This is a genomic window from Candidatus Pelagadaptatus aseana, from assembly GCF_040362265.1.
GTDB lineage: Bacteria > Pseudomonadota > Gammaproteobacteria > Pseudomonadales > Cellvibrionaceae > Pelagadaptatus > Pelagadaptatus aseana.
Genome location: NZ_BAABNJ010000003.1, coordinates 344852 through 460194 on the forward strand (window position 1 = coordinate 344852; position 115343 = coordinate 460194).

The 115343-nt window shown below is 51.7% G+C and carries 103 protein-coding genes and 1 pseudogene (1 of these 104 cut by a window edge); 22 read left to right on the forward strand and 82 right to left on the reverse strand.

Annotation, left to right across the window (positions count from 1 at the left end; genetic code table 11):
* Positions 1-39: 39 nt before the first annotated feature.
* Positions 40-948, reverse strand: coding sequence for a tRNA 2-thiocytidine(32) synthetase TtcA (ttcA, locus tag ACPXV9_RS06295; protein ID WP_423895563.1), 909 nt, complete (start codon positions 946-948; stop codon positions 40-42).
* Between the two features lie 296 nt (positions 949-1244).
* Between ttcA and ACPXV9_RS06300 the strand changes: the two genes are divergently transcribed.
* From ACPXV9_RS06300 to bioA, 3 genes are all read left to right on the forward strand, one after another.
* Positions 1245-2003, forward strand: coding sequence for a flagellar brake protein (locus tag ACPXV9_RS06300; protein ID WP_423895564.1), 759 nt, complete (start codon positions 1245-1247; stop codon positions 2001-2003).
* Between the two features lie 136 nt (positions 2004-2139).
* Positions 2140-3711: a methyl-accepting chemotaxis protein gene (locus ACPXV9_RS06305; protein WP_423895566.1), complete on the forward strand. Its 1572-nt coding sequence runs from the start codon at positions 2140-2142 to the stop codon at positions 3709-3711.
* A 146-nt stretch (positions 3712-3857) separates the two neighbouring features.
* On the forward strand, positions 3858-5159 hold the full coding sequence (gene bioA / locus ACPXV9_RS06310; RefSeq protein WP_423895568.1) for an adenosylmethionine--8-amino-7-oxononanoate transaminase: 1302 nt from the start codon (positions 3858-3860) through the stop codon (positions 5157-5159).
* Between the two features lie 32 nt (positions 5160-5191).
* Here the strand turns inward: bioA and ACPXV9_RS06315 are convergent, their stop codons facing one another.
* The 26 genes from ACPXV9_RS06315 to rpoE form a co-directional block, all read right to left on the reverse strand.
* Positions 5192-6904, reverse strand: a complete 1713-nt coding sequence (locus tag ACPXV9_RS06315) for an ATP-binding SpoIIE family protein phosphatase (RefSeq protein WP_423895570.1) — start codon at positions 6902-6904, stop codon at positions 5192-5194.
* Entirely contained in the window at positions 6904-7209 is a 306-nt protein-coding gene (locus ACPXV9_RS06320) for an STAS domain-containing protein (protein ID WP_423895572.1), read from the reverse strand. Before ACPXV9_RS06320 ends, ACPXV9_RS06315 begins: the two co-directional genes overlap by 1 nt.
* A gap of 105 nt (positions 7210-7314) precedes the next feature.
* Positions 7315-8325 (reverse strand): tryptophan--tRNA ligase, encoded by a 1011-nt coding sequence (locus tag ACPXV9_RS06325; protein WP_423895573.1) that lies wholly within the window; start codon positions 8323-8325, stop codon positions 7315-7317.
* Positions 8326-8480: 155 nt separating this feature from the next.
* Positions 8481-9569: a cyclic nucleotide-binding domain-containing protein gene (locus ACPXV9_RS06330; protein WP_423895575.1), complete on the reverse strand. Its 1089-nt coding sequence runs from the start codon at positions 9567-9569 to the stop codon at positions 8481-8483.
* 100 nt (positions 9570-9669) lie between these two features.
* On the reverse strand, positions 9670-10971 hold the full coding sequence (locus tag ACPXV9_RS06335) for a M18 family aminopeptidase (protein ID WP_423895577.1): 1302 nt from the start codon (positions 10969-10971) through the stop codon (positions 9670-9672).
* A 66-nt stretch (positions 10972-11037) separates the two neighbouring features.
* Complete coding sequence (locus ACPXV9_RS06340) at positions 11038-11919, reverse strand: NAD(P)-dependent oxidoreductase (protein ID WP_423895579.1); 882 nt, start codon at positions 11917-11919, stop codon at positions 11038-11040.
* A gap of 23 nt (positions 11920-11942) precedes the next feature.
* On the reverse strand, positions 11943-12734 hold the full coding sequence (locus tag ACPXV9_RS06345) for an undecaprenyl-diphosphate phosphatase (RefSeq protein WP_423895580.1): 792 nt from the start codon (positions 12732-12734) through the stop codon (positions 11943-11945).
* Complete coding sequence (tsaB, locus tag ACPXV9_RS06350) at positions 12734-13456, reverse strand: tRNA (adenosine(37)-N6)-threonylcarbamoyltransferase complex dimerization subunit type 1 TsaB (protein WP_423895582.1); 723 nt, start codon at positions 13454-13456, stop codon at positions 12734-12736. Before tsaB ends, ACPXV9_RS06345 begins: the two co-directional genes overlap by 1 nt.
* 126 nt (positions 13457-13582) lie before the next feature.
* Positions 13583-14458, reverse strand: a complete 876-nt coding sequence (locus tag ACPXV9_RS06355) for a hypothetical protein (protein ID WP_423895583.1) — start codon at positions 14456-14458, stop codon at positions 13583-13585.
* Positions 14459-14633: 175 nt separating this feature from the next.
* A complete protein-coding gene (gene hemH / locus ACPXV9_RS06360; RefSeq protein ID WP_423895585.1) occupies positions 14634-15632 on the reverse strand; it encodes a ferrochelatase in 999 nt (332 codons plus the stop codon).
* 127 nt (positions 15633-15759) lie between these two features.
* Entirely contained in the window at positions 15760-16410 is a 651-nt protein-coding gene (gene adk, locus ACPXV9_RS06365; protein WP_423895587.1) for an adenylate kinase, read from the reverse strand.
* A gap of 244 nt (positions 16411-16654) precedes the next feature.
* Positions 16655-17479, reverse strand: a complete 825-nt coding sequence (gene mazG, locus ACPXV9_RS06370) for a nucleoside triphosphate pyrophosphohydrolase (protein ID WP_423895589.1) — start codon at positions 17477-17479, stop codon at positions 16655-16657.
* Between the two features lie 8 nt (positions 17480-17487).
* Positions 17488-19728 (reverse strand): GTP diphosphokinase, encoded by a 2241-nt coding sequence (relA, locus tag ACPXV9_RS06375; RefSeq protein ID WP_423895590.1) that lies wholly within the window; start codon positions 19726-19728, stop codon positions 17488-17490.
* A 59-nt stretch (positions 19729-19787) separates the two neighbouring features.
* On the reverse strand, positions 19788-21161 hold the full coding sequence (gene rlmD / locus ACPXV9_RS06380; RefSeq protein WP_423895592.1) for a 23S rRNA (uracil(1939)-C(5))-methyltransferase RlmD: 1374 nt from the start codon (positions 21159-21161) through the stop codon (positions 19788-19790).
* 12 nt (positions 21162-21173) lie between these two features.
* The gene (cysM, locus tag ACPXV9_RS06385; protein ID WP_423895594.1) at positions 21174-22067 is read right to left on the reverse strand and encodes a cysteine synthase CysM; all 894 of its coding nucleotides are present in this window, start codon (positions 22065-22067) and stop codon (positions 21174-21176) included.
* Positions 22068-22187: 120 nt separating this feature from the next.
* Positions 22188-22562: a holo-ACP synthase gene (gene acpS, locus ACPXV9_RS06390; protein WP_423895596.1), complete on the reverse strand. Its 375-nt coding sequence runs from the start codon at positions 22560-22562 to the stop codon at positions 22188-22190.
* Entirely contained in the window at positions 22559-23275 is a 717-nt protein-coding gene (gene recO / locus ACPXV9_RS06395) for a DNA repair protein RecO (RefSeq protein WP_423895598.1), read from the reverse strand. The genes acpS and recO overlap by 4 nt, the downstream gene beginning before the upstream one ends.
* Before the next feature lie 17 nt (positions 23276-23292).
* Positions 23293-24207 carry a GTPase Era gene (gene era, locus ACPXV9_RS06400; protein WP_423895599.1) on the reverse strand — a complete coding sequence of 305 codons (915 nt, stop codon included), beginning with the start codon at positions 24205-24207 and terminating at the stop codon, positions 23293-23295.
* Between the two features lie 8 nt (positions 24208-24215).
* Complete coding sequence (rnc, locus tag ACPXV9_RS06405) at positions 24216-24899, reverse strand: ribonuclease III (protein WP_423895601.1); 684 nt, start codon at positions 24897-24899, stop codon at positions 24216-24218.
* Complete coding sequence (locus ACPXV9_RS06410) at positions 24892-25293, reverse strand: DUF4845 domain-containing protein (RefSeq protein ID WP_423895603.1); 402 nt, start codon at positions 25291-25293, stop codon at positions 24892-24894. Before ACPXV9_RS06410 ends, rnc begins: the two co-directional genes overlap by 8 nt.
* A gap of 28 nt (positions 25294-25321) precedes the next feature.
* On the reverse strand, positions 25322-26164 hold the full coding sequence (gene lepB, locus ACPXV9_RS06415; protein WP_423895604.1) for a signal peptidase I: 843 nt from the start codon (positions 26162-26164) through the stop codon (positions 25322-25324).
* Positions 26165-26184: 20 nt separating this feature from the next.
* Positions 26185-27984, reverse strand: a complete 1800-nt coding sequence (gene lepA / locus ACPXV9_RS06420; protein WP_423895607.1) for a translation elongation factor 4 — start codon at positions 27982-27984, stop codon at positions 26185-26187.
* A gap of 192 nt (positions 27985-28176) precedes the next feature.
* Entirely contained in the window at positions 28177-29571 is a 1395-nt protein-coding gene (locus tag ACPXV9_RS06425) for a Do family serine endopeptidase (RefSeq protein WP_423895609.1), read from the reverse strand.
* A gap of 63 nt (positions 29572-29634) precedes the next feature.
* A complete protein-coding gene (locus ACPXV9_RS06430; RefSeq protein WP_423895611.1) occupies positions 29635-30636 on the reverse strand; it encodes a MucB/RseB C-terminal domain-containing protein in 1002 nt (333 codons plus the stop codon).
* Between the two features lie 39 nt (positions 30637-30675).
* Positions 30676-31335: a sigma-E factor negative regulatory protein gene (locus ACPXV9_RS06435; protein ID WP_423895613.1), complete on the reverse strand. Its 660-nt coding sequence runs from the start codon at positions 31333-31335 to the stop codon at positions 30676-30678.
* Positions 31336-31495: 160 nt separating this feature from the next.
* Positions 31496-32089 (reverse strand): RNA polymerase sigma factor RpoE, encoded by a 594-nt coding sequence (gene rpoE, locus ACPXV9_RS06440; RefSeq protein WP_423895615.1) that lies wholly within the window; start codon positions 32087-32089, stop codon positions 31496-31498.
* Positions 32090-32410: 321 nt separating this feature from the next.
* On the opposite strand from rpoE, the gene nadB reads away from it, so the two are divergent.
* Positions 32411-34030 carry an L-aspartate oxidase gene (gene nadB / locus ACPXV9_RS06445; protein WP_423895616.1) on the forward strand — a complete coding sequence of 540 codons (1620 nt, stop codon included), beginning with the start codon at positions 32411-32413 and terminating at the stop codon, positions 34028-34030.
* Positions 34031-34056: 26 nt separating this feature from the next.
* Here the strand turns inward: nadB and ACPXV9_RS06450 are convergent, their stop codons facing one another.
* Both ACPXV9_RS06450 and ACPXV9_RS06455 read right to left on the reverse strand, forming a co-directional pair.
* Complete coding sequence (locus ACPXV9_RS06450; RefSeq protein WP_423895617.1) at positions 34057-34467, reverse strand: hypothetical protein; 411 nt, start codon at positions 34465-34467, stop codon at positions 34057-34059.
* 11 nt (positions 34468-34478) lie between these two features.
* Complete coding sequence (locus ACPXV9_RS06455; RefSeq protein WP_423895618.1) at positions 34479-34727, reverse strand: succinate dehydrogenase assembly factor 2; 249 nt, start codon at positions 34725-34727, stop codon at positions 34479-34481.
* A 150-nt stretch (positions 34728-34877) separates the two neighbouring features.
* Between ACPXV9_RS06455 and ACPXV9_RS06460 the strand changes: the two genes are divergently transcribed.
* Together ACPXV9_RS06460 and ACPXV9_RS06465 are read left to right on the forward strand one after the other, a co-directional pair.
* The gene (locus ACPXV9_RS06460) at positions 34878-35819 is read left to right on the forward strand and encodes a YgfZ/GcvT domain-containing protein (protein ID WP_423895619.1); all 942 of its coding nucleotides are present in this window, start codon (positions 34878-34880) and stop codon (positions 35817-35819) included.
* 52 nt (positions 35820-35871) lie between these two features.
* Positions 35872-36709 (forward strand): annotated as a pseudogene (locus tag ACPXV9_RS06465) (HDOD domain-containing protein).
* Positions 36710-36764: 55 nt separating this feature from the next.
* Here the strand turns inward: ACPXV9_RS06465 and ung are convergent.
* On the reverse strand, positions 36765-37445 hold the full coding sequence (gene ung, locus ACPXV9_RS06470; protein ID WP_423895620.1) for a uracil-DNA glycosylase: 681 nt from the start codon (positions 37443-37445) through the stop codon (positions 36765-36767).
* A gap of 163 nt (positions 37446-37608) precedes the next feature.
* On the opposite strand from ung, the gene ACPXV9_RS06475 reads away from it, so the two are divergent.
* Positions 37609-38451 (forward strand): 6-carboxytetrahydropterin synthase, encoded by an 843-nt coding sequence (locus tag ACPXV9_RS06475; protein ID WP_423895621.1) that lies wholly within the window; start codon positions 37609-37611, stop codon positions 38449-38451.
* Positions 38452-38468: 17 nt separating this feature from the next.
* Complete coding sequence (gene rapA, locus ACPXV9_RS06480) at positions 38469-41255, forward strand: RNA polymerase-associated protein RapA (RefSeq protein ID WP_423895623.1); 2787 nt, start codon at positions 38469-38471, stop codon at positions 41253-41255.
* A 78-nt stretch (positions 41256-41333) separates the two neighbouring features.
* Here rapA and ACPXV9_RS06485 read toward each other — a convergent pair whose 3' ends face one another.
* The gene (locus tag ACPXV9_RS06485; RefSeq protein WP_423895624.1) at positions 41334-41735 is read right to left on the reverse strand and encodes an SMI1/KNR4 family protein; all 402 of its coding nucleotides are present in this window, start codon (positions 41733-41735) and stop codon (positions 41334-41336) included.
* A 119-nt stretch (positions 41736-41854) separates the two neighbouring features.
* Here ACPXV9_RS06485 and ACPXV9_RS06490 point away from each other — a divergent pair, with 119 nt between their 5' ends.
* Positions 41855-42562 carry a DUF3581 family protein gene (locus ACPXV9_RS06490; protein WP_423895626.1) on the forward strand — a complete coding sequence of 236 codons (708 nt, stop codon included), beginning with the start codon at positions 41855-41857 and terminating at the stop codon, positions 42560-42562.
* Positions 42563-42615: 53 nt separating this feature from the next.
* On the opposite strand, the gene ppk2 is transcribed toward ACPXV9_RS06490, so the two are convergent.
* Together ppk2 and ACPXV9_RS06500 are read right to left on the reverse strand one after the other, a co-directional pair.
* Positions 42616-43551 carry a polyphosphate kinase 2 gene (gene ppk2, locus ACPXV9_RS06495; protein WP_423895628.1) on the reverse strand — a complete coding sequence of 312 codons (936 nt, stop codon included), beginning with the start codon at positions 43549-43551 and terminating at the stop codon, positions 42616-42618.
* A 76-nt stretch (positions 43552-43627) separates the two neighbouring features.
* Positions 43628-44521, reverse strand: a complete 894-nt coding sequence (locus ACPXV9_RS06500) for a LysR family transcriptional regulator (protein WP_423895629.1) — start codon at positions 44519-44521, stop codon at positions 43628-43630.
* A 97-nt stretch (positions 44522-44618) separates the two neighbouring features.
* Between ACPXV9_RS06500 and ACPXV9_RS06505 the strand changes: the two genes are divergently transcribed.
* On the forward strand, positions 44619-45392 hold the full coding sequence (locus ACPXV9_RS06505) for a ferredoxin--NADP reductase (RefSeq protein ID WP_423895630.1): 774 nt from the start codon (positions 44619-44621) through the stop codon (positions 45390-45392).
* A gap of 24 nt (positions 45393-45416) precedes the next feature.
* Here ACPXV9_RS06505 and ACPXV9_RS06510 read toward each other — a convergent pair whose 3' ends face one another.
* Positions 45417-46715: an NAD(P)/FAD-dependent oxidoreductase gene (locus ACPXV9_RS06510; protein WP_423895632.1), complete on the reverse strand. Its 1299-nt coding sequence runs from the start codon at positions 46713-46715 to the stop codon at positions 45417-45419.
* Positions 46716-46813: 98 nt separating this feature from the next.
* Here ACPXV9_RS06510 and ACPXV9_RS06515 point away from each other — a divergent pair, with 98 nt between their 5' ends.
* The 3 genes from ACPXV9_RS06515 (at position 46814) to ACPXV9_RS06525 (ending at position 50035) form a co-directional block, all read left to right on the forward strand.
* Complete coding sequence (locus ACPXV9_RS06515) at positions 46814-47326, forward strand: methylated-DNA--[protein]-cysteine S-methyltransferase (RefSeq protein WP_423895633.1); 513 nt, start codon at positions 46814-46816, stop codon at positions 47324-47326.
* Positions 47327-47412: 86 nt separating this feature from the next.
* Entirely contained in the window at positions 47413-48711 is a 1299-nt protein-coding gene (locus ACPXV9_RS06520) for a serine hydrolase domain-containing protein (RefSeq protein ID WP_423895634.1), read from the forward strand.
* Between the two features lie 49 nt (positions 48712-48760).
* A complete protein-coding gene (locus ACPXV9_RS06525; protein WP_423895635.1) occupies positions 48761-50035 on the forward strand; it encodes an O-acetylhomoserine aminocarboxypropyltransferase/cysteine synthase family protein in 1275 nt (424 codons plus the stop codon).
* A gap of 33 nt (positions 50036-50068) precedes the next feature.
* On the opposite strand, the gene ACPXV9_RS06530 is transcribed toward ACPXV9_RS06525, so the two are convergent.
* The 21 genes from ACPXV9_RS06530 to ACPXV9_RS06630 all read right to left on the reverse strand — a co-directional run bounded on the left by ACPXV9_RS06530 (position 50069) and on the right by ACPXV9_RS06630 (position 73296).
* Positions 50069-50326 (reverse strand): hypothetical protein, encoded by a 258-nt coding sequence (locus ACPXV9_RS06530; RefSeq protein ID WP_423895636.1) that lies wholly within the window; start codon positions 50324-50326, stop codon positions 50069-50071.
* 162 nt (positions 50327-50488) lie between these two features.
* Positions 50489-51199: a glutathione S-transferase family protein gene (locus ACPXV9_RS06535; RefSeq protein WP_423895637.1), complete on the reverse strand. Its 711-nt coding sequence runs from the start codon at positions 51197-51199 to the stop codon at positions 50489-50491.
* Positions 51196-52725, reverse strand: coding sequence for an acyl-CoA synthetase (locus tag ACPXV9_RS06540; protein ID WP_423895638.1), 1530 nt, complete (start codon positions 52723-52725; stop codon positions 51196-51198). The genes ACPXV9_RS06535 and ACPXV9_RS06540 overlap by 4 nt, the downstream gene beginning before the upstream one ends.
* Before the next feature lie 394 nt (positions 52726-53119).
* Positions 53120-54271, reverse strand: coding sequence for an acyl-CoA dehydrogenase family protein (locus tag ACPXV9_RS06545; RefSeq protein WP_423895639.1), 1152 nt, complete (start codon positions 54269-54271; stop codon positions 53120-53122).
* 56 nt (positions 54272-54327) lie between these two features.
* Positions 54328-54951 carry a glutathione S-transferase family protein gene (locus tag ACPXV9_RS06550; protein ID WP_423895640.1) on the reverse strand — a complete coding sequence of 208 codons (624 nt, stop codon included), beginning with the start codon at positions 54949-54951 and terminating at the stop codon, positions 54328-54330.
* A 16-nt stretch (positions 54952-54967) separates the two neighbouring features.
* Entirely contained in the window at positions 54968-56140 is a 1173-nt protein-coding gene (locus ACPXV9_RS06555; protein ID WP_423895641.1) for an acyl-CoA dehydrogenase family protein, read from the reverse strand.
* Between the two features lie 230 nt (positions 56141-56370).
* Positions 56371-57492, reverse strand: a complete 1122-nt coding sequence (locus tag ACPXV9_RS06560) for a GGDEF domain-containing protein (protein ID WP_423895642.1) — start codon at positions 57490-57492, stop codon at positions 56371-56373.
* The gene (locus tag ACPXV9_RS06565) at positions 57489-57887 is read right to left on the reverse strand and encodes a YchJ family protein (RefSeq protein WP_423895643.1); all 399 of its coding nucleotides are present in this window, start codon (positions 57885-57887) and stop codon (positions 57489-57491) included. Before ACPXV9_RS06565 ends, ACPXV9_RS06560 begins: the two co-directional genes overlap by 4 nt.
* Positions 57888-57893: 6 nt before the next feature.
* Entirely contained in the window at positions 57894-58955 is a 1062-nt protein-coding gene (locus ACPXV9_RS06570; RefSeq protein ID WP_423895644.1) for an alpha/beta hydrolase, read from the reverse strand.
* A 75-nt stretch (positions 58956-59030) separates the two neighbouring features.
* The gene (locus ACPXV9_RS06575) at positions 59031-59948 is read right to left on the reverse strand and encodes an SDR family NAD(P)-dependent oxidoreductase (protein ID WP_423895645.1); all 918 of its coding nucleotides are present in this window, start codon (positions 59946-59948) and stop codon (positions 59031-59033) included.
* Positions 59949-59993: 45 nt separating this feature from the next.
* Positions 59994-60455 carry a MaoC family dehydratase gene (locus ACPXV9_RS06580; RefSeq protein WP_423895646.1) on the reverse strand — a complete coding sequence of 154 codons (462 nt, stop codon included), beginning with the start codon at positions 60453-60455 and terminating at the stop codon, positions 59994-59996.
* Positions 60456-60551: 96 nt separating this feature from the next.
* Positions 60552-60935, reverse strand: a complete 384-nt coding sequence (locus tag ACPXV9_RS06585) for a Fis family transcriptional regulator (RefSeq protein ID WP_423895647.1) — start codon at positions 60933-60935, stop codon at positions 60552-60554.
* Positions 60932-61150 (reverse strand): DUF4177 domain-containing protein, encoded by a 219-nt coding sequence (locus ACPXV9_RS06590; RefSeq protein ID WP_423895648.1) that lies wholly within the window; start codon positions 61148-61150, stop codon positions 60932-60934. Before ACPXV9_RS06590 ends, ACPXV9_RS06585 begins: the two co-directional genes overlap by 4 nt.
* Positions 61151-61175: 25 nt before the next feature.
* Positions 61176-63299 (reverse strand): molybdopterin-dependent oxidoreductase, encoded by a 2124-nt coding sequence (locus ACPXV9_RS06595; RefSeq protein WP_423895649.1) that lies wholly within the window; start codon positions 63297-63299, stop codon positions 61176-61178.
* A 161-nt stretch (positions 63300-63460) separates the two neighbouring features.
* A complete protein-coding gene (locus ACPXV9_RS06600; protein WP_423895650.1) occupies positions 63461-64168 on the reverse strand; it encodes a crotonase/enoyl-CoA hydratase family protein in 708 nt (235 codons plus the stop codon).
* Between the two features lie 100 nt (positions 64169-64268).
* Positions 64269-65423 carry an acyl-CoA dehydrogenase family protein gene (locus ACPXV9_RS06605; protein WP_423895651.1) on the reverse strand — a complete coding sequence of 385 codons (1155 nt, stop codon included), beginning with the start codon at positions 65421-65423 and terminating at the stop codon, positions 64269-64271.
* A 144-nt stretch (positions 65424-65567) separates the two neighbouring features.
* Positions 65568-67454 carry a DUF3604 domain-containing protein gene (locus ACPXV9_RS06610; RefSeq protein WP_423895652.1) on the reverse strand — a complete coding sequence of 629 codons (1887 nt, stop codon included), beginning with the start codon at positions 67452-67454 and terminating at the stop codon, positions 65568-65570.
* 39 nt (positions 67455-67493) lie between these two features.
* Positions 67494-69488, reverse strand: a complete 1995-nt coding sequence (locus ACPXV9_RS06615) for an alkyl/aryl-sulfatase (protein ID WP_423895653.1) — start codon at positions 69486-69488, stop codon at positions 67494-67496.
* Between the two features lie 357 nt (positions 69489-69845).
* Positions 69846-71159 (reverse strand): sodium ion-translocating decarboxylase subunit beta, encoded by a 1314-nt coding sequence (locus tag ACPXV9_RS06620; RefSeq protein ID WP_423895654.1) that lies wholly within the window; start codon positions 71157-71159, stop codon positions 69846-69848.
* Positions 71160-71185: 26 nt separating this feature from the next.
* Positions 71186-72979, reverse strand: coding sequence for a sodium-extruding oxaloacetate decarboxylase subunit alpha (oadA, locus tag ACPXV9_RS06625; protein ID WP_423895655.1), 1794 nt, complete (start codon positions 72977-72979; stop codon positions 71186-71188).
* 71 nt (positions 72980-73050) lie between these two features.
* Positions 73051-73296 carry an OadG family protein gene (locus tag ACPXV9_RS06630; protein ID WP_423895656.1) on the reverse strand — a complete coding sequence of 82 codons (246 nt, stop codon included), beginning with the start codon at positions 73294-73296 and terminating at the stop codon, positions 73051-73053.
* A gap of 376 nt (positions 73297-73672) precedes the next feature.
* Here ACPXV9_RS06630 and ACPXV9_RS06635 point away from each other — a divergent pair, with 376 nt between their 5' ends.
* Positions 73673-74635: a tRNA dihydrouridine synthase gene (locus ACPXV9_RS06635; protein WP_423895657.1), complete on the forward strand. Its 963-nt coding sequence runs from the start codon at positions 73673-73675 to the stop codon at positions 74633-74635.
* Positions 74636-74702: 67 nt separating this feature from the next.
* On the opposite strand, the gene ACPXV9_RS06640 is transcribed toward ACPXV9_RS06635, so the two are convergent.
* Positions 74703-74909, reverse strand: a complete 207-nt coding sequence (locus tag ACPXV9_RS06640) for a cold-shock protein (protein ID WP_423895658.1) — start codon at positions 74907-74909, stop codon at positions 74703-74705.
* Positions 74910-75214: 305 nt separating this feature from the next.
* A complete protein-coding gene (locus ACPXV9_RS06645; protein ID WP_423895659.1) occupies positions 75215-75736 on the reverse strand; it encodes an acyltransferase in 522 nt (173 codons plus the stop codon).
* 349 nt (positions 75737-76085) lie between these two features.
* Here ACPXV9_RS06645 and ACPXV9_RS06650 point away from each other — a divergent pair, with 349 nt between their 5' ends.
* Positions 76086-76703, forward strand: coding sequence for a class I SAM-dependent methyltransferase (locus ACPXV9_RS06650; protein ID WP_423895660.1), 618 nt, complete (start codon positions 76086-76088; stop codon positions 76701-76703).
* Here ACPXV9_RS06650 and ACPXV9_RS06655 read toward each other — a convergent pair.
* The 5 genes from ACPXV9_RS06655 to ACPXV9_RS06675 form a co-directional block, all read right to left on the reverse strand.
* The gene (locus tag ACPXV9_RS06655) at positions 76644-77732 is read right to left on the reverse strand and encodes a prenyltransferase/squalene oxidase repeat-containing protein (RefSeq protein WP_423895661.1); all 1089 of its coding nucleotides are present in this window, start codon (positions 77730-77732) and stop codon (positions 76644-76646) included. The two genes, ACPXV9_RS06650 and ACPXV9_RS06655, sit on opposite strands and share 60 nt — an antisense overlap.
* Positions 77732-78439, reverse strand: a complete 708-nt coding sequence (locus tag ACPXV9_RS06660; RefSeq protein ID WP_423895662.1) for a class I SAM-dependent methyltransferase — start codon at positions 78437-78439, stop codon at positions 77732-77734. The genes ACPXV9_RS06655 and ACPXV9_RS06660 overlap by 1 nt, the downstream gene beginning before the upstream one ends.
* Before the next feature lie 19 nt (positions 78440-78458).
* The gene (locus ACPXV9_RS06665; RefSeq protein WP_423895663.1) at positions 78459-79751 is read right to left on the reverse strand and encodes a glycosyltransferase family 4 protein; all 1293 of its coding nucleotides are present in this window, start codon (positions 79749-79751) and stop codon (positions 78459-78461) included.
* 127 nt (positions 79752-79878) lie between these two features.
* A complete protein-coding gene (locus ACPXV9_RS06670) occupies positions 79879-80652 on the reverse strand; it encodes an enoyl-CoA hydratase/isomerase family protein (protein WP_423895664.1) in 774 nt (257 codons plus the stop codon).
* Between the two features lie 58 nt (positions 80653-80710).
* A complete protein-coding gene (locus ACPXV9_RS06675; RefSeq protein WP_423895665.1) occupies positions 80711-81700 on the reverse strand; it encodes a 2-dehydropantoate 2-reductase in 990 nt (329 codons plus the stop codon).
* Between the two features lie 153 nt (positions 81701-81853).
* Between ACPXV9_RS06675 and hemN the strand changes: the two genes are divergently transcribed.
* Both hemN and ACPXV9_RS06685 read left to right on the forward strand, forming a co-directional pair.
* Positions 81854-83242, forward strand: coding sequence for an oxygen-independent coproporphyrinogen III oxidase (hemN, locus tag ACPXV9_RS06680; RefSeq protein WP_423895666.1), 1389 nt, complete (start codon positions 81854-81856; stop codon positions 83240-83242).
* 33 nt (positions 83243-83275) lie between these two features.
* Entirely contained in the window at positions 83276-83545 is a 270-nt protein-coding gene (locus ACPXV9_RS06685; protein WP_423895667.1) for a hypothetical protein, read from the forward strand.
* 2 nt (positions 83546-83547) lie between these two features.
* Here the strand turns inward: ACPXV9_RS06685 and ACPXV9_RS06690 are convergent, their stop codons facing one another.
* The 6 genes from ACPXV9_RS06690 to ACPXV9_RS06715 form a co-directional block, all read right to left on the reverse strand.
* Positions 83548-83919, reverse strand: coding sequence for a helix-turn-helix domain-containing protein (locus ACPXV9_RS06690; protein ID WP_423895668.1), 372 nt, complete (start codon positions 83917-83919; stop codon positions 83548-83550).
* 10 nt (positions 83920-83929) lie between these two features.
* Positions 83930-84709 carry a 3-hydroxybutyrate dehydrogenase gene (locus ACPXV9_RS06695; RefSeq protein ID WP_423895669.1) on the reverse strand — a complete coding sequence of 260 codons (780 nt, stop codon included), beginning with the start codon at positions 84707-84709 and terminating at the stop codon, positions 83930-83932.
* 19 nt (positions 84710-84728) lie between these two features.
* Positions 84729-85595, reverse strand: coding sequence for an alpha/beta fold hydrolase (locus ACPXV9_RS06700; protein WP_423895670.1), 867 nt, complete (start codon positions 85593-85595; stop codon positions 84729-84731).
* A gap of 4 nt (positions 85596-85599) precedes the next feature.
* Positions 85600-87168 (reverse strand): class I adenylate-forming enzyme family protein, encoded by a 1569-nt coding sequence (locus ACPXV9_RS06705; RefSeq protein WP_423895671.1) that lies wholly within the window; start codon positions 87166-87168, stop codon positions 85600-85602.
* 76 nt (positions 87169-87244) lie between these two features.
* Positions 87245-89527: a TonB-dependent receptor gene (locus ACPXV9_RS06710; protein WP_423895672.1), complete on the reverse strand. Its 2283-nt coding sequence runs from the start codon at positions 89525-89527 to the stop codon at positions 87245-87247.
* 192 nt (positions 89528-89719) lie between these two features.
* Positions 89720-91183: a sodium:solute symporter family transporter gene (locus ACPXV9_RS06715; protein ID WP_423895673.1), complete on the reverse strand. Its 1464-nt coding sequence runs from the start codon at positions 91181-91183 to the stop codon at positions 89720-89722.
* Positions 91184-91289: 106 nt separating this feature from the next.
* Between ACPXV9_RS06715 and ACPXV9_RS06720 the strand changes: the two genes are divergently transcribed.
* Entirely contained in the window at positions 91290-91979 is a 690-nt protein-coding gene (locus ACPXV9_RS06720; RefSeq protein WP_423895674.1) for a TetR/AcrR family transcriptional regulator, read from the forward strand.
* A 54-nt stretch (positions 91980-92033) separates the two neighbouring features.
* On the opposite strand, the gene ACPXV9_RS06725 is transcribed toward ACPXV9_RS06720, so the two are convergent.
* The 6 genes from ACPXV9_RS06725 to hrpB form a co-directional block, all read right to left on the reverse strand.
* Positions 92034-93464, reverse strand: a complete 1431-nt coding sequence (locus ACPXV9_RS06725; protein WP_423895675.1) for a sigma-54 dependent transcriptional regulator — start codon at positions 93462-93464, stop codon at positions 92034-92036.
* Between the two features lie 260 nt (positions 93465-93724).
* On the reverse strand, positions 93725-93979 hold the full coding sequence (locus ACPXV9_RS06730) for a hypothetical protein (protein WP_423895676.1): 255 nt from the start codon (positions 93977-93979) through the stop codon (positions 93725-93727).
* Between the two features lie 96 nt (positions 93980-94075).
* Positions 94076-95695 carry a methyl-accepting chemotaxis protein gene (locus ACPXV9_RS06735; protein WP_423895677.1) on the reverse strand — a complete coding sequence of 540 codons (1620 nt, stop codon included), beginning with the start codon at positions 95693-95695 and terminating at the stop codon, positions 94076-94078.
* Positions 95696-95828: 133 nt separating this feature from the next.
* A complete protein-coding gene (locus ACPXV9_RS06740) occupies positions 95829-97652 on the reverse strand; it encodes a DUF3604 domain-containing protein (protein ID WP_423895678.1) in 1824 nt (607 codons plus the stop codon).
* 14 nt (positions 97653-97666) lie between these two features.
* Positions 97667-97945 carry a hypothetical protein gene (locus tag ACPXV9_RS06745; protein ID WP_423895679.1) on the reverse strand — a complete coding sequence of 93 codons (279 nt, stop codon included), beginning with the start codon at positions 97943-97945 and terminating at the stop codon, positions 97667-97669.
* 128 nt (positions 97946-98073) lie between these two features.
* Complete coding sequence (hrpB, locus tag ACPXV9_RS06750) at positions 98074-100647, reverse strand: ATP-dependent helicase HrpB (protein WP_423895680.1); 2574 nt, start codon at positions 100645-100647, stop codon at positions 98074-98076.
* 82 nt (positions 100648-100729) lie between these two features.
* Here hrpB and ACPXV9_RS06755 point away from each other — a divergent pair, with 82 nt between their 5' ends.
* Positions 100730-101344 carry a class I SAM-dependent methyltransferase gene (locus ACPXV9_RS06755; RefSeq protein ID WP_423895681.1) on the forward strand — a complete coding sequence of 205 codons (615 nt, stop codon included), beginning with the start codon at positions 100730-100732 and terminating at the stop codon, positions 101342-101344.
* 24 nt (positions 101345-101368) lie between these two features.
* Here the strand turns inward: ACPXV9_RS06755 and ACPXV9_RS06760 are convergent, their stop codons facing one another.
* Together ACPXV9_RS06760 and ACPXV9_RS06765 are read right to left on the reverse strand one after the other, a co-directional pair.
* Complete coding sequence (locus ACPXV9_RS06760; RefSeq protein ID WP_423895682.1) at positions 101369-102634, reverse strand: sensor histidine kinase; 1266 nt, start codon at positions 102632-102634, stop codon at positions 101369-101371.
* Between the two features lie 8 nt (positions 102635-102642).
* Complete coding sequence (locus ACPXV9_RS06765) at positions 102643-103311, reverse strand: response regulator transcription factor (protein WP_423895683.1); 669 nt, start codon at positions 103309-103311, stop codon at positions 102643-102645.
* A gap of 209 nt (positions 103312-103520) precedes the next feature.
* Here ACPXV9_RS06765 and ACPXV9_RS06770 point away from each other — a divergent pair, with 209 nt between their 5' ends.
* Positions 103521-104789 carry a ferredoxin reductase family protein gene (locus ACPXV9_RS06770; protein WP_423895684.1) on the forward strand — a complete coding sequence of 423 codons (1269 nt, stop codon included), beginning with the start codon at positions 103521-103523 and terminating at the stop codon, positions 104787-104789.
* Between the two features lie 220 nt (positions 104790-105009).
* Here the strand turns inward: ACPXV9_RS06770 and ACPXV9_RS06775 are convergent, their stop codons facing one another.
* Both ACPXV9_RS06775 and ACPXV9_RS06780 read right to left on the reverse strand, forming a co-directional pair.
* Positions 105010-106203 (reverse strand): permease, encoded by a 1194-nt coding sequence (locus ACPXV9_RS06775; protein WP_423895685.1) that lies wholly within the window; start codon positions 106201-106203, stop codon positions 105010-105012.
* Positions 106196-106603, reverse strand: a complete 408-nt coding sequence (locus ACPXV9_RS06780) for a MerR family transcriptional regulator (RefSeq protein WP_423895686.1) — start codon at positions 106601-106603, stop codon at positions 106196-106198. The genes ACPXV9_RS06775 and ACPXV9_RS06780 overlap by 8 nt, the downstream gene beginning before the upstream one ends.
* A gap of 135 nt (positions 106604-106738) precedes the next feature.
* On the opposite strand from ACPXV9_RS06780, the gene ACPXV9_RS06785 reads away from it, so the two are divergent.
* Positions 106739-107482 (forward strand): M48 family metallopeptidase, encoded by a 744-nt coding sequence (locus ACPXV9_RS06785; protein WP_423895687.1) that lies wholly within the window; start codon positions 106739-106741, stop codon positions 107480-107482.
* A 100-nt stretch (positions 107483-107582) separates the two neighbouring features.
* Positions 107583-107819: a 4-diphosphocytidyl-2C-methyl-D-erythritol kinase gene (locus ACPXV9_RS06790; RefSeq protein ID WP_423895688.1), complete on the forward strand. Its 237-nt coding sequence runs from the start codon at positions 107583-107585 to the stop codon at positions 107817-107819.
* A gap of 143 nt (positions 107820-107962) precedes the next feature.
* On the opposite strand, the gene ACPXV9_RS06795 is transcribed toward ACPXV9_RS06790, so the two are convergent.
* From ACPXV9_RS06795 to ACPXV9_RS06810, 4 genes are all read right to left on the reverse strand, one after another.
* Positions 107963-113038, reverse strand: a complete 5076-nt coding sequence (locus ACPXV9_RS06795) for a retention module-containing protein (protein ID WP_423895689.1) — start codon at positions 113036-113038, stop codon at positions 107963-107965.
* Positions 113039-113275: 237 nt separating this feature from the next.
* On the reverse strand, positions 113276-113878 hold the full coding sequence (locus tag ACPXV9_RS06800) for a LuxR C-terminal-related transcriptional regulator (RefSeq protein WP_423895690.1): 603 nt from the start codon (positions 113876-113878) through the stop codon (positions 113276-113278).
* On the reverse strand, positions 113878-115293 hold the full coding sequence (locus ACPXV9_RS06805; RefSeq protein ID WP_423895691.1) for an HlyD family type I secretion periplasmic adaptor subunit: 1416 nt from the start codon (positions 115291-115293) through the stop codon (positions 113878-113880). The genes ACPXV9_RS06800 and ACPXV9_RS06805 overlap by 1 nt, the downstream gene beginning before the upstream one ends.
* Positions 115290-115343, reverse strand: partial view of a type I secretion system permease/ATPase gene (locus tag ACPXV9_RS06810; RefSeq protein ID WP_423895692.1) — the 3' portion only. Its footprint extends 2070 nt past the window's final position; the window shows 54 of its 2124 coding nt (coding positions 2071-2124); the start codon falls outside the window, past its right edge — the gene reads right to left on this strand; its stop codon occupies positions 115290-115292. Before ACPXV9_RS06810 ends, ACPXV9_RS06805 begins: the two co-directional genes overlap by 4 nt.

Below are 115343 nucleotides of genomic sequence, written 5' to 3' on the forward strand. Positions count from 1 at the left end.
AACAGCCGTTTTTTCAAAAACCTCAGATATTGTGTGGTTCTATACCTGTGTCACCTCAATAAACTGCACGCCTTCAGCGGCACCCGAGGTATTGCCGCCCACCACCGTTTGCTCTTCGGCATATTCATAGGCTTTGCGCTCACCACTGCGATCAATGGCGAGCTCGGTAAAATTAAACAATTCACGATCGGCAAGCTGTGAAGGCGCCACATTCTGCATGGCAGTGAAAATGCTTTCGATGCGGCTGGGGTGTTCTCTTTCCCACTGCCTCAGCATTTGCTTGATATTCTGCCTCTGCAGATTTTCCTGTGAGCCACACAGATTACAGGGAATGATGGGAAAACGTTTGATTTCAGCAAAGGCCTCAAGATCCCGTTCCCGGCAATAGGCCATAGGGCGGATCACGATGTTTCGCTTGTCATCGGACAGCAGTTTGGGAGGCATCCCGGACAGTCTGGAACCATAGAACATGTTGAGAAACATGGTTTCAACAATATCGTCTTTGTGATGCCCAAGAGCAATCTTGGTCGCACCAATGTCTTCGGCAAATGAGTACAGAGTCCCGCGTCTCAACCTTGAACAAAGACCACAGGTGGTTTTGCCCTCTGGAATCTTGCTCTTCACTACCGAGTAGGTATCCCGCTCAATGATGTAATACTCAATACCCAGTGAATCGAGATAATCAGGCAGAATATGCTCGGGAAACCCCGGTTGCTTCTGATCCATATTGACGGCCACCAGTTCAAACTTAACCGGGGCACTTTTCTGCAAATTCATCAGGACATTGAGCATGCAATAGGAATCCTTGCCGCCCGAGAGGCACACCATGACCTTGTCGCCATCCTCGATCATATTAAAGTCGGTAATGGCCAGCCCCACCTGACGCCTGAGACGCTTTTGCAACTTGTTAAACTCCAGCCGCTCTTTGCGTGCGCTTGCCTCTGTCATGGTTCTACCTGCTCTACCGCTTAAAAAAGCGGCAATTGTACGGATTTCGAACGCCTCAGGGAATGCTTATTACCGCATTTGCCGGCAAGGCGGCAGTGTTCTGCCAATCACCGCTTTTCCGCCTCGACCATCAGCGACAGCAACCGCCTCACTGCTGTGGCTATAGCCGAGTAAAATCAGGCGATGCAGCGATTTCTTAAATGTGATCAGGAAAACTGGCATACCCCTTGCTTTAGAGAATCCAAAGCAAAAATGATTGCTACCTGTTACGAGATTCTTGTCGGAGATTCAAACCTATGGCCATTTTGCAAGCTGTTATGCAAAAGCTGTCACGCAAGCCTGAAGAAATCAGGGAAGCCGAGCCCATCAATCAACTGGGGGATCGGATCAACCAACTGGTTCCGCTGTTTGAGCTTCAGCAGAAGCGACAACTGCTGGAAGTGATTTGTGACCGTACTGGCGAGAAATTCCAAAGCCTGATTCTGGACATCGACTTCAACAACAACCAACTGATTATTGATGATCTGTTTCCAAGCCCTGCAGCCGGAATATTCCAACCGGGGGAATACTTTACGGTAAGGCATCACAAAGACGGTCTGGTGCTGTGTTTCAGCGCCCCACTGGAAGCCATCTCCGTTGAAAACCATTCCCCCATTTACCACCTGCGCCTGCCCCAGAGCGTGTCTTATCAGCAGCGACGCCAGAACAGCCGCATGACCCTGAGCAAACAGCAACCTCTCACCGTACGTCTTGTCTCGCCCTGGCGCACCCCTTGGTATGCAACCGCCAACAACATCTCCGCGGGAGGTATGCGGGTTATTGTCGGTGGCAATGTCCTCGATCAGCTTCGTCCCGGTGCCCTGTTGCCATTGTGTGAATTTTCCTTCCATGAAGATTTTCAGGTGCGTTGTCAGGCACGGGCAAAATCTTTCCGTTTTGTTCGCCGTCCTTATCGCCACACCGAAATCAGTCTGGAATTTACCGATATGGCACAGCAACACGCCACCCAGATCAGACAGCTGATATCCACCATTCAGGAACCTCAGGCGGCCTGATACAATCCGCCGCCAGAAAGTACCCCTCAAGTTTTCTATCAAAAAGCCGAAAACCTGAAGGGTTGGTATAACAGGCTGAATAGTGTCTATTCTTAGGCATTACGGCTTTTTGATAAATTGAACAGGTGCTTGGCTGATGAGAAACAATGGCCCGGAGACAGGAAAAGAAATCCCCCTTAGAGAAGGCGAAGAAATCGTCTCCGCAACCGATACTCGCGGGATTATCACATTCTGCAATGACACTTTTTGCCGCATCGCCGGTTACACTCAGGAAGAGCTGATTAATCAGCCGCACAATCTGTTGCGCCACTCGGACATGCCGGCACCGGCATTCCAAATGATGTGGGATCGCATTCAGAGCGGCAAAGCCTGGATGGGCGTGGTAAAAAACCGCTGCAAAAATGGCGACCACTATTGGGTTGATGCCTATGTCACACCGCTTCGTGAAAATGGCAAGGTTACCGGCTACGAATCTGTTCGCGTCAAGCCCTCAGCCGATATGGTCAGGCGAGCGGAAGATACCTATGAACGTATCAACAGTGGTCAATCCCCTATCCCCAAGGTGGAACAGGTAAAACCCAAGCTGGTCAATTTTGGCGTACCGGCTCTGGCGGTTTTTATCATCATCACTTTTCTTTTGATCGTAAGCACAGGCATCGTAGCCAGTGACTTCGTATTCGTATCCATTGCCGCAGCCATAGCCGGTTATGTTTGCGATCTGTTGATCAAAAGAACACTCAAGTCCGGGCTTGATGCAGCTCGCAGCGTCATTGATGACCCTCTGGCAGCCTATATCTACACCGGCAGAACAGATACCGCGGGGGAAATTGAACTGGCTCATATTGCCACGCAAGCCCGATTGAGGACGGCTCTTGGGCGCTTTATGGAATCGGCCAAAGAGGTAATGGGTAAATCGGAGATGGCCGAAGAACAGGCCCGCTGCAGCCACGCCGGCATGGAAGCTCAGCAACAGGAAACGTCCAAAGTATCCCTGTCCATGCAACAGATGTCTCAGGCGGTTCAGGAAATTGCCAGCAGTGCCTCTCACACCTCCATCGCCACCGGTGAAGCCCTGCAGCAGGTAAGTGAAGGCAACACCGTACTTTCCGGTGCCAATAATGCCCTGAGCAGCCTGTCAGACAACGTCGGACAGTTGAATCAGGTGGTAAACAGACTGTCGGAAGACAGTGACCAGATCGCCAGTGTCGTGGACGTAATCCGCGGTATTGCCGAGCAAACCAATTTGCTGGCACTCAACGCCGCGATTGAGGCGGCCCGTGCAGGCGAACAGGGGCGCGGCTTTGCGGTAGTGGCGGACGAAGTTCGGACTCTGGCTCAGCGCACTCAGGAATCAACCCAGCATATTCAGGACATCATTGAAAAGCTTGGAGGCGCCACCAACGATGCCTCCAACAACATGGAAACCTGTAAGCAGCTGACCGACAAAACCGTTGAAGAGATGAACAATGTCAGCGCCTCATTAGAAGCCATTTCCAACTCGGTCAACACCATTGACACCATGTCAGCCCAGATCGCTTCCGCGGCCGAAGAGCAGTCCTCAACCGCCGTTGAAGTAGAGAACAACACCAACTCCATCAAAGATATTGCTGCCCGGACTCAGGAGGAAGCTCAGGCGGCAGTGGACATCAGTCACGAGATGGCCGATCTCAGCCAGAAACAATTCAATCTGGTCAAACAGTTTGAGTAACATCGGTTGATCTGACACGTGGAAAACACAAAAGGGGCCTTTCGGCCCCTTTTTATTGATCAGCATCCATCAGGCATCAATAAACCTCTGGGGATCAATCAGCACAGACATTACAATGGCTTAAATTTGTCAACAGAGACCCCCACATGCTGACTGGCGATCAGATTCTTGCCCTGGACCAACAACATATTTGGCACCCCTACGCGTCACTCATTGATGGCCCCCCGGTCTATCCGGTGGCGTCTGCCGAAGGTGCGCGCTTTACCCTGAGTGATGGCAGGCAATTGATCGATGGCATGTCCTCCTGGTGGTGCATGATCCATGGTTACAATCATCCAGAGCTGAATCAGGCCATCAAACTGCAACTCGAGCAGATGTCCCACATTATGTTTGGCGGGCTGACCCATCAACCAGCGGCTGAACTGGCCAAGCTGCTCGCTGACATCACCCCCAAGGGACTCGATAAAGTGTTCTTCGCCGATTCAGGGTCGGTTGCCGTGGAAGTGGCACTGAAAATGGCCCTGCAGTACTGGCACAGTCAGGGGCAACCTCAGAAAAATAAAATACTGGCACTGCAACAGGGCTACCATGGCGATACCATCGGCGCCATGTCGGTGTGCGATCCGGTTACCGGCATGCACCACCTGTTTCAACACAATCTGATGCAGAACCTGTTTGCCCCGGCACCAACTCCCGCTTATGACGAGCCATTCGCGCCATCGGACATTGCAGAATTCACCACCCTGATAAAGGACAACCATCAGCAATTGGCGGCGGTTATCCTCGAACCCATTGTTCAGGGAGCCGGCGGCATGCGGTTTTACTCGCCTCAGTACCTGAAACAGGTTCACCAACTCTGCCAGCAATACGATGTGTTGCTGATTGCCGATGAAATCGCTACCGGCTTTGGCCGCACGGGTAAATTATTTGCCTGTGAACACGCGGACATATCCCCGGACATTCTGTGTCTGGGCAAGGCTCTCACTGGCGGTTATATGACCCTGTCTGCCACTCTGTGTAATGAAAAAATCAGCAACGGCATCTGTCGCGGCGAAGCCGGTGTCTTTATGCACGGCCCCACATTTATGGGCAACCCTCTGGCCACGGCCACAGCACTGGCCAGCACCCGCCTGTTGTTGTCTCAGGACTGGCAAGCCAATGTCCAGCGTATTGAATCGTTACTCAACACAGGTCTGGCCCCCTGCCGGGACTTTGAGCATGTCGCCGATGTCCGGGTACTGGGCGCCATTGGCGTGGTCGAGATGAATACCCCAGTCAATATGGCGGAAATTCAATCGGCCTTTATTGCCCAGGGTGTCTGGGTACGGCCTTTTGGCAAGCTGGTTTACCTGATGCCACCGCTGGTGATCAGTGACGCAGAACTGAAACAATTGACCGGGGCCATGTGCCGCGTTATCGCGGACAAATCCCTATTCAGCCACGACTGATCAGGCAGGAAATTGATCAAGCAGGAAATTGATCAGGGAGTAGATATTAAGGGATAGACCGCAGTTACTGAGCGGCCATCGTCTGAATATTCAACCGACTCACAAAGCCCCTCCACCAGTTTAATGCCATAACCGGATGCCACGGGTGGCGCCTGCTCCTGAGCCTGACGCACCGCGGCCACATCAAACGCCTGCCCGGTATGGCTGATGGACAACTCCAGTAAACTGTTGCCTTCTCCTGTCAGTTTCAGGCTGATATCAATGGCGCCTTCTTCTAGAGACTCCAGGCGGGCCAGACGCTCACTGTAATAACTTGAAAAGCCTTCAATGGAATATTTATCCGCCGAGTTCATACCCAGCAGACCATGCTCCAGAGCATTATTGAAGAGCTCACTGATCAAGGTAAAGAGAACATCTTTGTGCCGGGCAAGACTGGTTTCATTGGCAACCAGTCGAATAAACTGATGCACCACTTCACCACTGCGCAACTCTTCCGCTTCCAGATGACAGTGTAGATTCCAGGGCAAGCTGACATTCGATGAACGCACCTCTAGATAGGCTTCCGCCGCTGCCGGATTATCAAATACCACTGGCTCACAATGAAGCTCAAACAATGAAATATCATCACTCTGTGCCTGCTGAAACTGGGCCACGGCTTCAGACACAGTCTGCAAATAGCTCTCACGTGGCGAGTTAAACAGTGCTCCCAGACGTTCCTCACCGAAAAACTCACCCTCGCTGTTGCGAGCCTCAATCACCCCATCGGTATAAACAAAGATACGGCTACGGGCTTCCGGTTTTATGGTGGTGATAGAGCGATCAAATTCATCGCATTCAAGCACTCCCAGTGGCATATGCTGAGCAGTGAGTCGGTCGGCCACACCGCCGCCGGGGGCAATCATCAGAATGTCATTCATGCCGCCATTCCAATAACTCAAACGATCACCGTTGACCGACAGCTCGAGAATGGCCGCACAAAAGAACATATACGAAGGCAGCAGTGACTGCAGCCGTAGATTGATTTCAAACGCGATATCACCCACATCGGCATGCTTTTTGGTCATGGCATAGAAAATATCAGACACCGGCAGACAGCCAATGGCCGCCGACAAACCATGACCGGTAAAATCACCCAGCATCACATACACACCTCCCGATGGGTTGGGTGCCGTCAACATCAAATCCCCATTGAACATCGACAGAGGAGTAATGCTGTAACGGATATTGCGGCATTGCATATCAACCCGCTGCATGCCATTGCGGAATACGTGTTCCACAATCGCATGTTCGCGATCCATCACCTTCTGGTGATACAACAAACTGGTATTGGATTCCTGCAACTGGCGGTAAAGTGCGGCGCTGCGCTGGTTGGCTTTTACCTTGGCCAGTAAGACATTGAGGTTGACCGGTTTGGGAATAAAATCATCACCACCCACCTCAAGACATTTGGCCAGGGTCTGCTCATCATCAAGAGCCGTAACAAACACCACCGGCTGATAACGTCCCGTTGTTTTGGCCTTGATGAGACGGGTAGCCTCGAAGCCATCCATAACCGGCATACTGACATCCATCAGTACCAGATCAATGGTGTCGTCAGCCTCAATGGCCTCCACAGCCTCTTTGCCATTGGCAGCCATTGCAAAGGTATAACCGTAATCGCTGAGGAGGTAGGCCAGCAGTTCACGGTTGTAGGCCTGATCATCAACGATCAGAATCCTGCCTTCCTGCAGCTCAATATCAGCCATTATTCTATGCTGAATTTCTTATCGAGCCGGGAGATAGAGAATAACTTTTTAACCTGGGCGTTGGCATTGATGATACGAATTTCAACCCCCTTATCGCCCCAGTGCTTCTGCATGTTAATCAGCATGCCGAGCGCCGAACTGTCCATAAAATGGGTCTTGCGAAAATCGATGGAAAACTGTGACACCAGCGATGCCGATACCGACTCATAGGAGCGACGGAATTCATCCACACAGTTGAAATCGAAGGTTTCGCCCAAGGCAATGGCGTATTCTCCGTCAGACAATGGCGACGTTGTAATACTCATGGGGCTCAGGTTCTCCTATAGACACACACCTTAATGAGTGTACCAAGTATTTATTATTTTGCCCGAAAGTCGGCCAGCTCAGTTAAGCAGCCAGCCAGCTATGGTTTATTTGGTGAGAGGACGAATACCTACGGCCTCGCGGCAGGCCTGCAGCAAAGGAGCGCTGTAAGAGCGCGCCTTTTCAGCCCCCATTTGCAACAACTCTTCCATATGCTTGGGATTGGCCAGTAACTCCTGATAGCGCTCGCGGGCTTCTCGCAACTCTTCATTGACCAGCTCAAACAATTGCTTCTTGGCTTCCCCCCAGGCAATCCCATCGAGGAAGGCCTGACGCATATCGGCGGTCTGTTGCTCTGTCGCAAACGCCTGCCACACCTGAAATACGGTGGAGGTATCCGGATCTTTGGGATCACCCGGCTCGAGCAAATTTGTCTTGATTTTGTTGATGTGTTTTTTGAGCTGCTTTTCGGTCAGGAACAACGGAATGGTATTGCCGTAACTTTTGCTCATTTTGCGCCCATCAAGGCCCTGCAGTACCGCGACCTTGTCGTCGACAACCGCCTCCGGCATCACAAAGTGCTCACCGTAGTGGTGATTGAAACGACCGGCAATATCCCGTGCCATTTCCACATGCTGAATCTGATCCTTGCCAACCGGCACCTGAGTGGCGTTAAACATCAGGATATCGGCTGCCATCAAAACCGGGTAACTGTAGAGCCCCATGGTCACACCAAAGTCAGTGTCTTCACCGGCCTCTTCATTAGCGGCCACAGCTGCCTTGTAGGCATGGGCACGGTTCATCAGGCCTTTGGCCGCCATGCAATTGAGCATCCAGCAGAGTTCCGGGATTTCAGGAATATCGGACTGACGATAAAACACCACCTTTTCAGGGTCCAGGCCCAAAGCCAGCCAAGTCGCCGCAATTTCTGTGGTGGAACGATGTACCTGTTCCGGATCATGACACTTGATCAGTGCGTGAAAATCAGCCAAAAAATAAAAAGACTGGACGTCCTGATTTTGACTGGCTTCAATCGCCGGGCGAATGGCCCCAACGTAGTTGCCCAGGTGTGGGGTTCCAGTGGTTGTAATACCGGTTAATACTCGTGCTTTGCTCATAATTATCTGATCACTAAATCTGGCCAGGCTATCTATAACAGGTTCTCTATAACAGACTCTCTGTAAGAACCACTTAACAAGTCGACCATTAACGGCCGGGAAAGCGGCAAATAATACCTTGATTTGTCGCTCTCTGCAGGGGTTTATCCGGGCTTTTAATTCGTCTCGTAATGTTGATCAGCAGCTTGCAGAATCACCGCATCGAAGCCTTGCTGGCACAACAGGTAGGCAGCCACCTGACTTCTGCGCCCGGCATCGTCTGTGATCACATAGCGCACGCCGGTATCCAGCTCCTTCAATTTATCGCGCAGTGCCGGCAAATTGATATTGCGGCTCCCGGGCACGTGCTGATGACGAAACTCCAGCGGTAAGCGTACATCGAGTAATTGATATGACGCTGGCGCCAATCCCTGCAACTCCTCAAATTGGATAAATTTCTGTACCGGCTCCTGCAACAGGGATTTGAAATCGGCCTTTTCAAGGCGCATCAAGTAACCATCGCTGAGCATGGTAATACTGGCGTTGCGAGGCGCGTCACCGACCAGTGCCTCCTCGCCAAAGAACTGCCCCTGCTGCAGTTGCACATCCAGCTTGCCGGTCAAATTGGTAACCCGCGCGGAACCATGACCAATCACGTAAAAATAATCGCCCGCTTCACCCTCTTTGATGATCAGCTCTCCCTGTTTAACGGGCACTCGCTGAAAACGGGCAAACAGGCTCTGCAGGTGGGCGGGGGAAACCTTGTAAAACAGAGGCGACTGCAACAGCGCTGACATCCAATCGCCTTCGCCCTCATCCACTTCCACATGGGCCTGAGACAGATTAACCTCACCCAGCTCGGCGTCGTCATTGGCAGAGGGGAATTGCTCGGGCAACTCAACACCACCGGAGCTCTGGCTCCAGGCCAGTGCCACATCCAGAAACTCGGCATCAACTTTGAGCAATCGCGAAGCCGTATTGGCCACAGCCGACACTCGGGTTGGCGAACTGTCATCGAGGGTTAATCTGGCGGGTTCAGAATTGGCAGCAATGGTGGTAGGCCGGAAACTGGAGTCCACCAGATCCACAGAACCTTCCAACAGGTAATAGCGATAAGAGGCCTCTTTGCCTCGCTGAAAGATAATTTTACCCTTGTCACGGGTCACCACTTCGGCGTGTTCGGCGATGCGCTGACGATATTGCTCGTTTAAATCATCGAACGGACTGAAAGTTGATAACAAGGCTGGAATCTGATTTTCGGACACCGTATTTTCCTGCTGATAATTCCTGCTAAATAGTTCCTACTAGATAGTTCCAACTAAATAGCTCCTGCGAACCGCCTCTTGGGCTTATTAAAGACGACGGTCAGATGGCGCTGTCGCTCTGCACCAAAGCGTTATTTACATAGTAACTCAAAACTTTACAGAGCGAATAAGCATCTTCGGTACCTGCCATCTCACGAATGGAATGCATGGCAAAAGTCGGCACCCCAATATCAATGGTACGAACGCCAACTTCAGTGGCCGTAATGGGACCAATGGTGCTGCCACAACCAAGATCTGTGCGTGTCACAAACGCCTGTACCGGCACACCAACCTGTTCACACCAGTGGCGGAAGGCTCCCGCTGTTTCCGAATTGGTGGCATAGCGTTGATTGGCATTGATCTTAATCACCGGCCCCTGATTGATCTTCGGACCGTGATTCTGATCGTGCTTGTCACTGAAATTCGGATGGATGGCGTGTGCATTATCCGCAGAAATCATTAAGGACTGATTGATACAGCGCAAGCGCGCCTGTGGCTCCGGTTGCAGACGCACCAGAAAGTCTTCCAGCATGGGGCCCTGAGCACCGCACGCCGAGGCGCTGCCCACCTCTTCGTGATCATTGCAAATCAGTAACACACTGTGCTCTGTACCTGCTTGCAGCATGGCCTGCATACCGACGTAGCAACTGAGCAGGTTATCCAACCGGGCACTGCTGATAAACTCCTGTCGCAACCCCGTGACAGCGGGTTTCTGTACGTCGTAAAAGCTCAACTCGTAATCCAGTACCCTGTCGCAACTGGCTCCCTGCTGCTCAAGCCGCTGCTTTAACAGCTCACGAAAATCCCAGGCTTGTTTTTCATCACCCAAAAACAGCACGGGCGGCAGATGATTCTGGGCATTAATGGATTTGTTGCTGTTGGCCTCCCGATCAAGGTGTATCGCAAGACTGGGAACAACCGCTATGGCGGTCTCAAAGTCCAGCAACTGATTGCGAAGATGGCCCTCATGATCACGATAAGTTACTCGCCCAGCCAGGGACAGATCCCGGTCAAACCAGGTGCTTTGCAGTACCCCTCCATAGGTTTCAACCCCCAGTTGGGCATAGCCCTTGCGGTTGGTTTCCGGTGCGGGTTTTACTTTCAGACAAGGGCTGTCGGTATGGGCACCGATCATGCGAATACCCTGCGCATCCAGATCCGCAGTGCCGTACACAAATGCCAGCACAGAGGAATCATTGCGAGTGACGACATAGCGTTTACCCGGCTGCAACTGCCAGCAATCACTTTCATGCAAACGCTCGAATCCTGCCGAGATCAATGTCTCGGTAATATTTTTTGCCGCGTGAAACGGTGTGGGTGAGTGGCCAAGAAAATCCAGCAAGCCTTGATTAAATGTTTCCATTGTTCCCATATCACTTTGTCCCACGATGGTATTTACCTCGGTCTTATTTGTTCGTCATTGGTCAGATCAGTCTTTGCCAGACAGGGCTTCCATTCTCGCCATCAGGCTGGAGGTATCCCAACGACCCCCCCCCATCGCCTGCACATCTGCGTAGTACTGGTCCACCAACGCCGTCACCGGCAAGCTGGTGCCGTTATTACGAGCCTCCGTCAGGACGATATCCAGATCCTTACGCATCCAATCAACAGCAAAACCATGCTCGTACTCACCGGCCAACATGGTTTTGTGGCGGTTTTCCATTTGCCAGGATTGTGCCGCCCCCTGCGAAATCACCTCGACCACCTTGTGTGCATCCAACCCGGCGCGCTTGGCAAAATTCAAACCCTCCGACAGTCCCTGTAACAAGCCGGCAATGCAGATCTGATTCACCATTTTGCACAGCTGGCCACTGCCGACAGGGCCCATCAAATTAACGGCCTTGGCCATCACATCCAGAACGGGTATCGCTTTGGCAAACGCTTCTTCAGATCCCCCGACCATAATCGTCAGAGCCGCATTTTCAGCCCCCTGTTGACCACCGGAGACCGGCGCATCGAGAAACTCACAGCCCTGCTGTTTCAGCATAGCCGACAACTCCCGAGCCACCTCTGCCGAGGCTGTGGTGTGGTCAATAAACAAGGTGCCGGGTTTTAATGATGCAAAGGCGCCATCCTCACCAACAGTGACCTGACGCAGATCGTCGTCATTGCCAACGCAACACAACACCAGATCCGCATTACGCGAAGCCTCTGCCGGGGTTTCAGCGAATTGCCCGCCATATTGCGACACCCACTGCTGCGCCTTGGCCGTAGTGCGGTTATAAACAGTCATATCGAAACCGGCTTGCTGCAGATGACCGGCCATGGGAAACCCCATAACACCCAATCCGATAAACGTAATGCGCTTCATAATATCTCCACAATGTGTGCCACTCAGAGCACAACAAAAATGACTAACAACAAACTCAGAATAATCCGATAGATAACGAAAGGCACCATGCCAATTCGGTCAATCCACTTTAGAAAAAGATGGATACAGGCAATGGCCGAAACAAAGGACACCACCACACCCAGTAACACCGGCTGCCATTCAATATTGTCTTGTGATAACAGTTGCAACCCCTTGTAACTGCCGCTCAAGGCAATAATGGGAATCGACAGTAAAAAAGAAAAACGCGCAGCGGCCTGACGTGAAAACCCCATCATTAGTGCCGCTGTAATGGTAATTCCGGATCGCGAAGTGCCTGGAATCAGAGCCAACGCCTGTGCCACGCCAATCAGCAAAGCCTGCTTCAGGGTTATGTCGTTTAAATCCGTGGTACCGGTACGCCGATCAGCCCATCCCAACATCACACCAAAGATCAGGGTGGTGGCCGCAATAACCGCAGCCGAGCGCAGATTGGCTTCAATAAAATCATGAAACAGCAGGCCTGCAAAACAGGCCGGCGCGGTCGCCCAGATAATAAACCAGCCCAAACGACTTTCACGACTGTATCGCCCCTTGAGACTGTCAATCCAGGCGCAGAGCAGCGTCGCTATATCGCGCCTAAAGTAGATAACCACCGCCAACAGACTGCCAACGTGAACGGCCACATCGAAGGCCAATCCCTGATCAGGCCAACCCAGCACCTGAGAAGGCAGAATCAAATGAGCCGAGCTGGAAATAGGTAAAAATTCTGTCAACCCCTGAATCAGGGCAAGAATAATGGTTTGAATATGATCCATCAGTTACTTCTGATTCTTTCGCGCTTCTTCCAAGCCACCGAATCCCGGAGATAGGTGGGTTCGGATTGCTCAGCAGCAATGGTTTCACCACGGGCTAATTTTTCTGCGGCAATTCCCAGCATGACACCAGCAGTCGCTTTGATAATACATTGCGATTGGTTGTCTTCACGGTTCGCCAGAACCTCTGCCAAATCCGGGTAATGCCAGCCATCACCTATGGCAAAGAATTCTTGCACCAAGCTCTTAAACTGTGACTGGCAACAAAGCTCAGCCGGTTTCAGTACTTGTTCCTCAGACAGAGCAACCACACCATCAGGGCCAAATTCATAAAAACAGGCGTAAACTTCATCCATGCGGGCATCATTGGCCACCACCAAATAGCCTTTATCAACGCCCAGATTACCCTGTTCAGCTGCTGAGCGGGCAATGGTCTCCAGTGAAGACACCGGAATCAAAGGAATATCACGACCATAGGCCAGACCTTGGACCACTCCCAAACAGATTCTCAAACCAGTAAAAGAACCCGGGCCACAACCATAGGCAATGGCATCCAGGTCAGCCAGCTGCAGATTGTTATCTGTCAACAGGGCGTCAATCATCGGCAAAAGCTTTTGAGTGTGCTCTCGAGGGGCATCTTCGGTCAATTCAAATACCTGACCATCTCGCAACACAGCAACCGAACAAAGGTTTGAAGAAGTTTCCACCGCCAAAATAGTGCTCATGGCTTCACTCAATATCGTATTTAAAAGAAAGTCACCATTGTCTCAAAATTACGGGCTATTCAACAGCCAAAAAAAACCCCGCCGAAGCGGGGTTTGATTCAGGCAATGACACCCGAAGCGGCAACATTAACTCTTTTTGGCTGGGCGCCCACGCTTGGCTGGTGCCTTTTTAGCGGCGGCCTTCTTGGCTGGTGCCTTTTTCTTCGCTGGTGCTTTTTTGGCAGCAGGCTTCTTGGCAGCCGCTTTCTTGGCTGGAGCCTTCTTCACAGCAGGTTTCTTAACGGCTGCTTTCTTGGCAGCGGCCTTTTGTTTTGCCGCGGTTTTCTTCTCGGCAGCCTTGATTTTGGCTTCTGCTTTTTTCTCTGCGGCTTTGAGTTTGGCTGCCGCTTTTTTCTCTACCGCCGTAGCCTTGGCTTTGATGGTTTTTGCAGTGGCCTTGGCTTTGGCTACCAGCTTTTTCTCAGTCGCCACCAGTTTTTTGGCGTTGGCTGACTCACGCTGCTTCTTCCATTGAGCTTCAAAAACAGCAACAGCAGATTTCCACTCTTCTTCAGCACGCTCTTCAAGTTTGTTTTTGGCTTCTTCAACGCGATTCACAATATCAGCTTCAACGTGGTGAATCTTAGCCAGAATGGACTCTTTGGTAACAACCACTTTGGATTCCGCGGCTTGAACCTTGAGTTTACGCAGTTTTTCTTTGGCTTTGGCCAAAGCATTGGCAGCAGATTGCGCCGAACGCTTATCAACGGCTTTTTTGGTTTTGGAAGCTTTGGCTTTGGCAGCGTCAGCTTTTTTCTTGGCAGCAGCCAGAACCTTGTCTTGAGCAGCAATTTGTTTTTGCACTTTATCCAGAGCGGCTTCGGCTTTTACCAAAGCTGCAGGCTGAACAGATTTCGCCGAAGTTTTTTTAGGGGCAGCCTTACGGGCCGGTGTTTTTTTGGTAGCGGTTGTACGGCGCTTTGCTGGCGCCTTTTTAGCAGAAGCTTTTGCTGCTCTCGCCATTTCATAATCTCCTTATGATATTTAAAAAATGCCAAACTACTGACATAAAGAAAATAGCACAAATATTAGGCAGCAAAAGCATTTGATAACATTTTTCACTAAATAAAGTGATTTTTTTTAAAACAAATCACTTTATTTAAGCGAAAAAAAGATTTTTCAGGATTTTTAAAAGAAATCACAAAACATTTTTGTAACTTTTTACGATGTTGGCCAACATCTGAATATGATCTGGATCATCGTTCAAGCAGGGAATCATTGAATAATTTTTTCCGCCCGCTTCAAGAAAAACATCCCGGTTTTCTATTTTAATTTCTTCGAGAGTTTCCAGACAATCAGCAGCAAATGCCGGGCAAACCACCTGCACGGAATTAACGCCTGATTCACCCCAGGATTCCAGCAAATTACTGGTATAAGGTTTGAGCCACTCGGCCTTACCAAGCCTAGACTGAAAACTGATTTCCCAATCGTCTGCCTCAAGCCCCAGCTTCGCCACTGTTCGCTCTGCCGTTTCTTTGCACTGACAATAATAGGGATCTCCGAGATCCACACAACGGCGAGGAATACCATGAAAAGAGAACAATAATTTTTCAGCACTGCCATGCTGCTCACGGTAGCGCGCAATGGATCCCGCGAGCGCCTCTATGTAACTGTCCAATTGATAATACTGCTTGTGCACCACCAGATTGGGAATATCGCGCCGGGACATAGTTAATCGCGCAACCTGATCATATACCGCCCCCGTGGTCGTTGCCGAGAATTGAGGATAGAGCGGCAGAATCAGAATGCGGTCGATGTATTCATCACCAGAATAAGATTCCATTTCTGTCACCACATCTTCAATGGATGGGCTACCGTAGGTCATGGCGTAGCGAATCAAGATATCACCGCTGGCAACATCTTCCGCAAGATTCTCTTTCAAAGCAGCCACCTGCCGCTTGGTAATGGCCAGGAGTGGTGACCCGTCTTCGGTCCAAATGGATTGATAAGCCTCAGCGACTTTTCCCGGCCGGAAAGGCAAAATAAAACAGTTCAGAATAATCTGCCAAATGGGCTTTGGGATCTCAACCACACGTTGATCACTGAGAAATTCAGCTAAAAATTTACGCACAGCAGCCGCAGTCGGCTTCTCTGGCGTACCAAGATTGACCAGTACAACCCCAAGACGATCTGACACAATTACCCCCAAATCAAAAAATTACGTTTGTCATTAAGCAACAGTTCATTTATTGCAGACAAAAAAAATAGGCTCTTTCGAGCCTATTTCAAACCAACTGTTAAGCGAGCTTAAGTCAATAAGAGACTCAAGACAACGCGGCAAACAGCTGTTCTTTGATGTCATCCAGACTGCCTACACCAGCTACGCGAGTGTACTTAACCGATTGACCTTCACCACCGGCCATAGACTGATAGAAATCAACCAGCGGCTTGGTCTGCTCATGGTAAATACCCAGACGCTTGCGAACAGTCTCTTCCTGATCGTCTTCACGCTGCAATAAAGGCTCACCGGTCACATCGTCTTTACCTTCTTCTTTAGGCGGATTATGAATCACGTGGTAAACACGACCGGAAGCCTGATGAACTCGGCGACCACTCATGCGGCTTACGATTTCTTCATCATCAACATCAATTTCCAATACGTGATCAATGTCAACACCAGCCTGCTGCAGAGCTTCGGCCTGAGGAATGGTGCGAGGGAAACCATCAAACAAGAAACCTTTGGCACAGTCATCCTGGGCAATACGATCTTTTACCAGAGCGATAATCAAATCATCGGAAACCAGACCACCGGAAGCCATAATGTCCTTGGCCTGCAAGCCCAGAGGAGTGCCGGCTTTTACCGCAGCGCGCAACATATCACCCGTGGAAATCTGAGGGATACCATACTTCTCCATAATGAATTGTGCCTGGGTTCCCTTACCTGCACCGGGTGCGCCTAACAAAATGATACGCATTGGATGTTGACTCCTATAAAAAGTAAAAAAATCTGTGTTACCTGAGAGCTATTCGGGGACTCTGTGGCGGTAAAAATGGGGGCTACCATACACGCCAAGCCTAAAAATCTCAACCAAAGGGGCTTAGACCTTAGCACTAAAAAACGCTAACCCATTGATTTATATGATCTTTAATAAAAAGCTCACTCACCCAAAAACAACAATAAATGAAGATTATTTCGACAATAACCAGAAATGATGGCCGTTAAGATAGGTTAACTGCCTGTTTCGTCTGATCCCAGAGTTGATCAAGCCGCTCCAGCGACACCTGTTCAAAAGCCAGATTGTCACGTCGTAAGCACGCCTCAATATACTCAAAGCGCCGTTCAAATTTGGCGTTGGCTTGACGCAGGCTGGTCTCAGGATCGGATTTGAGATGACGGGCGAGATTGACCACCGAAAACAACAAGTCACCCAGTTCTTCATTTACAGCGGCTTGATCCCCCTGCTGCAAGGCCTCTTTAACCTCATCGAGCTCTTCGGAAATTTTGGCAAATACCGGCTCAATATCCGGCCAGTCAAACCCGACTCGTGCAGCACGCTTCTGTAACTTGGCCGCCCTCGGGAGAGCCGGCATGGCAATCGGCACATCGGCCAATACACCGGAAAAGCCCTTATCTTCCCGCTCCTGCTGCTTCAGAACCTCCCACTGCGCCTTGATGGCAAGCTCGTCGGACTCCGTGCGTTCCCCCTCAAAGCGCGCCTGTAATTCACCATTGGGAAATACATGCGGGTGGCGGCGAATTAATTTGTCGGTAACGCTGTGAATGATATCGTGAAAATCAAAGCGCCCTTCTTCCCTTGCCAACTGACTGTAAAAAATCACCTGAAACAGAAAATCACCCAGTTCTTCACGGAGCTGTTTGAAATCTTCCGTCTCAATGGCGTCAACCACTTCATAAGCTTCTTCAATGGTTGACGCAGCAATGGTTTTATAGGTTTGCACCAGATCCCAGGGGCAGCCACCGTCCGGATCCCGCAACCGCGCCATCAGGTAGAGAAGGTCATCCAGGTCATATCGCTGCGTCATCTGCGACCTCAGTGCTTGCGTCGGGCCGAGGCAACGTTCGGCAATTGATTGAGTTTCGATAAAATCCGGCTCAACTCGTTAAAGCTGCGAATTTCCAGAGTCACCTGCATATCCACCGTATTTTTTCGCTTGTCAGAAATGGTCTGCATAGCGCTGATGTTGATACTGGCTGAATCCAATAAGGTGGTGATGTCGCGCAACAGGCCATGGCGGTCATAGGCTTCGATGATCACATCCACAGAATAGAAGCTTTGCGGAGCCTCACCCCAACTCACCTGAATAATGCGCTCCGGCTCATCGGCCTGTAGCTGCAGGATATTGCTGCAATCCTGACGGTGAATGGAGACGCCACGTCCCAGCGTAATGTATCCGGTAATGGCATCGCCGGGGACCGGATGACAACAGCTGGCGATGTGAGTGAGGAGGTTACCAACACCGTCAATATAGAGATCAGAGCCCTGATTGGCGTGATCCGCACGTCCCACCAGAGAAATCGCCGGCGCCACATCCTTGTTAACTTCGAGCATCTTCTGTGCGGTGTTGAGCACCTGACCAACACCAATATCGCTGGCACCGACGGCGGCATAGAGATCATCAAGGGTGGTCAGATTAAGCTTGCGCGCCAGGGTCTCATAATCCAGATCATCCACGGCCAAACGGCGAAATTCTTTATCCAAAATGGCGCGGCCATCGGCAATATTCTGATCTCGCGCCTGCAATTTAAACCAGTGATGCACCTTGGCTCTGGCACGACCGGTTTTGAGATAACCCAATGCCGGAGATAACCAGTCGCGACTGGGTGATTCCCGCTTACCGGTTAAAACTTCCACCTGATCGGCGGTGCGTAAGGTGTAGTTCAACGGCACGATGCGGCCGTTGACTTTGGCCCCGCGACAACTGTGTCCCACCTCGGTGTGAACCCTATAAGCGAAGTCCAGTGGTGTGGAACCCAGCGGCAGATCCACCACGTGGCCATCCGGTGTAAATACGTAGATGCGATTCTGCTCGATGCTGCTGGCCAGATCCTCTTCCAGCGGATGCCCACCCAGCTCTTCGTGCCACTCGAGCACCTGACGCAACCATTCAATTTTCTGTTCGTAGCCGTCCTGATCGGCCTCGGTATCGGTTCCCTTATAAAGCCAGTGGGCGCAAACCCCGTACTCTGCCTCCTCGTGCATGGACCGGGTGCGAATCTGAACTTCCAACACCTTGCGATCAGGCCCGATAACCGCGGTGTGCAGCGAGCGATAGCCATTCTCCTTGGGTGAGGCAATGTAATCATCAAACTCGTTAGGGATATTGCGCCACAGACTGTGGACAATACCCAGTACGCCGTAACAATCCCTGACGGTTGGCACCAGAATCCGCACGGCGCGAATATCATAGACCTGAGAGAAGCCAATTCCCTTGCGCCGCATCTTCTTCCAAATACTGTAAATATGCTTGGCGCGACCAAATATCTCGGCATCGATTTCCGCTTCGGTCATTTCCTGTTGCAGGGTTTCAATCACATCTTCGATATAGGTCTGCCGCGCCACCCGCTTCTCATCAAGCAATTTGGCAATCGCCATATAATCATCGGGTTCGAGATAGCGGAAAGAAAGATCCTCAAGCTCCCATTTAATGTGACCAATACCCAGGCGATGAGCCAGCGGTGCGTAAATCTCTGATACTTCTCTGGCAACCCGGCGGCGCTTTTCCTCCGGGGCGTCTTTCACCGCTCTGATGGCGCAGGTTCGCTCTGCCAGCTTGATCAGGGCCACGCGGACGTCGTCCACCATCGCCACCAGCATCTTTCGAACATTTTCAGATTGTTCCTGGGACTGCTGACCAAACACACCATCTTCGGAATCGTTGCGCTGGGTAGTAATCGCCGCCATGCGAATAACCCCCTTGATCAATTTGGCCACGGTTTGACCAAATTGGGCTTCCACATCCACCAGGGGAATTCGGTGCTCACGCACGGCGCGATAGAGAACCGCAGCCTGCAAAGTCTCACAGTCGAGCTGCAAATCGGAGAGGGTCTGAGCCATTTCCAGACCCGTAATAAAACTGCTGGCGCCATTGGCCCAGACATTTTCGGCAGCTTTTGCGTCTTCAGCAGCCTGAAAGCTGGCTTCACAGGCTTTCTTTAATGCTGCCGTATCGATCTTGCTGCGCTGGTGGTAGGCCACCAGATTTTCAATCCAGGCATCAATATCCACCTGGCCGTCAGCAGTGACGGGATGATCTTCCCTAACTTTAACCATAATTTGGCCGTTTTATTGTTGTAGACTGCAGACCCATTGATCGCTCACTGATCGTGAAATCAAACTCGCGTAAACAGAGCCATGGTCTCCACATGCGCTGTGTGCGGGAACATATCCAACACCCTGATCGCACTTAATTCAAATCCCTGTTGCGACAATATAGCCGCATCCCGAACCAGACTGGCAGGATTACAGGATACATACACTCCGGATTCAAAGTCCGTCTGTCCCCACTGCTGACAGATAAATTTAGCACCGGCACGGGGGGGATCCAGTAAAAATTTATTGGCGCCCTCTCGCTTCAAGGCACTGCCCAAATCCGGCTGATCGAGATTAAGCGCCTTAAAATAGACGTTATCCAACCGGTTTAGTTCAGCATTGGCACGGCCACGCTCAACCATGGTTTCAACACCTTCAATTCCGACAACCTTACCCGCCTGCTGCGCCATGGGTAGCGTAAAGTTACCTATGCCACAGAACAAATCCAGTACGACATCGTCTTGTTGCAGCTGCAACCAGTCGACAGCCTGAATCACCATCTGTTCATTCACCTGACGATTGACCTGGGTAAAATCGGACGGTTCGAACCTGACAGTAACAGATTGGTTCATCAGTAAGTATTGACTCTGCAAAACCGGCTGATCGACCACCAACGGAGTCAGAGCACCATTTTTGGCACCCTGTAGCCAACAGCATACCGGTGCCTCCAGTTCACTGAGCCGTTGCCACAATAGCTGCCGTTGAAACTCGGGTATCGGCCGGGTATGGCGGATTACGATCACGCTGCCTTCCGCTTCAAGCCCCGCAAAAGCGCTCGCAATCAGCTCTATATGTGTAACACCGGACGCACCGGAGAAGCCATTCAACCATAGTTGTAGAGGCGCCCACACCAACTGCAATTGTGGTGCCAACACCTGGCAATGATACACAGCAATTAACTGATCCGACTGTCGGGAGCGAAACCCCATTCGTCCCTCTCTGGAAACACCAACCCGGGCTCGACTGCGATAGGATTCGGTAGATGTAATCGGCGGCAGCACATCAAAATCAGCCTTACCGGGTAATTGATGCTTGAGTGCCTCCAGCAAAGATTGCTGTTTCTCATGCAGCTGTTGTGACACAGCCAGATGTTGCAACTGACAACCACCACAGGATTGGTAATGCGGGCACGGCGCTGTTACCCGGTGAGCCGAAGGGGTCAGTACCTGCTTTACCTGACACTCGCTGTAACGTTTGTGCCGTTGATAATGGGAGATTTCCACCGTCTCGCCCGGCAATGCGCCACTGACAAAAACGGTTTTACCCTGATGACGGGCAATGCCTCGCCCTTCGGGAGACAAGGACTCTATGGTCAATTGCCGTGGCGCTTTTTCACCAGATTTCTGGGCAGATTTACCCTGCCCCGAACGCGAGGGTTTGAAAATTCTCGCCACGGTTATGCCCCATTATTGAACATTAAACAGACCGGATGACAAATAGCGGTCACCGCGATCACAAATCACGGCAACAATCACAGCATTCTCCAGCTCCTGACTCAGGCGCAACGCCCCGGCCACCGACCCGCCACTGGAAACGCCACAGAAAATGCCTTCCTGCTGTGCCAGAGCCCGCATGGTTTGTTCCGCCGTTTGCTGGTCCATATTAATGATGCGATCGACCCGGGCATCATCAAAGATGCTTGGCAGATATTCTGGCGACCAGCGCCGAATACCGGGAATGCTGGCACCTTCTTCAGGCTGCAGACCAACAATCTGGATGTCCGGATTCTGCTCTTTCAGGTAGCGTGACGTCCCCATGATAGTACCGGTGGTCCCCATGGAACTGACAAAGTGGGTAATTTCGCCCCCGGTCTGCTGCCATAACTCCGGTCCAGTGCTGTCATAATGGGCCTGGGGATTGTCATGATTGGCAAACTGATCCAGCACCCGACCTTGGCCGTCCGCTTCCATCTGCTTGGCCAGATCGCGCGCACCTTCCATGCTCTGTTCCTGCGACACCAGAATCAGTTCGGCGCCATAGGCCGCCATCGCGGCTTTGCGCTCTGCGGTCATATTATCGGGCATGATCAGAATCATACGGTAGCCCTTGATAGCCGCAGCCATGGCTAATGCAATACCGGTGTTGCCACTGGTAGCTTCGATCAGGGTATCACCGGGTTTGATATCACCGCGGGCTTCCGCCCGATTGATCATGGACAGGGCCGGACGATCCTTGACCGATCCGGCCGGATTATTGCCTTCCAGCTTGACCAAAATGGTATTGGAGGTATTGCCGGGTAGGCGCTGCAAGCGAACCAAGGGTGTGTTGCCAACAAAGGACTCAATGGTTGGGTACTGCATATCGACCGTAATTTCCTTAAAACTGTCTGTTTAAGCTCAAGCTTTAGCCCAAGTCTGCCATTTAAACGCCACAGTTTAGCGCCCGGTTTCACCACATTAAAAGAATATTAAGTTCTACCGTTATTCAATAATCACGGTTGCCAGCACGTAGTGTTGCTCATCTGAGAGGCTCACATGAACCGCCTGCGCACCCAACTCTGACATTCGCTCGATGGCACCTGCTGACAACAGCAACAAGGGTTTACCAAAATCATCATGGGTTACCGTCATATGCTGCCATGACACGCCCCGGCCAATGCCGGTTCCCAGAGCCTTGGCGCAGGCCTCTTTAACGCAAAAACGCTTGGCTAGAAAGCGCCCCGGCTGTTTCGATTGCTGATAGCCGCAACGCTCCTCAGGTGTCAGAATTCGCTCAACAAATTTATCGCCCAGGCGCTCAAGCGTGCTGTCCAAACGGGCGATTTCCAGAATGTCATTGCCCAGTCCCTTGATCAACTCTCAATCCTCCGCGGGGTCATACTCTTAAACAAATTGCGGCTTTGCAACGGCCGATTGCCCAGCAATGATTTTAACACCTGACGGGTTAAATGTTTGGCACCCAAGCGCACGGCGGGATCGTCATATTCCTCTCGGGCGATGGACTGCAATACTGCGCCGCTGAAACGCCCACGGTTGTCGTCACCAAATGACACCACAAACCCCTGTTCCTGATGGTAACCATAGTGATACTCCGCTTTGATCGGCAACCCCTGCGCATCACTGACAAAATTCAAGCCATAGCCCAGTTCGTTCAGCAACAGAAATTCAAAGCGGCGCAACACAACTTCCAAATCGGCATCACCGTAAAGCCCCTCTATGGCATCAGCGTAAGCGTAAAATAGCTCGGAGTGATCGTCGTGTTCCGGTAACAGCCGCATCAGCAGCTCATTAAGATAAAAGCCACTGAAAAGCCGCTTGTCCATCAGCTGACGAGGCACTCCCTGTGTTTCCATGTGGGTCAGGGTTTTCAAGGCGCTCTTGCCTTGCCACGAAATGATCAACGGGGTAAATGGTTGCAGATACTGGCGCTGCTTGCTTTTCTTGTTGCGCACCCCCTTGGCAATCAGAGGGATGCGACCGTAGCGTTCGGTAAAACAGCTGGCGATCACACTGGTGTCACCATAGGCGCGCGTGTGCAAAATATAGGCTTTTTCCAGATCAGCGCGCACGGCTTTATTGCCCGGAATTACTCATCATAACCAAGACTGCGCAAGGCTCTCTCATCGTCTGACCAGCCGGACTTGACCTTGACCCAGAGCTTCAGCATCACTTTGTTATCAAACAGGGTTTCCATATCCAGGCGCGCCTGTTGACCTATCTGTTTGATGCGAGAGCCCTTATCACCAATCAGAATGCGCTTCTGGCTGTCGCGCTCCACATGAATCAAAGCGCCGATATGAATGATATTCCCCTCATAGGAAAACTCTTCAATTTCCACCGTCATCTGGTAGGGCAACTCATCGCCCAACTGCCGGGTAATTTTTTCCCGCACAATTTCTGCGGCCAGAAACCGTGAGCTGCGATCGGTAATTTGATCCTCGGGATAAAAGTGCTCTGCAGCAGGTAAATATTTCGCCACCAACTCTTCAAGACGATCAAGGTTATTTTCCCGCAGCGCTGAAATGGGAATAATTTCTGTAACATTGAGTTGCTCACTCAAAGCCTGCAGATGGGGCAGAAGGGCTTCTTTCTCCTCGACCAGATCCACTTTGTTGACCGCAAGAATGATCGGGCAATCGACGTTTTGCAGACGCTTAACGACCATATCGTCTTCATCCGTCCAGGCCAGTCGATCCACAATAAACACCACCACATCCACATCGCGAATAGCGGTAGTTGCCGCACGATTCATATAGCGGTTCAGAGCCTTGCTGTGCTGCAGATGCAAACCCGGCGTATCCACATAAATGGCCTGTACGCCCCCCTCGGTTTTAATACCAAGCATGGCGTGACGCGTGGTTTGTGGCTTACGCGAGGTGATGCTGATTTTCTGTTTCAGAATATGGTTGAGCAATGTCGATTTACCGACATTGGGACGCCCAACGATGGCCACATAACCACAGCGGCTAGGGTTGTCAGTATCTTGAATTTCTTCAGTCACCACTCGACTCACTTCGATATTGTCTGCAGTTGTTCCAGCGCAACTGCCGCGGCCATTTTTTCGGCTGTTCGACGATTACTGGCGCGCGCACTGACTGGTTCAGGCAACAGCTCTATGCGGCACTCCACGGTAAACTCCTGAGAGTGCGCCTCGCCATGTACGTCAATAACCTTGTACTGTGGCAGCGATTTTTTACGGCCCTGCAGCAATTCCTGCAGCTCGGTTTTCGGATCCTTCTTAAGCTCCAGCTGGATATTTTGCAATCGACTGGCAAACCAATTCAGCACCCGCTCACGGGCCGCATCAAAGCCACTGTCGCGATGAATGGCGCCAATAATGGCTTCCACCGCATCGGCGAGAATGGAATCACGTCGGTGGCCGCCGCTTTTCATTTCTCCCTCGCCAAGAATCAGGCACTGACCCAGTTCAAACTCCCGCGCAACTTCTGCCAAGGTTTCACCTTTTACCAATTGTGAACGCAGACGGCTAAGCTGACCTTCTTTGGCCTGGGGAAATTTTTCAAACAGAGCTTCACCAATCACAAAATTAAGGATGGAATCACCGAGAAACTCGAGTCGCTCATTATTTCTGGCGCCACAGCTGCGATGAGTCAGAGCCAGAGTCAGGAGGGATGTATCGGAAAATTCATAGCCGATACGACTTAACAATCTTTGCAGGGTAATCTTATTCACTGTCTACGGGCTTACAACAAACGTCCGGGTTGGCACTGTTCCAATGGTTATTAAAGGGAATCAACAGCACGGTATTGCCAATCATCGGCACACGCTTTTCATAGTCGATAGTCACCTGAATGGCACCACCGGAGCGCTTCACTTTTACCTGTTTGGTAACATCACCGCGAATGTTGTTAATCTTGAAAAATTTCTTCAGTCGCTCTTTGATATCAGTTGAGGACATAGTCTTGGTATCCTCTGTCGCCAGTTCCTTGAGCGCTTCCTGAATGTACATATTATCGACATAGGGAGGGATGACTTTGAACGCCAAAAAAACAAAGAAACCAATGGATAACACCAGATACAATGTCCCGGTCGAAGCAAACCCTTTCTGTGACTTGGCCATACTCATAACAGCAGTCCTTTATTTGAATTAATTGTTATTGTATTTCGCCAACGCGCTTGAAGCTTGGCAGGCTCAGCAGAGAGTCCCAATGCATCCAGATAGCGAAAGCCTTGCCGACAATATTCTCTTCCGGCACTGGCCCCCACTCGCGGCTGTCGGAACTGTTATCGCGATTATCCCCCATCATGAAGTAGTGACCTTCCGGCACGATCCATGAGCCTTCCCGACTTAAACGTCCGGGAATCACGTTTTTGCGCATAGCGTGCTCCACACCACCCAGATTCTCACTCATGATCTGGTATTGTGGCGCCGCCGGTGGCAGCGAGGCCAACAGCGTCTGGGGCATTTTCTCCCCATTCACATATAGCACATTATTAATGTAGTGAATTTCATCGCCGGGCAGACCCACAACCCGCTTGATGTAATAAATGGACTTGTGCGGCGGGAAGAACACCATGACATCGCCACGCTCTGGCTGATTGATGTCCCACACTTTGGTCCGAACCACAGGCAGGCGAATGCCGTAGGTGTATTTGTTGACCAGAATAAAGTCGCCAATCTTCAATGTCGGAATCATGGAACCGGAGGGAATCTGAAACGGTTCGACCAGAAACGAACGCAGTATCAGGACGACAAACAACACCGGGAAAAACGACTTGGAATATTCAACCGGCCAACTCTCTTGTGAGGCTGCCTGACGTGCCTGATCGTAAGCCAGTTTTATTGTATCGTCGTCAAAATCAGCCTCTGCAAACTGGGATTCAACCGCGGCGATGGCCTTGCGGCGGCCCTTGGCAAGGGTGAAATGATCCAGCAACCAGATAGCACCGCTAACAAAAACCAGAATCACCAGCACCAGAGGAAAATTAATATCCATTAAATTGGCAGCCCCAAACCTTAACTATCAACTTTCAAAACCGCCAGGAACGCTTCCTGAGGAATTTCTACTTTACCGACCTGCTTCATGCGCTTCTTACCCGCTTTTTGCTTTTCCAGCAGCTTTTTCTTACGGGTAACGTCACCACCATAACACTTCGCAGTTACATTTTTACGCAATGCCTTTACCGTAGTACGGGCCACAATCTGACCGCCAATAGCCGCCTGAATGGCCACATCAAACATCTGACGAGGGATTAACTCCTTCATCTTATCGGCCAGCGCCCGACCTTTGTACTGAGCGTTATCGCGGTGAACAATCAATGCCAGCGCATCCACTTTTTCACCATTGATCAAAACATCCAGACGCACCAGTTTGGCAGCCTGAAAGCGATCAAACGAATAATCCAGAGACGCGAAACCGCGGCTCACCGACTTAACCCGATCAAAGAAGTCCATGACCACTTCGTTCATAGGCAACTCATAGGTGACTGATACCTGACCACCCATATACTGCAGATCTTTCTGCACACCACGCTTTTCAACACAGAGGGTAATCACCGCACCGAGATGTTCCTGAGGCACCAGAATGTTGGCCTCACAGATTGGCTCGCGCATTTCCTCGATAACGCTGATATCCGGCAACTTCGACGGGTTATCGACGTACACCACTTCGCCATCATTTTTTACTACTTCATAGACAACTGTCGGCGCGGTGGTAATCAGATCCAGATTGTATTCGCGTTCGAGACGCTCCTGAATGATTTCCATGTGCAGCATACCGAGGAAACCACAGCGGAAACCAAAACCCAGCGCATCGGAGCTCTCTGGCTCATAAAACAGCGAGGCATCGTTGAGCGTAAGCTTGGCCAGGGCATCGCGAAAGTCTTCATAATCATCGGAGCTGACCGGAAACAGACCGGCATAGACCTGGGGTTTTACCTTCTGAAAACCGGGAACCGCTTCCACATCTTCGGTTTTCACGTGGGTCAGGGTGTCACCTACGGGGGCACCGTGAATGTCTTTAATGCCAGCGACCACAAAGCCCACTTCACCGGCTTTCAGTTCACCGGTCACCTTGCGCTTGGGAGTAAACACACCCACGCTGTCCACCACATGCGCCTTGCCAATGGACTTGGTAATGATTTTGTCTTTGGTTTTAAGAGTTCCCTGCTTGACGCGTACCAGCGATACCACGCCCAAATAGTTATCGAACCAGGAATCAATAATCAGCGCTTGCAGCGGTGCATCCACATCGCCTTCCGGCGGCGGCACCATTCGCACCAACTCTTCCAGCACATCGGCAACACCCACACCAGACTTGGCACTGCAGGTCACTGCCTCGGTGGCATCAATACCAATGATCTCTTCAATTTCCTCAGATACCCTCTCTGGCTCAGCCTGAGGCAGGTCAATTTTGTTGAGAACCGGTATGACCTCAAGCCCCTGCTCAATGGCTGTATAACAGTTGGCCACCGACTGCGCTTCAACGCCCTGTGCGGCGTCCACAACCAGTAGAGCCCCCTCACAGGCCGTCAGAGAGCGGGATACCTCATAGGAAAAGTCCACATGCCCCGGAGTATCAATAAAGTTCAACTGATAGGTTTTGCCATCCTGAGCCGTGTAATCGAGAGTAACGCTTTGAGCCTTAATGGTAATACCACGCTCTCTTTCAATATCCATGGAATCCAGAACCTGAGCTTCCATCTCACGATCAGACAGGCCTCCGCAAATCTGGATAAAGCGATCAGCGATGGTGGATTTGCCGTGGTCAATATGGGCAATAATGGAAAAATTACGGATATGGCTTAAGTCGGTCACTGTAGGGTCTTCTATAAAACATCAACAAGCACCCGCTGCTTTCTCCGCCCGGAAGATGCAACTGATGCGGGTGGGAAAGCCCCTCAACCTGAAACAGGGAAAAGCAGGCCATTAAAAGGCCGCAAGTCTACCGTATTCAGCCCCTATAAGCCATTCCGGAACCCACAGGAGGATTCCGGAACCGGGGACTGATTACTCTTCGATGGTAATGGTCCGGAAGGCCGGACGACCGCGCCGGAAGAAACGGATAGGCAACAGGCTGTTGGCGGGCAGAGCCTGCTCAACCTTGCGATAGGTTTCGACACTGTCGACCCCGTTAAAGCCCAGCTGCGCAATCACATCACCGGGAAGAATCCCCGCTCTGGCACCGGCACTGCCCTCAAGCACCTGACGTACTACGACACCACCTGAAAGCTGCCAATTTTTCTGCATCTGTTTGTCCAGAGGCTCAACCACCAGCCCCAGGCGACCACCGCTGTCCTTGGGGTCTTCTTCCGTAGCCGCAACACCATCGTCCTCACCACTCAGGCGACCAACTTCAACCGAGATCTTTTTCTTTATCCCCTGACGCACAACCTCCATTATGACCTCGGTGCCAGGCGCCACCGTGCCGACCGCATGTGGCAGATCGCCGGAAACCTGAATATCGGCCTTGCCAAAGCGAACGATGACATCGCCTACTTTGAGCTTGGAGTCGGCTGCCGGACTACCCTCAACAATCTGAGTCACCAAAGCCCCCATGGGCTTATTCAGACCGAAGGATTTGGCCAAATCCTTGTCAACTTCCTGAATCACAACACCCAGCCAGCCACGATCAACCCGACCCTTGTCCTTGAGTTGAACGATTACGTTCTGAGCCAGACTGGATGGGATAGCAAAAGACAGGCCGATGGAACCGCCAGAGCGGGTATAAATCTGGGAGTTAATACCCACCACTTCACCATCTAGATTAAACAGCGGCCCACCGGAATTACCGGGATTAATGGCTACGTCCGTCTGGATAAAGGGTACGTAATTTTCATTGCGCTCACTGGGGATGCTCCGACCAATGGCGCTGACAATACCGGCACTGGCCGAGAAATCGAGCCCGAAAGGGGAGCCGATGGCCAATACCCATTCGCCCACTTTCAGTTTTTTATCATCGGCAAAAGTCAGCTTGGGCAGGTTTTTGCCATCGACTTTCAGCAGCGCCAGGTCTGAACGGGGATCGGTACCCACCACTTCAGCCTTGAATTCACGTCGATCAGTCAGCCGCACCTGAATTTCATCGGCACCTTCAATCACATGATTATTGGTCAGAATATAACCATCGCTGGAAACAATAAAACCTGATCCCATGGAGTGAACGTTGCGTTCCGGCATCCGGCGCGGCTCGAATAAATGCCTGAAGATATCTGGAATCTGCTGTTGCCCCTGGGGCAAACGCATACTATTTCTCTGTTTGGTTTTTTCCACGGTGTTAATTTTAACCACCGCGGGAGAGACCTCTTCAATCAATCGGGTAAATTCAGGCAAACCGCTGTAAGCCACCGCTTGAGCGGTCAGTGCAAACAACAGAGTTATAGCAACAAGCAACTGTTTGATCATGTCTTTATCTACTCCAAACTACTTTTTATAACGACAATCAGAAAACTGATACGGTAAAAAACATCAGGGTGAACCAAGTTTTATCTGCCTTGGACCCACATTGGCGGTAACCCGTTCAGCAGTTACCGCGGGAATTTCACCAACCACGGTGACCAGATACGGCGCCTCCGCCAAAACAACTCTCAGCATCATCACCAGTGACGCGCCCCGCTGTGCTGTCCCCTGATACGTAAGTTGCGGAGATTGTGGCTGAACAAAAACCGTAAACGTTGCCAGACCATCACTGAACGTCAGGGACTCACCTTTTGTTTCATGATTTTTGTGGGACGTCATAACAAAACCGTCCGGCAGCCAGTTCAACTGCCAGTGCAAAGGGCGACTTTCAGGCTCATCACACTTACTCACCACAGATTGCCCTGAGTCTGGAGCAACGGTCAGGGTCTTGATTGCCGAAACCTGATTTGGCTGATTCTGATCCTCAATGGTCAGATCAGAGAATTGCATGCGCTCGAGGACCCTGCGCCGGTTATTTACGGTCATTACCAACAGCGGCAAACTGGTTTCATCATCGATAAACAGGGTGTAGCCATGACGGTACTCATCACGGGGAACCAGATTGACCACCTGGGCTTTGCGGCCCGCGACGCGCTGTACACCTTTAAGATAAAACTGATAATGACGGGACAATCCAAATGCCTGATCTTCAGCACCGACCAATCGGGCAGCCAATGTCAGGCACTCATCCCCAAGACCGCGTCGAACAACCGATCGTTCAGGCCCGTTGAGATAGTCCAGCTGACCGTACTCCTGCTGTCTGTCATCAACACTGTGAGTGACCCTGAAAGCATCCAGGGTACCGCCGTGCTCGTAGGTAAATACGCCAGAATAATTGCGAGCCCGCAGGGCTCTGGACATATCAGCCAGAAGGTCCTCTGCGGTCACAATAGAATCGGAGACTTCCTGAGCCCATACCGTGGTTGGAATGAGCGCCAAGAAAGATAAAAGAATGGAGCCTATCAGGCTTGTGCCCAATCCCTTTGAGCTAATCCTTGTTTTTTTCTTCACAGCTGTACAGCTCTTGAAAAACAAACCCGATATTAAAATTTACTGTTCCTGGTCCGGAGCGGGTACCCGGGCATAGGGCAACATACCCCGATTGCTGTTAAGGGCTGACTCTTCAGCGTGCAGCGACATCACTTCCTGAATGTGATCCTGCACTTCCTCATTGGGCATACCCGGCTTGGATTTGAGGATCACCTGAGCACCAGCTGGAACCTGCTGCCTTTCAACCGGAGCGGGGTTAATCTGGGCTTCACTGCTCACAGTACGGGCCGCCACTGAGGGCGCCTGAAACCCGGCAGGCAGAGACAAGGTAGCCGGAGATACCGCAGAAGTCTGAGTGCTTGAAGCCACTTCGGGAGTTTCTTCAAGCTGTTGATTGGTAAACTGAGCCGTAAACACAACTGCGCCGGCTACAGACGCCGCAATGGCCATCTTGGACAGATTGTGAAGCCAACCTTGCTTATGATCCGGTTCAGCATCAATGGCATCACGAATGGAATTGGAGAGATCTATATTGAGAGTTGGAGGAGTATCACCTTGAAGGGTTTGGCTGACAGCCTGATAGCGAGCCCAGGTGGCGCGCACCTCCTGATCGGTTTCAGCCGCTTTCATAATGCGACGCAACTCCATTTCGGAAGCCTGGCCATCAACCAGCGCGGAAATGGATTCGTTGAGTTGCTCCTGCCCTTTACGTTCGGTCATATCGATCTTCCACCCAATCTATACTGCTGTTTGTTCAATTTATTTTATTGCCTGAACCGCTTGTCGCGTTTAATCGCGGGCCCTCTTTTGGGGTTTCAAGCTGGCTTGCAGAACCTGTGACACAGGCATTTGCAAAAGGTTCAGCCCAATATGAATTTTTTTACACCGCCTCGCCTATTAGCGGTTGAATGCTTTTATCAATCGCTTCCCGGGCTCTGAAAATCCGGGATCTGACTGTACCCACAGGGCAGCCCATGATGTCGGCAATATCTTCGTAGCTGAGCCCCTCCATCTCTCTGAGGGTCACTGCCGTGCGCAAATCCTCAGGGAGATTGGCAATGGCCTTGTGAACCACACCATGCAGCTCATCGCAAAACAGATTATTCTCCGGGGTATCCACATCTTTGAGTGAGTCACTGCCGGAATAGAATTCGGCTTCTTCAGCATCCACATCCGTGGTGGGCGGGCGACGCCCCCGGGAAACAAGATGGTTTTTCGAGGTATTTACGGCAATACGATAGAGCCAGGTATAAAAAGCACTGTCACCGCGAAAGTTCTTTAACGCCCGATAAGCCTTGATAAAAGACTCTTGAGCAACATCCTGAGCTTCATGAGAATCGCGAACAAACCGCCCAACGATCGATAACACCTTATGCTGGTATTTTAAAACCAGCAGATCAAAGGCTCGCTTATCCCCTTTTTGAACTCGCTCAACCAACTGCTGATCAGTTTCCGGCGCAGACTGCGCTGACATGCCCTTCTCCAACTGCCTTGTTCGTATAATTTTTTCTATGGCCTCTATCATAGCAGACCCATGTCGTCTGTAGATGCCTTTCGCAAGCGCACACACCTTCCATGTAACACCCTGCGAACAGACAGACAGAGATTATCACCAAGAGTTCAGCCTGTGCCGAAATTTCCTTGAAAAACAACAACAAAAGGGCAAATTTCAACCAAAAAGAACACAACAAACACAACCCATGATACTCCCGGCTATTGGCCCGGCTTGTTTGATAAAGCATAATCCACACCTTTCCTATATCAGCAACTCACAGTCCGGATGGCCGAGAAAATAATGAGCGAATATCACCTGCACGACGTTCTGGTTATTGGCAGCGGCGCGGCCGGCTTGACCCTGGCCCTGTCTCTGGCCGACCAGTATCGGGTAGCGGTTCTCAGTAAAGGTGAAATCAACGAAGGTTCTACCTGGTTTGCCCAAGGCGGGATTGCTGCCGTACTGGACAATGATGACTCGGTGGAAGCTCACGTACAGGACACCATCAGTGCCGGTGCCGGGCTGTGTCATGAAGACAGTGTCAGATACACCGTAGAGCGCAGCAAAGCTGCCATTCAGTGGCTGATTGATCAGGGCGTGGACTTTACGCGCGACTCAGAAGGTGACGACTATCACCTCACCAAAGAGGGTGGACACAGCCACCGCCGGATTATCCACAGCGCCGACGCCACCGGTAAAGCCGTGCAGAGCACGCTGGTAGAGCAGGTCAAAAAGTCAGAAAACATCAGCATCTTCGATCACCATATTGCGGTTGACCTGCTGTCGGAACCCGATACCAACAGTGGTAAATTTCGCTGTAGTGGTGCCTATGTCTATGATCGCCACACCCAGCAGGTCGATGTTTTTCAGGCCCGCGCGGTGATCCTGGCGACTGGCGGTGCCAGCAAGGTATACCTCTACACCAGTAATCCGGACAGTGCCAGCGGTGACGGCATCGCCATGGCATGGCGTGCCGGCTGCCGGGTAGCCAATATGGAATTCAACCAGTTCCACCCCACCTGTCTCTACCACCCCAAAGCCGGCTCATTTCTGGTGACCGAGGCGCTCCGGGGTGAAGGGGCCAAGCTGAAGCTCCCCAACGGCCAGCGCTTTATGGACCGTTTTGATGAGCGTGCCGAGCTAGCCCCCAGGGATATTGTCGCCCGCGCCATTGACCATGAGATGAAGCGATTGGGTGCTGACTGCCTGTATCTGGACATCAGCCATAAGCCGGCTGATTTTATTAACGACCACTTTCCAACCATCAAGAAGCGCTGTCTGGAGCTGGGCATCGACATAACCAAAGATGCCATGCCGGTAGTTCCCGCCGCCCACTACACCTGCGGCGGTGTGGTAGTAGACAAACACGGCCAGACCGATCTCGACCAACTGTATGCCATAGGCGAAACATCCTTTACCGGTCTGCACGGCGCCAATCGCATGGCCAGTAATTCGCTGCTTGAGTGCATTGTCTACGCCAAATCCGCCGCGCTGCACATCAAACAGACATTGCCCACCATCAAACCCGTCAATCAGGTTCCCAGCTGGGATGCCTCGCGAGTGACAGACTCCGATGAAGACGTGGTAATTTCTCACAACTGGGACGAGTTGCGCCGCTTTATGTGGGATTACGTGGGTATTGTTCGCACCCGTAAACGTCTTGAGCGAGCCACCCACCGCATCAAACTGCTGCAGAAAGAAATTCAGGAGTATTACAGCAATTACCGCATTGGTAACGATCTGGTAGAGCTACGCAACCTGGCGATGATTGCCGAGTTGATTATCCGCTCGGCCATGCAACGAAAAGAAAGCCGCGGTTTGCACTACTCTCTCGATCATCCGAATCAGAACCCCATTGCCAGAGACACCATTCTGGTGCCGACCAATTTTGCGGCTCAAACCATTTTTGTTCGCAACTAAAGAAAGCTGATCAGCCTGAGCCACAATTATTGGGAAAGCATATGGACCCGCAGCTGTCTACGGCTCTCGGGATCGGCATTATCGGCCAGCAACATAATGTGTCTGCGCCGCCAGTAGCGGCTGAAGCGACCTGCCGAACTCGGCAATATTTCTATGCGAAGAATCCAGTCAGACCAGCCCGTAGCCGCATTCAGGCTAACAGCCTGCGCTGAACCATCGGCAGTCAGCCACACCGGCTGATCGGCACTCCAGCATAATCGCCCCCGATGCCCAAGCCAGTGCCAGATCACGCCAGCGAGCATCAAGACCGTTGCGAACCCACCAACCCAAAGGCTGCTACTGCGATTCAAAGAAGAGTTTACTATTCCCAGCCAGACCATCAGCCAGGCCAGCATATAGAGAGCTACGACAATACGAGAGGGACGCAGCTCCAACATGGCCTGCAGCCTCAGTCGATTTGCATGCCGGTATTGTCGCGAATAATCTTGACGATTTTCAGCAATTCCGGATCTTCAGGGTCGGTGCGTTTGAGAAACCAGGCAAACAGGTCCTGATCTTCGCTGTCCAGCAGCGCCCAGTAGCGCTCTTTATCTTCCTGCTCCAGGCTTTCATAGACGTTTTCCAGAAACGGCAGCAACACCAGATCCAGCTCCAGCATGCCACGCCGACTGGCCCAAAACATACGATTCCTGTCCATATAAACACCCACAAAACAAGACAAAGTTATAAAAGAGGCGCGATTATAAACCAAGAGTCAGTCACAACCCACTAGCACAGACGCATTAATGGTTTACAATCGCCGGCTGACCAAAGCAAATTGAACAGCTAAATCAAGGCCGCTTTCTATATGACTGATAATCAGCCTTTTGGCATCTGCCAACTCGAACATTTTGGACTGCTCAGAGTCCAGGGCCCCGACGCCGCCAAATTTTTGCAGGGGCAAATCACCTGCGATATCCAGCAGGCCAGTGCAGATCAGCTGCTGTACGGCGCCCACTGCAATCACAAAGGCCGCATGATCGCCAACTTCGCTTTGCTGCAAACTGGCGAGGACGCTTTCACGTTCAAACTCAGCCGCGATTTACTGGCGACCTTCAAAGCGTCGCTGGATAAATACATCGTCTTTTCAAAAGCCGAAACCCAGGATTTGACTGACAGCTATCGCCTATTTGGTCTCACCGGTGAGGGTATCGCCCCGTGGCTGGAAGCCAGAGCATTACCAACACCTGAGGTCGACGCCTGCCTACTGACAGATCAGGCAGCTGTGATTACCCACTCTCTGCAGCAGGTCGAGTGCTGGCTGCCACAGGCGCATGCCAAAACCGCCGAGCTGACTGCTGCCTGCACTGAGGCAGCCAAATCCAGCTGGCAACTACAAGATATTGCCGCAGGGATTGGCTGGGTCGACAGCAGCACCAGCGAAGAATTTTTGCCACAAATGCTCAATCTGGATCTGCCACCGATCAATGGCATCAGCTTTAAGAAGGGCTGCTACACCGGTCAGGAGATCGTTGCGCGGATGCACTACAAAGGACAGACCAAACGCCGTCTGCAGCACCTGCAATGTCAAGGTCAGGTTACCGCAGAGCCCGGCTCAGAGCTCTTCGGCGACACGGGAAAGCAAAGTATTGGCCACGTTGTGAACAGCCAGACAACCCCAGAACACACGGAAATGTTGGCGGTCGTCACACTCGCTAACGCTCAGTCTGGAAATATTTATCTTGATCGGGAAACTCAAGTAAAACTGTCCACCAAACCGCTGCCCTATGCTATAACTACAGAGCAGTAAATCTCTCCCGAAATCCGCCATAAAATGGATCAAAATAACAACAGGACACCCCATGAATCAGGTAGTAGACAAGGTTCGCCAGGAATTGCTGACAGCCATCGAAAAAGACCAGCTGGTATTGCCAACCCTGCCGGAAGTGGCCCTGCGAGTACGTGAAGTTGCCGAAGACCCGGACGCCTCCATTGACCAACTGGTGGGGGGTAATTGGCAACGATGCGGCACTGACCGCACGCATCATCAAAGTCGCCAACAGCCCGCTCCTCAGAGCATCCAAGGAAATTGAAGATTTGAAAATGGCGCTGATGCGTCTGGGCATGGATTACACCTGCAACCTGGCCACAGGACTTGCCATGGAGCAAATGTTCCAGGCTACCTCCGACATGGTCGATAAACGCATGCGTGAAATCTGGTCGCGCTCAACGGAAATTGCCGGCATCTGTCACGTACTGTGCCGCCACCGCACCAAACTGCGTCCGGATCAGGCCACTCTGGCCGGGCTGGTACATCGCATTGGTGTCTTGCCGATTTTGACCTACGCCGAAGAACACCCGGCACTGCTACAAGACAGCATTACCCTCGACAATGTCATCGAGTCACTGCACGCCCAGATTGGCGACAAGATTTTGGAAGCCTGGGATTTTCCCGCTGAGTTGCGACACATACCCAGCCAGCATCTGGACTTTCAGCGCTCTCCGGCCGAGGCGGATTACGCTGATCTGGTCACCGTCGCCGTACTGCAAAGCTATATGGCCACTGACAATGCGCTGGCCGAGGTCGACTACAGTACCGTGACGGCCTTTGGTCGCCTGGGTCTGGACACGGATATGCGCGCCGAGGAAGGGGAAGATCTGAGCGCCGATATGGAAGCAGCGATGGCAATGCTGTCCTGACCGCTACTCTCAATGCCATTCTCGTCGCCGCTCTCGCCGCTGCCCTACCCCTGATTCAAAGAGCCCAATTCACGGGCTCTTTTCCTTTCTGTACCAGATAATCATTAGCTTGAGAGAAATGCCGATTACCCAGAAAGCCACGATGGGCGGATAATGGCGACGGGTGAGGTGACTCAAGCACACAGTGTTTGCTGCGATCAATCACTTTACCCTTCTTCTGGGCGTAACTGCCCCACAACATAAACACCAATCCCTCACGCTGCTCGCTCAGACAGCCAATAACCTGATCGGTAAATTGCTCCCAGCCCTTCTTCTGATGAGAACCTGCGTCTCCCTGATTGACTGTCAAGGTGGCATTGAGCAACAACACGCCCTGCTCAGCCCAGGATTGCAAACAGCCATGTTGGGGGATGGGCAACCCCAGATCGGCATTAATTTCCTTGAAAATATTCTGCAGTGACGGTGGTGGTTTAACACCCGGCGGCACCGAAAAACTCAAACCGTGAGCCTGACCGGGGCCGTGATAGGGGTCTTGCCCCAGAATCACTACCTTGACCCGGTCGAACGGGGTCGAATCCAAGGCATTGAAAATCTGGTCACCCGGAGGAAACACCACCTTGCCCGCTCGCTTTTCCTCCACCAGAAACTGTTTCAATTGCTGCATGTAAGGCTGTTCAAACTCGGAGGCCAGTCGCTGCAACCAGGATGCCTCGAGAGTTACGGATGATTGAGTCATGAAAGTCCTGTAATCCGGTTATCTTGCGAATGGCAAACGCTAATGATTCAAGCCGACCACGTCAACAATTCGCTGACAGCCTCACAGCTTAATTGACGTGGTGCGAACAGCCCCTAAGCTGATATAGAATACGCCCCCAATTTTTAACAGCGGCAAGAATCCCATGCGCCTTTTTGTGGACAACCTGACCAACGTCGACTTCAGTTACCTGCACCCAGAACGAGGCCTGCTCGGAGAAACCTGGCTGGCCAGTACCGAACTGATAGGCGTACTCGACGAACAGGGAATGGTGTGCGATTTTGGTATCGTCAAAAAGACTCTGCGTAACTGGCTTGATGAAGAAGTAGACCATCGCCTGCTCGTTCCCAGACACTCCCCCAACCTGACCCTGAGCCAGCAAGGCAGTGAACTGGACATCGAATGGCGCTTCGGCGACCAACTGCAGCACACCCTAAAGTGTCGCAGTCCACAATCAGCCATCGCCCTGATTGATGCCGAGGAGATCACCCCGGCCAGCGTCAGCCAGTGGTCCATACAGCAACTGTTGCCGCTGTTGCCAGAAACTCTCGATGACCTGCTGTTGGATTTCAATACAGAGAACATTACTGGCAGCTTTTACCACTACAGCCACGGCCTGAAAAAGCACGCCGGTAACTGCCAGCGCATTGCCCACGGGCACCGCTCGAAGATTGGCATAAGCCGCAATGGCAAAACCGACAGCGAACTGGAAGCCCTGTGGGCCAAACGTTTTGCCGACATCTACATAGGCACCCGTGAAGACATCACAGATCAGGACGACCACCATATCCACTTTGCCTACCAAACCAATCAGGGACGATTTGCTCTGCAAATACCCATTCACTGTTGCTACCTGATCGATACCGACAGCACCGTCGAGTGGATTGCCGACCATTTGGCGCAGCAGTTAAAAGCCACTGATGCACAAGCCAGCTTTACGGTAAAAGCCTACGAAGGCATGGGCAAAGGCGCGATCGTCAGCATTTAAGAAACAGGAAATTTATTGTGTCAGAATTTACCATTGGTCAACGCTGGATCAGCAACACCGAAGCCGAGCTGGGTCTGGGTATCGTCAGCGCGATCGAGCATCGCCATGTCACCCTGTCCTTTCCCGCCGCCGGCGAGCAGCGGGTCTACGCCACCAACAACGCCCCCCTGACCCGGGTACAGTTTCGCGTTGGCGAAAACATTCGTGACAATGACAACCAGACTCTGACCATCAGCCACTTCGAAGAAATCGATGGCTACATCAGCTACACAGGAACCGATGCTGCTGGCGAACAACACACCTGGGGAGAAGTGGAGCTCGATTGTTTTGTGCAATTCAGCAAGCCACAGGATCGCCTGTTCTCCGGCCAGATCGACAAGATCAAACACTTTCAACTGCGCTACAAAACCCTGCAGCAGCAACAGAAACTGGCCCACAACCCGGCACGAGGCCTGATGGGTCCAAGAGTTCAATTGCTGGAGCACCAACTCTATATCGCCTCGGAAGTGGGGCGCCGCTTTGCTCCGCGGGTTTTGCTGGCCGACGAGGTGGGACTCGGTAAAACCATCGAAGCCGGTCTGATCATCCACCAGCAATTGACCAGTGGCCTGAGCCAGCGGGTACTGATTGCGGTACCCGACACCCTGTGCCATCAATGGCTGGTGGAAATGCTGCGCCGCTTTAATCTGCACTTTACCCTGCTCGACCAGAAACGCTGCGAAGCCCTGCTGGAATCCGGTCAGGACAATCCGTTCGAATCGGCCCAGCTGATCCTCTGTGGCATTTCCCTGCTGACCGACGATCAGCGTCTGCAACAGGCACTGGCCTGCGACTGGGATCTGCTGGTGGTGGACGAAGCCCATCACCTTGAATGGCACCCACAACAACAGTCGGACTCTTACACCAGCATTGAACAACTGGCCGCTCAAACCGCCGGCCTGCTGTTGCTGACTGCAACCCCGGAACAGCTGGGTGTCGACGGTCACTTCGCCCGGCTGCGTCTGCTCGACCCGGATCGCTATTACGATCTGGAAACCTTTCTGGCTGAACAACAGAACTACCAGCCCGTCAATGAACTGGTACAGCACCTGTTGCAACACCCGGAATCACTGGATAACGATCCGCAAACCCGGGAACAATTGTTTGAGCGATTGGGAGACAGTGCCCGGGAACAGCTGGATAATCACAAAGGTGATCTTGAGCAGCTGCGCGATCAACTGATCGACCAACTGTTGGACCGTCACGGCACCGGCCGGGTACTGTTTAGAAATACGCGCAATGCCGTCAAGGGGTTTCCCCACCGTCGCCTCCACAGCTATGGCCTGCACGCCGAGGAAGGTCCTGAACAGACCGTCATCGACAGCAATAATCCGCGGGTAAAATGGCTGGTTGACTGGCTCAAGCAACATCGCCGCGACAAGATTCTGGTGATCTGTTCCAGTGCCGAAACCGCTCTGGATCTGGAGATGCATCTGAATCTGCGTGCCGGCCTGCGCTCCAGCGCCTTTCATGAAGGGCTCAGCCTGCTGGAGCGTGATCGCGCTGCTGCCTACTTCGCCGATATGGAAGATGGCGCTCAGGTACTGGTGTGTTCCGAGATCGGCAGTGAAGGCCGCAACTTCCAGTTTGCCCACAATCTGGTGATGTTCGACCTGCCGCTGAACCCGGATTTGATCGAACAACGTATTGGTCGTCTCGACCGCATTGGCCAGACTCAGGACGTAGACATTCACGTCCCCTATCTGGTGGACACCATTGAAGAGCAGGAATTGAACTGGCTGCACCAGGGGCTCAATTGTTTTGAAACCGTTTGCCCCATTGGCCAACAGGTTTATCAGGAGTTCGCCGACGAGCTGCACGACACACTCAACGCCCACGAATCGGCGCAAATGCCGGAACTGACAGAGCGTACCCGGGCTCGCACCGAAGAGACCCTGCAACAACTGCAACAGGGACGTGACCGCCTGCTGGAGCTCAACTCCTGCAAGCCTCAGGAGGCCGAGGTGTTGATCAAGGCCCTGTCCAGTATCGATGAAGAGGAGGCCCTCAAGGCCTATCTCGACGATGCCTTTGACAGCTATGGCGTCGACTGCGAAAAGCACAGCGATACCGCCATTGTGGTACGTCCTTCCGACCACATGCAGACTGCCCACTTCCCCGGTTTGCCGGATGAGGGACTGACGGCGACGTTTCTGCGACAACAGGCACTCAGCCGTGAAGACATGCACTATCTGACCTGGGAACACCCAATGGTCAGCGGCGTCATGGACATGGTGATGAGCAACGAGCGCGGCAACACCAGCTTGTGCACCATCAAATTGCCGCCACTGAAACCGGGCAGTCTGTTGGTGGAAGGCATTTTCCAGTTCAGCTGTGCCGCACCCAAATCACTGCAAATTCAGCGTTTTGTCGCCGACAACAGCCTGCGCCTGCTGGTGGATAACAACTTCAAAGATCTGGGGCACGTTATTACCGTTGAGCACCTGAACACACTTGGCCAACAAATCAAACTGGCTACAGCCAAGCAACTGGTGCAACACGCGCGCAGTGACATCGAACGAATTTGCGACCATCTGGAAGCACGCTCCAAAGATCACTTGCAGGAAACCATGCGCAGTGCCGAACAGAAGCTGCGGGATCACTTTGACTCCGAACTGACCCGCCTCAAAGCACTGGCTGCGGTAAACCCCAATATTCGCCAGGAAGAAATCGAACACCACGAAAACCTGAAATTCGCGGGACTTCAGGCTCTGGAAAACAGTCAACTGAGACTGGATGCGATTCGAGTGGTCGTCGCTACCTGATATCGGTGTTTGAGGCTGTGCACGATAGCCGGCTCAATCCGGGCCGGCCGATCCAGCATCGGGCCGCTTGGCCATGGCTCAGCTTATAAGCCAGACGTCGCGAGCCCAGTACCAGATATTTTCCCAGGTTTGGTCATCAAAACCGCCGGCACGCCACAGTTTGATCTCGCCATCCTGAGCAATGCAATAGTAGCCCGCGGCGGATTCACACACTGCCACCATCTCCCGGGGCATCCCCTGCTGCCAAGCGTTTGAGGTGACCTCTGGCATATAGGTATGGGAATGGGGATCGGCAACCGTCACCGGCTCAATGGAGCCACAGACAATATCGCCGGTTTCCAGCAAAAACTGAATAAATTCCTTGGGCAGGGGCATCAGAATTTGCTCCTGCGCCTCGACAATCTGATCGTGATCAGGTTCCTCCAGCGGCACGGGTACGTCTTCAGCCCGTTCACGCAATTCATCCAAAACATCTTCCATCGAAGCAACTCCCGACCAACTTTATGCAGAACGCGGATTATAACAACAGAAAAGATGGTAGAATATGACGCATCAGTCACATTTTAAAATTAGCAACAAGCTAACACAGGCAGTAATTTATGAATCTGGAAGCGTATTTTAACCGGGCCGGTAACGGTGTCAGTTTTACCCGAGAACAGGCCAGCAACTTTGCCAAAGGCGTAGCCGACGACTTCAACCCCATCCACGATGTCGATGCCAAGCGCTTTTGTGTTCCTGGTGATCTGCTGTTTGCCGTAGCTCTCAGTGAGCTGGGCATTTCGGAAAAACTGCACGTAACCTTTGCTGACATGGTGGGTGATGGTATCGATATTGGCTTCCAAAGAGCCGACGACCAACACTTGGACGTGGTTGATGACGCAGGCAAAACCTATCTCAAGCTGGCAATCAGCGGCGATACCATGCGCGATGCCGATGCCATCAGCAGCCTGATTGAGCAGTACGTAGCCTTTTCCGGGAAAACCTTCCCCCATGTGCTGGTGGCACTCTGGAAAGAACAGAATGTCATGGTCAACCCCGCCCGCCCGCTGGTGATCTATGAGTCCATGAGCCTGGACATGTCCGACCTGAATTTCTCCACCCCGACTCTGGAGTTCACCGGATCCTCTCTGGAAGTAAATGGCAAACGCGGCAACGTCAGCCTCAACTTTGAATTCAAAGAAGGCGACCGACTGCTGGGCAAAGGCGAAAAACGCATGATTCTCAGCGGCCTCAAGCCCTACGATCAGGAAGCCATCGACAATCTGATCGACTTCTACAACGACCGCAAAGAGCGTCTCGCTGTATAAGTTCTGATAATCAGGCAGCATCAGGTGAGCAAGCCACCTGATGCTGCCGTGTCTTACTTTTTACCGTTGGTCTGATTGGGATGCAGAGACTTTCCCAGAATATGGTCATCGTGTTTGATCACCGTTTCACCCTGACCGACCAGCAACGGATCTGGCTTGTGCGCCACTTTCGGGTCTTTATTGGGATAATCCAGAGAGCTCAAAAAGTGCAGCATACAGTTAAGTCGGGCGCGCTTCTTATCGTCTGATTTCACCACAGTCCACGGTGCATCGGCGGTGTGGGTATAGAAAAACATGGCCTCCTTGGCCTCGGTGTAATCATCCCAGAGAGTCAGGGCCGCCTCATCAATCGGGCTCAACTTCCACTGTTTTAACGGATCGGCTTTGCGGCTGTTAAAGCGACGCGCCTGCTCTTCCCGGCTCACCGAAAACCAGTATTTGTAAAGACGGATGCCAGAGCGTACCAGCATCTGCTCCAGCACCGGCGCCTGACGCATAAATTCCAGATAATCATTGGGTTCGCAGAAATTCATCACCCGCTCAACACCGGCACGGTTGTACCACGAGCGATCCAGCAGCACGATTTCACCTTCCGTGGGCAGGTGCTTGATGTAACGCTGAAAATACCATTGTCCCTGCTCCGCTTCGGACGGCTTTTCCAGAGCCACGACCCGGGCACCCCGAGGGTTCAAATGCTCCATAAAGCGCTTGATGGTTCCCCCTTTACCCGCCGCATCACGGCCCTCGAACAAAATCACAACCTTCTGACCGGTCTCCTTGACCCAGCGCTGCACCTTCAATAACTCGGCCTGCAATTGGGCCTTCTGATTCTCATAGGCGCGGTTGGAAATTTTCTTGTCGTATGGGTACACCCCGGAGCGAAACGACTCTTCGATCTGCTCGCGAGTCATGTCTTTCGTTTTCAAAGGCTTGACCTCCGATACATCGGGCTTGCTGGTGGTGGCAATCTGGTTGGAATCATCGGTCATGGAACACTCCCCTGAGAAATTTTTAAAGCTAAACGCTAATGATAGTTCGCCCTGCGGATATGGCTATTGATGCAGATCATGACCGCAAGCTGCCATAGGAACGACATAGCGATAACCAGCTTTCCACCCCGGCACTGCGATACTTCTGTTTGTGGATAATGATGTAAAACTGCCGGTGCCAATCGCGATGAGGGACCGGCAATGGCACCAGACTGCCGCGGCGAAAAGCATCGCGCAGTGCAATTTCTGACAGGCAACCAATACCGAGACAAGCCTCCACGGCCCTCTTGATGGCTTCGGTATGCTGCAACTCGTGGCGCAGCTGCAGCTCGCCAACCAAACCGTGCATCGCCCGATCAAATGCCTGCCGGGTTCCCGATCCCGATTCCCGTACGACCCATTCGGCTTGCAGCAAGTCCTCATCGCTGAGTTCCTGACGGCCGGCCAGTGGATGCTGCGGAGCACAGAACACCACCAGATCATCACCACGCCATGGAATGACCTCCAGATCCGTATGCTGCAACTCCCCTTCAATCAGCCCCACATCCAATTCGAAGTTTTCTACCTTGCGCGCAATCTCCGAGGTGTTAGCAACCGTCAGACGGACATTACTGTCCTCATGATCGGCCATATAGCGGGCCATCATTTCCACCGCCAGATAATTGCCAATGGTCAGGGTGGCACCAATATTCAGGTGACCGACATCCGATCGCTGGTTCAAATCCCGCTCGAACTCTTTGGCCTGCTGCAACAGCGCCTCCGCCCGCGGGCGCAGAAATCGCCCCAGTTCATTAAGTTGCAAGCGTTTACCAACCCGGTCAAACAATTGAATATCAAACTGTTTTTCAAGATCCCGCAATGAACTGCTGGCCGCTGATTGGGACATGGCCAGACTATCAGCAGCCCGGGTAATATTTTCGTAGTGGGCCGCAGCCAGAAACACTTCCAGTTGCCTCAGCGAATATTTCATTACCTGTTTTTCCGATCAATATTATCAAATCAAACCATTTTACTCATAAAGCAAAGGATTCGTAAACTGGCCTTATTGAAATCGAGAGGACAGCCCAATGGCCAAAGTGATTACAGAAACAGTGACCGACATCCACCACTGGAATGAAACCCTGTTCAGCTTTAAGACCAGCCGCTCCCAAACCCTGCGCTTTGAAAACGGCCATTTTGTGATGATGGGCCTGGAAGTGGAAGGCAAGCCGTTGATGCGTGCCTACAGCATCGCCAGCGCCAATTACGACGATGAACTGGAGTTCTTCAGCATCAAGGTGCCTGACGGCCCACTGACATCCAGACTGCAAAACATTCAGATTGGCGATGAAATCCTGTTGAGCACCAAACCCACCGGTACTCTGGTGGCTGATCACCTGCTGCCGGGCCGCAACCTGTATCTGATCAGCACCGGCACCGGCTTGGCCCCTTTTATGAGCATCATCAAGGATCCGGAAATTTACGAGCGCTTTGACAAGATCATCCTGACACACGGTGTGCGCACGGTATCCGAGCTGGCCTATCAGAACGAAATCACCCGGGAATTACCCAACAATGAATTCTTCGGCGATCTGGTTAAAGATAAATTGATTTACTACCCAACGGTCACCCGCGAACCCTATAAAAATCAGGGCCGACTGACCGACCTGATAGCCAGCGGCCGTCTGTTTCGCGATATTGGCTTACCCTTTATGACTCCGGAACACGACCGCTTTATGATCTGTGGCAGCCCCGGCATGTTGAAAGACACCTGCGCACTGCTCAACGAGCAGGGATTCGGAGAATCACGCCACGGCCAACAGGGACACTACGTGATCGAGCGGGCATTTGTTGAAAAGTAAATTGCAGCGATGAGCAACTTCCGCTCAGCGGAAGTTCTCCATCAATTTGTAGTAGAGCATACCCAGAGCCAATGCCTGATTACCAAACCATTCATTGAGTGGGATCCGGTAGTGGGACATACCCGCAAACAAATCGAATTCTTTCAGATTGCCATCAATGGCGTTGCCCATGATCTCCGCCATGATATGGGAAGTCGCCACGCCATGACCGGAATAACCCTGACAATAAAACACGTTCTCGCCGGATTTACCCAGCTGGGGAATGCGGTTGATGACAATGCCCGCCATGCCGGTCCACTCGTACTCAATCTCAACCCCTTTAAGGCGGGGGAATGTACGCTCAATGGCAGGTCTTAACTCACTGGCCACCGATTTGGAATCGCGACCGGAGTAATTGGTACCGCCGCCAAACATCAAGCGCTTGTCGGCGGTCAAACGATAGTAATCGAGCACAAAGCGACAATCGTAAACCGCCAGATCCTTCGGGTTAATGGCATTGGCCACCTCATCACCCAAGGGTTTGGTCACAAGATTCCCCAGTGATGCCGGAAATAACATGCCGCGCAACTTGGGCCGTTCCAGACGGTGGTAGGCATTACCCGCCAGTAACACCGTATTGGCGGTAATCTGTCCCCGCTCGGTTTTCACTACCGGCGTCGGCCCATCCTGAATATCAATGACTGGCGAACCCTCAAAAATTTTCGCGCCCAGTGATTGGGCAGCTCGGGCCTCACCGATACAAAGATTAAGGGAATGCAGATGCATATTGCGGGTATTGAGCAAACCACCATGGTACAGCGGTGACTCCAGATAGTCGGGTATCTGCTGTTGCGACAGCATGGTCATGTACTCGCCCATACCACGCTGATGAGCCTCATCATGCATGGCCTGCAGCTCCGGCATATGGCCCGGCTTATAAGCCGTTTGCAAGTGCCCATGTTTGAGATCACATTCAATAGCGTATTTTTCAACGCGGTTTTTAATGATGTCGTGACCACGCCAGCGCAGGTTCCAGACAAAGTCCTCTGCTTCAGTACCGATTACTTTGCGCAACTGTCGGGTCATGGCCGCATCGCCTGACAAGCTGCCGGTCACCTGCCCACCATTGCGGCCGGTGGCTCCCCAACCAATCTTGTTGGCCTCTACAATGGCCACCTGATAGCCCTTCTCACAAAGTTCAACCGCGGTCGCCACACCGGTAAAACCACCGCCGATAATCACCACATCGACCCGCTCTGAACCTTCGAGCTGGGGGTAATCGGTTTCCTGAACAATGCTGTGGGTATAATAGGAGTCGCAACGCTGCATAATATAGTCACTCAAAAATTGTTAGTGCGACGGGAATTTTTCCAGAAATCCCACTATCAATAAGTATCTTCTTTTCAATGTTCAGGTACCGCATCGTGCAACCGGGAGCCCCTATGATTTACGATATGTTTTACGATATTTTTGACAGCCCTGTGGGCGATATCATTGTCGTTCAGGATCAACAGGGGTTGCGCTACGTCGACTTTCAGGACGGCCCCTCGCCTCTGGCGATTGCGCCACACTGGCAGAGAGACCCCCACCCGTGTCAGGCAGCAAAGCGGCAATTGACGCAATACTTTGCAGGCAACCGCCAGCAGTTTGATCTGCCAATTGCGCCACAGGGCACCGACTTCCAGCAACGAGTGTGGGCATTGCTGGCGCAAATCCCTTACGGTGAGCTGGCCACCTATGGCCAGATGGCAAACCGCCTGCAGCAACCTAGCGCATCCAGAGCGGTCGGCATGGCCAATGGCCGCAACCCCATCGCCATTATTCTGCCCTGCCACCGGGTGGTGGGCAGCAGCCGCAAGCTGACCGGTTATCGCGGCGGCCTGGCCATCAAAGAAACCCTGCTCAAGCTCGAGGGAATCAAAATTACCGACCAGACAGTGGTTGAACCCTGCTAAAGCCTCAGTATTACTGGTACTATTGAACCCACTGATAAAAATGATAATTTGAGGCCAGCAACCTCAACCGGAGAGGTATTTATTCTATGGGTTTTATACGCCAAAACCTGCTGCACTTGAGCAATATTCCAGAAGATCTCGATTCTGTTATCACCATCGACGACAAAGCGGAGGTTAACCCCGCTGAAGTCAGCCTTAACGACACCGATGTTGAGGCTATCTGGAATCAGGTGGTTGAACTCTATAAAACCGGCACCCATCCTGCGATTTCCATTCATCTGCGCCGTCACGGCAAAACCGTATTGTCACGCAGTATCGGCCACAGTCAGGGCAATGGTCCTCACGATATGCCAAGCGGCGAAAAAATCCTGGTCACACCGGAAACGCCCTTTTGCCTATTTTCAACATCCAAAGGCATCACCGCGCTGTTGATTCATATGCTGGCCGAAGATGGTCTGATCAACATCATGGACCCGGTCGCCTTTTACGCGCCTGAATTTGCCCAAAATGGCAAAAAGAACATCACCATTCATCAAATTCTGGCACACCGTGGAGGTATTCCCGGCTTGCCAACAGACGTCCCCCTCGACACCTTCTGGGACGAAGACAAAGTCTGGCAACTGCTGTGCGAAGCCAAACCCATTGTCGTCGACGGTTCGAAACTGGCCTATCACGCCATCACCGGCGGCTTTGTACTCGATCAGGTGGTTAAAAAAGTGACCGGCGCCAACATGAACGCCTACATCGACAGGAAAATCCGCCAGCCAATGGGTATGAAGTACTTCACCTACGGTATCGACCAGGAACATTTCCACGACCTGACCGTGAACTACGCCACAGGCCCACGCCCCAGACTGCTGCTGAAAAAATTCGTCAAGCGTGCCCTGGGCACCACCATCGAAGAGTTGGAGAGCATGTGCAATGATCCGCGCTTTCAGGAAGTGTGCATTCCCGCCGGCAACCTGATCGGCACCGCTGCTGAAGTTTCGGCGTTCTTCCAGATGATGATGGATGGCGGCGTCTGGCAGGGTAAGCGCATCTGTGAAGAGAGCACCATTGCCCGCTGTATTCACGAATTTGGCAGCCGCACCCTCGATCGCACCCTACTGGTGCCAATGCGTTACAGTGCCGGCCTGATGCTGGGTGATAAGCCCTTCGGCATCTGGGGGCCAGACACCAAGCACGCCTTTGGCCACCTGGGTCTGATCAACAAATTCAGTTGGGCCGACCCGTCGCGACAACTCTCTGCATCCATTCTGACCTCAGGTATTCCCTTGCTGGCGCCACATATTCCGGCGTTGACCAGACTGCTGTGTAACATCAGCAATGGTATCCCCAAGGTGGATAAAGAGGTACAGAATTTCAAACTCAAAGCCGTATCCTGAAAGCAGGATGCCATCACCTTACCTGAAGGAACAGCAATAAGGAGCCACAATGAAACTGGAAACACTGGCCTTACATGCAGGCTATACCAGCGAGCCGACAACCAAGGCCGCAACCACCCCCATTTATCAGACCACGTCCTACACCTTTGACAATACCCAGCATGGGGCGGACCTGTTCAACCTGGCGGTACCGGGCAACATCTACACCCGGATTACCAATCCCACCAACGCCGTACTGGAAGAGCGCATGGCGCAAATGGAAGGCGGAGTGGGGGCACTGGCACTGGCTTCGGGAATGGCCGCCATCACCTACTCGATTCAGGCCATCTGCGACGTTGGCAGCAACATTGTCAGTACCAGTCAGCTATACGGCGGCACCTACAACCTGTTCGCCCACACTTTTCCACGTCAGGGCATCGAGGTTCGCATGTGCCCTGCCGATGATTTTGATGCTTTTGAAAACGCCATTGATGCCAATACCCGGGCTATTTTTTGTGAGTCCATTGGCAACCCGGCGGGCAATATCGTCGACATCAAACGGCTGGCCGAGATTGGCAAAAAACACGGTGTACCGGTAATTGTCGACAACACCGTTGCCACGCCGTGCCTGTTGCGTCCGTTTGAACTGGGCGCCGATATCGTCGTGCACTCACTGACCAAATACATAGGTGGCCATGGCACCAGCATTGGCGGCGTCATTGTCGACTCAGGAAAATTTGACTGGGCCGGCAACAAGGAGCGCTTCCCCATGCTCAACGAGCCCGATCCCTCTTATCACGGTGTGGTGTATACCGAGGCTCTGGGGCCGGCGGCTTATATTGGTCGTTGCCGGGTGGTACCGCTGCGCAATACCGGTGCGGCACTCTCGCCCATGAACACCTTCCAGATCATGCTGGGTCTTGAGACCCTCAGTCTGCGTATGGAGCGCCACTGTGAGAATGCGCAAAAGGTGGCCGAACACCTGCAACAGCATTCTCTGGTGGAGTGGGTCAATTACGCCGGTTTAAGTGACAGCCCCTACCAGGCGCTGGCCAATCAATACCTCGGTGGCAAAGCTTCTGGCATTTTGAGTTTTGGTATCAAAGGTGGGATCGATGCCGGAACCAAATTCATTGATGCTCTGCAAATGATTCTGCGGCTGGTCAATATCGGGGATGCCAAATCCTTGGCGTGTCATCCGGCCAGTACTACCCACAGGCAGCTGAATGCAGAAGAATTAAAATCGGCGGGAGTGGAAGAAGGTATGGTGAGATTGTCGATTGGTATTGAGCACATTGACGACATCATTGCCGACATCGATCAGGCACTGGCTGCCGCCAGCTAACCCCAATTCATCCGATCTGCCTGTTTTGCCGCTTCAGGCGGCAGAATAGGCTTTCTGCAGTTGGGTATAATGGCTGTTAACACCATCGGCAAAATCAATGCGTGCAATACTTTCTACCGCATCTTTTAAAGCCTGTTGATCCAGCTCAGTGAACGCGCCGGGTTCCTTGCCTTCCCTCAAAGCCTTGATGGTATTGAGAGCATTTCTGCGTAGAATTTTGCGAACCTCAGGATTAATGCTCGCTACAATTCTCTGCGTGGCATCACTGCTGGTTATTGCTTCAATATTCACTATTACCTTCCTTACAAACCGCAACGGCTTATAAAATATCTCTGTTAAGGTAAATAGTATTGGCAACGGCCCTGACAGTATGTGGCACAGTGAAACTACAATGTGCACTTTGCCGGGCACATTGGGTAGTCATGATAATTAAGCCCCTGCCGAGCTCGGAAATTATTGCCGGGCGTAGACGCCTACAGCCTGCTGAACTCGCTCGGTATAGTCACACAAAGCCTGATATTCCCGGGCTATCGGGGTGATCCAGGTGGCCGGCTGATTGTCAATCAGGCCGGCGAGAAGAGAGGCCACGGCAAAGTCATAGGCCGTGATGGCATCGCCCAACAAGAAGTCAGATTCTGCCACCGCACGATCCAGCGCTTGTAGATCCCGCCGGGCAAAACCCGCCTGCTCTTCCAGAGAATGTTTCCCCAGCCCTTGCAGTTCATAGGTTTTGCACACCTGATTACGGGCGACCTTGCACACTAACTGCTTGAGAGGAAACGGCAGTCGGCCAAAAAAACCTTCGGCCACATTGGGCCACCAGCCATCGTCAACCCAGCGACTCGCCACCATAATCCAGTAGAGGTGCTCCTCAGCCAGGCGGGTGTAGGCCACCCCCTGAGCTTTCTGGGCGTTGGACAGGCCTGCAAATAACTGCCCGCCGGTTTTATCATCCAGATACTCCAGGATCAGCTCGGAGTCAGCCACCGTCACATCGCCATCGACGATATAAGGCAGCTTGCCCTTTGGCGATTTGCGGGGGTCGGACTCCTCGACAATCTCAAACGCTTGGCCCAGATGGGTTAATGCCATTTCCACTTTCAGGCAAAACGGGCTGACATTACGCAGCCCGAACGCGGCGGGAAAAGTATAGAGTTGGATCATGCCAATTCTTCTCGCAGTTTGAATTTCAGAACCTTACCGGCGGGATTGCGCGGCAGGGCTTCCACCAAGTGTAGACGCAGTGGCAACTTGTAACGAGCCAGCTTGCCATCGGCGAAGTCCCGCAGCTCATCCAGTGTCAGGCTGGCTTCCGGATTCAAGGCTGCGACAGCCGTCACCGCCTCACCCCACTTGTCATCCGGCAGACCGATGATGGCAACTTCAGCAATCGCAGGGTGCTCAAACAGCACACTTTCCACTTCTGCGGGATACACGTTTTCACCACCGCTGATCACCATATCCTTGACCCGATCACTGATAAACAGAAAACCATCCTCGTCCAGATAACCGGCATCGCCGGTATGGAACCAACCTTTCTCATCAATGGCTTCTGCGGTTGCCTCAGGACGATTCCAGTAGCCCTTCATTACATTTGGCCCGCGATAAAGAATCTCACCCACCTCACCCGCCGCGACCGAATCACCGGAAGCATCGGCCACCCGGATCTCGCCAAACAATCCCGGCTTACCTGCCGAGCCCAGTTTTGCCTCGGTGTACTCCGACATCAAAAACGAAACCAGTGGCGAGGTCTCGGTCAGACCGTAACCCTGATTCAAAGGAATATGGCGCTCATTGAATACCGCCAACAATGATTTCGGCACCGGAGCAGCACCTACCACGATCATTCGCAAAGACGACAATTCCGTATCGGCAAATTCGGGTTGCTGTGCCATAAACAACAGCATCGCCGGGGCTGCAAACATGGTGGTGACCTTGTGCTGGGCCACATCGGACAAGGTGGCCGCCGGATCAAAACTGCGATGCAACAACAGACAACCGCCGGCCTGCAGACAAGACATGGTGGTTACATTCAAACCGCCCACATGAAACAGAGGTGCACACACCAGAGACACATCACTGGCCAACGCCGGCAAGGCAAACGCCGCCTGAATATTATTCCACATCAGATTACCGTGGGTGAGCATGGCACCCTTGGGGCGCCCGGTAGTACCGGAGGTGTACATGATGATGGCCACATCGTCCTGCTGAGTTTGAATAAAACTGGTCAGCGGTTCTGATGCTGAGATAAGCGCCTCCAATGACTCCCAATCGCCTTCGGCACTTTCGGAGCCAATGTAGCGAGTGCAACACAAATCAGCTCGCACAGGATCAATGACCGCTGCCAGCGCATCGTCTGCCACCAGAGTATTAACCCCGGCATCGTTGATGATAAAGGTCAGCTCTTCACCGGTGAGGCGAAAGTTCAAAGGCACAAATATCGCACCCAGAGACTGAGCCGCCAGCATGGTTTCCAGAAAGGCTGGATGGTTTAAACCCACATAGGCAACCCGATCGCCTACGCACACACCATGGTCACGTAAATTCTGCGCCAGCTTGCATACCCGTTCAGACAACTCCGCGTAACTGCGCTGGGTGGACTCAAAAATGATGGCGCGTTTTCCGGGGTCCAATTGCGCACGCTTAAGAACACTACCGGCAATGTTGTAATCGACTTGTGGGTTGTGCATTAATTTTTCCTCTTTATTAAACATTATTATTGGGGTCTATCGAACATGGCAAAACACATCGCCGCTTTTTAACCCGCTTCTGCCCTGGGCATGAGCGTTATGTTGATCCGCGAACTCTGCTGAATAGCAGCCCGACACTATGACCAGTCATACGAAAACCAGTAAACACCGGATGCAGCTAATAAGTCATTGGTTACATGTTTTAGCCTGTCAGGCAAAACTGTTCAAGGAGTCTCGGCTATGGGATACATGCCGACGTCAATATTGACGGAGGTGGGTGTACTGAAATTCATGGAGGCCTCCTCTGTCCAGTTGATTTGTATTCAGGGTAGACAGAGGAAGCAGGCGGTCGACAGAAAAGTAGGGACAAGTGACCGCAGGCTCAAGACAGGATTTATTTACGGGAAAGTATGCCCATTTTTTTGCAGATGATACCCAGCATCACTTCATCGGCACCGCCGCCGATCGAGGCAATGCGCTGATCGCGGAAAAGTTGCGACACCGGGTTGTCCCACATAAAGCCCATACCGCCCCAGTACTGCAGACAGGAGTCAGCCACTTCACGCACCAGACGACCCGCTTTTAACTTCGCCATGGATGCCTTCAAGGTCACATCCTCACCGTTGATGTAACCCTCTACGGCATCGTAGGTCAACGCACGCAGGGCTTCCACTTCGGTTTGCAGCTCTGCCAGACGGAACTGGATGACCTGATTATCCAACAGTGATTTGCCATAGGCCTGGCGCTCACGGGTGTATTCAATGGTGGTATTGATGGCGTGTTCCATGGCCTTGAGACCACCGGCGGCTGCGTACAGACGCTCCTCCTGAAACTGGATCATCTGATAGGTAAAACCCATGCCTTCTTCACCAATCAGGTTTTTCTGCGGCACCCGCACATTGTCAAAAAAGATCTGTGCAGTATCGGATGAACGCATCCCCAGCTTGTCGAGTTTCTCTGACATGGAGATACCGGGCAGGTCGGTTGGCACCACAATCAATGACTTGCTCTTGTGGGGATTGTCGCCACCGGTATTGGCCAGCAGGCACAGATAATCCGCCTGCGTGGCATTGGTGATCCACATCTTGGAGCCATTGATAATGTAGTCGTCACCATCCTTGACCGCGGTCGTTTTAATATTCGCCACATCGGAACCGGCATGGGGCTCACTCACGGCAATGGAACACACGGCGTCACCGGAAATCGCCTTGGCCAGAAAATTCTGTTTGATGTAGTCACTGCCGAACTTGGCCATGGCCGGTGTCGCCATATCGGTTTGTACGCCAATGGCCATGGACACACCGCCGCTGGTAATGCGGCCCAATTCTTCGGAGAAAACAATCTGGTAACTGTAATCCAGCCCCATACCGCCGTATTCTTCCGGCTTGGCAATACCCAGCAGGCCCAGATCCCCCATTTTTTTGAATAACTCATGGGCCGGAAAAATACCTTCGCGCTCCCACTGCTCATGGTGTGGGTTAATCTCTTTATCAATAAACTGTGCGATCGTTTTGCGGATCGCCTCGTGCTCTTCAGTAAAAATCATCTACCTATCCACTTACATCTTTTTTTGATTTCAGTTGCGAAAATTAAGCGCAGTGTTCACTTGAAGTTGCTTTCCGCTTCACCCAACACCACGACTCTCTGGAACGCCGGGCGGGCAATCATGCGATCGAGATAGTCTTTGACGACCGGCGCATAATCGCCATCACACTTGAGGATGCGGCCCAGATACAGGGCATAGGCAATATCAATATCGGCAATGGTGAATTTATTACCCACCAGATAGTCTCGGCCATCGCTCAGATGAGCCTCGAGTTTACGCAAGCGTGCGTGAAACCATTTCATGTAGGCCATACCGGCTTCTTTTTTGTCCGGCTCCTGAATCACAAAACGGATAAACACCGTCTGCGGAAAAGTCAGTGTCGCGTCACTGTGGAATAACCAGTTGAGATAGTCACCGTATTCGGGGTCTTGCGGGCGCAAACCCAGATCGTATTTCTGATAGCGCTCAACCAGATACAAAGGGATTCCCGACGATTCCGTCATGGTGACCTTGCCATCCTGAAAATAGGGTACGGTTCCGAGTGTATTGACATCCAGATACTCTTTTTTAAAAACCCGTGGTGGGAAAGGCAGGATTTCCAACTCGTAATCAAACCCCATTTCTTCCATGGCCCACAGGGCTCTCAGTGAACGGGCATTGTGACAGTGCCAGAGTTTCATTGTTGTTTTCCTTGTATTACAAACCGTATTGTTTGGCGGCCAGATCCCGCATAATTTCTTCAGAGCCGCCGCCGATAGCATTCACTCTTACCTCACGGTAAATACGTTCAATGCGATTGCCGCGGATGTAGGAAGCCCCACCCAGAATCTGCATGGCCTCGCGGGCGCAAAATTCAAGAGTCTGGCTGGCCTGAACCTTGAGCATAGCAATATCGCCGGCATCCGGACGGCCATCCATCAATTGTTTACTGCACACCTGAATATAGGCCTGAGTGGCATTGAGCCTCTGCTTCATATCAGCAATCTTGTGGCGAATCACCTGATGATCACACAAACGCTTGCCAAAGGTCAGACGCTCCTGAGCCCAACTGACAGCGTCCTCAAGACACACCCGGGCATTGGCTTCCATGGAGACAATCAGCTGCATGCGCTCCAGATTGAAGTTATTCATGATGGCCTTAAAACCCTGATTTTCTTTGCCCACCAGATTGGCCACGGGTACACGCACATTATCGAAATACAGTGTGGCGGTATCCGATGCCCACCACCCCTGCTTCTTATCCAGTGGCGTGCGACTGACGCCTTCGGCATCCAGTGGAATCAACAACAGGGAAATACCACCGACGCCGGGACCACCCGTGCGCACCGCCGTTGACGCCCAGCTGGAAGTCATACCACCGGTGATAAAGGTCTTGGAGCCATTGACAACATAGTGATCGCCATCGCGCACGGCGGTGGTGGTGATATTGGCCACATCCGAACCGGCACCCGGTTCTGTCACTCCAAGAGAAATACGCTTTTCACCGCTCAATACAGCGGGCCCGACTTCCTGCCTGATCTCTTCAGAGGCCAGTTTTAAAACCGTCGGCAGAGAAATTCCGTGCACCGTCAGCGCCGTGGAAACACCCCCACAGCCAAGACGGGCCAGCTCTTCGTAGACGATATTGCCGTGCCAGATATCCAGACCTTCGGTCAGACCACCATAGGCTTCGGGGTAGCCGACAGCAAACAATCCCACTTCTGCCGCCTTGGGAAATATTTCGTCGGGCACGCCATGATCTTCCTCCCATTGATCGGCATAGGGCATCAGCTCCTGATCAATAAAGCGACGCAGCTGATCTCGCCAGGCCTCATGGTCGGCAGTTAAATAGGGGTTAAACAGGCGGGCACCATCAAAATCCAGAGACATATTCACCTCAAACAATCACGAAACAACAAAATTGTGATCACACAACTTCTTCATGCATGAAAATTTAATTCAGCGACTCATGGATTGCATGGGAATTGGTGCCAGACAGTTTGGATTCTGTGCCAACCGTTTTTGATGACTGAAAATGCCAATGGCAAAGTTAGATTCCGTACAGCGCATTAGGAAATGACGCTATTCAACAGAGCAGATAAAGCTGTAACGGCGGATAATCAGAAAGCCACCCGGTTTCTACCGGATGATTTGGCCCGATAGAGAAAACTATCCGCTTCGCGCAGCAGCGAGTCAGTGGAATCACCCTGAGCAGGTACACGCGACACCACCCCTATGGAGACGGTCACACATTCGGAAATGGCGCTCTTGGCATGGGGAATGTTCAACCCTTCAATGGCCTGTCGAATGGTATCAGCATAAACCAATCCCGTTTCGCATTCCGGGTTTTCAATGACAAAGGCAAATTCTTCCCCACCAATGCGAAAACAGAAATCACCGGGGCGATGACAGTGCCATTGCAAGCACTCGGAAATTTGCTGCAAAGCCTCATCACCTTTCACATGACCGTAATGATCGTTAAGCAATTTAAAATAATCGATATCCATCATCATCAAAGTCAGGGGTCGTGTTTCCCGCTGACAACGCTTTAACTCCCGATCGAGAATCTGATCGAAATAGCGCCGGTTATAAAGCCCCGTTAACTGATCGGTGATGGACTGGGACTCCAGCTCTGCATTCAGATCCCGCAGTTGTCGCTCTACTTTTTTTCTCTGCACCCTTTCGCGCATCAACTCCATGGTACGCGATGACAAGCTGTCATACATATTGAGCACGGCATCCACCAACACAGTGGCAAAACCTTCCATCTGCTCTTCGGAATAAATTTTTGCTTCATCCAGAGACTTCCCCTGGCGGTAGGCTTTCACCGCCATAGCCATTCTCATATCTTCAGCCACGATATGAAACGCCAACCAACGGATCAGAAACTTGACAACATCTTCAATCACAACCGCCATAGGCTTATGCTTATCGCGTTCCTGCATTTGGACAACCGCAGGTAAAAAATGATCATGGGAACCATGATGGGAAACCAGCCAGGGATCATCTTTGGGAAACACTTCGTCCCAGATGGCCTCTTCTGTTTCAAAATGGTGATTGGCGTAGGCCGCCAGCTCATCGAAAACCCGCTTTATCTCGAGGTGATTGTCATCGGCCAGGGTGCAGGCCAACTCATTCAGTAACTTGACCAACTGCTGATGCTGCTGGTCAATCGTGTCAATGCCGGTTGCAAAATTCTCCGTCCATGGAAACACATCAATTCGATCGAGATCGGTAATCACGTCACCACACCACCCACGTAATACCAGAGGCCATTGATGCGTTTGAATGAAGACAGCTCATGCATCACTTCCCGGTCACCTTGATCGTTAATAAAGCTCGCTCTGAATTCAACCTCGCCCTCATCGCCTTTTTGATTTTTACCGATCACCTCCAGCGCAACCCATTCCAGCGTCTTCTGATTGAGTTCCAACGCCGTCAGATTACGGGCCATAGCAGGCAGCCAGGTTTTCATCAAATACTCGCCATGGCCCCCCAACGCATAGGCACTGTAGCGAGACCGCATCAGCTGCTCGGGGGTTTTGGCATCCTGTTTACCGGATAAAAAGCGGCCACAACATTTATCAAAGGGCTTTTCTGAGCCACAGACACACACACTGTTCATATCAGCAAGCATAACCGATCACTGTTGTTCGGCAATAAATTTGCCAATTTCATCCCAGGCCTCTACTGATTCCTGCAATCTTGGGTAGAAAAAGTGCCAGACGTGAACCATGTGTTTCCAGCTTTGCAATTTGGCAGGCGAACCACTGGCTACCGCCTTGTTAACCAGACGTTTGGCGTCGTCGAACAGCACTTCGGCCATACTGGCCTGAACCAGCAATGGTGGTAAATTGGATAAATCGGCAAATACCGGAGACACCAAGGGCGAACTCGGATTGACCCTTTGCCCCAACCAGCTTAACCAAAGCACCACCGGTCGCGGCGTAATGGCCAGCTTTTTAAACAAGTGCCCCAGCATGGGATCACTGATGTGATTGGCATCGATGCTGGGCGAGCTGTAGGTCGCGTCGGTGGTAGGCGAAAGAGCAACCGCCGCATCAGCCTGACGGATGCCATTGTCACGAGCCCAGAGCAACAACATCAGGGTCAGATTACCACCGGCGGAATCGCCGGAGACAAAAACTTTCGACGGCACACTTTCACCATCGGGGCCGTGTTGCAGCATCCAGAGGTAGGCATTGCGACAATCCTCAATGCCTTTGTGGCGCCCATGCTCGGGCATCAGCCGATAGTCGATGGCCAGCACCGCAGCGTTTGCCGTTTGAGAAAACTTATTGGTGATATTGCGGTGGCTTCTGGGGCTGCCCATTGAAAAAGCCCCCCCATGGATATAGAGCAAGCGGCGGGAGGTATCGACACCGGGTGCCACCACCCATTCAGCACTGACACCACCGGCATCCACTGCGGTGATTACGGACTCGAAAGTCATGCCGTCGGACATGGCATCCATGTTGTCCCGCATGGCCTGCAAGCGTTGTTTGGGGTTATGACTGGCCACGGATTTGCGCGACATGTGTATCGACGCGACAATCGCGGCATGTTCATCACAGGTTTCGTCCCTGCCAAACAATTCACCATCATCGTGATCGTAAGCGGTGAGATCTTCTCCGGGAAACACCACCCAGGTCAGATAGGCGCCAACAGCGACAATCAATAACAAAACCCCAAAAAACCACAACATGCCAATCCCCAAACCAAACAAAAAAGCCCCACAATAATGACATTATTGCGGGGCTGAATCACTCAAAAAGACCACTTACTGCTGAGCTTTAATGTGCTCCATGGCCTTCAGCAAAAACTTTTCGGACTGCTTGGAACCGGACAACAGTTCTTGCTGTGTTGAAAGGTCATTGATTTTAGCTTCTGCGGAAACCACGGCCTCGGGCGACTGCTCAGGCTGCGACAGGAAAATACCCTCGGTTTCACAGATGCGCACACTGGCATAACCACCACCACCGGCGGCCAGAATATAGCGATTGGGAGCATCGTCATGACACAGGGTTAAGGCACCGGCGGTCACCGCTTCGGGCGCCAGCATCGCCAGAACTTCTTCAGGCATCAGATCTTCGGTCATGCGGGTGCCAGCTGTGGGAGCCAGCGCATTAACACGAATATCGTACTTGGCGCCTTCCAGTACCAGAGTATTCATAAAACCAATCACCGCCATCTTGGCCGCACCGTAGTTGCTCTGGCCAAAGTTACCGTAGAGACCACTGGAAGAAGTCGTCATAACGATGCGGCCGTAACCCTGCTCTTTCATAATCTCCCACACAGCTTTGGTGCAGTTAACCGAGCCCATCAGGTGTACGTCCATCACCAGTTTAAAATCGTCCAACTCCATTTTTGAAAAAGATTTGTCGCGCAGGATACCGGCGTTGTTGATCAGGATATCGACCCGCCCCCACTGATCCATGGCCTGCTGCACCATATCCTGTACTTCATCATACTTGGCAACGTTGGCACCGTGGGCAATGGCTTCACCGCCCATTTCTTCAATCTGTTTTACCACCGCCAGCGCCGCCTCTGAAGAAGCACCACTGCCATCGCGGGCACCCCCCAGATCATTGACGACCACCTTGGCACCGCGCTCAGCCAACGCCAGAGCGTGTGATCGACCCAGACCGTTGCCGGCACCAGTAACAATGGCGACCTTGCCATCAAAACGAATTGTCATTATCTGTCTTCCTGTGTTGTTCTTGGAAATTTGAAGGGGTTACATTCAGGCCACGATTTGCAGCGTCAACCACTCGGCCATCAATGCCGGCTTGTCACTGCCCTTGATCTCTACCGTCACTTGGTACTTGATCATAAACTGCCCCGGATTCTTTTCGGTGACATCCATCACTTCAGCCACAGCGCGAACTTCACTGTCTACTGTTACCGGATTGAGAAAACGCACCTTATCAAAGCCGTAGTTGATGCCCATTTGCACGCCATCAATCACCACGCCAAAACTCTCGGCAAAATGTGACAGCATCGACAGCGTCAAAAAGCCATGGGCGATGGTCGCACCAAACGGAGTCCCAGCAGCGCGCTCGGGATCGACGTGGATAAACTGATGATCCAGTGTGGTATCAGCAAAGGCATTGATCTGGTCCTGCTTGACCTGAAACCACGGGCTGGCCTCAAGTGAAGAACCAACCAGAGAAGTAATGGAATCTTTGGAAATGGTAGTCGCCATCGTAGACATCCTTTTTTGGATAACGGAAAGTTGGCTAATCTATCGAGCGGGCAACAATCCCGCCATTACCTGTCGAGTAATGAATTTTCAGCAGCCTCAGGCTGGGCGATTACGGGCCACAGCCCGCCCCGAGCGGGAAGCCAGTCGCACACTCCAATCACCCTCGTGCTGCTGTTCGCAGGCCTCTTCGCTGTCGAACAGCACCTGCTGAGGTAGCGACTTGAATTTCACACCAACTTTTAACAAGCCGGACTGGATTCGCTGCAACAACACCTTGCAGCCACCCGCTTCAATCTGGTGGACGCGATTAGCCTCGGTATCAAAGACACAGGTAATCAACAGGCTGGCGGGGAAATTGGTGTAATTGGCCTGATGGGTCAGCCATTGAAAGCCTGCAACATCCTCCAGGCTCTGATCACACACCTGATTCAGAACCCGGATAATGTTGTTATCGATCTTTTTCTGGGTTTTGGTGGTCATTCACGCCCCAGAGTAATGATCACGGTTTCGCGGGTCCAGAACAGCCAGAAGCGACGGCTCTCAATCACCTGAAACACCAACTGCCAGCCATCTTTGGCCTCATCGTTCAGGGTATCTTCCAGTTTATCCAGAGGCATACCGGAGGCGCCCAGAAACAGGGTGCCTATCGCGCCCTCTGCCACCTGCATTACCTTGTACTCTTTGTAAGCCATCATTACTCCCCACAGTTTTCAATGACCATCAGGCCGCGGTTACCTCAACGGGGACGCCATTCAGGGCCGCATTACCCGACAACTCATCAACAAATTGATCATCGGTCAGGTCATTAATACTGACACCATCCTGCTGTGACGCAACCTGTAATTGCACCCCGGAGCGCTTATGGCCCCAACCGTGTGGCAGGCAGACCACCCCCTGCATAACCTCATCGCTGGCACTGACCTGAGTCACCACCGAACCGACCCGCGAAGTAATGGTGACTGAGTCATCATCCTGCAAGTTGCGTTCAGCCATATCCTCAGGGTGCATCAACAGTTTCCAGCGCGGCTTGCCTTTCACCAGACGCTGGGAGTTGTGCAACCAGGAATTGTTACTGCGCACATGGCGACGGCCAATCAGCAGCAAGCCATCGCTATCGGGTTGCTCTGAGACCTGTTGTAAGCGCGGCAGATCGCCTGCAATAAATTCCGGCAACAGCTGAATGCGACCATTGTCGGTGCAGAGGCGCTCGGTCAATGACGGCTGCAGCGGCCCCAGATCCAGACCGTGCGGGTGCTGGCGAATCTTATCCATGGACAGAGCCATATCATGCCCTTGAGCCGCACTGTAAAAGCCCGCCTGAATCCCCATATCAATCAGCTTGTCCGGCGCGGGCAGAGGTTTTATTTCGATGGACTTGCGCTTGGCCAGAGCCATGCCCAGACCGTTCATGATTTGCCAGTCATGCTGAGTCCCTTCCGGCGCCTCGAACACCGGCTCATTAATTCGGGTAACATTGCGTACCGCCAGACGATTGAACGCCAGATCATAGTGATCGTGCTCAAGCGGCCCGGTGGGCGGCAAAATGATATCAGCGTGGCGGGTGGTCTCATTGATAAAGAAATCAATCGCCGCCATAAATTCCAGACTGTCCAATGCTTTGTCCAATCCCGTGCCATTGGTAGAGGACAATACCGGGTTACCGGCGATGGTGACCATGGCACGCAACTGCCCCTCACCCGGTGTCAGAATCTCTTCGGCCATGGTGGCCGCCGGCAGCTCACCGCCAAATTCTGGCAGACCGCGAACCCGCGACTTCCAGCGTCCCAGACTGCCTGCCCCCGCTTCCCCTTTGGTGATGTAACCAAAAGCGGGGGAACACACCAGTGCACCGCCCTCGCGATCAAGGTTGCCACTGAGAATATTGATCACTTGTATCGCCCACTGGCAGATGCCACCAAACTGTTGCACCGATGCCCCCATGCGGCCGTAGCACACGGCACCTTCAGCGTTGAGCATTTGCAGTGCCAATTGGCGAATACGCTCGGCCGGGATACCGGTTTTGCGCTCCGCCAGCTCAGGGGTAAAACCCGCCACCTGCTCGCGCAGCTCGGGCACACTGTCAACATGACCGTCGAGATGCCCAAGATTAATATGAGCTTCATCAATCAGGATGTTCACCATCGCCATCAACAAAAAGGCATCACTGCCCGGGCGGATAAACAAATGTTCATCGGCAATGGCGGCGGTCTCGGTTTTACGCGGATCTATCACCACAAACTGACCACCGCGCTGCTGAATGGCCTTCAGGCGCTTGCGCACATCGGGCACGGTCATCATGCTGCCATTGGAGGCCAGCGGATTACCGCCAATGATCAGCATAAACTGGGTGCGATCAATATCCGGCACCGGCAAACATTGCTGATGGCCGTACATGCCCCAGGACGCCAAATGGTGAGGTAACTGATCAAGGGAGGTGGCCGAGAAGGTGATTTTTGACTGTAGCGCTTTGCGGAACACGCCCGAGTGGGTCATGCTGCCGTAATTGTGAACATTGGGGTTGCCGGCGTAGATGGCCACACTGTCGGTGCCAAACTGCTCCTGAATACCGGCCAGTTTATCGGCAACGGTATCAAATGCCTCTTGCCAGCTAATCTCCTGCCAGCCCGATTCGGTCTTTTTAACCGGTTTGCGCAGGCGATCGGGATCCACATGCAGGTCTTCCAGTGCCGTGGCTTTGGGGCAGATATGGCCGCGACTCAGCGGATCTTCTTTATCGCCCTTGATGGACAGGATTTCATCGCCACGGGTTTTGATTTCCAGACCGCAAATGGCCTCACACAAATGACAGGCGCGATAGTGGGTGGTTTCGTTATTATTGCTCACAGTCCCTACTCCAAAGCTAAAGTATTACCGACTTTAGACTACAGGCAGAAGAAACGCTTTAACATTACTCGACAAGTAATGGTGATTTAACGACAGGACTGAAGAGGAAAAATTATCGGGCCCCAGAGGGTGTAGCCCGATATGAGGGGGTGTATAAAACCTTAATCAGAATAACCTTGACGGAAATCTCTATCGTCCTGAATCTTGGCATCCTGCATACGCTCAATCATACCGGCACGCATTCTCAGTTTGGAACCTTTAAATGCAACCTTATCCAGTTCAGCCAGACGTTGTGTTTCTGCCCTTGCAACCTCAAGTACCGATTCCGGAGAAGCAATTTTATCCAGCAACCCGATGTCAACGGCTCCTTGCGGATCGAATAATTCCGCGTGCACTACGGCCCGATTAATAACATCCTGAGCAAAACGCCCCTTGGCCAGCTCAATCCCATACCAGGGCATGATCATACCAATCTGGGTTTCATTCAGCCCCAGAGTAAACTCACCCTCGGTACCCACCACGTAATCACAAGCCAGAATGTGCATGACGCCCTGAGCCATACAATGGCCGGTCACCGCGGCCACCACCGGGCGTGGGAACGCCAGTAAACGTGCGCACAACTCAGAGCCCGCCTTAATCATATCGGCCACCGCATTGACATCACCACTGCGCATCACATTCAAATCGTAACCAGCAGAGAAGATGCCAGGCTTGCCAATAAACAGCACCGCAGCCTCGTCTTTTTCTGCCTGATCCATGGCGCCCTGAATAGCCTCAATAAAATCCGGCGAAAAGGCATTGACCTTGCCATTGTGTAATTCTATTTCGGCAACATTGCCCTTCAGGGTATAAGTCAGCAGTTCACTCATTTCAGACCTCAAAATTAATATTACAAATAGAGCAATGCTGAACGACAGCTTGCTCCGATGTCAGCTTCCGCCGCTGAGCAGCGGAAACCAGAACACTAAATTAACGGCCTAACATACCACGAGAGATAACTTCCTTCATAATCTCCGAAGTACCCGCATAGATTGTCTGAATACGGGCATCGGTGTAGTAGCGGGAAATCGGATATTCGGTGGTGTAACCGTAACCACCAAACAACTGCAGACACTCATTAACCACCTTGCACTGCATCTCGGTGGTCATCAGTTTGACAATGGCCGCCTCTTCGGTGGTCATCTCTCCCTGCTTGTATTTGGCCATCAGTTTTTCAACGTAAGCACGATTAATTTCCAGCTCGGATTTCTGCTCGGCCAGTTTGAATCGAGTGTTCTGGAACTGGCCAATAGACTGCCCAAAGGCCTTGCGTTCCTGCACGTAATCCACGGTAATTTCGATGGCACCTTCAGCCGCGCCAATGGCCTGAACGGCACAGCCCAAACGCTCACGGGGCAGCTCCTGCATCAGATAGACAAAACCCATGCCCTCTTCACCCAGAATGCTGTCGGCAGGGACTCTCATATTTTCAAAGAACAGTTCGGCGGTATCGCTGGTGTGCTGACCAATCTTTTCAATCTTCTGGCCACGGGAGAAACCCGGAGTGGTGGTATCCACCAGGAACAGAGAGATGCCTTTGGCGCCTTTGGATGGATCGGTTTTGGCTGCCACAATCACCAGATCGGCCAGAATGCCGTTGGTAATAAATACTTTGGAACCGTTCAGGACATACTCATCGCCGTCTTTTTCAGCGGTGGTACGCAGGGCCGCCAGATCGGAACCGGCGCCGGGTTCGGTCATGGCAATCGCACCCAGTGCTTCGCCCGTGATCATCTTCGGCAGCCACTTTTGTTTTTGCTCATCCGCACCGATGTGGTAGATGTAAGGCGCTACGATATTGGAGTGGATGTTGTAACCACTGGCGATACCGCCGTAGCCCAGACGGGACATCTCCTGCAGGACCATCATCTGTACATCAAGGCTGGCACCGGCCGAGCCGAATTCTTCCGGCATATCAACACACAGCATGCCAGCGGCGCCAAAGGTATTCCAAAGCTCACGAGGTACCGCATGCTGCTCTTCCCACTGTTCATAGTTCGGGGCCACTTCCTGTTCCAGAAAACGCAGAACCATATCGCGGAACATTTCCAGTTCTTCATTGATTGCAGCTTGATCGACAGACATTACCTGTACCTCTCTGTAATTGATGCTTTAAAAAATTAAACGTTTGTATGATTTTCGGCAATTTTGCCCAAGACGCCTGTCCAGCACCATAGCCAAAGGCATCATTCACCCCTGCAGAATAGCTCGATTGAGCGGCCTCAACGACTATCTGGGCGAATACCAAACGGGCGAAGTGTAGGCCCTCTCCTGAATCGTCTGGGGATGTCGGACCGAGGGCTTCACCCCCAATGCAATGGCGTCCAGAGTGGAATGACGTGCCGTCGGTATCTGCAACACACGAACGTAGTAAAAAGCCCGCTCAGTGGCATCAAACTCGGGATCCTGCCACAGCGCCACCAGTTCAGCGGAGCCGATGCGGTTGTCATAGCGGCCATCGGTCAGATTGACGGTATTGCCCACCGGCGGTAACTTGCCTGCCGCGTCCAGAGTCCGCTCACCCGACCAGGCGACGTCGTAAACCTTTTCCTGCACCTGCCCCGACGCATCCAACCAGCCCTTGATCACCTGAACCCGATCCAGGTTGGCGTTATTGGGACCCTTGACGGCGCGAATCATAAAGCGAGGCGTTTCCCCCTCTTTATGCCCCACCAGATGACTGCCCATGGGGACGCCCTTGCGATAACCAATACGGGCAAAATCTGGGGAGGCCAGATCCGCCTCGGTAAAATCCCAGCCGGCAAATAATCGAACCTTCATGCGTGGGCCCGTGGTTGCGTATACCTCGCGACGTTTAAAGGCGGCAAAGATCGCATCGCGCGTGTTTTCAGTCGCCCAAACAGCAGCCAACCCCTGGGCTCCCATATCCCACCCGGAAGGACCACCGGCCACAATACCATCGTTGGTCTTGGCTGACGGGATCGAATCGCGGCCAAACTTACCCCAGTAATTGGGCTCCTCATAGGCCGCCAAACCGGTGTGGGAATCGGTCGAACCAATCAGGCCAAACTGGAATGGATTTACCCCCGTTTGCGCCTCGAGCGTCAGACCCGTCATCAGACCAGAGCGGACGTAATCCGCTTTTGCCACCTTGTAGGATTTCACTATCTGCTGAATGTAGTGCTTGTAGGTTTCAAAATCGGCAAACTCATCGTCCGGAGACAAGTCAGGATGAGTTTCAGAATCCCCTTTGTACTGGGTAATCTCCACCACCGGCTCCCACTTCATTCGCACCTGAGCGTAGTCCGCGGTCATGGGCTCGCCCTTCAGGGTCGTCTCCGCAAACATATACCCCTTGGAGATGTTGGAATTGTGGGGTATCGCCAGAAAGCGAGTACCATCTCGCTGTTCGAGCTGCTGCAGCCAGGCCCATAAATCTTGCGGGTATTGACTGTCATCCGAACCGTAGGGCAAAAACTGTTTGGTTTTATCCGGACCGTCCGGGGTAAACACCACCCGATGCAAGTTGGCGCCCACGGGAATGGAGCTCCACTCCCAACCCGCGAATGTGGTGAAGACTCCCGGCTGGTTGTGGCGCTCGGCGGCGTCTACCGATTGGTGCCAGACATGGGTTTCAATCACGCTGGTATCGCCGAGCGCATCCTCCAGCGAGTTATTGGCATCCTGAACCGGATCCCCGCCAACCTTGGCTGGCGCCTTGGGCAGAACGCTGGCAAACACATCACTGCCGTCCTGCTCGTCTTCCATGGCGTTGGTCAACACTTGCAAGGCAATCCAGCGCTTGAGATTGCCCCACCAACCGAGATCCGGCAGCGCCACATCATCCTGTATATAGGACTTCACAAACCCCATGCCTTCGGCATGATCGGCGATCACCAGAAAATCCAGCGGCTCATTAATCTGCACTCTGGCCTTGGTAAAGGGATGAATAACGGGCAAGCCTTTCGCCCAGCGATAAGCCGTTTCAGGCCCCGCCGACCGGTTACTGTTCAGGAAGGCATCGAACGACAGGGAGGTATGCAAATGGGTATCACCGAACAATAACTGTTTGCTTTCGTCCTTCGGATTTTCAGCCCAACCATCAATGGCGAAGGTCAGTAAAAAAAGCAGGCATATCTGTCGTGTAAACATCATATTATTCTTCTTGTTGTTGAGTTTATTCATAGGACGCCGCTATGGCGTCACAATATTGAAATCGCTGGCAGGTTTATCAAATAACCGGAAAAAACCAATCAGTGATAAGCGGCTGCCCTCGAGTGACAATTCATCGCCCATGAGTTCGGTTATTTGTGCCCCGCCCAGTATCGCTTTAACAAATAAATCGCGACTGATGTGAATGCTGGCTTGAGCTTCAGGATCTGGTTCAGACTGACGGTGATGCAGAACTGAGTTATCCACTTCCAGCACGTAATTCTTGCCGGTATCGGTCATATGAATATTGATCAGATAATATTCGCCATCGGCTCTGTCGCCATTCAGGCTGGTCGCCATCGCCGCAAAGAACAATTCACTGGGCACTGCCTTGAACAGACCTTCGGCATCCTGAAGAACATGCTTTTCAGTCTTCGCCACCCCATGACGCAATTCGTAGGCCGCACTCAAATACACATCCCGCCAGGGCGCAGATTCTGATTGATACCCCAGTTGATCGTAACTGTTGGCCAGCAAACCCCTGGCCTCTGGGTTGTCAGGTTCGGCAAATACCAAATGGTTGAGCAATTCAGCGGCCCAGCGATAGTCGCCTTTATCGAAAGCGCTTACAGCCAACTCTAGAACCTTTGCAGCACCGCCCATGGCAGTCACATAGCGCTCGGCCTGCTGCACCGGAGGCAACGGGTTGAGATTGGCCGGGTTGGCGTCATACCAGCCAAAGTACATTTGATAAACGGCTTTGGCGTTATGGGACAAGGTGCCGTAATAGCCCCGATTGGCAAAACTACCCTGCAGCGTTGAAGGCAAGTTTAGCTGTTCGGAAATTTCCCTCGGCGTCGCGCCACGATTGGCCAACCTCAAGGTCTGATCATGAATGAACTTGTAGGTATCGCGCTGACGTTTAATAAAAGTTTGAATATTCTCCTGCCCCCAAATGGGCCATTGGTGGGTTCCGAAATACACATCAGAGCGATCACCAAACAGCGTCAGGGCCTCATCGATATACTGACTCCAGGCCAGAGCATCACGCACCTTGGCGCCGCGCAAAGTATAGAGATTGTGCATATTGCGCGACACCACCTCCCCCCCACAAAAGGCTTTGAATTGCGGCAGATAAAAGGTCAACTCGGCTGGCGCCTCCGAGCCCGGCGCGTTCTGGAATTCCAGATCAACGCCATCAATCGTCAGTGTCTGACCGGTGCGATCAACAATAACATTCGGCTGCAGAATACTGATTTTTCCGGCTTTGGCCGGTTCTTTACCCAGCCCCGTGCCAATATGACCACGCTCTGACACGGGCAGATTTCTGCCATACATAAACTGGGCGCGCCGCTCCATCGCCAGACCGGCCAGAATATTTTCACTGACGGCTTCTTCCATAAACCCGATGGGCGCAATAATGGGAATATCCGCAGCCGAGGCATCACCCAATACACCTGCCACACCACCAAAATGGTCGATATGGCTGTGGGTAAAAACAATCGCTGATACCGGCTTATCACCCAAATGTTGCGCAGCAAACGCCATGGCGTAACGGGCCGTATCTTCAGTGGTCAGGGGGTCTACCACAATCCAGCCACTGTCGCCGGCAATCAGCGTCATATTGGCCAGATCGAAACCACGCAGCTGGTAAATGCCCGGCACCACTTGAAACAAGCCATGAATATTATTGAGCTGTTCCTGGCGCCACAAACTGGGGTTTACCGTTGGCGGCACTTCGCCGTTCACAAATTCATAAGCGGTCTGATCCCAGACGGTACGGCCATCTTCTGTGGTCACCACCAGAGAATCGGCTTGGGCAATCAAACCTCTGCGGGCCTGCTCGAAATCCTGCTGATCCGATAAAGGTAACTCTTTGGCCACCTTGGCATTGGCCCGGATCGTATAATCGGTTGCGGCGGTAAAACCATGGGAGTCCGTTGACTGAGGTTGTGATGCGTTCTGTTGCTCACACCCAAGAAAAACCAGAGACGTTAAGGCCACTAATACAGCTGTCACACGTTTTTTATCAAACATGTTGTTCCTCATTATTGTTGTTATTTCGAACTAAAGAAGTCGGTCAGCTACAGGGTATGGCTTTCTGAGACACGCCGTGAACCCTTCCATGGGGGCTCGATTGCCGCATCCTTGCGGCAAACGGTCTCAGAAAGCCATACCCTGCATCCGCCCTGGTATTGAGCCAAATTTTACGCTGGCACATTTTAGGACGGGCGCTGGATACAGGCCGACAAAAAACAAATTATCGAAAAAGAATTACACAAAAAGAAAAATAATAAAGATAAATACCATAGACCAAAAACGTAAAAACCCGCCGAAGCGGGTTTCTACATACTCCCGCTGATGCAGGAATCACAGGGTTAGGCATAAGCCAGATTACTGCATGGACTGCACCATGGTAATCATCACACCTGCGGCAACGGCCGAACCGATCACACCCGCCACATTGGGGCCCATGGCGTGCATCAACAGGAAATTCTGTGGGTTGTACTCCAACCCTACCTTGTTAGACACGCGGGCGGCCATGGGTACGGCAGAAACACCGGCGGAACCAATCAACGGATTGATTTTCTGGGTGCTGAATTTGTTCATGATCTTGGCCATGATCACACCCATGGCTGTACCAATGCCGAAGGCCACAATGCCCAGCGTCATAATGCCCAGGGTTTTGGGATCCAGAAAAACGTCAGCCGCCAACTTGGAACCGACCGATAGTCCCAGAAAGATGGTGGTGATATTGATCAGAGCATTCTGCGCTGTATCAGACAGACGATCCACCACGCCACACTCTTTCATCAGGTTACCAAAGCAGAACATACCCAACAGTGGCGCCGCCGATGGCAGGAAAATAGCAACAGCGATCAACACAATGATCGGGAACACAATTTTTTCGCGTCTGGACACATGGCGCAGCTGCGTCATGGTGATCTTGCGTTCTTCTTCCGTGGTCAGGGCCTTCATAATGGGCGGCTGGATCATGGGCACCAGCGCCATATAAGAGTAGGCCGCAACCGCAATGGCCCCCAACAACTCAGGCGACAGCAGTGACGCCACATAAATGGCGGTCGGGCCATCAGCACCACCGATAATCCCGATGGCGGCGGCGTCAGCGATGGAGAAATCCATCCAACCGAGATAGCTCATGCCCACAGCCCCCATCACAGTGGCAAAAATACCAAACTGTGCCGCGGCACCCAGGAACATGGTTTTGGGGTTTGCCAGCAGCGGACCGAAATCCGTCATCGCCCCCACACCCATAAAGATCAACAGCGGCGCGATGGTCGAGCCAATCGCCACTGAGTAGAACTTGTAGAGCATGCCACTTTCAAAGCCGGCATTGGCGGCAATCTGCTGAGCCGCAAAAACCTGTTCAGCCGTGGCGTCGGCCATTGCCGCCTTGATGTCCTTGTAGCTTTCATAGCCCGTCACCTGAATTGCATCTGCAATAGCAGCAACAACTTCCGGGCCACCGGACATCAACGCATTCTGCACCGCCGAATACGCCAGACCCGCACCCGGGATATTGGCCAGAATGCCACCAAAGCCAATGGGTACCAGCAACAGGGGTTCAAAGTTTTTGTGAATGGCCAGCCACAACAGCAGCAAGCCAATACCAATCATAACGACCTGACCGGGCCCCTGAAATTGGGCCAGACCGGAATCGTTCCACAGTCCGATAAGTGCTTCCATTGAGAATTCCTCTTAACTTAACGGACTTACGCGATGGTCAGCAGGTTATCACCCACTGCTACCGAGTCGCCTTCTTTAACACTGATTGCACCGATGGTGCCGGATTTAGGTGCCGACACATTGGTTTCCATCTTCATGGCTTCCAGCACAATAATGGTGTCACCTTCGTTCACCTGCTGGCCCGGGGAGACCAATACCTTGAAGATATTGCCCGCCAGAGGCGCGGGTACAGGATCTCCGCCAGCAGGGACACCAGCAGCAGGAGCCGCGCCACCGATAGCGGCAGGTGCGCCGCCCACAGGAGCAATACCGGTCAGATCGCCACCATTGGATACGGTCACGGTATAGCTGTTACCTTCGACATTAACGGTGTAAACCTCTTCACCGGCATCGTTGGTCACCACAGAACCTTCTTTGCCGGTCGGCACAGGTTCAAAGGCATCCGGGTTGCCGCGGTTTTCCAGAAACTTCAGACCAATCTGTGGGAACAGTGCGTAAGTCAGTACATCGTCGATTTCACCTTCACCGGCAGTGAGGCTAATACCCTTCTCACTGGCCAGATCGCGCAGCTCGTCAGCCAGTTTATCCATTTCCGGCTCCAGCAGATCGGCCGGACGACAGGTAATGGCTTCGGCGCCATCCAGTACGCGGGTCTGCAACTCAGCGTTGTAAGGTGCAGGTGCTGCACCGTATTCACCTTTGAGCACACCCTGGGTTTCTTTGGAGATGGACTTATAACGCTCACCGGTCAATACATTCAGCACCGCCTGAGTACCAACAATCTGAGAGGTTGGGGTAACCAGAGGGATATAACCCAGATCTTCGCGCACGCGAGGAATCTCGGCCAGCACTTCAGAGAAACGATCTTCCGCGCCCTGATCCTTCAGCTGGCTCTCCATATTGGTCAGCATACCGCCCGGTACCTGAGCGGTGAGAATGCGGCCATCAATACCGCGCAGAGAACCTTCAAATTTGGCGTATTTTTTCCGTACTTCACGGAAGTAATCGGCGATTTCTTCCAGCAGCCCCAGATCCAGACCGGTATCGCGGTCGGTACCCTCCAGAGTTGCCACCAGCGCTTCGGTGGGGCTGTGGCCGTAGGTCATGGACATGGAGGAGATAGCGGTATCGACGTTATCGATACCCGCTTCAATACACTTCAGGGCCGTTACGGAAGACAGACCCGTGGTGGCATGACAGTGCAGGTGAACCGGGATGTCACAGGCGGCCTTCAATTTCGACACCAGCTCATAACCGTCATAGGGTTTCAACAGGCCCGCCATATCTTTAATGGCAATGGAGTCGGCGCCCATATCCTCAATCTTCTTACCCTGTTCTACCCACATATCCGTGGTGTGAACCGGGCTCAGGGTATAGGAAATGGTTCCCTGAGCGTGCTTGCCCACGTCTTTTACCGCTTTCAGGGCCGTCTCAATATTACGCATATCGTTCATGGCATCGAACACACGGAATACATCGACACCGTTTACCGCACAGCGCTCAACAAATTTGGCCACCACATCATCGGCGTAGTGGCGATAGCCCAGAATATTCTGACCGCGGAACAGCATCTGCATCGGCGTGTTGGGCATCGCTTTTTTCAGCTCGCGGATGCGCTCCCAAGGGTCTTCGCCAAGATAGCGGATACAGGCATCAAAGGTTGCCCCACCCCAGGTCTCCAGTGACCAGAAACCGACTTTATCCAGCTTCTCGGCAATGGGCAGCATGTCGTCGAGACGCATGCGGGTGGCAAACAGTGATTGGTGGGCGTCGCGCAAAACCACATCCGTGATACCCAAGGGCTTTTTGTTGTCGCTCATGAAAATTTCTCTAAAGGTTCGATTTGAATTTGGTTAATCACCACAGGCTATCTATATAGCTGCGGCCATAATTACTTCTGCTTGGCTCGGTGCTGATTGACGGCATCCTGAATGATCGCAATCAACTTGGGATCGTTAACGCCAACCGGTGCGGCGCGTACAGGGGCCAATTCAGGCTCGGGAGCATCGGGAAAGAAACGGCTAACGACACGGGACATGATCATTGTCGCGATGACCAGAACAGTGAGGAACACAAACACCGTGCCCATACCAAAGAGCATCAAATCGATGCCTTGCTGCAAGATATCTTGTTGCATAGGGGGGATAACCTCCATTGTCCACGCTACAGGGTCAGAACTGTAGCGCTGGGAATGATCTGAATTCTCCTGGAATCAGACCCTCTAAATGTCGCCCTGGGCGAATGAGCGGGTGGCTCGCGCCGGAGAGTGGGTGGCGCTTCGCTTAGGACCTCCTCTTGTGAGGGCCGCCGACGATATAACGAACCAGCTACGGGCGCAATCCTTGAATAGCAAATAGGCACTATTCATCTGATTTATAACAAAAAATCAGACTATAGGCTGAAGCTATCCTCACAGGATCGGCGTATCCGCCCTATCGACAACAAGAATAGTCAATCCTGCTATACTTTGCCGCCCTCAAACCAACCCGAACCCAACTTAACTGCAGAGGCCCATGCGATTATTTCTAGCCCCCATGGAAGGTGTCGTCGATCACCATGTTCGCGAGCTGCTCACGGCCTTGGGCGGCATCGACATTTGTGTCACCGAATTTGTCCGCGTCAGTGAGCACCAGCGTCTGCCCGAGCGTGTATTTAAACGCCTTTGCCCGGAGCTCAATAATGACTGCAAAACCCCGTCCGGGGTGCCAGTAAGAGTGCAACTATTGGGTGGCCAACCCGGCTCGTTAGCGTTTAACGCCGCCAAGGTCGCCCGCATGGGGGCCTGCGCCATCGACCTGAACTTTGGCTGCCCAGCCAAAACCGTCAACAAAAGCGATGGTGGAGCCACACTGCTGAAAAACCCGGAGCGCCTGTTCAATATCGTAAGCGCTGTTAGAGAGAGGGTCCCGCCAGAAGTTCCGGTGACGGCCAAAATACGTCTGGGATTTGAAGATCGCAGTCTTTATCTGGATAACGCTCAGGCCGTGTACGAAGCCGGCGCCAATGAACTGGTCGTCCACGCTCGTTCCAAAGCCGATGGTTACAAGCCACCGGCCTACTGGGACTATATCGCCCGGATCAAGCAAGCCATCGACATTCCGGTCATTGCCAATGGGGAGATCTGGTCCGTGGAAGATTGGGTACGTTGTAAACAACAATCCGACTGTAGCGACTTTATGCTGGGACGAGGCGCGCTTGCGACGCCGGACCTGCCACGGCAAATTCAAGCTGCCAGCCGAGGAGAAGACTATCAGCCATTGAGCTGGCCTGAAGTATGTCAATTACTGTTTGGCTACTATCAAACTACCAAGTCGCTCTACCCTGCCAAACATCTTGGCAATCGCGTCAAACAATGGCTGGCTTATTTAAGACTGCAATACCCCGAAGCCGAACAACTGTTTGAAAACATCAAGCGCCTGAAAACGGCTGAAGAAATAGAGAGGCATTTTTTTATGAGTGGCGCCAAGGCGGCTTGAAAAAACTGAATGCAATAAAAAAAGCCGCGGTAAAACGCGGCTTTTTTTATAAAGAAAAATGCGTCACTTACAGTGCAACAATTTTCTCAGCTTGAGGACCTTTTTGGCCATCACTAACGGTGAATTCAACTTTCTGGCCTTCTTCCAGAGATTTGAAACCATCGGATTCAATTGCGCTGAAGTGAGCGAAAACGTCCGGGCCGTTTTCCTGCTCGATGAAGCCATAACCTTTGGCATTGTTGAACCACTTAACAGTACCAGTCACACGAGACATATCTGATCTTCCTAATTTAACTTTATAAGTTATTTGAATAATGCCCATACAAGGCAGTTGTAGCTAGCAGGATGGGTATTACTTATGTGCAACGAGGTACCGCAAAAATCCAGGGTAGAACTTCGCTCTCTTTAGATAAATAAAAGCCTTACCTTCAAGCTGAACTTGATACTACGCCTTCCTTTCGTAATGTCAACGGTTTCGGATAACTTCTCACAACCCGCATTTTTATAGGGCAAATTCATATTTTCTGTAACACAAATGCACTATATTTTGGCAATTTTTGCAGCCTAATCTGGCCACGATCAGTCCTTTCGGGTCGGGAAAAACAGATACCGTAACCACCCCCAAAAACTATTGCCCTGAAGAATGTAGCGATCCAGCTTATCCTGATTTTCATTATAGTAATCGGCATCCTGAAACAGCACATCGCGCTTAAGCATTTTACGGCCGGGGCTCAATTGCTTGATCACTCTGGCCGGGTTGCCTCCAACCACAACATTATCCGGTACGTCTTTCACCACCACGGCACCAGCGGCTACCACACTGTTTTCACCAATGGTCACGCCCTTGCCTACTTTGGCACCATGACCAATCCAGACATTATCCTTTAAAACAATGGGCTTACTGCAACGGAACGGTCGAGTTCGGTTATAGAGGCCATGCCAGTCACTGTCGGAAATATAGCAGCCCGCCGCAAACATACAGTTATCGCCAATGGTAATGCCCTTGGCTGACATGATAGTGGTGCCCGGCGACAACAGGCAGTAATTACCGATCGCTATGCTTCCCTGAATTCCCTTGCCGCTCCAGCAGGTTAACTTCACAGGGTTATCCCAGGAACTGATCAAATGGAGACAATCTCCGGCGGTTATATATTCACCGAATATTTGCGCACTTCTGGGACTTAATACCTGCGGGCTTTTACCCAGAGAGTCAAAATGCTTGCTGAAATAACGGTCAACGTAGAATTGGTTGCAAAGGCTTAAAAAGCGCTTAATAAAATAGGGTTTATGCTCTCGTCTCACTGTGTGTCCTTTTCTGCCTTTCTTCTGGTTCCCTGTTATTGCCTGGTGGTCATTTTGGACAGTGGATGCGTCTTTAAAACACCTTGCCACGCACCGGCCATCACTCTACTGTTGCGTTCTGTATTTTAAGGCCAGTAGAGAAAACCTTATGTCTATTACCCTTCCCATCAATATCGATTCCGTAAAAGGCTTTTTAGCTGCTGACGAGGGCGAAGCGCTCTATCAATATGCTCTGACAGCATCCAAGCTGGGCCCCTGTCTGGAAATTGGCAGCTACTGCGGCAAATCCACGGTTTACCTGGGAACCGCTTGCAAGGAAAACAATCGCACCCTGTTTGCTTTGGATCACCATCGCGGTTCAGAAGAGCATCAACTGGGTGAGGAATACCACGACCCCGACCTGTACGATACCAGCATCGAGCTGATGGACAGTTTCAAAACTTTTCGCACCACCATGCGTCTGGCAGATCTGGACGATACGGTGGTACCGATTGTCTCCTCATCACTGATTGCCTCAAGGGATTGGGCGACACCTCTGGGCATGGTCTTTATCGATGGCGGCCACAGTGAGGAAGCAGCTCAGACCGACTATCGCAGTTGGTCCAGCTTTATCAAGCCCGGCGGCATTCTTGCTATCCACGATATCTTTCCCAATCCGGAAGATGGCGGTCAGGCGCCCTACAATATCTGGAAACTTGCCAAAGCCTCAGGTCTGTTTGAGGAATTGCCCACCGTAAACACTCTGGGACTTTTCCGTCGCTTGTAACAGGTTATTTTCCAGAAACAGTCGCGCGGCCGGGGTGTGCTCGGTCAGCGCATCGGCGGCCAGTAAAATCGCACCCGCCGTCCAGGTGGTTTTTTCTTCAGGCCAAATAATTTTTTCAACGTACTGATACCCGGTCCAGTAGCCACCATCGGCATCGCGCCACTGATGCAGCCAACTGTAGATCATCATTGCCTTGGAACGCTCGCCAGCGGCCAGTAACGCCATGGTTAATTCACAGGATTCAGCGACCGTTACCCAGGGCTCATCACTGACGCACAGACAACCCATGTCGTCTTTGACAAAGGTATCCCAGCGCTCTTTGATTCGTGCTTTCGCACCAGCCTTGTCGTAGACACCCGCCAAAATCGGGTAGAACCAATCCATTGAATAGCGCTCTTTACTCTCCCAGGTGCGATCAAAGCACTCCGGATGAAAGCGCAGGGTCTCGCCCAATCTCTGGTGGGCCTCTCTCCAGCGCAGACAACTCTGTCCGAGAGTCACCGCAATATTGATGGCGCACTCCAGACTTTTGTAAACGGAAGAACAGGCCGTCACCAGCGCATCCTTTAAGGGCTCACCGTCTTCGGATACGGCCCAGTAAATTTCTCCCGTTGGCGCCTGTTGCTGCAGGATAAAATCCATCGCGGCATAAACCATCGGGAAAGTCTCCTGAAGAAAAGCATCGTCTTCAGTGATCAAATAGTAGTGCCACAATCCCGTGGCAATATAAGCCACAAAATTGGTTTCCCTTTTATCGCAATACAAGGGCTTACTATCCTGATAGTTGGCGTACCAACTGCCATCGCTTAATTGTTGTTCCTGCAACCAGCGATAAGCTTTTCGAGCCGCTTCATAGCGCCCGGCAATAGTCAGCCCCATGGCCGCTTCAATATGATCCCATGGATCGGCTTTACCGCCCTTAAACCAGGGGATACAACCGTCTTCTGTTTGCACCGAGAGAATGTAATCAACGGTGTCACTCAGAAAAGCCTCGGGAAACATGCCCTTGCTCAACATCAGACTATCCATCAGGCCTCTCCCGGCTGAAAATACATGACGACACTTTTACCCAGAACAGGATTAAGCAAGGCTTCTGTTTTGCGCGTAATCCAGGGTTGCTTCATCAAGTCCCACACCAGCAGCTTATGATAGGCGTCGACCAGCTTTGACTCCTGCTCCCACTTCCAGCATTTGAGCCACCAGTAGGGCGCGTGAAGAGCATGTGCACCATGGTGATCGAAGCGTTGCCAACCAAATGACTCCACATCATGTTTGAGCTGCACTGCATTGAAAATACGAATATGGCCGCCTTCAACCTCGTGATAAGCCTTACTTAACCGCCAGCAAATTTCTTCCGGCCAGGCGCGAGGCACACTCACGGCCAACAAACCATCGGGTTTGAGTACGCGCTTAATCTCTTTCAAGACCCCTTTATAATCGGGAATATGCTCCAGCACCTCTGAACAGATGACCTTATCAAAACTGTCATCTGCAAACGGCAAGGCCAACGCATCCGCTTCCTGAAAATGGATGGATTTATTCTTATTGGCTTTATCGGTAAATTCGCTGGCACCTTTTCGGGCTTTTTCAACATCACTGGCAGACAGATCCACACCGACAGCTTCAACATTGGCATGTAGATAAGCGCCCAATGTGTGGCGACCTTCGCCACAGCCGACATCCAGAATGCGATCACCGTCACGCAATTGCAGTTTATTGAAATCAATGGTTTGCATGAAAAATAACTTCTATCAATTACTGTTGAACTGTTTGTACCAGAATAGCGTTGTAATACTCGGTGAATTCACGGGCAGCTACTTGCCAGCTGAACTTCTCAAGAATACGTTGACGCCCCTGCTGACCCAGTAAATCGCGCTGGGCTTGGTCATTTAATAGCTGCTTGAGCGCATCGGCCAGTGCTTTGCTGTTTCCTGCCGGAACCACGACGCCAGCCTCACCAACCACCTCGGGTAAAGCGCCGCCATCAGAAGAAATGACGGCACAGCCACAAGCCATGGCTTCGCCAGCAGGCAAGCCAAATCCTTCATATAGCGATGGAGAAACGACAATGGAAGCCTCGTTATAATATTCCACCAATTTTTCGGTGCTGATGCCCGAGACAAAATTCACTGAATCCTCCAGTCCCAAGCGACGCAGGCGACGCTGAGTCGGGCCACCTTTTTTTAACTTACCGACAACCAACAATTCCAGATCAGGATAAAAAGGTTTTAATCGAGCCATGGCTTCCAGCAAATAGCGTAAACCCTTCAGGGGCTGATCGGCAGATGCCGTAGTCATCAGACGCAATGGTTTGCGGGTGACTTCCGGTAATGGCCGGAACGTCTCGGTATCAATGCCGTTGTAGATCAGGCTGATATCCTGCTCCGGGCGATCAAACGCCTCGGCGATATCCTTGCGCGACTGTTCAGAAACAGTGACCACATGATCCAGCTTCTGAACCACCTTCTTTTGCATCCCCAAAAAAGAATGCCAGCGCCGAGCCAGCAGTCTGTACCACCAGTTAGGGGCCGCATCCAAAGCCAGTTGCAAATCTCGGGTAATAGGGTGATGCACGGTCACCACTGTAGGAATGCCACGTTTTTGAAGATCCAGAAGTCCGTAGCCCAGACTTTGATTATCATGCACCAGATCATATTCATGACCGTGCTTTTTCATATAGCTAGCCACCCGGCGGCAAAAACTGTAGGGCTCGGCAAAACCACCGGTCAACATACTCCACCATTCCATAAAGTCGGCCCAGGAGAGCAGATGTCTGGGGCGCAAAGCAAAAGCGTGATGCTGCTTGGAGGCAAACAGATCCAGGCTCGGCATTTCTATCAATTTAACTCTGGGATCCAGATCCGGGTACGGAGGGCCGGAAATGACATCCACCTGATGACCTGCGTCAACCAGTGCCTTGCTAAGGTATTTCAGATAAATACCCTGTCCACCCACAAACGGTGCACTACGGTAGCCCAACAGGCAGATTCGCAGTGGTTTTTCCGCCTGCAGTATCAAATTGTCTGGAACTTGTTGTTGTGCTGTCATGGGGGAGGTCCTGAATGAGGGCCCCACTCAGAGGCCACTATGGCTAACCGGGCCGAGTCTCGCACAGGCCCTATACCCTCTCAATGGCAATTCAAGTCATTTATCGTGACGCAAATGACTTATGCGGTCATTTAAATACCGGCTCTCGATTCTCCAGAAAAGCGTTCACAGCTTCGAGGTATTCATCTGAGCCAATATGACGATTGGTATAGCCACTTTCCACCGCATAGCGCTCCTCGAGACGAGCTTCCTGATTGATGTTCATGGCTTCCTTGAAATAGCGTAGCGCATTGGGAGACTGCCTGAGCAAATCTCTGGCCACTATCATTGCCTCATCCAGAACCTGCTCTTTGGCCACTACCTTGTGAACCCCGCCGTAGTGAGCAATCTCACCGGCGCTGATAGGGTTGCCCGTCAACGACATGTAACGCACTACTTTCTCCGGCACAATCAATTCCAGAAATACCGCCGCACCAATGATGCCCACCTTAATCTCGGGTATGGCAAAATGAGCATCTTCCGCCGCTATCATCACATCGGCCGCTGCCGCCAGAGCCATACCAGCACCGTAAGCATGACCATGAACCGCAGCAACTACCGGCACTTTGCAGTTATACACCGCCGCGATGCCGGCACTTACTGCCTTGCCGTAAGCCACGGGATCTTCACCATCGTTCAGCTTTTTAAATTCACTGACATCATTGCCTGGGCAGAAGAACTTGCCCTCCGAGCGTAAAATAGCCACTCGCACGTCCTGGCGCTGACCAATATCGGCAAACACCTTTTCAAGCTCAAGATAGGTTTTCTTGACCAGAGAATTGATCGGCGGCCGATTCAGAGTAACCACCGCAATATGGTTATTCACTTCCAGATGAACGGACTGGGTTTCGGAAGAATCCATTTTATGTATACCCTCTTATGATTATTTTCAGGTTTAAATACAGAATTTGTATCTGGCCTTAATCCAGTGCAGACAGCAAATCTTTTGCACTGACTCCCTGAGCCAACTCGCCTCGTTCTACTTGATGAACCAGTTCTACGATCTTGCGATTGGCGGGGCAAGGCACCCCCAGCTCTTCAGCGGCGTTCACCACGGCGCCGTTGAGATGATCGACTTCTGTCAGTTTGTTATTACTCAGATCCCACCACATGGAGGTTCTGACAGTCGGATCAATTTCGAGCATTTTACTGCCCAGGATTTTAAACAACCAATCGGGAATATTCAGAAAACCGGGTATCTTTTGCGCGGGTAGCCCCGTCAATTTGGGTAAAACCAAATCTTTGGCTCTGGTGACGGCCAACAATTCTGCCATAAGCCTTGCAATGACCCGCCGATATCCCCTCTTTTGCAGCATCGATTTAACCGGGATATCGGCCAGAGCATTAATGGCGTTGGCAAGATTCAATTGAAGTTTTGCCCAGAGCACCGCATCCATATCCCGACTAAGATGCACTGGCATCAAGCCACAATTGAGCTGTTCTACGATGGCTTCCAACCGGGGGTGATGCTCTACGGTGACATCGCCTTCACTGCCCCGGTGCAAATGATTGGGTGCCATATCAGCAACATTGAACTGCACCATCACCCGCAATACCGTGTTTGACGAGAAAGCCTGACGCACAGCAGCATCAGATCCCAAACCATTCTGACAGCAAAGAATTATCGTATCAGGTCCAACCAGAGGACAAATATCCTCAATAACAGCCTCTACCGCAGTGCATTTCACGGTCAACCAAAGGAAATCCGTAGTTGTTTGGGGCTGCACGGAAAACTCAAAGCCCTCGGCAAAAGCCTCATTGCCATGAAAGTCAGTCAGCTTTAGTCGCCCGGAGAAGCGTTCACGCAATCGCTCACGCCCGACGATACTGACATCAAACCCCTGACTGCGAAGTAATCCGCCGACATAACCGCCGATTAAACCGGCACCAAAAACCGTATGAAGGGACATCAATCTCTCTTATTATTCTAAATCCGATTAACGTAAAATGAATCAGGCCATGATTCATATCAACGTCAAAGCATACGCAAATCACTAAACTGCGCCACCCTCATTACACTTTATAACAGTGCCTGGCGAGACCCGCCCAAGGAAAACCGATAGATGACCACCGTAAATGTTCGCTGGAATGCCGAGATGATCCGCCGCTACGATCTGGCTGGCCCACGCTATACCTCGTATCCCACAGCCCCTCAATTTGTGGATGATTACGCAACCAGCGAAGTTGATGCAGCCGTAGCGCGAAGCAATGCCGCCGGCCGCCCCCTGTCACTGTATTTCCACATCCCGTTTTGCGACACCATCTGTTACTACTGCGGCTGCAACAAAATTGTGACGGCTAATAAAAAACGCGCCCAGCCTTACCTTGATACCCTGTATCAGGAGATTGCCATGCGCGCCGCTCAGATTGACAGCGATCGTCCGGTTCATCAGTTGCACTGGGGGGGCGGCACGCCCACTTATATCAGTGATGAGCAAAAGATCCAGCTGATGGCAGAAACCCGCAAACACTTTAATCTGCTAGATGACGACTCGGGCGAATATTCCATTGAAATTCATCCGGGCGCCATGAACGCTGAGACCATCAGCGTGCTGCGCGAGCTGGGCTTTAATCGTCTGAGCATGGGGGTTCAGGACTTCGACCCCAAGGTCCAGGAAGCCGTCAATCGCTTTAACAGCTTTGAGGAAGTGGCTGAGCTGGTGCACAAAGCCAAGGAAGAGAAATTTCACTCGCTGAGCATGGATCTGATCTATGGCCTGCCTCACCAGTCGGTAGAGAGCGTGGATCGGACTCTGGATCAGATTATTGACCTGAATCCCGAACGCCTGAGCCTGTTTAACTACGCCCATATGCCTCACCTGTTCAAAAGCCAAAAGCAGATTGATGAGACCACCCTGCCGGAGCCACAGGAAAAGCTCGCCATTCTGGAAAACTCCATCGACCAGCTGCAACAAGCCGGATACGTCTATATCGGCATGGATCACTTTGCCAAGCCCAACGATGCCCTGACCATCGCTCAGGACAACGGCGAACTGCAGCGCAACTTTCAAGGCTATGCCACTCACGGCAACTGCGATCTGTTTGCCTTTGGCGTGTCAGCCATCAGCTCCATTGACAATATTTTTGTGCAGAATCACAAGGATATCCCCGGCTACACCAAAGCCATTGAGGAAGAGAAGCAGACTCCCATCCTCAAAGGCCTGACCCTGACCGATGACGACCAACTGCGTCAGGCAGTGATCAACCAGTTAATCTGCCACTTTGAGCTGGAATACGCGCCATTCAATCACGCGTACCAGTTCGACTTCTGCGAGTATTTTGCCGATGCACTGGAAGAACTACAGCCCATGATTGCAGACGGACTCATTATCCGCAGTGACAGCGGCTTAAAAGTATCCGATGACGGTCGGCTATTGATTCGTCGAATTTGCATGGCGTTTGATGCCTATCTCAAGAGCCCTCAGCCGGTACGCTATTCACGCATTATCTAGCCGCAACCAGATAAACCGGGTAAATTGGCCTCTATGGACAGAGAGACTTGGAAAGCCGCACTTAAACAACACTACACAGCCCCCATGGAACAGACGTTCAAACAGTTCCGGCTGGGGGCCATGCTGTTTTTTCTGGGCGCGGTGATTTTGTATATCGCATTCAATAATCTGCAGGCATCGTTGCTACAGGAACTTGTCACCCTGCTGGGTCTTATCATTGGCGGCATCGGTTTTTTAATTGCCATGCTGGCTCAAATTCGAATGCTGATCAGCCGTATCGTACAGTTTTTTAATGACAAATAGATTCAACAGGCTATTTGTGTATCGCGATATTGCTTGGGCGAACATCCCATCCACTTTTTAAACGCCTTGGTAAAATTGGAAGGGTCTGAATAGCCCATATAATCAGAGATCGAAGCTATACTCTGCTCCCCGGTATCGAGATACCGAACCGCCATTCTTCCCTTCACCTCTTCACACAGATCCCGAAATGAAATATCAGCGGCCCGCAATTTGCGAAAGAAGGTTCTATTAGACACACAAAATATTTTGGCCACATCTTCAGCCGAGGCCGAAGGATCCAAATCCATAAGAATCGTTTCAATACAGGCAATCACCAACAAGCGATTGGCTTTAACATCACGGAATAATTTTGGCGCAGAAGCTAGATAATCCATGACATTCTCCTCAACCAGAAATATAGCCGCCATCCATCACCTGTTCACTGCCGGTGATGTTATTGGCCGCTGCGCCACACAGGAAAACCACCATGGCACCGACATCATCCGCCGAAGTGAAACGTCCTGTGGGTTGAGTCCCGAGTAAAACGTCATCCATGACTTGCTGCTCCGATATGCCTCGAGCTTTAGCGGTGTCGGATATCTGGTTTTCAACCAATGGCGTCAAAACATAACCGGGACAAATGGCATTACAGGTAACACCGGTCGTTGCCAATTCAAGGGCTACGGTTTTGGTTAACCCCAGCACGCCATGTTTGGCGGCAACATATGCGGATTTGTAAGGTGAGGCCACCTTGCCATGGATCGACGCCACATTAATGATTCGCCCCCACCCCTGCTGTTTCATTATGGGAGTTACCGCTTTGATGGCATGAAACACACTGCTCAGGTTTATCGCAATAACTTTGTCCCAGGCCTCCCGGGAAAACTCTTCGACGGCAGCCACATGCTGAACCCCCGCGTTATTCACCAAGACATCAATGCGACCATGTTTCTGGTAGACGTCCGCAATCATGGCTTCAATTTCATCCGGCTTGCTCATGTCCGCCGAAATATATTGGGCATTCACTCCCATATCAGAAATTTCCCTGAGCAAGGTGTCAATCTTTTCTGACTCAGCCAAACCGTTAAGAACAATGTGACAACCACTGCTCGCCAACTGTTTGGCAATGGCCAAACCAATGCCACTGGTAGACCCTGTAACTATCGCAACTTTTGAATCCAACATTCTCATCTCTTTATTATTTTTATTCACAAAGCCGGTTAACGAAGGCGTCAATGGCCTGCACCGATTGCGCTTCATCTAACATGGGCGCATGACCCACTCCAGGCACTTCTACCGGCTGCATTGTCGGTAAGACGGTCTTCATTTTTTCAAAGCATGCCTGTGACAGGATGTCAGAATACTCCCCACGAATCGCCATCAAAGGCACCTCAGACAGCATGCTGAAAAGTGGCCATAAATCCGGTGGCACAGCAGCCTTTTGACTGGCTTCAATGGGGGCCGCAATAGCCGGATCATAGGCCAGAACGGGAAGCCCTTGATCGTTTTCACGATAGAGTCGCTCGGCCATTTTCTGCCACTGCTGGTCGGAGTAATGAGGAAAACTACTCTGATTCAGCAATCGCGTTTGCTCTATCGCTGAAGACCAGTCATGGGCCGCTTTAACCTTACCCACGTATCCCATAATTCTCGCCAGCCCCTCCGGGGCGACTTCTGGACCAATATCATTGATGATCAGGCCTTGGATATTTTCAGGCTTGGTAGCAGCCATCATCATACCCATCAGTCCGCCCATGGAAGTACCAATCACCACCACCTGGGTCACCGAGATACTTTCCAGCAGTTGCCACATATCCTCGACGTAAACCTGTGGGTTATAACGGCTGGCATCCGTATCCCACTGAGACAATCCGCGACCGCGTTGCTCGGCACAGATCACTCGATGACGCTTGCTAAGGTGCTCGGCAATGAATTCGAAATCTGCGGAGTTTCGGGTCAGGCCGTGCAAGCACAGTACAACCAGGTCACTGTCTGACGGCGCCCCGTAATCCCGCGCATAAAGGGTCAAACCATCCTTATTCTGATAATAAATATCCTGATACTGTTTCATAAACCTAGTCGTACACCCTGTCTGAATAATGTTTGCGCAGTTCGCGTTTTAAAATTTTGCCATTGGAATTTCTGGGCAATTCATCGACCCAAATGGCATCAACAATGCGCTGCTGTTTTCCCAGACGCTGGTTTGCCCAACCCATAAGTATCTCTGCATCCAGAGTCTCTATGTCACCCGCCTGCCCGGGTTGCGGCACAATCAAAGCCAGTGGCGATTCTCCCCAGCGTCGGCTGTTGGCCGCAATTACGGCTACGTCATTAATCGCCTCATGTTCGATCAGAACAGACTCTATATCCTGAGGATAAATATTTTGCCCACCGGATAGGATCATGTCTTTTTTGCGATCGACAATAAACAGATAGCCGTCTTCATCCAGATAACCAACATCACCAGTTCGCAACCAGGACAATCCCTGTTGGTCCACAAAACAAGCGGTTTTATTGGCATCCGGCCGGTTCAGATAACCCGGCATGGTAATGCGCCCACGGGAGACGATTTCTCCCGCCTCACCAATCGACGCTTCGGAGTCATCTTCCTTTAAAATTTTGATATCGGTGCCAAGCAATGGCTTACCCACTGATGCCCATCGGCCTTGAGCGTCTTCGGCATCCAATGTGGTAATCACCCCCTCGGTCAATCCGTAGAGCTCAATAATGCCGCAATCAAAGATCCGGAAAATTTCCTGTTTTAAATCCTTGTGCAGAGGTGAACCACAGCTCATCAACGCCTGTAACGAACTCACATCGGAGGCAGATTGTTGAAACCGTTCCACCACGCGCTGATACTGAATGGGCACCATGGCCGCATGGGTTATGCGTTCGATATCAACCGTTTCCAGAAAACGTTCTTGTGAAAATCCTTTGTGGATATACAGTGTGCCTCCACCCAACAGCGTGCACAGAATGCCCACCCAGGAAATATTGGAGTACATCCCGATGGTTAACAGCGTTCGACTGTGGCTGTGATAGCGCAAAGCCAGAGCCAAGTCATAAGCCCAGTCGCGACGTCCGCGATGAGTATGAACAATGCCTTTGGGTAAACCGGTGGTACCGGAACTGTAAATAATATTCAGAGGGGCTTGTTCTTCGATCGCAATATCAGGCAGAGTCGCAGGCTGTCCATCGGCCAGTTCGTCCAGAGAAATCCACCCCTCTCTCTTCCCATCGCAAAATCTGTGCTTAATCCTTGCAATTACTGCTGACGTTTGCAGACGAGCAATCTGATCGACGGTTGCCACTATGCCCTTAACACTGGCATCGTTCAGCATGTTAGCCATGGCTTTGTCATTCACCGATAAATTAATCGGCACCGTAACAACGCCCATCGCCATGGCAGCCAACATAATCTGTAACATCGGTATGCCATTACTCATGACCACGCCAAGACTGTCACCGGGCTTAAAACCGGCGGCCAGCAAACCATGAGCCAAGCGATGATTGGTGTCGATAAAAGCCCGCCAGGTCAGGCGCTTATCGTCACACACCACCGCGACATCTCCGGCTCGCCATTTGCCATGCAGAGCAAATATTTCCGGCAAGAGCGGAGCTTTATAGTTGAATGAGGTAAACATGTTTTCAGTCATATTCTATTTGGAAAAACGGAGCCCCCACCGGAGGCTCCAAAGTTGAGAGAGAGAAAACCACCAATCAGAAAGAGTAAGATGCGTTCAGATTCCAGGTGCGTGGCGCGCCATGGAAACCGGTGCGGATCTTCAAACCACCAGAGTAAAAGTTATACCCCGTCACCAGATACTCTTCATCAGTCAGGTTTTTAACCGACAAACCAAACTTCCAGTTTTCATCCGGCATCCAATTCACCACGGCATTCACCACGCCATAATCATCGGCAACCAGTGGACCGGTATTATCCAGCGTCAGTAGCCCCGACACATCAGCCGCTACAGCGGCCGCCGCGGCGGTATTAGTTTCCGTTGTCAACACCGACTCATCACGCCAGGCGTAATCCAATCGCGCCATAATTTGGCCGGCATTATCCAAATAAGCATCGTATTGAAAACCGATGTTAAAGGTGTTTTCCGGCGCGTTGGTCAGATTTTCAGAGCCGGAAATATCCACATCACTGTCGATGTACTCATCGTACTCAGCATCCAGATAACCATAAGAAGCGTTAACCGTCAGGCTCTCGGTCAGAGCCATAGTGAAGTCAATTTCAAGGCCGTTGATACTGGCCTTACCCGCGTTGGTAAAATCGCCGAAGAAGCTGCCATCGGGCAGAGACGTAAACACACTCAGCTGAATGTCTTCGTAATCATTGAAGAACAGTGCGCCATTCAGGGTGATGCGGCCATCCATCAGGGTCGACTTGGCACCGAACTCAAACGAGGTAACCGTTTCCGGGTCGTAGGGGTTGGCAGATTCTGGAACTGCAACGGTATTGGCACGAACATTAAAACCACCGCTCTTGAAACCTTCAGAGTAACTGGCGTAGAGCATCACATCTTCATTCCATTGATAATCAACGCCGACGCGGGGTGAAAATTCCCGGAAGGTTTTGCTGTCGGTAAAGTCACTGGCCACACTGGTTGGAGTCGAAAAGGTATTGTCAGCATAGCCCTCATTGAGCGCGACCACTTCCTTCTCTTCCACCGTCAAACGACCACCCAGAGTAAAGCTCCACTGATCGTTAAACTGATAGCTACCCTGAGAGTAAATGGAAACACTGTCGGTATCGACCACACCGGAAGTGGTACCACAGACACAGCCATTGGCTGGCCCACCCAACACACCATCACCAAAGAATTCATTGGCCACCCAGCCACCGGCTTCGCCACTCATAAAATACAACCCGGCCACCAAATCCAGAGCCTCACCGGTGTAATTGAGTTGCAGCTCCTGAGTCAGTTGATCGTCCTCATAGATGGCACGTACATCAGTTATCGGATAAGGCGTCTGGTCAAAATCGATGTAGGTATCGGTGGCACCTTTGCGATAGGCCGTGATGGATTTTAAAGAAAATTCGTCACTCAAATCGGCCTTCAATGTCAGGGAATAGCCTTGGGTTTCCGTGTCATTCTTGTTTTTAAAACCCGCATCGCTATCGAATTCATCGCCACCTGCCAGAGCTGTGGTATCCGCAGGATCGTACAACAGCGCTACCGGATTATCGGCCAGGATCTGGGCGCCAATGGGTGCCGATCGATCTTTGGTGTAATCAGCAGAAAAGGTCGCGCTAAATGTATCGACCGGGTCCCATTGGAAGGCCATGCGACCGGAATAGATTTCCTTGTCGCTCACATGTTTTGATCCGGTCGTGGTGTTCTCACCAAAACCCTCACGGCGGGTAATCGAAGCACCGGCCACTTTCATGGTCAGAGTATCGTCAATCAAGGGGATCTGAATATGGCCTTTGGCCTCCTGCTGATCATAGTCACCATAAGTCATGCCAACCTTGCCCGACAATTCATGATAAATCGGTTTGCTGACGTATTTGATGGCACCACCAATGGTGTTCTTACCGTAGAGTGTTCCCTGAGGGCCGCGCAGTACTTCGACACGTTCCACATCGAACACGTCCAGCAATGCCCCTTGCGGTCGAGCCACGTAGACATCATCAAAGTAGAGCCCTACACCGGGGTCAACTCCCCACAGGGGATCCGACTGGCCCACACCGCGAATGTAAGTGGTCAAGGTACTGGTGGTACCACGGGCCGGATAGGCCGTCAGATTGGGCACTTGTCCCTGCAATTCATTGATGCTGGCCACGCCCAGATCTTCGAGCTTATCGCCACCGAAAGCCGCCATGGCAATCGGTACATCCTGCACCGACTCGGCTCTTTTGCGAGCGGTGACGGTAACCTCTTCAAGCATCAAGGATTGTTCGGCTGAAACGCTGCTGACAGGGGCTGAAACACCGGCAACCACCATAGCGATTGCTGCAGACAGTCGGGTACGGGAAACAAAATTTTTCATTGTTGTTTTACCTTAATTATTTTTTTAATCGGTATCTGGTGGGCAAATTTAAATCAGCCTCACATCAAGCTGCCTCACCAGCTCTCCATTTCATCGATCGCAGAACATGCCACAAAAACATTAATTCAACACATGATGAATATGTAAGCGTAAAATTATTCAACAACTGATGAACTGTCAACTATTTTTTCATCAGTTGTTGAAATTAAAATTAATGCCTTTATTTTTTATCGAGTTAAGAACGTAATAAACAACAACCGGCAAGGCAGACAGCAGGATCGCGTAGGTGGCAGAAACCGCCGGGTTTTCGATACCAAAAGCAAACAAACCCAGCAAGTGTGCTCCCAAACCGACCATCGCCGCCAACCACGCCACAACAACCGGCGGCTGGTGACGCACATAGGTGCCCAACAGGATCGGCACCACGCTTGCCGCCGCCAGACCATAGACCCCTTTCTGGGCAAACAAACCAATTAATTGCGGCGGATTCAGGGCAATCAGGTAGGCCACAACTCCAACACCAATCAACACCCAGCGTGACAGCTTTAATCCTGCCCCATGCTGAAAACCGGTCTTGCCGCTAAAGGGCAAATACAGATCCTTCACCACCATGGCCGACAGTGAAACCAGAATGCCATCCAGTGTGCTCATACCGGCAGCCAATAACGTGATGGAGATAAACACCAGCGCATAGGCCCCCCAGCTATGACCGCTGAACTCTGCGGCAATATAACTGACGACCACACTGTCCTGACGATCAATTTCCAACCCCTTGAGCCGAGCATAAAATCCCACTGCCAGCATCAACATAAAACAGGCGCCGGCGATCACGGTGGTTACCAGAAACTTATTCACATCGGCGTCATTTTTCAGATACAGCATTTTCGTCAGTATGTGGGGCTGCATCATCAAGGCAAAAGTAACGACAAACCCGCTTAAAAAAACCGAAAAGAAATCGAAGTAGAGGTTACTGTCGGGGTTACAGGCGGCCATAAAGTTTTCCCCGAGAGACGCCAGTGAACCCCGGACATCGCCGCCAAAATGATAAAAGCCTTGAACAAAAATAAAGATGGCAACCAACGCCATCATAAAACCCTGAAACGTATTGGTGTAAGCGTGTGCGTAACTGCCCCCCATCAACACATAGGAAAACACAAACAACAGAATCAGGGTCAGTGATGCGGTTTGAGAAATAGGAAACAGCTGGCTCATCAACAAACTGCAACCCACCAGAATCAGAACCACAAAAGTCACCGACAACAGATTAATGATGGCAAAGAACATGCTCAAAGATCGGCTTTGATAGCGTTGGTAAATCCAATCCGGGATGGTAATCGCACCGGTCTCATCCCCCAGTTTGCGAAATCGCCGGGTTAATAAAATAAAAGCGGTAGTGATACCCGCTGTACCCGCCACTGCGTAGTGGATAAATGCCGACATCCCATGAACATAAACAAAACCCGGATTGATCACGAAAGTGGAAGTTGAGGACACTGACGCTGCCATAGTCACACCAATAATCCAGGGGCTCATGTCCTTGTTGCCGATCGAGAAGCCTTTGATGTCACGGGTCTTCCTCATGCCAATCCAGGACAACCACAGGGTCAGCACCACGTAAAAACCAACACAGGCGTATTTAAATAATTCGGGAGACATACACACACTCTTTTATTGTTATATTGTCACCAGTATTAAATTCATCGCTTGTTGAATTGTCAAGCCTTGTTTAGAATGACCACTCATTCAAGGAGACAAATAGCCCATGGCAGCAACCGCTCAAAAAACGCCTCGCGTTGGAAGACCACCCAAGGAAGCCAAAGACAAAGGGGAAAAAGGCGAGAATATCCTCAACGCCGCTGAAGAGCTGTTTGCTCTGCGTGGCTATGATGGTGTTACCCTGCGAGCGGTGGCCAATCAAGCCGGCGTGGATGTCGCCCTGATTAATTACTACTTTGGCAGTAAGAGCCAATTATTCGATACGGTCTTCGAACGTCGTGCTCAGGTGCTCAACCAAGGTCGTCTGGTCGCCCTCGAGCAAGCCCGGCAACAAGCACAGCCAGAAGCTATATCCGTCGAAAAAATCATTGAGGCCTACCTTAAGCCCCTTGCTGTAGCTCAGGACAGTGAGGACAGCGGCTGGAAAAACTACTGCGCCCTGCTGGCCTACATCAATAATTCGGCGGTCTGGGGGCCACAACTGATGGGTAAACACTTCAACAAACTGGCAGACAGCTTTATCGAAGCCCTGAAGCTGGCACTGCCTCACAGCAGTGATGCCGATCTCTATTGGTGCTACCACTATATGTCCGGCGCCCTGACTCTGACCTTTGCCAACACTGGCCGGATTGACAAGATGTCCAAAGGCGCCTGTCGTTCTGACGATTTCAAAGCCGCCTACGAGCGGATGATTCCATTTATCAGCGCCGGATTTCATCAGGTGTGCAATAAATAACAACCCATAAAAAAAGCCGCAGATTACGCGGCTTTTTTTATCCTGAGATACATGTCAACGCTGCAAATCGTACTTGCGCATTTTCTCCACCAAGGTGGTGCGGCGAATACCCAAGCGCTCGGCTGCACGAGCCACCACGCTACCAGAGTCATCCAACGCCTGCTGAATCAGGTTGCGTTCCAGCGTGGTCAGATATTCTTTCAGATCGATACCCTGCTCCGGCAACAACGCTGTGTCACCTACATTCACCACACCCGCCTGAGGTGCTGGCGCCTCGACATTGGGCTCTATCTCAATGTCCTCGACATCAATGTGGCGATACTTTCTTGGCAGATCCTGTGCGCCAACCACGCCATTGGGAAACATAATGGACATGCGCTCCACCAGGTTCGACAACTCTCGCACATTACCAGACCAGTCGTGTTGCGATAGAGACATAATTGCCGAAGAATTGAAGCGCACAAAACCCCGCTGATCTTTCTCCATTCTTGAGACCAGCTCATTAATAATCAGAGGGATATCGTCGGCCCTTTCACGCAAGGCTGGCATCTCGATGGGAAATACATTGAGGCAATAAAAAAGATCTTCACGAAAAGTTTCCTCATCGATCATCTTTTCCAGATCCCGGTGGGTTGCAGCAATCACTCTGACATTGGCAGAAATCATCTTGTTGCCACCAACTCGCTCAAAGCTGCGTTCCTGCAGCACGCGCAGAATTTTCACCTGCATATTGAGGGGCATATCACCGATTTCATCGAGAAACAGAGTGCCGCCTTCGGCCATCTCAAAACGGCCAGCACGGGAGCTGACTGCACCGGTGAAGGCACCTTTTTCATGGCCAAACAATTCGCTTTCCAGCAGTTCAGCGGGGATGGCACCACAGTTTACCGGCACAAAGGGTTTATCACGGCGCTCAGAATTGAAATGCAGATTGCGAGCCACAACCTCCTTACCGGTTCCTGACTCACCCGTAATCAGCACACTGACATCCTTATCCGCCACCTGTGCCATCATACTGCGCACCACTTCCATCGCCGCCGTGCTGCCCACCAGAGAACGAAACTGAGGCACCGACTGGCCAGATACATTTTTGAATCCCTGCTGAGCCTTTCGATAGGACTGAGCCTGATACAGAGCATCGGTAACCTGAGTCAGGCTCAGAGGCGGTTCAAGGCAGGCAACAACCGTACGCTTGATGGTATCGCTCCAATCGTCCGCGATAGCGGCGTCTTTGCCAACCAAAATAACAGGAAGGGTATCATCCCACTCACGCACGGACTCTAACCATGCTTGCGACTCGGACGACACAGGAGCACAGCTAACCGCGGCAACGGTATTCAGTTCAGAATCAACAGAGGCTGTCAGCTGTGGCCATTCAGAGGTGTCACCGGCGATAACCTGTAAGCCTAAAAATTCAAAAATCACCTCAAGCTTATTTCGCTCGAACTGATCCCCCACCAATAAAATTTGCGCAGATTGCAACATGCAATTGAAACCTATAAATCCGGACTTCCAGGTCCGTTGTCACTATTATTCAACCCAGATCACCTTCGACGCCCCAAATCAAAAGTCAAAGGAATGGCCATATCACTTCAAGTATCAGTCAGGTTTTTGGCTTTTGCCAAATTTCTGACTCAAACTCAAACAAATTCAGTCAAAATAATACCACTGAACAGGCTGCGGGATTAAGAGGAATTTTGCGTCATAACGCAATCAAAAGAACAAACAAGAAGCAACTTGTAGACTTAACAGTCACCAGTAAGAAATTGGGCCTCGGATTCACAGGCAGCGATCAATTCACGGTACAGTCGAACCACCACTTCTACCTCCTTAACCAGAGCACCAAGATTGCGATCTTTGGAATTGGAGGCCTGATCCAAAGCCGCCATCAACTGACCATTGATGGCTTCGACAGCGTACCAGTCACGCTCCTGAAGAGCCTCGGTGATTTCCCGGCGCAGGCGCACCAGCTTGAAAAGAGAATGAGGGATCACCGCCATAGGACTGCCTTTTGTAGTTAACAACCAACGTTAAACACTGTATCGGCCAGAGCCATGGCGGCTTTAGAAACCTTAAAAAGAAAGTCTGAAAAGCAATTAGCTGGAGAAATAGTTCAACTGTTCTTCCACATATTCGGCACTGGCATGCAACGACTGGGCAATCTCTCCGGCCTTCTGGGTTTTGGCATTTTGGTCATTGGCCATATTCACCACCTCAGAGACATTGACGTTAATTTCATTCGCCGTGGCACTCTGCTCCTCAGCCGCAGTAGCGATCTGACTGTTCATCATAGAGATTTCATCAATGGAGCCAACAATCCCTTTGAGAGAGGTTTCAGTGCCAACGGCATTTTCAGCAACAGATTCTGCCCGAGACTCCACATCACTCATAATGGTCACCGTTTCAGAACTGTTTTGCTGTAATCCCTGAATCACGTCAGATATTTCATTGGTCGATTCCTGGGTCCGCGTTGCCAGGGTTCGAACTTCATCGGCAACCACGGCAAAACCACGTCCCTGCTCCCCGGCTCGCGCCGCCTCAATAGCAGCATTCAGCGCCAACAAATTGGTCTGCTCGGCAATCCCCCGAATCACATCCAAAATGGAGCTGATATTGGCAGTATTGTCACTCAGAGCACCAACTTTTGACGTGGCTTCGGTCACAGCCTGATTGAGGGACTTCATATCACGCGCCATGGTCACCACCCGCTGCTCCCCCTCTGCCGCCTGAGTATTGGCTTGCTGGGCACCACTGGCTGCCCCCTCGGCATTTTTAGCCACTTCACCGATGGTGTAACTCATTTCGGTCATTGCGGTAGACAACATGGTCATCTGGTCGTTGACCAGATCCGCGGTGGAGCTGTTATTCACCACAATCGCCTGCAATTCTGAAGACTGTCGATTCACCTCTTGCATGCGCTGCTGTACGCCCGAAACCAAATCACGCAGGTGAGCCACCAGCTCATCAAGGGAGTGTGAAATATCGGCAATCTCATCCTCACCGGTGGAGTTAATGGCCACCCGTAAATCACCATCTTTTACCTGACTCATCACCTGATTCAGCTGATCGACTCTTTGACTCAAGTTGCGTGCTACAGCGCCGAGTAAAAAACCGGTTATCAACACAAAAAACAGAATCAAACCGAGGTTTACCTTGGTAACGGTAGCGCGGCCTTCCAGTACCAGCTTTTTGGCCACCGGCATCCGCTGCTCCAAGGTCTCGATGACTTTGGCGTACATACCGAAAAAAGGATCTATCGATTTCACATAAACATCGTCATACCAACGATTGAAGGCCTGAGGGTCTGCACCGGAAGCCATCAGGTCCGCGCCACTATTGAGTGTCACAATCGCCTTATCCGATAATTTGATCACCATGGCAGCGGCCATACGCCCCTGATCCGAAAGCATATTGTCACGCAGCTGGGCAATATTATTTTTTTCAGACTCAAGGATTCTCGCGGACTGACGCAATTGATTGGCGTTGTAATGGGATTTGTCGCGCAGTGAATGCAGCACAACGCTGTGAGATGCCACCAGAGCTGTTTGGGCCGCCATCATGGTTTTGGTGGCGTTGGCATTCAACAGGATATTGAGCGAGCCCTTGGTCATCTTGTCGGTAAAAAATTGAACGACGGCCGCCGTAATCAAAAAGGCGGCAACAACGATGATCACATTAACCGCAAGCTTCTGTTTTATTGTTTTATAAAATTTCATCAATCCCTCGTATCCCTGAACTGCCATCAATGATTCATATGGCACAAATAACCATCCGGCGGAGTTACCCTGCTATCTAGCTATCGGTACTCCGCCTTTATTCTTTAGATCGGGAGGGAGGATATAACCAAGTCTATGGCGTGTACCAGATCGGTGAACTGTAAGCACGCTCCTGAATGGTTGCCGGATGCCCCTTGGGATGTGGCTTGTTCATGGCCACGGTCGCATACAGAGAGTGTCTGGGTGTCGGTATTTGCAGTACGCGAACATAGTAAAACGCTCGCACAGCCGGGTTAAATTCCGGATCCTGCCACACGCTTACCAACTCAGGTGAGCCAATGCTATTGGTGTAACTGGCGGTTTTCAGATCCACGGTATTGCCAACAGGCGCCAACTGATTATTTTCGATGGGACGATTATCCGAGGCCGCCACATTAAATACTTTCTCATGGGAGCGCCCCTTTGCATCAAGCCAGCCCTTGACCACCTGAATGCGATCGAGATTGGCATCGATCGGATCCTTAACCGCCTGAATTAAAAAGCTTGGCGCTATGCCATCTGGCGCCATGCTCAGGTCGGCCCCCATCGGCACACCTTTGCGGTAGCCCAGCTGCCCAATATCCTTTGCCAGAGTATCCTCAGCAGTGAAATCCCAACCGGCAAACAGGCGCAACCGAATGCGAGGCCCTGTGGTGCCGTAGACCTCGCGCCGCTTGAAGGCATCGAAGATGGCTTCCCGGGTATTTTCGCCAGCCCAGACCCCGGCCAATCCGGCAGAGGCCATGTCGTAACCGATCACACCCGGCGTTAATTGAGATGACTTGCCTTCTGGATAAGAGTCGACAGGGAACTTACCACCAAAATTGTCCTCTTCAACAGCCGACACCCCGGAATGACTGTCTGACGCTCCGATCATGCCAAACTTGTAGGGATTGACACCGGCCCGCGCCTCAATTTCCATGCCGCGCATCAACGCCGTTCGCGCATAGTCACCCTTATTGGCAGGCGCCTTATCCATTTCAACGCCGATGCGGGCATCCATTGGATGGCGATAGGATTCAAACTCGGCAAATTCATCCGCCGGGGATAAATCTGCCAGTGTCTCACCGTCACCCTTGATTTGTGTCATTTCATACACCGGCTCCCAACGCATCCGCATTTTGGCGTAACCGGCATCAATGGGTTTGCCACGGCTGTCCACTTCAGAAAACATTTTGCCCTTGCTGACATTGCCGTTGTGAGGAATGGCAATAAAATTGGCGCCCGATTTTTCTTCGGTTTGCTCTAACCAATCCCACAGGTCTTCCGGGCGATCGCTGTCAAACAGAGAAAACGGTAGATACTGGCTGGCAGCTTCTGCGCCCTGTTTCTGGAAAATAACGCGATGCAAATTGGCACCATAGGTAATCGACGACCACTCCCAACCCACGAGCGCGGTGAATTTACCCGGCTCATTATGTTGGTCGGCGGCATTGTAAATACTCTCCCAGACAGAACCCCGTATTTCCGGCGTATTGATTTCATCCAGCGGTTTACCGCTATTGGCTGACGCCACCATTTCCAGAAAAGCCTTCCTGCCTAAGCCCTGTTGGGTGAGTTCGCTAAAACGCTTACCGGTTGCGGTTTTCAGTAGTTCGGGGTCGCCCTCAAGCATCCTTGAGACCACTCCCATATACTCGGCATGATCACTGACCACCAGAAAATCCAGCGGCGTCTTGATCTGAATTTTGTGTCGGGTTTTCGCGTTCACCACGGGCAGGCCCTTGGCAAATCGGTAGGCGTCATCGGGGCTCAAACTGCGATTGCCCATCATATAGGCATCGGGCGACAACTTGGTATGCAGATGGGTATCCCCCCAATAGAGATTGGTCTGGGCATAAACAGATCCAATCACAGAGCAGACACCGGCTAGGGCTGCAACCACAGACAACAGACGTTTCCGGGACAAGGTTCGCATAACGCTGCTCCTGTTCAGTCTGCCGTCTGCTTGTTCTGAGCCATCAATAAAGGCAGCCAGTGCAAAAAACCAAACAACAGGGTTTTAATAAAATGCTGCCCGTCCTGTTCCTGGAAGGCATCGAGCTTTCCCTTCATCAGGATAAATTCGGTGATATGGGTCACCAACAGAATCAAAGTAACGACACTGAGGATAAAACTGTACGCCTGCAGCGGTTCCAGCACAAAGGACAAAGCGGTTGCCAGATAAATCAGTAACGCCGCCAATTTGAGAAAGTTAAAAAGAGTGTTCATAGAGGAGCCTGTCTTATTATTGTGGAATCAAACTCCGAAACTGTAGCCTGATTTTACGATTTGGCCCATATTGATCGCGGCCAAGAATTTGTGAAATCCGGACAGCCCATCAAAGAATCAAAAAAGGCTCATAAATGCCGCTTGGTTTTGGCGGTGGCAGTGGCTGCCAAAGGATCATCAGGCCACGGATGCTTGGGGTAGCGGCCTTTCATTTCTTTCTTAACCTCCTGATAACTGCCCTGCCAAAAGCCGTGTAAATCCTGTGTCACTTGCAGAGGGCGCCCAGCCGGCGACAGCAAATGAATCATCAGAGGCTGACGTCCGGCGGCAATCACTGGCGTTTGGGCACTGCCAAACATTTCTTGAAGCTTCACCGCCAGCACCGGCGGTCTCTGCGAGTAATCGATGGCAGCAGAGTTACCAGATGGCACCGCTATTCTCACCGGCGCCTGTGAATCGAGTTCAGCGGGTAGCGGCCAGGGCAACATAGTCATTAACAGATTTTTAATATCCAGCCTTGGCAACTGATCGAGCTTGGTTATCGGGGCCAGAACCGGTTCAAGCCATTGCTCCAGAGATGCCAACAACCCCGATTCACTGAAATCTGGCCATCGGCTTGTCTCTCCCGATTGCAAATCCAGCTGCCGCAGCAGCTCGACCCTTTGTCTCAGAACCTCAACGTCTTGCGAGAACCCCAACTGCGACAAGCCCACTTCACGGATTAACTCCAGCAGAGCCTCAACTCTGACCTGAGCATCGGGATTACTGACCGGTTTCGAGCGCACCACCAACGCCCCCACCAACCACTGCTTTTCTGCCACAAAGGCGGCTTTGGCAGAATCCCACAACCCGGTTTCGCGTTCGACTATCAGCTCGGGCAGATGCGTTTGCAATGCCTCAATATCGAGAGTCAAAGCCTGATAGATTTTCTCGTGAGATTGCCCCTCAATACCGCCCATATCGGCAATCACCAACCATTGAGGAACTCCCAAGCGGGCGTCTGAGACCAGTTCTGCGGCGCGCCCATTACTGAGACGATAGCGACTGCGACTGTCGGTGCGGCGCAAAGCGATGCGGTCCGGGTAAGCGCAGGCCAGCAGCAACGCCGGGATTTGCGCCGGTTCAACTTCCGGTTCAAGCGCATCCAACGTCAGCTTATCCAACACGCTACTCATCTGCTTGCGCTGCTGTTGCATGCGTTTGAGCACGCCTCTTGAGGAGGTCGGTATCGGGGTATCGCCATTGACAATATCCAGACGGGCCAGAAAATCGGCACCCATTTCCGGGGCGACGTCCCTTTCCGATAACAGCAAGGCCATATTAATTGCCAGTGACCGATACCCCCACTGACAACCCTGAATCAGCATATGGGCCAGCCGCGGATGCAAAGGCAACGAATTCATTAACTCCCCATGAGCCGTGATTCGCACCCGGCCATCCTCAACTGCCACAGCACCGAGATATTGCAACAGATCCAGAGCTTGCCCCCAGGAGGCATCCTGTGGCGGGTCGAGCCAGCGCAATTCAGAGGGATCATTAATGCCCCACTGAAGCAGATTCAGCGCCAGAGGCAATAAATCCGCCTTGGTAATTTCAGGCGAAATATAATTGGCCAACTCATCCTGCTGGCTTCCACTCCACAACCGATAGCAGCAGCCGGGCTCCATTCGCCCGGCACGCCCCATGCGTTGAGTTGCCGAGGCTTTACTGATGCGTTTGGTGGCTAGACGCGTCATGGCTGTGCGGGGGTCAAAGGCAGGCTCGCGACAAAGCCCCGTATCAACCACAACCCTGACTCCCTCGATGGTCAAACTGGTTTCAGCAATATTGGTAGCCAAAACAATTTTCCGTTTGCCCTCGGGGGCGGGATCAATGGCTTTACGCTGTTCCTGTAATGACAAGTCACCATACAATGGTGCCAGTAATATATCGGGGTCTTGGCCAATCTTGTTTGCCAACAATTTGGCAACACGATGGATCTCACCCTGACCCGGCAAAAATACCAGCACGCTGCCGCGCTGCTGAGCCAAAGCCTCAACAATGGTCTCGGCGCAGCGCTCAGCAATGGGTTGCCGATATTGATAAACACCGGTGTAAATAACCTCGACCGGAAACATCTTACCCTGGCTTTTAACCACCGCAGCACCATCCAGCAATTGACTCAAAGCCTGGCCATCGAGAGTAGCCGACATCAACAGCAACTTGAGGGTATGCTCCCGCAAATCACCAAATAGCTCCCGACCGTTCAGTGTCAGAGCCAAACCCAGATCAGCATCCAGACTGCGCTCATGGAATTCATCAAAAATAACCAGACCCACGCCATCAAGCGATGGATCGCTCTGCAGCATCCGGGTAAATACCCCTTCCGTCACGACTTCAATTCTGGTGGCCTCGCTGACCCGTGTATCAAAGCGCATCCGGTAACCCACTGTCTGCCCGGTCTTTTCCTGTAATAGACTGGCCATTCTCTCCGCTGCGGAACGTGCTGCCAGCCGTCTGGGTTCAAGCAGTATAATTTTCTGCCCTGCCAGCCAAGCTTCATTTAACAGCGCAAGAGGCACCAAAGTGGTCTTGCCGGCCCCGGGCGGAGCCTCCAAAATCACGTTGTCGCGGCTTTGCAACTGCGTGCAAATTTCGTCCAGAACATCAACCACAGGCAGGTGCTCAAGGCCGGCAAATAGTTTTGCTTTTAAATTACTCATACGCCAATATGGGTTGAAATATCGTCTGGGAAGAGCTGCATATTCTACCAGTTTTCAATCTAAAGCACCGAAGAGAAAAACCTTGAGCCTTTACGAACGCTATATTCTGCCTCACGTTATCAATTGCGCCTGTGGCACCAAACCGGTCATGAAACAACGACAAAAAGTTGTTCCTCTGGCTGAAGGAAATGTACTTGAAATCGGTATGGGCTCAGGTCTTAACATTCCCTTTTACAATCCGCAGAAAGTCACCAAAGTCTGGGGACTGGAGCCGTCAGAAGGCATGAGACAGAGAGCGGCTGACCGTGTCAGTCAATCTCCCATCGACATCGAATGGCTGGATTTACCCGGTGAAAAAATTCCGCTGGATGATCACTGTGTCGACACCATCGTACTGACTTTTACCCTGTGCACCATTCCCGATTGGCACGCGGCTCTGACACAAATGCGACGGGTACTCAAGCCCGGGGGCAAGTTGCTGTTCAGTGAGCACGGCCAGGCCCCGGACCAGAACATTCTGAAGTGGCAAAACCGCCTCAACGGCACCTGGAAAACCATCGCCGGCGGCTGCAATCTTAACCGTGCCATACCCGACTTGCTGCAACACGCAGGTTTTGAAATAGAGACTATGGAAAAAATGTACTTGCCTTCCACACCTAAGATCGCAGGCTATTGTTATTGGGGCACAGCGAAATAAAACGGGATGGCCTATAACCCGGGTTTAGAAATCAACCCGGGCAATACAACCACCGCCATCGCGGCCTTGCAATTGCAAATGCCAACCGTGCTTTCTGCAGATATCATTGGCAATCAGTAACCCAAGTCCATAACCCTCAACTCGCTGCTGCACTTGTTTAAGCCCTATGCCTGTATCTTCAACACAGATACTGCTGTATTTTAACCGGACAACCACCTCTCCGCTTTGAGTATAACTAAAGGCATTTTTGATCAAATTACCCAACAGTATTTTAACGCTGGATTCAATAGCACTTAATTCAGGTTCAGATTCAATAACGACTTGGCTGATAACTTTTTTATCCGCCAGTAAAAAATGATACCCGTCCATAATTTCATTTATAAAAACCGAAGTTACAAGAAAACGGCGATCCGTCTCGACTGTGTCTTCACGAGTTAATGCCAACAGGGTTTCAACAAAATCCCGCATCTCATTACAAGCTCTTGAAATACGGGCACACTGGCGGTCCGTAAACTCTTCCCGACTTGCCTCCGCCAGTAAATTAGTGGCCCCTTGAATCACCATTAACGGTGTCCGCAATTCGTGACTGGCATACTGATTAAACGCCCTCTCGCGAGTTAACAGATCTATAATGTATTGTTGATACTTTCGAATGGAATCTTGTAAAGCCCCCAATTCATAGGGCATAAAACGATCATTCTCTGGCAATGGCTCGATCGAATTCAGATCACACGTTGCAAGCTTTCTACTCAGATTGCTCAAGGGTTGGGTCAACCAACGGGATATTTTCAACAGTAAAACCAGAGCGAGAATTAACAGACCAATGGTCAAATACATTTGCCGGTCGTAGGCCTTCTCAAGATCGTCTTCGATGCCTTCAAAGAAACTGTCAAACAGCTGAATATAGCCATCAATCATTTGGCTTTGATTATTTTCCAGCATGAATTGCATAGGTATTTTCATCAGGTAAATGGGATTACCGTAGACATCTGGCGCATTAAATTCTTCGGCCTGATAATACTCTAATCGCTGGGCGCCCTTGAGTGACTCCGGTAAGTTATCAGAACCGACATAGACTTTGGTTTGCCTGTTCAAATCCATTACCGGCCCATTTACTTCGACAGGGTTTTGCTTAAATTGATTGGCAATCTTATTCAACTGATTCTCTGCACTGGTCAATTCAATGTCGTCAAAGATGGCTGTGTGAAAATAGAGTTGCACGGCCCCTAGTAATAACAGGAACACCGCCATAACGAAAAAAACATGGTACTTAAAAGGTACAGGTTTCACACAACACCTCAGGCCGCAACCAGCTGAAAACCCACTTTGGGAATGGTTTTTATGTAACTGTGCTCAAAGGGTTTATCAACCAATGTTCGCAGTTGATAAATATGGCTGCGTAGGATGTCACCATCAGGCTCATCATCCCCCCATACGGCTCTGATAATCTCCTCGCGGGTGACGATATTGGGAGCCCGGCTAATCAACAGCCTCATAATGGTTAACTGGGTGGGATTTAAAGTAACACGATTTCCCCTGCGACAGATTTCATGCCGGCTTAAGTGCAAGGACAAGTCATCGAAATTCAACACGTTGACGGCTTGACCGCAGCGGCGACGCAGCAGAGCCTGAATGCGCGCCTCAAGGATATCCAGATCAAATGGTTTAATCAGATAATCGTCTGCACCATTGGCAAAGCCATCCAACGTATCTTCACGGGTGTCCCGAGCTGTCAGCATCAACACCGGAACCCCATTGCCCTCTTCGCGGAGCTGGCGGCACAGACTAAAACCATCCATATCTGGCAACATCACATCCAGAATCAGAAGGTCGTAGTGGTTGTTTCGCACCAAAGACAAACCGTGCTGTCCGGTTTCAGTGTAATCCAGGGTGTAGCCTTTCAACTCAAAGAAATCGAAGATAATTCCTGCAATATCCCGATGATCTTCAATAAGCAATAATTTCATGAATCTGCACCTGCCTGCCCAAAGCGAAAAACTTGCAACTCAACACGCCACCTTAAATGCCTTCTATCAGACGCCCAAAAATCACAAAAGGTTCCGGTAATACAACAACCTGCAGATAACGGATTCGACAAATTTTTCACACCGAGGGCATTACATTCTTACCCGCTTGACTCTGTTAGAACCACAGAATTAACCGATGGAGGATACCCATGCGCTTCAGGCACTTTATTCTTACCCCCCTGATTCTTACCACTGCAGTTGCCGGCTGCTGGCTGGTTTTGCCTGCCGACCTTGAAATGAAACGAAAGGTGCCTGCTCTGTTTGCCGCAATATCCATGCTCAGCATGGCGGTGGCACTGTGGCTGGGAATCCGCCCCAAACTGGCGGACATTCTGTTTGGAGGCATGGACAAAGCCTACCAATGGCATAAGTGGCTGGGAATTTCCGGGCTGTTAGGCGCTTCGCTTCACTGGGCATTGGTGCCGGGCCCCGCTGGCGGCGACGTCATTCCCGCCATTGCAGAAAGTGGAGAGGAGATGGGTGAAGTCGCCATGTATCTGTTATTACTGTTGGGCTGTATCAGTTTTTTGCGCTTTTTACCCTACAATATCTGGCATAAAACCCACCAATTGATGGGCCCTATCTTTTTAATATCCGTTTACCACACGTTTTTTTCGGATGTCCCCTTTACCATCAACAGCCTGACTGGATACGTGTTATTGGCCATCTCCGCATTGGGAGTTGGCAGCTGGGTCTACAAAATACTGTTATACAAGCGCCATATAAACTCCTACAAGGTGGTCAAATTGGTGCAACTCGATGGCGCAGTTGAAGTCACTCTGGCTCCTCGCAGTGATAAAACAGTCAAACATCAACCGGGACAATTTGCCTATGTGGATTTTAATTTAAAAGGCGTTAACGAATTTCATCCTTACACCATCGCCTCTTCAGGAAGCGGGGACAAACTGGTATTCGTTATTCGGGCGCTGGGCGATCACACCAGTGAATTACAACAAAGCATTGAACTGGGACAGACGGTTCAGGTAGATGGTCCCTATGGCCGACTCTACAAGCATCGGGTCCATGAAAAACCTCAAATCTGGCTTGCAGGTGGCATCGGTATTACGCCATTTCTGGCTTGGCTGAAAGCGCTGCGTCTGAACTCTATCGAACAACCGACACAAGAAATCCATCTGTTTTACAGTGGTGAAGGGCAATTATTCCGACAGTTCGCCCCCTATCTGGTCAAATTGCAAAGTCCTTTGCAGACTGTCAAATTGCATGCAATTGACACCACCGATAAGACTTCCGGGCGTTTAACTGGGGAAAAAATCAAACAGTGCATTGATCAACCCCTGCGCAATTACCAGATCTTTGCCTGCGGTCCGAAGCCCATGCTGAAAGCGCTACGAAGTCAGTTGCGACAACTGGGTATGAACGGCTACCAATGGCACAACGAGCGGTTTGATATGCGCTGAGTCCATTCCCCGGGTTGCTGACAGATAAAACTGCCGGGCGATAAGCCTCCCCAGTCAGTAAAAAATGGCTGTCCACAGAATCTGTGGATAACTCTGAGGACAGCTTTTTGGTAACCGGACCAAAGCCACAAACGGCGCGCTCTGGAGATTTAGCGCAAGAATTAGACAGCTCTCTAAGCTGCTGTTTTTACAGCCAGTTCGATTAAATTACTGGTTCAATTTACATACCGATCGAATTTAAAATCAGCGCAATCGCTGCCACCTGTGGCACCGTGATAAGGGGCAGGAACAGAGCGATCTTCCAGGATTTGGTGGTGTCTTTAATCACCATGACCTCGGTGTAATCGGTGGCCACCCCTGTCATCAGAAACGCAAAACCATTACCCGGCGCATTCGCCCGGTTCATCACATCGGCGGCAATGGGTGTACTCCCTTCCGAGCAGACTTCAATAATGGTGGCCGCCAACATGGTCACCAACAACCCCAGTGCGGTTGGGCCAAACCATGTTTGAAAATCTTCCAGACTGACAAAGCTGCGTAAAACGGTTGCCAACAGCACCCCAAATAACAACCAGCGAATCACCATCCGCGAACCGCGAATGCCCTCCCATAAGACCTGGCCAATCAGGCCGGGGCTCCACTGGATTTGACGCCAAGCGTTGCCAGCTTCCCGCCAAAACCGATAGCCCTCAGGCAATTCCTGTTTATTGGGATTATCCGGCAAAGAGCCACGTCCCACGAGAAAATCAAAGATGGCACCGCTGACCAGAGCAATCACCAGAGACAAGCCAATAAAAGCCAGAGTCCATGGCAAACCAATAAGCGTCACCAGAATGATGGTCAGTGACAGCGAATTCCAGGGGCTGGCAATCAGAAACGCCATCACCTGCCCCAGGCTGGCACCTCGCTGATAGAGTTTCATCCCCACCATCAGAATGCCGTGGCTGCACAAATCCATCAGCACACCCGCCAGAGTTGCGCGCACCAACCCAATAAAGGTTCCGCCTTTTCCAAGTACCGACAACACCATTTCCTGAGGTACACGGCCCAGCACACCGACAAAAACCGCCGCGGCAAGCACCCCCCACCACATGGTATTCATCAGTTCGAAGACGCCATGACTCATCATCATCAACCAATGGGGAATGGCCTCATAGCCTGACAAATGGATGGCATAGTTAATAATTACAAACGTCAGACTGCCCCATAACAGCCAGTCAAACGATGCCTTGCCCTCTGCCGGAGTATCGCAACAGCTGGTGGCGGCACTTTGGGGTTGTGACCCACAGCAACTGTCAGCTGTTGATTCAACTTTTGCCTCAGAGGCACAACAGGAACTGGAATGACTTTTGGACTGCGATTCTTCCAGAGCCTTTGCCTCGGCCACGGCCTTCGCTTTGCAGCATTCACTCATGGCCGGCACCTCCCTGCTCTGCCAACTGGTTGATAATATGACAATTGGGTTGTTCATCGCCCTGACAGCCCTCAGCTAACTCGCTCAGGGTTTGCCGCATCGCCATTAATTCTTCAATCTGCTGATCCAGTCGTGACAGCTTATCCAGCACCAGTTGTTTTACATGCTGACTGCGGCGGTCCGCGTTTTCATAAAGCGCCAGAAGGTCGCGGCTCTCTTCCAGGCTGAAACCGGTGGTTTTGGCCTGTTTTAAAAAGCACAGGCGATCAACATCGCTTTTTGAAAATGAGCGATAACCGTTGTGCGCCATTCGTGCTGGACTCACCAGACCAATAGACTCGTAATAGCGGACGGTTTGTGCGGGCAATCCTGAAATCTTCGCCGCCTGACTGATATTCACGTTTATCTCCAATGAATCAACCTGACAATAAGTTAAAGATAAACCTTAAAGTTACTGCAAGGTCAAGACTGTTTTTTTGTCACAGCCGAATTGGCTCGGTAGCTATGACCTTGCCCCTGCTGCTATGCTCCGCGCATGTTTAAAAAGACTCGTAAAAAACCCATACGGCAGACCATACAAGCCGCGCCAGAGCTGGGCTTTGACTATCAGATTCGGTTTTCCCAGCGAAAAACGGCCGCCATCGAAATCAAAAACCAGACTGTAACTGTCGCCGCCCCCTTTGGCGCCCGAACTGAGGAACTGCACCAATGGGTTCGTCATAAACGCCATTGGATAAACGACAAGCTGCAGCAACAGAACCAGAGATCCGAAGAAATACCTCAACCGCAGTTTAGCGACGGTGAGCTCTGGCCCTTTATGGGCAGCCAACTCACATTGAAGTTGCTGTATAACTCAAGAAAACAAGCACAAATCAACAATCAGACGCTGCATCTATCCATGTCGGGCTCACCGGAGACGGTTACAGCAGAGCAAGTCCGCAAACGCCTTAGCCGTTGGTATCAGCATCAGGCCGAGGAATATATGGGGCCAATGACGATTCGGATGGCTCGACAAATTGGACAGCAGGTTGCCGATATCCGTTTTCGCCGAACCAAAACCAAGTGGGGGCACTGCACCAGCCAGGGTGTTATCCAATACAACTGGCTGATCATGATGGCGCCCCGAAATGTCATCGACTACCTGATCGCTCACGAAGTCAGCCACCTGTGCCATCCCAATCACAGTTCTGATTTCTGGCAACAAGTTGCCGAAATCGCCCCGGATTATGCCACACAACGCCTTTGGCTAAAGCAAAATGGCCATAAATTTATTATGTAAAATACAATAAAAACAATAGGTTACAAAACATTGTTGACACAGAAAATTAAAAAACTAAAATAACTGTGAATTCGCGCGATTTACCAATAGGAGGGGGCCTATGGAATATCTCGACGCAACCGACAGTGAATGGTCTGAAATGTGGGAAGAACTTTCTGCCCACTGGCTCAACAAGGGCGATCCACTGTGTATCAACCGCGGCAAATGCTGGGAGTATCTGGGCTCAACGGAGGATCATCACACCTTCTTTCACCCGGAACACCCTTCATCCAAACGCCCGGAATACGTTTATCTGGAGCGCTATCAGGCAAACTTAAGCTGGCGAAAATACGCCTAACAAACAAATACACTGTCATCCCGAACCCATGTGAGGGATCTAAAAAAAGGGGCGCTCCGCAAGGTGCGCCCCTTTTTTATTACGGCCATGTCAGGCTGTCACCCCTCCCCGCTTACACGGCAAGGGGTATACCAGCAGGAGACTTAATCAACATTCAGATTGCCGTCATCCAGCAACTGATTAATGATCGCGGCCTGATCTGCGTAAGAACCAAAATCGACGTCCGTCAGATTGATTTGCAATGCAGAGGCATCAGTACCCGTTCCATCAGCATCGACGGTAACCACGGTGCCGCCATTACCGTCGGAAGCGAAGGTCAGGTAATCCGCAAGATCATCCTGCTCAATGTCGTCTGGCAACAGATCGCCAATATTCAGAACATCACCACCCAATCCGAGAGTAAAGTCACTAATGGTGTCCTGTTCCACACTGGCCGCTTGAAGCGCCTGATCATAATCCTCTCTGATCCACAGGAATTCGTCACTGCCGGTACCACCGGACATGGAATCATCTCCGGCTCCGCCAATCAGCAAGTCATCACCTTCGCCACCGATCAGAGTCTCATTGGCAGCACTGCCGATGAGAGTATCATCACCGGCCCCACCATCAATAATGACCTGGTCGTCAATAACAACGGATGAACTGCCATCGGCATTGGTCACGTACACACCTGACACCGACGAACCGTCACTGTAGGTAATGGTTACCTGAACACCGGCATCCCCGAAGTCTGAGCCTTCGTTGCCACCAAGATTGTCCGTATCCACACCAAACCAGAATTCATCGCCCTGGGTAAATTCACCATTGGCAAAGTTAACCGTCAGGGTCGAACTGGCATCAGGCGCATTAAAGCTGACATTACTGGAATTGATACCGGAGGTACTGCCACCAATTTGTGGTGCTGAACTGCCATCACCGGCGGTATCGAAAATGGCGTTTCCATCAGTTCCGGCTTGCAGATCCAGGGTAATCGCCAAAATCGACATCCCCGCCATAGCCTGATCAAAACGGAAACCGATTTGATTTGTCTGAGCGAAAGTATTACCGGCATTAACAGTCGCTGTCACAACATTATTGCCAGCAGCATTGCGGGTATTGATCAGGATTTCATCACGGTAGTTACCTGTCAGCTTATTGCTGTTGACCTGCTCTACAGTTACACCGGTTGTATCCGATTGAGCCGCGTTCGACAGGGTGTAATCGAAGCCCTCACCGTCTGCAATATCTGTCAGAGTCAAACCATCAGTACCTACCGTTAAATCGGTGCCGACGGCCGGAGCCACGTTGCTGATGGAGACCTGCTCAGTTACCGAATCGTTATTCAAGAGCGCCTTATCAGAGATATCAAGACTGTCTCCGGTAGCGGCGTTGGTAACAATAACATCGCGATCAGCATCGAGACCTGGGGTGTAATCGACGTTCAGGCGAACAGTAACATCGCTGGTATCACCGTCGTTATCCGTCACAGTAGCAATAAATACTTCCTGCTGCCCCAACACTTCGGTTTCGACTTCCAGCAGATAACTGTATTCGCCTGTGACAAAATTGATGGTCAGTTCACCACCTAACTGAGTGGTAATTACGACCGAATCTGAGCCACTTGGATCGTAGTCATACTGCGTGCCATCGATCTGGATAGACGCAATGTAACCATCGTCCGCGCCGATCAGGAACCCTGTAGTGCCCTGTGAACCGGCAAAGCCAAACGAACCACTGATCAGATTATTATCAAAACTGTCGAGCAGAGTTCCCGCCAGGCCTTCCGCATCATCAATAACCTGAGCGTAAGGTTCGGCCTCACCATCGGCGTTGGTGTTTGGATAGGCCACATCCTGCAAATCATCCAGTGCAGCACCGCCAATACCAATGCCGTAGGCAATATCGATATTATCCTGCACATAGGATTCCCAGGCGGCCACACCGGTCTGACCGTTATAGGAAACCGTATCGTCCACGCCGTAACCATCATTGGGTTCACCATCAGACACGAAGTACAGCAAAGTCTGGTCAGCGGCAGGTTGCACGCCACTGTTATTAATGACCGTATTCAAAGCCGCGTCATAGCGAGTACCGCCATTTGCATCGAGCGTATTCAGATAGTCAATTGCGGAATTAATGTCATCACTGTACCAAGGCGTTGCATTGGTCGATGCGGCAAAGTCGACAATCTGAACATTGACGTTGCCAATATCATCCACCCGTTGAATTAACTGGGTCAACGCGTCCACAGCGATTTCAAGATAGCTGCGACCATTGAGGACTGTATCCATACTGCCGGATACGTCGAGCACCAGAATAAGATTGGTGGTTTGCAATGTGCCATCGGCTGCCAGACTCTGCTCTATATCCGGCACCTGATTGGGCGCATCATCGACAATATTGATGGTCAGATTACCGCTATCGCTGTTAACGCCATCCGATACGGTATAAGTAACCTGATCAAAAGCGGCATCACCATCGAGACTATTATCCGTAAGGGTATAGACATAATCCCCTGCCCGATAACCACTGCCATCCTGAGTGTAGACAGTAATGGTGCCGAACTCAGTCGTAACGGTAAGCACGCCATCGGCTGTGGAGCTATCTGTATTACCATCGGAGGTAATCGAAGTAATAGTGGCACTGGCACTGATGCCTGAATCATTGTCCAGTAAATTACCACTGTAAGTAATGGCAGCATTACCAGCATCGGTACCATTGGCCAGACCCGCTTCATAAACCGTCGCGGTATCATCAGCCACGCTAATCGTCAGATCATGTGTAATGGTCAGATCAGCGGAGCTGCGATCGCCATCTATGTCTTCCAGAACATAACCAAACACCTCATCGTTAATACCGACCGGAGGCTCAATCAACTGATAGCTCAGTCCCTCAACCCGGAAATAATCGCCACTGTCGATACCGGTAAAGACGATGTACTTGAAACCATCCGGAGCTGACGGCTGAATGGTGAATACACCGCCTTGACTGCTATTACCGTTGAGAACACCTGAATCCAGATAGGTACCATCCTGAGCATAAACATGCCAAGCCGCGGCTTCAGAATTCCCCAGACTGCCTAGGGTAACGGTGACCGCATTCGGCTCATCAGCCAATTCAAGCACCAGGTGCTCATTGACCTGTATCCGTTCCTGAGAACCATCAATGGCAAGACCATTGGAATCATCCGTGACCACGGAGGTGGCGGCCGCATTCAACTCCGATAAATCCAAACCGCCGATGGCTGCGCCAGTTGTAAACAGATCGTTATCACCATCTGCAAATCCAAAGTACGAGATGCCCTGAGAATTCCAGTTGCCTCCCGTATTACCACTGGCGTTGACAGTGGTGACTTGCAGCGGTTCTGCTGAAGTGTAGGTATAAGAGCCGTCCTGACCAATCGACAAACTGCCGTGATCCGAAGGAATAATCCAGGAAGATGAAGCACTGTCATATTCGGCACTGTCAGTATCGTAAGTCACGCCGTCGTAAGTTACTTCCACGATAGTCGCGGGATCGGCACCAAGAGTATCCGCACCACTGGCATCGGTACCGTAGCCAGTAATCACATTACCGACTGCAATCCCGCCGTAACCAACGTTGTCGTTATCATTCTCTGCCTCTGGCGTCGTATCCAGGATCTGGATATCCAGACTGTCTGTATCCGTCTGACCGTCACTGTCGGTCACCGACACCGTGAAGCTGTCCAGAACGTTGTCGTTCGACGCGTTGTGCGTTTCCGCATCTCCGTCTTCTTCGTAGCTGTAGCTGATAACACCTGTCGCCGCGTTGTAGTTCGTGATCGTCAACGTGCCTTCATCGCCTACGATCACGACGTTATTCGCCGCCGTGCCATCCGCGCCCGTTATGTCCTCACCATCTACCGTCAGCGCCGTGATCGCCGTGCTCGACGTCACATTCACCGTCCCCGTGATCGTCGCGCCCGTCGCTTCCTCGACACTGTTATCCGCCGCCGTCACCGCGCCATCGTCGTCGCTCACCGTCACTGTCGGTGGCGTCTCGTTCGCACCGTTGATCGTGATCGTCAACGTCGCCGTCGTCTCATCACCATCCGCGTCCGTGTAGGTGTAGGTGTAACTGTCGGTCAGCGCCGTGCTGCTCGCATTCAGCGCCTGCACCAACGGATTGCTGTTATCCAGGCTATAGGTGTAACTGCCGTTGCTGTTCAGCACCAGCGAACCGTACGTCAGATCGCCACTGAACGCCGTCACCGGGCTCGCCGTCACATCCACCGCACTGTCGTTCGTCACGACCGTGCCGGTCACCGATACCTCATCTTCGGTGATGCTCGCGCTGTCATCACCCGCATCTGGCGTCGTATCCAGGATCTGGATATCCAGACTGTCTGTATCCGTCTGACCGTCACTGTCGGTCACCGACACCGTGAAGCTGTCCAGAACGTTGTCGTTCGACGCGTTGTGCGTTTCCGCATCTCCGTCTTCTTCGTAGCTGTAGCTGATAACACCTGTCGCCGCGTTGTAGTTCGTGATCGTCAACGTGCCTTCATCGCCTACGATCACGACGTTATTCGCCGCCGTGCCATCCGCGCCCGTTATGTCCTCACCATCTACCGTCAGCGCCGTGATCGCCGTGCTCGACGTCACATTCACCGTCCCCGTGATCGTCGCGCCCGTCGCTTCCTCGACACTGTTATCCGCCGCCGTCACCGCGCCATCGTCGTCGCTCACCGTCACTGTCGGTGGCGTCTCGTTCGCACCGTTTACGCCAGATGTGGAAACATCCCCACCATCAGGATCAATAAAGTCTTCTTCACTGCCTTCATTACTGGTAGCAATCGTCGCCGGGTCAATCAGTTCGACGATTCTGCCCAAACGAACAAACCCGTGACCTTCACCAGCAACACCACCAGCACCGGCAGCAGTAGCATCCAATTCAGCCAGAACCTCACTTAGCTCTTTGCCTTCATCCAAAGCTTTAAAAATATTGGCTACGGTCTGTTCTTCTATGGCGGCCTGATCGGCACGGGGAGCGCTGTCGAGTAAATCCGGGGTCATGGCAACATCGGTGATGTCATCCACATCCAGTCGGTCGCCATCTTTCATATCCAGCTCGACCCGACCACCAACAGAGGTAAAGACCACCTCGCCTTCAAACAGTACATCGCCGGGCAGGATTTCCCGGACTTCACCATTTTCATTGCGAGCGTAGGCTTTACCGATGACGGAAATAACGGTAGCGATGGGAGTGGAAGAGGCCATAATGTCTGTCCAATTTGCATAAGCTGATGCGACGGAAAGGGGTTTTCCGACAATTGGCAGATATTTTAGGGGGATACAAGAAGAGGTACATTGTACAAAAGGGCAATAAGAGAGGGGATTACATCCTCACTTCGCTCGTTATTGCCATGAATGGTATGTATGCAAACTTTGCAGTAGCAAAAGTCTGTCGCAATGATGGGCAAAGCATATGTGATTGCCGCGATAACGAAGACTTATTTAGATAGAAATACCATTCATTAACAGAGCCAGCTGGACACGATCACGGACCGCCAGCTTTTCAAAGGCAACAGTAAGGTGCGCCTTGACCGTGCGCTCGGTAACACCAAGCACTTGTGCTATTTCACGATTATTCAGACCTTTACCCACCTCCTGAGCCACGGCCAGCTCACGCTCAGTTAATACAGAGAGATCCGTATCAACACCGACACTGGCAGCCTCGCGGGCAACAAACTTCGATATCTGCATCACCTTCTGCATGACCGACGGACCAACCCACAAACCTCCGGCATCAACCACAGCAGCAATCTCTTCAAGTTGCGCCGGCTTAGCGTGACGGTGAGCATAACCGCAGGCGCCTGACTGAACGGCCTTAATGGCAGCGTCATCATCGGGAACCGCATCCAGCACAACAAAACGACGCTGGATCAATTGCAGGCGCACCATCATCTCCGGCAGAGCAGCCTTTAAACTCGCTGCATCAAGCCAGACAAGATCGGCACCATCAATGGCTGACTCAGGGGCCACATGAACAAGATCGGGAAATGCTTGGAGCCAGCGCGAAAGAGGTTTGGCCAAACTGGAAATAAAAACGTGATTCATTAGCGCTCGGTCAATGCGTATTGCCTGGCCCTGGAGACCGGTTTTAACAAATAGGCAAGAATGGTCTTCTTACCCGTCAGAATATCCACCTGCGCCACCATCCCGGGGATAATCGGCATATCTTCACCCAAGCTGGCCTCATGGGTTCTGACGTGAATCGGATAATAGGGATTGCCATCTTCATCCATCTCGGTATCAACGCCAATATGCTCAACTACAGCTTCCAGGCCGCCGTAGACGACAAAATCGTAGGCGGTGAATTTGACCATGGCCTCCTGATTGGGACCCAGAAAGGCAATATCCTGTGGTTTAATTCGCGCCTCAAGCAACAGACTGTCATCGAGGGGAACAATCTCCACCACCTCTTTGCCGGGCGTTACAACACCACCAATGGTATTAAAATAGAGGCGTTTAATGGTACCCCGCACCGGCGAGCGAACCTCCGTCATTTTAACCCGGTCGGACAACCCCAGCTTGGACTCCTGCAAGGTACTGAGGCGGGCCGCGGTAGTCGACAACTCTTCGCGAATCCTGTTTTTAAACTCCAGCTCCACCGCGTCGCGCTTCTGAATAGCCTCTGCAATGGCGGACTGAACAGACTTGACCTGGGCTCGGGCCTGATCCCGCTCACCGCGCAGGCTTGACACTTCGCGTTCAAGCCTCAGCAACTCCACTTCGGACACTGCCCCCGAAGCCATAAGCGGGCGAGTCACAATCAACTCTCTGCTGGCCAGCTCAAATGCTTTGGCCGCCTCATCACGGCGCGATGTAATTTCCACCAACTCCTGCTGACGCTGAATCAGCTGCTGACTGGCAATCGCCTTTTCGGCAATTAACTCATCGCGACTGGAGGCAAACAGAGCCATCTCCTGCTCAATCAGCTCCGGCGCCAGCTGCTGCAGTTCTTCGGAAGGAACATAATCACGATCTTCAGCAACGGCCCGCAAACGTTCGGCCTTGGCCTTCAACGCCATGACTTCAGCCTGATTCTCACGCAAAGTGGATTCGAATCGGGTGGCATCGAGATTCACCAACAGCTGCCCTGGCTCGACAATTTCACCTTCGCGAACATGAATCTGGGTAACAACACCACCATCAAGCGACTGCAGAATCTGCACCTGAGTCGAGGGAATAACCCGACCTTCACCCCGAGTCACTTCGTCGACTTCAGCAAAAGCAGCCCAGATCAGCAAAGCCAACACAAACGCGACAATGGTATACAACAGAGCGCGAGTGCGAACCGGCTCCTGATCGAGAATGGCGCGATCAGCCCCCTCCAGCCAATCCGCCACCGAACCATCATCCGCGGGGACATAGCGATCAAATACCAGCTCAACCCAGGCCACCATTTTGGCCTGAAGCTTTTTCCAGATTTTGCTGAACCACAACCAAACACCGCCAAGTTGTCGAGTCATACCACCTTCCCTATGCGCCCCTGACGCAGCGCCTCAACAACCTTGTCCCG

Bases quoted from the DNA above. Each gene is read 5' to 3' on its own strand.
- ACPXV9_RS06525 (WP_423895635.1), top strand. From the start codon at position 48,761: ATGAAACTGGAAACACTGGCCTTACATGCAGGCTATACCAGCGAGCCG.
- ACPXV9_RS06620 (WP_423895654.1), bottom strand. From the start codon at position 71,159: ATGGAAGCACTTATCGGACTGTGGAACGATTCCGGTCTGGCCCAATTT.
- ACPXV9_RS06710 (WP_423895672.1), bottom strand. From the start codon at position 89,527: ATGAAAAATTTTGTTTCCCGTACCCGACTGTCTGCAGCAATCGCTATG.
- rpoE (WP_423895615.1), bottom strand. From the start codon at position 32,089: ATGTCAGCGCAGTCTGCGCCGGAAACTGATCAGCAGTTGGTTGAGCGA.
- ACPXV9_RS06795 (WP_423895689.1), bottom strand. From the start codon at position 113,038: ATGGCCTCTTCCACTCCCATCGCTACCGTTATTTCCGTCATCGGTAAA.
- ACPXV9_RS06300 (WP_423895564.1), top strand. From the start codon at position 1,245: ATGGCCATTTTGCAAGCTGTTATGCAAAAGCTGTCACGCAAGCCTGAA.
- hemN (WP_423895666.1), top strand. From the start codon at position 81,854: ATGACCACCGTAAATGTTCGCTGGAATGCCGAGATGATCCGCCGCTAC.
- ACPXV9_RS06695 (WP_423895669.1), bottom strand. From the start codon at position 84,709: ATGTTGGATTCAAAAGTTGCGATAGTTACAGGGTCTACCAGTGGCATT.
- ACPXV9_RS06660 (WP_423895662.1), bottom strand. From the start codon at position 78,439: ATGCAAACCATTGATTTCAATAAACTGCAATTGCGTGACGGTGATCGC.
- cysM (WP_423895594.1), bottom strand. From the start codon at position 22,067: ATGCAGTACCCAACCATTGAGTCCTTTGTTGGCAACACACCCTTGGTT.
- relA (WP_423895590.1), bottom strand. From the start codon at position 19,728: ATGGTTAAAGTTAGGGAAGATCATCCCGTCACTGCTGACGGCCAGGTG.
- ACPXV9_RS06325 (WP_423895573.1), bottom strand. From the start codon at position 8,325: ATGAGCAAAGCACGAGTATTAACCGGTATTACAACCACTGGAACCCCA.
- ACPXV9_RS06335 (WP_423895577.1), bottom strand. From the start codon at position 10,971: ATGGAAACATTTAATCAAGGCTTGCTGGATTTTCTTGGCCACTCACCC.
- ACPXV9_RS06805 (WP_423895691.1), bottom strand. From the start codon at position 115,293: ATGACTCGACAACTTGGCGGTGTTTGGTTGTGGTTCAGCAAAATCTGG.
- hrpB (WP_423895680.1), bottom strand. From the start codon at position 100,647: ATGAGTAATTTAAAAGCAAAACTATTTGCCGGCCTTGAGCACCTGCCT.
- ACPXV9_RS06770 (WP_423895684.1), top strand. From the start codon at position 103,521: ATGCGCTTCAGGCACTTTATTCTTACCCCCCTGATTCTTACCACTGCA.
- adk (WP_423895587.1), bottom strand. From the start codon at position 16,410: ATGCGTATCATTTTGTTAGGCGCACCCGGTGCAGGTAAGGGAACCCAG.
- ACPXV9_RS06765 (WP_423895683.1), bottom strand. From the start codon at position 103,311: ATGAAATTATTGCTTATTGAAGATCATCGGGATATTGCAGGAATTATC.
- ACPXV9_RS06410 (WP_423895603.1), bottom strand. From the start codon at position 25,293: ATGAGTATGGCCAAGTCACAGAAAGGGTTTGCTTCGACCGGGACATTG.
- ACPXV9_RS06615 (WP_423895653.1), bottom strand. From the start codon at position 69,488: ATGTTTGATAAAAAACGTGTGACAGCTGTATTAGTGGCCTTAACGTCT.
- ACPXV9_RS06425 (WP_423895609.1), bottom strand. From the start codon at position 29,571: ATGATCAAACAGTTGCTTGTTGCTATAACTCTGTTGTTTGCACTGACC.
- ACPXV9_RS06340 (WP_423895579.1), bottom strand. From the start codon at position 11,919: ATGAAGCGCATTACGTTTATCGGATTGGGTGTTATGGGGTTTCCCATG.
- ACPXV9_RS06540 (WP_423895638.1), bottom strand. From the start codon at position 52,725: ATGCACAACCCACAAGTCGATTACAACATTGCCGGTAGTGTTCTTAAG.
- ACPXV9_RS06635 (WP_423895657.1), top strand. From the start codon at position 73,673: ATGCGATTATTTCTAGCCCCCATGGAAGGTGTCGTCGATCACCATGTT.
- ACPXV9_RS06575 (WP_423895645.1), bottom strand. From the start codon at position 59,948: ATGACAATTCGTTTTGATGGCAAGGTCGCCATTGTTACTGGTGCCGGC.
- ACPXV9_RS06655 (WP_423895661.1), bottom strand. From the start codon at position 77,732: ATGGATAGTCTGATGTTGAGCAAGGGCATGTTTCCCGAGGCTTTTCTG.
- ACPXV9_RS06460 (WP_423895619.1), top strand. From the start codon at position 34,878: ATGACTGATAATCAGCCTTTTGGCATCTGCCAACTCGAACATTTTGGA.
- ACPXV9_RS06665 (WP_423895663.1), bottom strand. From the start codon at position 79,751: ATGACAGCACAACAACAAGTTCCAGACAATTTGATACTGCAGGCGGAA.
- ACPXV9_RS06485 (WP_423895624.1), bottom strand. From the start codon at position 41,735: ATGGAAGATGTTTTGGATGAATTGCGTGAACGGGCTGAAGACGTACCC.
- ACPXV9_RS06605 (WP_423895651.1), bottom strand. From the start codon at position 65,423: ATGTCTGTCGATCAAGCTGCAATCAATGAAGAACTGGAAATGTTCCGC.
- ACPXV9_RS06630 (WP_423895656.1), bottom strand. From the start codon at position 73,296: ATGCAACAAGATATCTTGCAGCAAGGCATCGATTTGATGCTCTTTGGT.
- ACPXV9_RS06355 (WP_423895583.1), bottom strand. From the start codon at position 14,458: ATGGCGAGAGCAGCAAAAGCTTCTGCTAAAAAGGCGCCAGCAAAGCGC.
- ACPXV9_RS06475 (WP_423895621.1), top strand. From the start codon at position 37,609: ATGCGCCTTTTTGTGGACAACCTGACCAACGTCGACTTCAGTTACCTG.
- ACPXV9_RS06715 (WP_423895673.1), bottom strand. From the start codon at position 91,183: ATGTCTCCCGAATTATTTAAATACGCCTGTGTTGGTTTTTACGTGGTG.
- ACPXV9_RS06345 (WP_423895580.1), bottom strand. From the start codon at position 12,734: ATGGATCATATTCAAACCATTATTCTTGCCCTGATTCAGGGGTTGACA.
- ACPXV9_RS06790 (WP_423895688.1), top strand. From the start codon at position 107,583: ATGGAATATCTCGACGCAACCGACAGTGAATGGTCTGAAATGTGGGAA.
- ACPXV9_RS06570 (WP_423895644.1), bottom strand. From the start codon at position 58,955: ATGTTGTGGTTTTTTGGGGTTTTGTTATTGATTGTCGCTGTTGGCGCC.
- ACPXV9_RS06520 (WP_423895634.1), top strand. From the start codon at position 47,413: ATGGGTTTTATACGCCAAAACCTGCTGCACTTGAGCAATATTCCAGAA.
- nadB (WP_423895616.1), top strand. From the start codon at position 32,411: ATGAGCGAATATCACCTGCACGACGTTCTGGTTATTGGCAGCGGCGCG.
- ACPXV9_RS06580 (WP_423895646.1), bottom strand. From the start codon at position 60,455: ATGGCGACTACCATTTCCAAAGATTCCATTACTTCTCTGGTTGGTTCT.
- ACPXV9_RS06745 (WP_423895679.1), bottom strand. From the start codon at position 97,945: ATGAACACTCTTTTTAACTTTCTCAAATTGGCGGCGTTACTGATTTAT.
- ACPXV9_RS06675 (WP_423895665.1), bottom strand. From the start codon at position 81,700: ATGTCCCTTCATACGGTTTTTGGTGCCGGTTTAATCGGCGGTTATGTC.
- ACPXV9_RS06505 (WP_423895630.1), top strand. From the start codon at position 44,619: ATGGCCAAAGTGATTACAGAAACAGTGACCGACATCCACCACTGGAAT.
- ACPXV9_RS06585 (WP_423895647.1), bottom strand. From the start codon at position 60,935: ATGACCACCAAAACCCAGAAAAAGATCGATAACAACATTATCCGGGTT.
- tsaB (WP_423895582.1), bottom strand. From the start codon at position 13,456: ATGAGCACTATTTTGGCGGTGGAAACTTCTTCAAACCTTTGTTCGGTT.
- ACPXV9_RS06700 (WP_423895670.1), bottom strand. From the start codon at position 85,595: ATGAAACAGTATCAGGATATTTATTATCAGAATAAGGATGGTTTGACC.
- ACPXV9_RS06305 (WP_423895566.1), top strand. From the start codon at position 2,140: ATGAGAAACAATGGCCCGGAGACAGGAAAAGAAATCCCCCTTAGAGAA.
- ACPXV9_RS06600 (WP_423895650.1), bottom strand. From the start codon at position 64,168: ATGAGTGAACTGCTGACTTATACCCTGAAGGGCAATGTTGCCGAAATA.
- ppk2 (WP_423895628.1), bottom strand. From the start codon at position 43,551: ATGACCGATGATTCCAACCAGATTGCCACCACCAGCAAGCCCGATGTA.
- ACPXV9_RS06590 (WP_423895648.1), bottom strand. From the start codon at position 61,150: ATGATGGCTTACAAAGAGTACAAGGTAATGCAGGTGGCAGAGGGCGCG.
- ACPXV9_RS06650 (WP_423895660.1), top strand. From the start codon at position 76,086: ATGTCTATTACCCTTCCCATCAATATCGATTCCGTAAAAGGCTTTTTA.
- ACPXV9_RS06450 (WP_423895617.1), bottom strand. From the start codon at position 34,467: ATGTTGGAGCTGCGTCCCTCTCGTATTGTCGTAGCTCTCTATATGCTG.
- ACPXV9_RS06640 (WP_423895658.1), bottom strand. From the start codon at position 74,909: ATGTCTCGTGTGACTGGTACTGTTAAGTGGTTCAACAATGCCAAAGGT.
- ACPXV9_RS06690 (WP_423895668.1), bottom strand. From the start codon at position 83,919: ATGGATTATCTAGCTTCTGCGCCAAAATTATTCCGTGATGTTAAAGCC.
- ACPXV9_RS06800 (WP_423895690.1), bottom strand. From the start codon at position 113,878: ATGAATCACGTTTTTATTTCCAGTTTGGCCAAACCTCTTTCGCGCTGG.
- ttcA (WP_423895563.1), bottom strand. From the start codon at position 948: ATGACAGAGGCAAGCGCACGCAAAGAGCGGCTGGAGTTTAACAAGTTG.
- ACPXV9_RS06610 (WP_423895652.1), bottom strand. From the start codon at position 67,454: ATGATGTTTACACGACAGATATGCCTGCTTTTTTTACTGACCTTCGCC.
- ACPXV9_RS06565 (WP_423895643.1), bottom strand. From the start codon at position 57,887: ATGCTTGCTGATATGAACAGTGTGTGTGTCTGTGGCTCAGAAAAGCCC.
- ACPXV9_RS06705 (WP_423895671.1), bottom strand. From the start codon at position 87,168: ATGTTTACCTCATTCAACTATAAAGCTCCGCTCTTGCCGGAAATATTT.
- ACPXV9_RS06735 (WP_423895677.1), bottom strand. From the start codon at position 95,695: ATGAAATTTTATAAAACAATAAAACAGAAGCTTGCGGTTAATGTGATC.
- mazG (WP_423895589.1), bottom strand. From the start codon at position 17,479: ATGACGCAGCGATATGACCTGGATGACCTTCTCTACCTGATGGCGCGG.
- ACPXV9_RS06740 (WP_423895678.1), bottom strand. From the start codon at position 97,652: ATGCGAACCTTGTCCCGGAAACGTCTGTTGTCTGTGGTTGCAGCCCTA.
- ACPXV9_RS06435 (WP_423895613.1), bottom strand. From the start codon at position 31,335: ATGACCGAACGTAAAGGGCAGGAGCAACTCAACGAATCCATTTCCGCG.
- bioA (WP_423895568.1), top strand. From the start codon at position 3,858: ATGCTGACTGGCGATCAGATTCTTGCCCTGGACCAACAACATATTTGG.
- lepB (WP_423895604.1), bottom strand. From the start codon at position 26,164: ATGGATATTAATTTTCCTCTGGTGCTGGTGATTCTGGTTTTTGTTAGC.
- ACPXV9_RS06320 (WP_423895572.1), bottom strand. From the start codon at position 7,209: ATGAGTATTACAACGTCGCCATTGTCTGACGGAGAATACGCCATTGCC.
- ACPXV9_RS06315 (WP_423895570.1), bottom strand. From the start codon at position 6,904: ATGGCTGATATTGAGCTGCAGGAAGGCAGGATTCTGATCGTTGATGAT.
- oadA (WP_423895655.1), bottom strand. From the start codon at position 72,979: ATGAGCGACAACAAAAAGCCCTTGGGTATCACGGATGTGGTTTTGCGC.
- ACPXV9_RS06730 (WP_423895676.1), bottom strand. From the start codon at position 93,979: ATGGCGGTGATCCCTCATTCTCTTTTCAAGCTGGTGCGCCTGCGCCGG.
- ACPXV9_RS06455 (WP_423895618.1), bottom strand. From the start codon at position 34,727: ATGGACAGGAATCGTATGTTTTGGGCCAGTCGGCGTGGCATGCTGGAG.
- ACPXV9_RS06670 (WP_423895664.1), bottom strand. From the start codon at position 80,652: ATGGATTCTTCCGAAACCCAGTCCGTTCATCTGGAAGTGAATAACCAT.
- ACPXV9_RS06535 (WP_423895637.1), bottom strand. From the start codon at position 51,199: ATGATCCAACTCTATACTTTTCCCGCCGCGTTCGGGCTGCGTAATGTC.
- ACPXV9_RS06515 (WP_423895633.1), top strand. From the start codon at position 46,814: ATGATTTACGATATGTTTTACGATATTTTTGACAGCCCTGTGGGCGAT.
- ung (WP_423895620.1), bottom strand. From the start codon at position 37,445: ATGACTCAATCATCCGTAACTCTCGAGGCATCCTGGTTGCAGCGACTG.
- ACPXV9_RS06555 (WP_423895641.1), bottom strand. From the start codon at position 56,140: ATGTCTCTGGATTTTGATGGTGCCCGCCTGTTTAACCCCTATTTAACT.
- ACPXV9_RS06550 (WP_423895640.1), bottom strand. From the start codon at position 54,951: ATGAAACTCTGGCACTGTCACAATGCCCGTTCACTGAGAGCCCTGTGG.
- ACPXV9_RS06490 (WP_423895626.1), top strand. From the start codon at position 41,855: ATGAATCTGGAAGCGTATTTTAACCGGGCCGGTAACGGTGTCAGTTTT.
- ACPXV9_RS06725 (WP_423895675.1), bottom strand. From the start codon at position 93,464: ATGTTGCAATCTGCGCAAATTTTATTGGTGGGGGATCAGTTCGAGCGA.
- ACPXV9_RS06785 (WP_423895687.1), top strand. From the start codon at position 106,739: ATGTTTAAAAAGACTCGTAAAAAACCCATACGGCAGACCATACAAGCC.
- ACPXV9_RS06720 (WP_423895674.1), top strand. From the start codon at position 91,290: ATGGCAGCAACCGCTCAAAAAACGCCTCGCGTTGGAAGACCACCCAAG.
- ACPXV9_RS06685 (WP_423895667.1), top strand. From the start codon at position 83,276: ATGGACAGAGAGACTTGGAAAGCCGCACTTAAACAACACTACACAGCC.
- ACPXV9_RS06775 (WP_423895685.1), bottom strand. From the start codon at position 106,203: ATGAGTGAATGCTGCAAAGCGAAGGCCGTGGCCGAGGCAAAGGCTCTG.
- ACPXV9_RS06500 (WP_423895629.1), bottom strand. From the start codon at position 44,521: ATGAAATATTCGCTGAGGCAACTGGAAGTGTTTCTGGCTGCGGCCCAC.
- ACPXV9_RS06545 (WP_423895639.1), bottom strand. From the start codon at position 54,271: ATGATTTTTACTGAAGAGCACGAGGCGATCCGCAAAACGATCGCACAG.